The organism is Paenarthrobacter sp. 10L412 (assembly GCF_056395565.1).
On the sequence record NZ_JBFTJT010000006.1, the window covers coordinates 56712 to 171259 of the forward strand.

Below are 114548 nucleotides of genomic sequence, written 5' to 3' on the forward strand. Positions count from 1 at the left end.
GGGGCTCATGGCGGAACCATGAACGGTCGAAAATGGGTGTGTCGAACTTTCCGCGATGCTGTTCTACGGTGAAATCGCGCACTCCGCCGGCCAGCAGGCTTCCCAGCAGCGCCTTCCAGTCCAGGACGCCTTCGCCCACGGGGCGCAGCCGGCGGCGGTACCCGTGCGGGACCTGGAAAAGGACAACATCCTCCAGATGGGTCATCCGGATGGAGGGTCCCAGGGCTCTGGCGACTTCGTGCGGGTCTTCCGCACGCACCACGAGGTTCGCCACATCAAGTCCGATGCTGAAGACGGCCGGATCCATGGTCTCCACCAAGGACAGGACCTCCGATGAGGCGAGGTCCTCATGGGTCTTCACGTTGATCCGCACGTTGTTGTCCCGGGCCTGTTCAGCCAGGGACTGGAGGTTCGCCCGGATAATCCGGAGCTGTGCAGGGTGGTCAAGAAAGCGGCCCTGCTCCGCAACGCCTTCCCGCACCGACCGCGTGTACACGAAGAACTCCTTGATGCCGAGATCCAGACCACTTGCCAAGGACTTGCGCAGTTCGCGTCGGACCGCTGCAGGTTCGCCCACGGGACCGGCACAGCCGAGTCCCAGTTGGAGTTCGACGCCGGCACGCCCGGCTTCCGCTGCTACCTCGTCCAAGCAGTCCGGCATCTCGCCCGAGAGTTCCGCAGTGATGTTGTTGAGCACGACGAGTGTGAAGCCGTCCTCAATCGCCTGCCGAAGGGAAGCAAGCAGCGGGAGCTCCTCCATTCCCGGGTAGCGGGTGAACTGGACACCGAGGCGGACGCCACGGAAATCGCCGTCTTGTGAAGACCTCAAGCCATGGGTTTGTTGTGTGATCTGGGTCATGCTCAACAAGGTACACTCGTAAGACGTCTTACGAAAGGGTGGATTTTAGAACTTTGATGTGAGACGCTTCGTGGACGTAGGGAAACTGAGGGGGCACCATGGCGGTGAACGGCAAACGCAGTGTGGTCGACGAAGCGATTGATGACATCCGTCATCGGATTCGCCAAGGCGAATGGGGTCTGGGCGACCGGATTCCGCCCGAACCCGAACTCGGTAGAGCCTTGGGACTGAGCCGCGCTCCTTTGCGCGAAGCTCTCCGCGCGCTGGTGCACGCGGGACTCCTCGTGACCCGGCAAGGCGACGGGACATTCGTCGCAGCAGTCGATGAGCAGGAGATCGCCCTTCGAAAAGGCTTCCAGGACGCGGACCCTTTCGAGGCGGTCGAGGTCAGGCGAAGCCTCGACGTACCGGCAGCAGCTTTGGCCGCGCAACGCCGGGACCAGACAGACCTAGACAAGCTCCAGGACGCCCTTGACCGCCGTCGCGCTGCCGCGGAATCACGGGACGATGACGGCTTCCGGGAAGCCGACATCGACTTCCACCGCGCTGTGGTTGACGCCGCACACAACCAACTCCTGGCTGGCATCTACGGTTCCCTGGCCGCCAGCATTGACGGTTCCTGGACCTCCCCCGCCGGCTTGGACCGTGCCGCAAGCACAGGACATGACCATCACGACGACCTCTTCGAAGCCATCCGCGACGGATTAGTGCAAGACGCGATGCTCGTAGCCGGAACCATCCTGGACAACCAGGCGTCCGACCTGGAGAACAAGTGATCACACGCCTCAAGGCGGCGTTCGTGATCGGCTACGCGGACGGCGACCACTGCATCATGCCTGATGCCGAACTTGTCCACGACGACGGAACCATCCTGTTCGTGGGCCGGGACTACGCCGGGCGTGTGGACGTTGAGATCAACGCCGGGCAAGCCATTGTGTCCCCTGGTTTCATCGACCTCAACGCGCTGGCGGACATCGACCATGCAATCTTCGATTCCTGGCCGGATGCCTCCCGCCGCCTGGGCATGGTGTGGTCTGAGGAATACCTCAAGGACCACGGAGCCGTCTTTACCCGGGACCAAACCCGCTTCCGACGCGAATTCGCATTATCCCAACTGGTCCGCAACGGCATCACCACCCTCATGCCCATCGCCTCGGAGAGCTATCACGAGTGGTGCGAGGACTATCAGGACATGGCCGATACAGCCGAGGCTGTGGAGGCAATTGGCCTCCGCGCCTACCTGGGCCCCAGCTATCGCACAGCCGTGCCCTACACGGACGGCAGCAATGTGCTGCTCCACGAGGACGAACGGCGGGGCCTGGACGGACTTGAGGACGCCATCCGCTTCGCCCAGGATTTCGAAGGACGTGCCAGCGGGCTGATCCGCACGGCTTTGCTTCCGTCGCGGATAGAGACCCAGACCGAACAGACACTGCGTCTGACCCGCAAGGCCGCGGATGAGCTGGGCATTCCCGTCCGTCTGCATGCCGCACAGGGACTCTTCGAAATAGAAGCCATGATCGCCCGCACAGGAAAGCGTTCCCTGCCCTACCTCGCGGATCTGGGCTTCCTCACCGGGAAGACCTTCATTCCCCATGCATGGACGGTTCCGGGGCATCCGCTCATGCCCAAGGCCTTCGGCACCGGGGATGACCTCCAACTGCTCGCGGAATCCGGCGCGAGTGTCCTGCTCTGTCCCATCCCGATGGCCCACTACGGCGGCATGCTGGACAACTATGACTCTTACCGCGAAAGGGGCATCCGGGTGGTGCTGGGGACGGACTCCGCCCCGCCGAACATGATCCGCGCCATGGATCTGGCCATGGGTATGACCAAGTCGGTCACGGGCGACCGCACAAGCGCCCAGGCTGCGGATCTCTTCCGATCAGCCACCCTGGACCCGGCAGAAGCGCTGGACCGCACGGATCTCGGCCGCCTGGCGGCCGGAGCCCAGGCAGACTACTTTGTTCTGGATCTGACTGGCCAGCACATTGGACCGTACGGGGACCCCATCCGCACCATGGTGATGAACGCCGACGGCCGTGACATCTCGCGTGTTGTGGTGGCTGGCCGCACCATCGTGGAGAACAGTGAAGTAGTCACCGTTGACACCACCGGTTACCGGGCGCGCGCACAGGAATTCCTGGACCACTACATCGCTTCACTGAGCCTCTCGGACCATGCCAAGCGGCCAACGCAGCAACTGCTCCCGCCCAGTTTCCCACTGCGCTAAGTCGGCGCAGCACGCCTGGGCCAGCAGCCGGCCTCGCCCGGTTACGGGATCGGGACGGGCACGACGCCGAGCGGCGCCAACTGCTCGGCGCCTCCGTCTGGGGCGGACAGGACCCAGATGCCCTTTTCGTGCACGGCCACCGAGTGTTCCCACTGGCAGGAGCGCTTGCCGTCGGTGGTGACAACGGTCCAGTCATCGTCCAACGTGGCGGTCTCGATGCCACCGCGCACCAGCATGGGTTCGATCGCGAGGCACAGCCCCGCGCGAATCTTCGGACCTCGGTGATTGGTGCGGTAGTTCAGGACGTCCGGGGCCATGTGCATTTCCGAACCGATGCCGTGGCCCACGTAGTCCTCCAGGATGCCCAAGGGCTTACCGGGGACGGAAGAAACGTAGTCATCAATCGCATTGCCAATATCGCCCACGAACTTGCCCTTGGCCAGGGCAGCGATTCCTCGCCACATGGCGGCCTCGGTGACATCCGAGAGTCGCTGGTCCTCAGGATCTGCCGTGCCAACGATGACGGTGCGGGCGGAATCCGAGTGCCATCCGTCAACGATGCAGCCGCCGTCGATGGAAATAATGTCGCCATCGTTGAGGACACGGTTCCCGGGGATGCCGTGGACGACTTCCTCGTTGACTGACGTGCAGATGGTGGCGGGAAAGCCGTGGTAGCCAAGGAAGTTGGACTTGGCCCCCGCGTCATTCAGGACTGCCGCGAAAATGTCGTCGAGGTCCTTGGTAGTGACGCCTGCCTTGGCCGCCGCAACGGCAGCGTCAAGGGCACGGCTGAGGACCAAACCGGCCTCGTGCATCTTGCGCATTTGCTCGTTGGTTTTGTATTCGATGCGGGGCTGACCGAACGCCATGTTCTCCTCTGGATGGTTTGCTGTAGGAGCCGATCAGGCCCCGTGCTCCAACCATTTTCCCGCATCGGAGAGCATGGTCGAAATTGGTTCGATTCCCAGCTCGTCGCGGAGGCGGTCCAAACGGTAAGTTCTGTCCCGTCCGAGCTGGCTGACGGCATAGCGCGTGAGGCGTGGTGCCCGTCCGGAAACGAGGGCAGCGGCTTCGGAAATACCGGCAAGAGCCATGGCAGCAGGCTCGGGGACGTACCTGATGCCCACCCCGGCATGGCCAGTGACAGCAAGCACCTGCCTGAGCACGGTGCCGAGCTCCACAGGCTTCGCGTCGGCCACGTTGATAGCCCCGCGGGCATCGGACTGGCAAGCTGCCAGCGCTGCCTTTGTCAGGTTGTCCACATGCGTGAGCTGATGACGAATACCGGCATGGCCCACGGTGAGAAGCCGTCCGTGGCGGATATTGCTGATCAGGCGCGGCAGCAGCGTCCGGTCCCCCGGTCCGTAAACTCCGTGTGGCCGAAGAACCACTGCATTGCGATGCCGTCGGGCTTCCACATCGGCGAGCGCCTTGCTCCTTGCATATGCGTTGAGGTGGCGCATAACCACGTCTTCTTCACCGCGGTTGGTACAGGCCTCCCACCACGGGTAGACGCTGGAACTGGAAATGTGCACCAGTCGTGTTGTTGGGTAGGCCTCAGCCACGGCACGGGTACCCAGCACATTCGTGCGGTAGAACGTGCGGGCGGCGCCCCAGTCCGCCACGTGCGCGGCGGCGTGGATCACCGCGTCCACGGCCGACAATCGGCCAGGCGGCACACCATTTAGGTCCCAATACGTCAGGGCAGGGCCTTGGCGCCGTGCGAAACGAACAACTTCCCAGCCTTGGGCCTCGGCGGCAGTAGCTACTGCTCCCCCGATGAAACCGGTGGCCCCGGTAACCGCGATTTTCACTGCGCCCCGGCTTTGTCAGCGGACTTGCGGGCAAATGCACGTCGCAGTGCTTCCCGGTCCGGCTTTTTGTGGCGTCCGCTGTAGGGGATGGCGTCCAGGATTTCGATGTGATCGGGGAGAGCGGATTCGTCAATCATCTCCGGGAGGACCTTGGTTAACTTTGCTTTCAGCTGCCCCACTGATTGCCCCTTTGTCCTTGGGTCTCCCTGCGCCTCTGATTTCCCCTGTGCAGGCACGACCGCCAGCCACACAGCTTCATCACCGATCCCGTCCGGAACCCCCACCATGACGGCCTGCTGAACTCCCGGCACGGAAGTGATCAGCGGTTCATACAGTGCAGGGTAGATGTTGGTCTTGCCCCGGATGATCATGTCTTTCTTGCGCCCGATCATGACCAAGCGCGCGGGACCCGTTCCGGGGCCTCCCGCACCGTGGTCCAGCCGCACCAGGTCTCCGGTGGCGTGCTCAATCATGACTTCCTCGCCCAGATATCCGTGACACATGTTCGGTCCCCGGGCGTACAGTTCGTGGTCTTCCCCCACCCGTATGCCGACGGCGGGCAGTGGATCTCCGAGGAAATCACCTTCGCCGCTGCCGTCCGGCGACGTGAATTCGGCTTCAGCGCCAGACGCGAAGGCCAGCTTCTCGCGACCATCAGCGACGGCGATTGGCAGCAACTCCGTCATGCCGTAGATGAGTTTGAACTCGACGCCGGGGAGCAGGGCCGTTGCCCGTTTCAGGAAGGGAGCCAGCACCGGCGCGGCTCCAAGCATGACTGTCCGCAGTGTTCCGGGGAGCCTGACGCTGCCGTCCTCGACCGCATCCAGGATGGGCCCCAACTGGGAGGGCACAAGGAAAAGGTGCGTCGCGCCGTCGTACGAGTTCTCTTTGCCAGCCACCGGCCCAAGCTCGCGTGCCAAGCGAAGAGGATCAATGTGCGCGGAGAAGCCATAGCCGGGCATGGTCCAGTGCGCGCCGGCGATGAGTGCCGGCAAGCCCATCATCAGCTGCTCGGAGTGGATGCGATCGCCCTCGCCAAAGGTACAGCGCTGGTTGAGCTGCTCGAATCCTGCCCCAAGCGAACCCCGCGTATGTACTACGCCCTTGGGCGCACCGGTGGTCCCTGACGTAAAAATGATCACGGCTTCCTGCCCGGAGGAAGCCCCTGCAGAAGGCGGAACACTATCCCTATGAAGCGCCGGACTGGCGAGTCGCTTCACCGGCGTCGCGCCTCGGGGAACGCCAGGGAGCCATGGGCCGGAATAGTAGTGCCGGACGTCCATGGCTCCGTAATCCGGCAGCAGCAAACCCCTCCGCCGGGCCAGCGGCCGCAGTGGGCTCCTGGTACTCAGCGCGTACAGAAGGGACTCAGCGGCAGCCCACTGCGGGGCAGCCAGCCTGGCCCGATCATGGAAAAGCGACGGCCCGATTCCTGGATCGATGAACACCACAGAACCACCGGCCCGGACGGCCCCCAGGGCCAGGATGAACGCTGCTGGGCTGGGGCGGACTGAGAACAGCATCCGTTCACCGGCACCGAAGCCATCATCCTGGAGATGCCGAGCAGTAGCATCTATACCTTTGACCAGTTCCCGGTATGTGATGGACCGTCCCGGTCGCAACCGACCTGGACGCCGTAGTCGCCCTGGAGCATGGTTCCAAGGCGAAAATCTGCCGGGCGCCGTGATCGCTGGGCTGTTTGGCACGCGCCCAGCTGCGGCATAGACGGCCTCGATGAGATCGGTGCCGGACACACTATCTTCCAACAATGCGTCATCAGGCATTGACCAGCTCCAACTTCCTGTACCCGGGAATGAGCACACCCTTGCTCACTTGCCGGGACGAGACGACCCACGGATGTCGGGCATGCCTGTCCAAGAGCAACGACAACGTCGCATTGATCTCGGCCATGGCCAACGGCATGCCGATGCAAAAGTGCGGACCCGCACCGAACCAAAGCTGACGCGCATGCGGCGGGGTGGGAATCCCGGGCTCGAATCCGCCGAGGCTTTTAGACGCGTGAACTGTCGATAGCAAAAGACGGTCACCGGCACGGACAGCGACTCCGCCAAGGGTGCAAGGAGAAACAGCATCCCTCAGCATCATCGGGGACGGCACGGTGAACCGTAATGCCTCGTTCACGGCCGAAGCAACACCGGACCGATCCTCAACGAGGCCCGCAATGCGTCCGCTGTCAGCGAGCAGGGCAATCAGCCGTGGAACAAAGGACACCAACGTCTCTGTTCCCACCATCACGAACGCGCTGATGATGCCCATGGCTTCTTCCTCGGTCATGCCGAGTGCGCGCAGCCGACCAGGAAACGTTTGGGGGTCGCTCTTCCGGTACGCTTCCCGCGCCGGTCCTGCCAAAACCCCGACGGCGGATCTTCCCTTCGCGACCTGCCTCACCGTCAGCGTGGGGCGCCCCAGGCGGACGAGTGACGAGATGGAAGACCCTAAATTGAAGAGTTCCCTGTTGGGCAACCGGCCAGGTGCATCATCCGGCACGCCCAGCAGCCTGGAGATGACTCCCCCAGCAAGCTCCTTGACGCAGTCCACCAGATCCACGTGGCCACCTGCGTCCAATCCGTGGTGTACGCGATCATGAAGCGAAGCAGCAGCCGGCTCGACAATCGCCGCCACCGAGCCTGGAGTGAAGAGGTCAGCGAGCTTGCGCCGCAGCTCCCTGTGCTCCGTGCCGTCCATGTTCACCAACGCCTTTGGCCCCACTACGGGAGTCCAGAGCGCACCCGAACCCGACGGTCCGTTCTTAATGAAACGCTGGCTATCCATGAGAACGTCACGCACCAAGGCAGCTTCGCTGACGAGGATCCCCAGGCCGGGCAAACGCATCACCGGCCGCATGCTGCCCAGCCCCCGGATCGCCGGGTACAGCAGTGGATGCGCCCCCAGCTGAACAAGCTGTTCCCAGCGTTCGGCCTTGCTCATGACGCCGCTGGGCATCCTGCCGCTGGACATTCTGCCGTTGGGAATCCCTCCGTTGGATGTCACGGCGTCACCGGATGTCCACGTGCTCTGGGCGGTACCGGTGGTCCGCATACCAAGCCAGGGTGTTCTTCAAGCCCCAGGCTTTGACCCGCCGTGAGGAGCCGTACACCACAACATCCCGGCGCAACGCGTAATTGCGGGTCAGCTTTCGCACGCGGTTGGACAGTGCGCGGTCTTCATGGAGGTCTTCTATGCTGGTCCGCGGGAATCCACCGGAACGGTGATACATGTCTGCCGTGATCGCCATATTGCACCCTGGAAGCATCTGATAAGGGCCCAGGTACCCGTCACCCTTATTGCCGGGGCGGATCCGGCCGAAGAAAGATGCGATCTCGACTGCGAGCAGCATCATCCTCCGCTCCCCGGAACTGATCCCTTCGTCCTCGCGGGGCACAAGCTGGCCGGCGATGAGTTCCAAACCGTCGTCGAACGCCTGAACAATTTTGGCGGTCCAATCCGGCGCAGCGAGGCAATCGGCATCCGTCCGGGCGAGCCGCGTTGCGCCGTGCTCCACACCGAAGCGCATGCCCGTGTCTGCGGCCGCGCCCGTCCCCTTCTCGGCTTCATGCACAAGCCTGATATCCATGTGGGGATGAGCCGCGGCGAACTCCGCCACGATCAAACAGCTGGCGTCCGTCGATCCATTGTCGACCACCACCACCGTGAAGTCCTGATGCTCTTGGGCCGCAAAAGAGTCCAGCGTCTGCCGGACCAGCTTCTCTTCGTTCAGCATGGGCACAGCGATGGACAGCGGCCGGGTAGGGGCTGTGCTTCCCAGAGGGCGTTCCAGCGTCATAGCCGCACCACCGCCATGCCCAGGCTCACGCCGCCGGCGAGTCCCACCAAGGCCACGAGATCTCCTGGGCCGCAGCGGCCACTGTCCACGGCAAGTTTTAGTTGCAGGGGCAAGCTAACGGAGGCCAAATTTCCGAAGTCCTCTACAGATGGAACCAGAAGCTCCCTCGGAACACCGGCCCGGTCCGCAAAGATTTCCCGGTACGGTGCACTCACCTGGTGCACACAAACCACGGCGAAGTCCGTCCACTGCAGTTCCAGCCGGTCCAATGTTTCGTCCAGGACGCCGCAGCCCAGATCCAGAAACGCGTCCTTGAGCTTCTCCCCGTCCATGGTGAAATAGGTCGCTTCCGGATCGCGCGGATACGCGGATCCACCTGCAGCCAGGGTGCCGACCGACCAGTGGCTGCTGCGGGCAGTGAAGCCCATGCCAAGAATGCCTCCCGGACCGACCTCCAGTCGGTCCGTCTCCAGTGGCGCTGTATCCGCAGGTTCGAGCAACACTGCCGCGCCGCCGTCGCTCATGGTGTACCCGGGAAAGCTTGACGCGAAAGTGTCAAAGTCCGGAACCCTCCAACGGATCGCCCGCGACGGCGATTCCCCTGTGACCACCAGGACCCTGGCATACCGTCCCGTGGCAATCAGGGCATCGCCTACTTCCAAGCCGTTCAGGAAACTGTTGCATGCATTCTTCACGTCCATCACAGGGCAGCCGAGTCCGAGTTTGGCGGCGGCCATGTGGCCCGTGGCCGGTTCCACCATGTCCTGGCTGGCGGACGCGAAGATGAGCAGGTCTATGTCCGGAGCTTGAAGCCCGCATTCAGCAAGGAGCTTTGCCGCTGCATTGGCCGCAAGGTCCGATGCTTGCTCGGAGTCGGCCATGACGCTCCTGGAACGGATGCCGGTAACACGGGAGATCAAGCCCTTGGGCACCCTGAACCCCGGACTCGACTCACCAATACGGCGTTCGACGGCGGAAGTGTCCAGGCGCGCAGGTGGAAGGTAAACCTCCAAACCTGCAATCCTGCTGTGTCCGGAATGAGCTGTCTGCATGCGGTTCCCCCAAAAACTGCCGCGAAACGAAAAGGGTGTGTCCCGCACCAATGGTACGGGACACACCCTTTTGCTCCAGCGCCGATGATCCGGCTATGTGGAAAAGCCCTACTAGACGGCCTTGGCCGACTCGATGGCGGTGAGGACGCGGTCGGTGACTTCGTCGATGCCGCCGATTCCATCCACCTGCGTCAGGATGCCGCGCTCGGCATACTTGGCAACAACGGCCTCAGTCTGCTCGTGGTAAAGGTCCAGCCGGTGACGGATGACGGCCTCATTGTCGTCAGAGCGCCCGGTTTCCTTCGCACGGCCCAGGAGGCGTGACACCAGTTCTTCGTCGTCGGCAGTCAGCTGGAGCACGACGTCGAGCTCCTGCTCGCCTTCAGCGAGGATCTGGTCGAGGTAGTCAACCTGCGCGGTGGTGCGCGGGTAACCATCCAGAAGGAAGCCATTCTCGACGTCGCTCTGGCTCAGGCGGTCGCGAACCATGTTGTTCGTGACGCTGTCCGGAACGAAGTCCCCTGCGTCCATGTATTTCTTGGCTTCGATGCCCAAAGGGGTTTCGCCCTTTACGTTGGCACGGAAGATGTCGCCGGTGGAGATGGCGACTACGCCGAGGCGCTCGGAAATCCGCTCAGCCTGCGTACCCTTACCCGAACCGGGAGGTCCAATGATCAGCATTCTCGTCATCGCAAAAGCCCTTCGTAGTGACGTTGTTGTAGCTGCGCATCAATCTGCTTGACGGTTTCCAGACCGACACCCACCATGATCAGGATTGACGTGCCACCGAACGGGAAGTTCTGGTTGGCGTTGATCAGGACGAGTGCAACCAGCGGAATCAACGCCACGAAGCCCAGGTAGAAGGCTCCAGGCAAGGTGATCCTGGAAAGCACGTACTGCAGGTAGTCCGCGGTCGGTTTACCCGCCCGGATGCCCGGAATGAACCCGCCGTACTTCTTCATGTTGTCCGACACTTCTTCAGGGTTGAAGGTGATGGCCACGTAGAAGTAGGTGAAGAACACGATCATGGCGAAGTAGAGCGCCATGTAGATGGGGTGGTCGCCACGGGTGAGGTTGTTGTTGATCCACTCAACCCACGGCGCCAGCTGCTCCCCTGCCTTCGGCTGGTTGAACTGCGCAATCAGGCCCGGCAGGTACAGCATGGAGGAAGCGAAGATGACGGGCACGACGCCGGCCATGTTCACCTTGATGGGGATGTAGGTGCTTGTGCCACCCACGGTGCGGCGTCCGATCATGCGCTTGGCGTACTGGACGGGAACCCGGCGCTGGGACTGCTCCACGAAGACCACCAGGGCCACCGTGAGCAAGCCGATTGCCAGGACGATGAAGAACGTTCCCGGTCCCTTCGTCTCCCAAATGGAACCAAGCGAACGCGGGAAGCCCGCAGCAATGGAGGTGAAGATGAGCAGCGACATTCCGTTGCCCACACCCTTCTCCGTAACGAGCTCGCCCATCCACATGATGAGGCCCGTACCGGCCGTCAGCGTGATGATGATGAGCAGTGTCGTAATGATGCTGTCATCAGGAATAATCGGGAGGTTACAGCCCGGAAGAAGCTGGCCGGACCGCGCCAAGGACACCAGGGTGGTGGCGTTCAAGAGTCCGAGCGCGATGGTGAGGTACCGGGTGTACTGGGTCAACTTCGACTGGCCCGAGGAGCCCTCTTCGTAGAGCTGCTGGAACCGGGGAATGACCACCCGGAGCAGCTGAACGATGATGCTCGACGTGATGTAGGGCATGATGCCCAGTGCAAAGATCGAGACCTGCAGCAACGCGCCGCCGCTGAACAAGTTAACCAGCTGGTAAATGCCCTGCGAGGTGTCACCGTTGTTCAAGCATTGCTGGACATTCTGGTAGTTCACACCAGGCGAGGGGATGAAAGCTCCCAAGCGGAAGATTGTGATGATTCCCAGCGTGAACAACAACTTGCGTCGCAAATCAGGCGTCCGAAACGCCCGGCCGAATGCGCTTAGCAAGCGTCCTCCTGAGTAGAAAGTACAAGGATGTGGATGGGCTCAATGAAACCCAACAACCGAGTCTAGCTGCTTGTGACGCCGTCGTAATAATCGAGAGTCCACTTTCACGCAAAAAATCCCGGTATACGGGGCCGAAGCCCCGCATACCGGGATCTTTTTTACAACGGGGAATCAGCCCCACTGGCTCTTAGAGAGCAGTGGTGCTTCCACCTGCTGCAGCAATCTTTTCAGCAGCGCTGGAAGAGAAAGCGTGGGCGGTGACGTCAACCTTGACGGTGATGTCGCCAGTGCCCAGGACCTTGACGGGCTGGTTCTTGCGAACGGCACCCTTCTCAACCAGGGACTCAACGGTGACAGCGCCACCTTCCGGGAACAGCTCGTTGAGCTTGTCCAGGTTCACAACCTGGAACTCAACCCGGAACGGGTTCTTGAAGCCGCGCAGCTTCGGCAGGCGCATGTGCAGCGGCAGCTGGCCGCCGGCAAAGCCAGCCTTTACCTGGTAGCGGGCCTTCGTACCCTTGGTACCGCGACCAGCGGTCTTACCCTTGGAGCCTTCACCACGACCAACACGTGTCTTGGTGGTCTTGGCACCCGGGGCGGGACGCAGGTGGTGGACCTTCAGAGCGTTCTGCTTCTCGGCAGCCTCTGCAGCGGTCTTGTTCTCGGCCATTACTTCGCCTCCTCTACATTCACGAGGTGCGGAACCGTGTTGAGCATTCCAACGGTCACGGCGTCGGCGTCACGGACAACGGTGTGTCCGATGCGCTTCAGGCCGAGGGACCGGAGGGTAGCCTTCTGGTTCTGCTTGGCGCCGATGACGCCCTTGATCTGGGTGATCTCCAACTTGGCGTCGGAGGGAGTCAGGTTCTTAGCCATGACTAAACACCTGCCTTCTGGTTCTGGAGCGCGCGCACCAGAGCAGCCGGAGCAACCTCGTCCAGCGGCAGGCCACGGCGGGCAGCCACGGAAGCGGGCTCTTCGAGCTGCTTCAGAGCGGCAACGGTCGCGTGAACGATGTTGATCGCGTTGGAGGAACCGAGCGACTTGGAGAGGATGTCGTGGATACCCACGCACTCCAGTACCGCGCGGACCGGACCACCGGCGATAACACCGGTACCAGCGGAAGCCGGACGCAGCAGGACAACGCCTGCAGCAGCCTCACCCTGCACACGGTGCGGGATGGTGTTGCCAACGCGGGGAACGCGGAAGAAGGACTTCTTGGCCTCTTCAACGCCCTTTGCGATAGCAGCGGGAACTTCCTTGGCCTTGCCGTAGCCAACGCCAACCATGCCGTTGCCGTCACCGACGACGACGAGTGCGGTGAAGCTGAAGCGACGACCACCCTTGACGACCTTGGCAACGCGGTTGATGGTTACAACGCGCTCTACGAACTGGCTCTTCTCGGCTTCGCGACCGCCGTCGCGGCCACCACGGCCACCACGGTCGCCGCGGCCCTGGCCACGCTCGCCGCGCTCGCCACGACGTCCGCCGCGGCGGTCATCGGTAGCGGGTGCGGTCTCAGTTGCTTCAGCAGCTACAGCTTCAGTCACCTGAATGTCCTTTTCGTTATTTTCAACGGTCACAGTGCCAGCCCACCTTCGCGAGCACCGTCAGCGACGGCGGCGATGCGGCCGTGGTACTTGTTACCGCCACGGTCGAAGACAACAGCTTCGACGCCTGCAGCCTTGGCACGCTCGGCAACGAGCTCGCCGACGCGCTTGGCCTTGGCAGTCTTGTCTCCGTCGAGTGCGCGAAGGTCAGCTTCCAGGGTGGAAGCGTAAGCCACGGTTACACCCTTGCTGTCATCGACAACCTGGACGAAGATGTGACGGGCCGAACGGTTGACGACCAGACGAGGACGTACAGCCGTACCGGTGATGCGCTTGCGGATACGAAGCTGGCGACGGCTGCGTGCAGCAGACTTGCTCTTGTTCGTACGCTTCTTGTTAATTGCGATGGCCATGGTTTACTTACCAGCCTTTCCGACCTTGCGGCGGATGACTTCGCCGGCGTAACGGACACCCTTGCCCTTGTAGGGGTCAGGCTTGCGCAGCTTGCGAATGTTGGCAGCAACCTCGCCGACCTGCTGCTTGTTGATACCCGCAACAGAGAGCTTGGTCGGACCCTCTACTACGAAGGTGATGCCTTCGGGTGCCGAGACATTAACCGGGTGGCTGAAGCCAAGAGCGAACTCCAGGTCAGAACCCTTTGCCTGAACGCGGTAACCAGTACCAACGATTTCAAGCTTCTTCTCGTAGCCCTCGGTAACGCCCTGGATCATGTTGGCGATCAGGGTGCGGGTCAGGCCGTGCAGCGAACGCGAGTTGCGCTCGTCGTTCGGGCGGGTGACCGTGAGAGTGTTCTCTTCCAGGGAAACCTCGATCGGGCTGGCTACAGTGTGGCTCAGCTCTCCCTTGGAACCCTTGACGCTGATGAAGGAGCCATCGAGCTTGACCTCAACTCCGGCAGGAACGGTGATGGGGAGACGTCCAATACGTGACATTATTCTCTTCCTTTCCCGTTACCAGACGTACGCGAGGACTTCGCCGCCCACGCCCTTCTTGCCGGCCTGCTTGTCAGTCAGGAGGCCGGAAGAGGTGGACAGGATAGCGATACCCAGGCCACCCAGCACGTGCGGCAGGTTAGTGGACTTCGCGTAAACGCGGAGGCCCGGCTTGGAGATGCGGCGGACGCCAGCGATGGAACGCTCGCGGTTCGGACCGAACTTCAGGTCGATGGTCAGCTTCTTGCCAACCTCGGCGTCTTCTTCCTTCCAGCCGGCAATGTAGCCTTCTGCCTTCAGGATGTCAGCAACGCGTGCCTTCAGCTTGCTGTACGGCATGGTCACGGTGTCGTGGTATGCCGAGTTTGCATTGCGCAGACGCGTGAGCATGTCTGCGACAGGATCTGTCATAGTCATTTGGGCTATAGCCCTTCCTCATAACGGTTTCCGCTGCGCTTGCTCTTTCGAGCCTGCGCTGCCGGACCTGTTACGTAGTTAGTTTTCGGTCTTGAACGGGAAACCAAGCGCCTTGAGCAGCGCGCGGCCTTCGTCGTCGGTCTTGGCGGTGGTGACGACCGTGATGTCCATACCGCGAACGCGGTCGATGGAGTCCTGGTCGATTTCGTGGAACATAACCTGCTCGGTCAGACCGAAGGTGTAGTTGCCGTTGCCATCGAACTGCTTGCCGTTGAGGCCGCGGAAGTCACGGATACGCGGCAGAGCCAGCGAAACCAGACGGTCCACGAATTCCCACATGCGGTCTCCACGCAGGGTTGCGTGTGCACCGATCGGCATGCCTTCGCGCAGCTTGAACTGTGCGATCGACTTGCGGGCCTTGGTTACCTGCGGCTTCTGGCCGGTGATCAGGGTGAGGTCGCGGACAGCGCCGTCGATCAGCTTGGAGTCCTTGGCGGCATCTCCAACACCCATGTTCACAACAACCTTCACCAGGCGGGGAACCTGGTTCACGTTCGCATAGCTGAACTCGTCCTGCAGGGACTTCTTGATGGTCTCTGCATACTTCGTCTTCAGACGCGGAACGATCTTTACTGGAGTCTCGAGAGTCTCAGTCATTAGATGTCCTTCCCGGTGGCCTTGGACACGCGGATACGGACGGTCTTGGTAGCGCCATCCTTCTCAACGGTGTCGAGACGGAAACCAACACGGGTCGGCTTCTTGGTCGACGGGTCAACCAGAGCAACGTTGGAAACGTGGATCGGAGCCTCAACGACCTCGATGCCACCGGTCTTGGTGCCGCGCTGCGACTGACCGACCTTGGTGTGCTTGGTGACGCGGTTGATTCCCTCTACCAGCACGCGGTTGGTGTCCGGGAATACGCGCAGGACCTTGCCCTGCTTGCCGCGGTCGCCGCCACGTTCCTGCTTGGCGCCGGTGATGACCTGAACGAGGTCACCCTTTTTGATCTTAGCCATGGACTAAAGCACCTCCGGGGCCAGCGAAACGATCTTCATGAACTTCTTGTCGCGAAGTTCACGACCAACCGGGCCGAAGATACGGGTACCGCGGGGGTCACCGTCGTTCTTCAGGATCACAGCTGCGTTTTCGTCAAACTTGATGTAGGAACCATCCGCACGGCGGCGTTCCTTCTTGGTACGAACGATGACAGCCTTGACGACGTCACCCTTCTTTACGTTGCCGCCAGGGATAGCGTCCTTGACGGTAGCGACGATGACGTCGCCAATGCCTGCGTAGCGACGACCGGATCCACCGAGAACGCGAATGGTAAGGATTTCCTTAGCACCCGTGTTGTCGGCGACCTTGAGTCGCGACTCCTGCTGAATCAATTTTTACTCCTTGCGTCGCGCCGGTTCTCAGACCGAAATCATGCATACGGAATGAGCCTTGCGGAACGGTTGATCGGGGTGTCTCTTGACCTGCCTGGATTTTGCCAGAACAGGCCTAAACGCCCGTGCCACGAGCATCAGCTTCCCTTGCAGAAAACTCTGCGCGGGGCAGTATGCAGCGGCACGATTGTTTACGAGGTAGTCGATGACGCACAAATGGCGCCATACAAACTCAATATCCTAGCATGTTTCGCTGGTCTTTCCGAAACGTGCTGGGAACGCGGAAGGGCCCGCGTTCCTTGCAGAACGCGGACCCTTTCACTGAATCCCAACCGGGCAAGCCCGGCGTCGGATTTACTTGGCCTTTTCGAGGATCTCCACCAGGCGCCACCGCTTGGTAGCGGACAGCGGGCGGGTCTCAGAGATGAGAACGAGGTCGCCGATGCCGGCGGTGTTCTCTTCGTCGTGAGCCTTGACCTTCGAAGTGCGGCGAATAACCTTGCCGTACAGAGCGTGCTTCACGCGGTCTTCAACCTGAACAACGATGGTCTTTTCCATCTTGTCAGAGACAACGTAGCCGCGACGCGTCTTACGGTAACCGCGCTGTTCAGCGCTGGCTGCTGCTTCCGTCACAGTTTCCTTCTCGCTCACTTGGCGTCCTCTCCAGCTTCAGCTTCGGCAGTTTCAGCCTTGGCAGCCTTCTTGGACTTCTTTTCTTCCTTGGCTTCCACAACCGGTGCGGCAACCTCGGCACGAATGCCCAGCTCGCGCTCACGCAGAACGGTGTAGATGCGTGCGATGTCCTTCTTTACCGCACGCAGGCGACCGTGGTTCTCCAGCTGACCGGTGGCGGACTGGAAACGCAGGTTGAACAGCTCTTCCTTGGACTTGCGGAGTTCTTCAACGAGACGCTCGTTGTCGAAACCGTCCAGCTGTGCGGGTGCGAGATCCTTCGACCCTACTGCCATTTCTATTCACCACCTTCGCGACGCACAATGCGTGCCTTCAACGGGAGCTTGTGGATTGCCAGGCGCAGGGCCTCGCGAGCTACCTCTTCATTGACACCGGAGAGTTCGAAGAGAACCCGGCCCGGCTTGACGTTTGCGACCCACCATTCCGGAGAACCCTTACCGGAACCCATACGGGTTTCAGCAGGCTTCTTCGTCAGCGGACGGTCCGGGTAGATGTTGATCCAGACCTTACCGCCACGCTTGATGTGGCGGGTCATCGCGATACGGGCGGACTCGATCTGACGGTTCGTCACGTATGCCGGGCTCAGGGCCTGGATACCGTACTCACCGAAGCTGACCTTGGTGCCACCCGTTGCAGCGCCGGAACGACCCGGGTGGTGCTGCTTACGGTGCTTGACTCGACGTGGGATAAGCATTTAAGCCTCTCCTCCTTCTGCTGCCGGAGCAGCAGCTTCAGCGGCCGGAGCCTCTGCAGCAACCGGTGCTGCGTCAGCGGCCGGGCGGTCGTTACGACGACGGCGGTCGCCACCCGGGCGGCCCGGACGGTCTCCTGCGCGGCCACGGGACGGAGCAGCAGCTGCCTGCTGAGCCAGTTCCTTGGCGGTTACGTCACCCTTGTAGATCCAAACCTTCACACCGATGCGGCCGAAGGTGGTCTTGGCTTCGTAGAAGCCGTAGTCGATGTTCGCGCGGAGGGTGTGCAGGGGCACACGGCCTTCGCGGTAGAACTCCGAGCGGGACATTTCTGCGCCACCCAGACGACCCGAGCAAGCAACACGGATACCCTTGGCACCCGCACGCTGTGCGGACTGCATGGCCTTCTTCATCGCACGGCGGAAAGCCACGCGGGAAGTCAGCTGCTCAGCGATGCCCTGGGCAACAAGCTGTGCTTCCATCTCGGGGTTCTTGACCTCGAGGATGTTCAGCTGAACCTGCTTGCCAGTGAGCTTTTCGAGCTCGCCGCGGATGCGGTCTGCCTCGGCGCCACGGCGACCGATGACGATACCCGGGCGTGCCGTGTGGATATCCACGCGGACACGGTCACGGGTGCGCTCGATCTCAACCTTGGCGATGCCGGCGCGCTCCATGCCAGTGGACATGAGCTGACGGATCTTGATGTCCTCGCGGACGAAGTCCTTGTAGCGCTGTCCGGCTTTGTTGCTGTCAGCAAACCAGTGCGAAACGTGGTCGGTGGTGATGCCGAGTCGGAACCCGTGCGGGTTTACTTTCTGTCCCACTTAGCGAGCCTCCTCTTTCTCCGGGGTTGCGACGACCACGGTGATGTGGCTGGTCCGCTTCCTAATGCGGTAGGCGCGGCCTTGGGCACGCGGCTGGAACCGCTTCATGGTCGGGCCTTCATCAACGAATGCTTCGCTGATGAACAGGTCGCTGTCGTCGAATGCAACGCCGTCACGGTCCGCGAGGACACGTGCGTTGGCCATTGCCGACTGAAGTACCTTGAATACCGGCTCCGAAGCTGCCTGGGGGGCAAACTTCAGAATTGCCAGAGCCTCATTCGCTTGCTTACCACGAACAAGGTTGACGACGCGCCGGGCCTTCATAGGCGTTACGCGGATGTGACGCGCAATAGCCTTGGCTTCCATTGCTTTCCTTCTCTCGTCTAAGACGTAAAGTCAGGCGCCTAGCGGCGCTTGCCCTTACGGTCGTCCTTAACATGGCCGCGGAATGTCCGCGTGGGAGCGAATTCGCCGAGCTTGTGCCCGACCATCGACTCAGTGACAAACACCGGAATGTGCTTGCGTCCGTCGTGTACGGCGATCGTGTGCCCGAGCATGTCGGGGATGATCATCGAACGGCGGGACCAGGTCTTGATGACGTTCTTGGTGCCCTTATCGTTTTCCCGTGCGACCTTCACAAAGAGGTGCTGGTCAACGAAAGGACCTTTTTTCAGGCTGCGTGGCATGTGTCCAGGCTCCTATCGCTTGTTCTTGCCAGTACGGCGGCGACGAACAATAAGCTTGTCGCTCTCTTTGTTCGGACGGCGGGTACGGCCCTCGGGCTTGCCGTTCGGGTTAACCGGGTGACGTCCACCGGAAGTCTTACCTTCACCACCACCGTGCGGGTGGTCAACCGGGTTCATGGCTACACCACGGACGGTCGGGCGAACGCCCTTCCAGCGCATACGGCCGGCCTTGCCCCAGTTGATGTTCGACTGCTCGGCGTTGCCGACCTCGCCGACGGTTGCGCGGCAGCGCACGTCAACGTTGCGGATTTCCCCGGAGGGCAGACGCAGCTGGGCGAAGCGGCCTTCCTTGGCAACGAGCTGTACCGAAGCACCAGCGGAACGTGCCATCTTGGCGCCGCCACCCGGACGCAGTTCAACTGCGTGGATAACGGTACCAACCGGGATGTTGCGCAGCGGCAGGTTGTTGCCCGGCTTGATGTCAGCGTCAGGACCAGCCTCGACGAAGTCACCCTGGGACAGCTTGTTAGGAGCGATGATGTAACGCTTGGTGCCATCAACGTAGTGCAGGAGTGCGATGCGAGCCGTGCGGTTCGGGTCGTACTCGATTTCGGCAACGCGGGCGTTGATGCCGTCCTTGTCGTGACGACGGAAGTCGATCAGACGGTACTGGCGCTTGTGCCCACCACCCTTGTGACGGGTGGTGATCTTACCGGAGTTGTTACGGCCGCCAGTCTTGTGCAGCGGACGCAGCAACGACTTTTCCGGAGTCGATCGCGTGATTTCAGCAAAGTCGGCTACGCTCGAGCCACGACGGCCCGGGGTAGTCGGCTTGTATTTACGGATTCCCATAATTTATTTCCTCGTTAAAGTGGTCTCCGCTACGCGAGCGGACCGCCGAAGATGTCGATTGTGCCTTCTTTGAGGGTGACAATTGCACGCTTGGTGCTCTTGCGCTGTCCCCAGCCGAATTTGGTGCGCTTGCGCTTACCGGCACGGTTGATGGTGTTGATCGAGTCAACTTTGACCGAGAAGATCTTCTCTACGGCCAATTTGATCTCGGTCTTGTTCGAGCGAGGGTCCACCAGGAAGGTGTACTTGCCTTCGTCGATCAGACCGTAGCTCTTTTCCGATACGACGGGTGCAAGCACGACGTCGCGCGGGTCCTTGATGGTGGTTACGCTCACTTGGAGGCCTCCTCGTTCTTAGCCTTGTCAGCGACGAACGCCTCGAAAGCAGCCTTGGTGAAGACCACGTCGTCGGAAACGAGAACGTCGTAGGTGTTCAGCTGGTCTGCGTACAGAACGTGAACATCTGCGAGGTTGCGCACGGAGAGTGCAGCGACGTCGTTGGCGCGCTCGATAACAACGAGCAGGTTCTTGCGCTCGGAGACTGCACGCAGCGAAGCCAGTGCTTCCTTGGCGGACGGCTTGGTGCCGGCTACCAGTTCAGCGATGACGTGGATGCGACCGTTGCGGGCGCGGTCAGACAGGGCGCCGCGGAGAGCAGCAGCCTTCATCTTCTTGGGGGTGCGCTGGCTGTAGTCACGAGGGGTCGGACCGTGGACAACGCCACCGCCGGTCATGTGAGGAGCACGGATGGAACCCTGACGGGCGCGGCCGGTGCCCTTCTGCTTGAACGGCTTGCGACCTGCACCGGAAACCTCGGCGCGGGTCTTCGTCTTGTGGGTACCCTGGCGGGCAGCAGCGAGCTGTGCGACGACGACCTGGTGCAGCAGCGGCACGTTGGTCTGGACGTCGAAGATCTCTGCAGGCAGGTCTACCTTGACAGTGCTAGTCATCTAACTAGGCTCCCTTCACGGCGGTGCGTACGAGTACGACCTGGCCGCGGGCACCGGGGACGGCACCCTTGATAAGGAGCAGCGACTTCTCAACGTCAACAGCGTGAACCGTGAGGTTCAGCGTCGTGTGACGCTCGGCGCCCATGCGGCCGGCCATTTTCAGGCCCTTGAAGACGCGGCTCGGGGTGGATGCGCCACCGATGGAGCCAGGCTTACGGTGGTTCTTGTGGGCACCGTGGGAAGCGCCAACGCCGTGGAAGCCGTGACGCTTCATAACACCGGCAAAGCCCTTACCCTTGGAGGTGCCGACGACGTCGATCTTCTGGCCGGCTTCGAAGATCTCAACAGAGAGCTCCTGGCCCAGCTCGTAGGATGCGGCGTCTGCGGTACGCAGTTCGACAACGTGGCGGCGAGGAGTTACGCCTGCCTTTTCAAAGTGACCAGCCAGCGGCTTGGTGACCTTGCGGGGGTCGATCTGGCCGTAGCCGATCTGGACGGCGACGTAGCCATCTACCTCTGCGTTGCGCAGCTGGGTGATGACGTTGGAGTCAGCCTGGACGACAGTTACCGGGATGAGCTTGTTGTTCTCGTCCCAGACCTGGGTCATGCCGAGCTTCGTGCCCAGCAGGCCCTTTACGTTACGGGTTGCGGTCATAGTCTCTCAGCACCTCCCTAGAGCTTGATTTCGATGTTCACGTCTGCAGGCAGGTCGAGACGCATAAGCGAGTCAACAGCCTTCGGCGTGGGGTCGATGATGTCGATCAGACGCTTGTGAGTACGCATTTCGAAGTGCTCACGGCTGTCCTTGTACTTGTGCGGAGAGCGGATAACGCAGTACACGTTCTTCTCCGTCGGAAGCGGCACCGGGCCGACTACCGTTGCGCCTGCGCGCGTGACCGTCTCAACGATCTTCCGCGCTGAAACATCAATGACCTCGTGGTCATATGACTTCAGCCGGATGCGGATTTTTTGTCCCGCCATGTCGCCTGACTCTCTTTCAGCTAGTGCTGCTCTAGTTAGGGCTGCTCTGTTTACTTACCTGTTGGCGTGGCCGCCGAAGCGTTTGAGGTTTTACCACCACACGCCGCACAAGCTGAATCCGGATCATTCCGGGTTCCTCAACCTGCCGGCGCACCGACCCCCGCGGTCGGGCGTGTCGCGATTTTCACGCAAACTCGACCGCATTCCATGGGGTTCAGGGTTATGTTTGGGCTTCAGCCTGGACCCTGACACCCGGCATTATCCGGATCGGGACACGAAGAAGCGCTTGAACAACTCATCCAGTATGGCGGAAATAAAGGCCAAAGGCCAATCGGGGCCCGAAGGGGCATTGCCACAGCCGCCACCCGCTATGGATGATAGTGGAATGACCGCCCAGGATACGGGTTCCGTGGAAGATCTGGCCGCGCGCCTACGTCCAGGGTTCACGCTGGGAGTCGCGGCCGCCGCCTTCCAGATTGAAGGGTCTGTAACCGCTGACGGGCGGGGACCTTCGGGCTGGGATGCGTTCGCACAGAAGCCGGGAGCAATCGTCGACGCCGACTCCCCCACCATAGCCTGCGATCACTACAACCGCGCCGACGAAGATGTCACCCTGATGCAGGAACTCGGCATCGATTCGTACCGTTTCTCTCTTTCCTGGCCCAGGATCCAGCCCGGCGGCAAGGGCGGAATCAACCAGCGTGGGCTGGACTTTTACGATCGCCTGATCGACAAACTCCTTGCTGCCGGTATCTCGCCCATGGCAACCCTGTTCCATTGGGATACTCCTCTGGAACTTGAACACGCGGGCGGCTGGATGAATCGGGATACAGCGGAGCGCTTTGCCGTCTATTGCAGCGCTGCAGCGGAGCGCTTTGGGGACCGCGTGGAGCACTGGGTCACCATGAACGAACCAGTTTCCGTCACGCTCCAGGGCTATGCCTTGGGCGTCCACGCGCCAGGGCGCCAGTTGTTGTTCGACGCCTTGCCGGCCGCCCATCACCAACTGCTCGGTCATGGGTTGGCAGTGCGCGCCCTGCGTGAAGCCGGGGTGAAGGGGCAGATCGGCATCTCCAACATGCACTCCCCCGTCCGCCCAGCGAGCAACAGCCTCTCGGACCGTTTGATGGCCCAGTCCTTCGATCTGCTCCTCAACCGCATATATGCTGACGCCGTCCTGCTGGGTCAGTACCCCAGGCCACCTTTGCCCATGAAACCCTGGTTCCGGTCATTGGGAACCATCAGGGATGGTGACCTTGAGTTGATCAGCCAGCCACTGGACTTCTATGGGCTCAACTACTACTACCCGGTCAAGGTTGCTGCGGGGCGCGGACCGGCGGAGATCCCCACAGGCACTGCCGTCGAAATGACGAAAGTGCCATTTCACCTGGCCGCCTACCAGGAGTACGAAACCACTGGATTCGGCTGGCCGGTGGCGCCGGAGCATTTGGCGGTACTGCTCCGCGAGATGAAGGACCGCTACGGCGACGCCCTTCCACCGGTCTATATCACCGAAGGAGGGGCCAGTTTCCCCGAGCCTTCGCACGTGGATGGGCCCATACAGGACCATAACCGGATCAGCTACCTGGCGGAGCATCTTGGCCACGCGCTGACTGCTACCGGACCGGGCGGCATCGCCGAGGACGTCGAACTCCGCGGCTACTACGTGTGGACGCTGCTGGACAATTTCGAGTGGGCGGCAGGGTACTCGCAACGCTTTGGCTTGGTGCATGTGGACTTCGACACCTTGGAGCGCACACCCAAAGACTCGTTTTACTGGTACCGGGCACTGGGGCGTGCACGCCACCGGGAACCCTAGCCCACGTGGGTTAACTCCCGATCGGGGCTACTTGTTTTTGTTGGCGCGGTTGATGCGCTTGGCGCGCTCAATTTCATTGCGGAAGTACTTGCGACCCCACAGCACTCCGCCGCCGATCACCGCGATGATGGCAAGGAAAATCAGGAATTCCATGGTGCTCCTCTCATTGGGTTCAACGTTAGCGGATTCCATCCCGGCTGGATGCCGCTGAGGGTTCTGGTGTTGGATTGTTGGCCTCGGCTGCCGGCGGTTTTCGGTTCAGCCGCCATACTGCCAACACGATCAGGGCCAAGGCGACGAGTGCCAGCATCGCGAATGCGTAACTGCGCAGCGCCCACATGATGCTGGCTGCCACGCCCGCAGCGCCCCACCACACGAACATTCGCTCAGCCAGGAGGAGTCCGGCCACCAGGAGCACCACATGAGCCACGAGGACGTATATCTGCTGGGACGATGTTCCCACGAAACTTGTCCCCACTGCTGTCAAGGACAGCAGCCCTGCTGTGAAGGCAAGCCGCAATTGTCCCTCGGAACGTTGCCGGCCCATATAGCGCACCCCTGCCATAACCGCGCCGGCAACAACGTACCATTGTGCGGCCCAGAACCATTCAGGCGAGCCGCCATCGACAAACAGCAGCGCCCGCTGGAACCCCGCGAGGGCTGCCAAGGCAGCGATTTCTCCGGCCAGCCACTTGCCGTTCGTGACCTCGATAACCACCAACACCCCGGAAACGAGGATCAGGGCCGCACCCGGCAGCGAGGTCTGGTCCCGTGCCAGGCCGGCGGCCGCAGCTATGACAAGCCCCGTGATCGAAGTTATCACCAGGGCGTTGCGCCGCCAGGGTTGTGAGGCGATGAAGGGGCCGCCCAGCCTGCGGACCACATACATGGCTGCCCCGGTTCCCACTGCGCCTATCAACCATGGCAGGAAGGAACCCCAGGCAGTTAGCTCCCGGCCATCCAGCAACCCGTCGACGGCGGTCACGGCACCAACCAGCGCGGCGGGCGCCGCAGCGGCATAGAGGGAGGGCATCCCCTCAAAGTGCGAGGCGGCGAACAGCACCGACGCCAGAACCAGGACGGCAAAACCGCTGAGCGACAGTGACGTCGTCACAGCCAACAAGCCGCCGGTAGTGGTGAACGCGAGTGCCGAAATCAACCACAGCCACCGTTCGGCCATATCTGCGGCTGAACCCTCGCCAGTCATGACCGGCCCCGCGTTCACGGGCGGGAAAACTGCCCTTGCAACGACAGCAGCCACTGCCAGCGCCAGCAGCACCCAGGGCACTTGATACTTGTCCAGCAACGGCTGATACAGCCAGGTATCTGCTGGGAAACCCAAGGACGGTCCAGCCGCGATCACTCCTGCCGTGAGTCCAGCGATCCCGAAGTACTGCGCTCCCCGGGCACCAAAGGTGCGCCACGCGATCGCGGCCGCTACCGGCACGAATGCCAACTCGGCGAGGAGCACCCAACGGCCACCGCCGTCGTAATCTGCTGCGAGCAAGTAAGCCAGTGGGGGAAGAAGCTGTGCGCCTGGAACTGCCCAAATCAGTGCCTTCTGGAAGGGGTCGTCGCTGTGTCGCCCTTGGAGGAAGGATCGCACAAAGAACTGCGCTGGCAACTGCAGGATGAGGATCAGCGCGACAGCGACAGATGTAGCCGCAGCCGACTCCGTGAAGTCGGCCACCACCAGCGTGACCAAGGCCCCGGAGAGAATGCGCACAGCCAACAGGTATCCACCGCGGGCCAGGCGCTGGCCGGTCACAGCAACCATGAAGCCGCTGTATGCCGTAAAGATGCCCAGCAGAAGTTCCAGATCCCTGACATTTCCAAGCCGGAGGGCGAGCAGCAGAACCATTGCCGCAGGAGCGAACAACCATCCCAGTTTGTGGGCTCGAAGCATCGTACTGATGGCCACGGCCGCCAGAGCCGTGATGGTGGCACCAGCACCTGGCTGCCAGCCCTCCCGTACCCCGGGCGCCCCGTCCACGGTGAGAAACATACTGCACAGGACCATCCCAGCCAGCACCACTCCGGCGTCGATAATGGCAGGCCGCAGGGACTTCGCAACATAACCCGCACGCAGTGGCAGGATCAGCTGCAGGGCAAGAATGACGATGACAATCAGGCCGACGGCAACCTCTTCACCGGCAATCTGGAAGCCGGCGTCCTTCGTTGCGTCGTAGTAGGCCGAGGCAGCCAACACGGTTCCCGCGGCTCGCGCCAACCACCAGTAGCTTTGCCTGTGCAAGGAAGCAGACAACCGGAGGGCCGCGGCGCAGAAGTAGACGACAGCGGCCAACAGAACCACGTTGGCTAGTGTCCGCGACACAGCAACCCCAGCCACGATGCCTGCCACCGTAGCGGCGGCAGGAGCCAGGAACTCCCCTATTGTGGGACGCCAGCCGGAACTACTACGGTCCCTCCCCTGCGGAAACGCCAACCAGCCGGAGACCAAACCTGCGGCAACCACCACCCCCACAGCAACTGCCACAGTGGGCCGCCCGGGTGCAGCATCGAAAATGGGCAAAGCAAGGAGTCCTGCCATCGCCGCCCCGCCGAACCCCGCTGTGGACGCGTGTCCTCCCACGGTGCGAACACCGTTGCCCTCAAGCAAGGCAGTCACCAGCTGCTGCACGACACACGCCGCCACGAAAGCGAACAACGTGTAGGAAGACCTGTCCGGATGACCGGTGAAGACGCCCGCAGCCAACGCCGTTACCGTTAGCGTAAGAGCGACCCGCCCCGCCAGGACGTAGACATGTCGAAGTGGCCCCGACTTGATGGCGCCCAGAAGGAACCAATAGAGGGCCGCGCCAGCGAGCAGCACGCTTGCGGGCCACGCACCCAGCAACCCAACAAACGGTGCTGCCACAACAAGTACGGCGGCCGGTGCGAACTCCGCCCCCTGGCCCAGCTTCCAACCCAGCACCATGGCGGTCGGCATCGCGATGAACAGCGGCACAAACTCTGGCAGCTGGAAACTTCCCACGCCAAGCATGACCGTGAGTACAACCGCAGCAACGATTTGCAGCGCAAGGCACGAGACGGCGTCGTACCACCACGTTCGTGGAACCAGGCGTTTTCCGCCGAACGCGACTCCCACCGATTGGACCCCCAGGCAGATGATTCCAGCCAGCACCACGTGGCTTGAATCCGCGGAGACATCCCACACAAGACCCAACACTGCCAGGGTGAAGGCGACTCGGGCGCCATAGAAATTGAGCAATCGGTGCTGGCCCGACTGCACAAGCGCCATCACGGCAAAGTAGAGTCCGCACATCATCATGACCATGGGGTACTCCCCCTTGGCCAGGAAGTTGGGCGTCATGCTTACCGCGAGACCCACGAACGGCACGACAAACGGATGCAGCACCGCCAGAGGACGGACATAGAGCAGAGGGAGCCAACGGGGCCGAACCAGTGCACCCAGTGTGAAGAGAATGGCAACGCCAATCAGCGCCGTAAAGTACCAGATCAAGGCCCCGCCAAGCACTGATACTCCGGACCACGCCGTGGAAACCACGAAGGTGAGCGAGAGCAACGCCAGCACCTTGTTATCGAGGCGCAGCGCAGCGTAAACGTAAGCAGCTGTTCCCAGCAATGAAGTGACCAGCCAAGCCATGGGGCCGTGATGAAGGGCAAAGTTGTACATGGCCAAGCCTGTAACCGGGACGAGGGCCAGCCCTGTTCCTGTAAAAGCTATGGCTGCAGGGCGAAGCCGTGGCACCCTTCGCTCGATGATGAGTCCTGAAGCATAGAACAAGATGGTGATGGCCCAAATAGCCACAAAACGAAGAACCCCAGGAAGGCTGGTTCCAACAAACAGGGCACCTGCGGCAACAAGCAACAGACTCGCGACGTACAGGGTGATGTTGATGTTTTGGCGGTCGCGCTTCTCCTTCCTCGCCGCGACAGCTTCCGGGCTCTCACGCGGGGGAAGCATCGGCTGGTATTGCCGCTGTTGTGGCGAAGGAGCCACGTTTCGCTGGGGAACAGGCACGCGGCTGTACGACGGCGGCACCCCGGGTGGCGCAGATGTCCGCACGGTCTGCTGAAATACAGGATTTACGATCGGGGGCTGGAACGGCATTGGCTGCCGTACAGCAGATGGTTGCTGTACAGTCGCCGGTTGCTGCCGCACTGTGGGCCCCTGGCTTTGCCCTCGCGCATCCTCCCAACCTGCCAAATGGCCGGCGAGGTACCCCGCACGGTAAGTGGCGGCGTCGTCGATTCTGACAGACGGCGTCGGACGAGTTCTTTCCCGCCGGCCCCGCACCAAGCCCAGTGCGTAGCCAATGACACCAATAACGGCCAAAAGCATCAGCACAAGGCCTGTTGTCAAGAATCCCAGCATGGAAGCTCCTACGGTGAAGCCGGGCGCAAGGCCCGCACGGCATTAATCCAATCGATAGATTAATGATAGCAAAGAAGAACCCCACCACATAAGCGATGGGGTTCTTCTTTAGCTCGCTACCGACGATGTCGGAAGTTTGCGGATCTACAAGTAGAAACTACTTGATGATCTTGGTAACACGTCCCGAACCAACGGTGCGGCCGCCTTCGCGGATAGCGAAGCCGAGGCCCTCTTCCATAGCGATCGGCTGGATGAGCTCAACGGTCATCTCAGTGTTGTCGCCAGGCATAACCATTTCCGTGCCTTCCGGCAGGGTGATAACGCCGGTTACGTCCGTGGTACGGAAGTAGAACTGCGGGCGGTAGTTCGAGTAGAACGGGTTGTGACGTCCGCCTTCGTCCTTGGAAAGGATGTAGACGTTGGCCTCGAAGTCGGTGTGCGGGGTGATGGAACCCGGCTTGACGACAACCTGGCCACGCTCGACGTCGTCGCGCTTGAGACCGCGGAGCAGGAGGCCACAGTTCTCGCCGGCCCACGCTTCGTCGAGCTGCTTGTGGAACATCTCGATACCGGTAACCGTGGTCTTCTGGATCGGGCGGATGCCAACGATCTCAACCTCGGAGTTGATGGCGAGGGTTCCACGCTCGGCGCGGCCCGTAACAACGGTGCCACGACCGGTGATGGTGAAGACGTCTTCGATCGGCATCAGGAACGGCTTGTCGCGGTCACGTACGGGGTCCGGAACGGACTCGTCGACAGCTGCCATCAGGTCCTGGACGGACTTGACCCAAACCGGGTCGCCTTCCAGAGCCTTCAGACCGGAAACGCGAACAACCGGAGCTTCATCGCCATCGAAGCCCTGCGAGCTCAGGAGCTCACGAACTTCCATTTCGACGAGGTCGAGGAGTTCTTCGTCATCAACCATGTCCGACTTGTTCAGTGCGACCAGCAGGTAGGGAACACCAACCTGGCGGGCGAGCAGAACGTGCTCACGGGTCTGGGCCATCGGACCATCGGTTGCGGCAACCACGAGGATTGCGCCGTCCATCTGGGCAGCACCGGTGATCATGTTCTTGATGTAGTCAGCGTGACCGGGGGCGTCAACGTGTGCGTAGTGACGCTTCTCGGTCTGGTACTCCACGTGGGAGATGTTGATGGTAATACCGCGCTGGCGCTCTTCCGGAGCAGAGTCGATGGACGCGAAGTCGCGCTGCTCGTTGATGTCCGGGTACTGGTCGTACAGCACCTTGGAAATGGCGGCAGTCAGCGTCGTCTTACCGTGGTCAACGTGACCAATGGTGCCGATGTTGACGTGCGGCTTAGTCCGCTCGAACTTTGCCTTTGCCACAGGTTCCTCCTAGAACGATTTCAAGTGAAGTGCTCCTCGGCCGCGCTTTTCGCGGCAGAAACTTTAGCAAGTCTACTTGGGGGCTTGGTTTTGGTGAAATTGCAGATTCAGGAACCAATACTAGTTCCTAGAGCCTGTTCGCGCAGGGGGCCGGGCCGCGACTTTCGCCGCAGCCCCGCCACTCACGCTGAGATGCCTTCCCGGAACCGGAATTGCATCCGTTACCGGGAGATTACTCGCCGCGGGTTTTCTGGATGATCTCGTCGGCTACAGCCTTCGGGACCTCCGCGTAGCTGTTGAACGTCATGGAGTACACGGCACGACCCTGCGTCTTGGAACGGAGGTCGCCAATGTAACCGAACATGCCGGACAGCGGAACGTGTGCACGGATAACCTTCACACCTGCTGCGTCCTCCATGGACTGCATCTGGCCACGGCGGGCGTTCAGGTCACCAATAACATCACCCATGTATTCCTCAGGTGTGCGGACCTCAACATCCATCAGCGGTTCGAGCAGAACAGGGTTCGCCTTGCGTGCAGCTTCCTTGAAAGCCATACGGCCGGCGATCTTGAACGCCATTTCCGAGGAGTCAACATCGTGGGACGCGCCGTCGATCAGCGTGGCCTTGATGCCAACAACCGGGTAGCCGGCCAGGACGCCGTCGTTCAGTGCATCCTGGATACCAGCGTCAACGGACGGGATGTATTCGCGCGGAACGCGGCCACCGGTGACCTTGTTCTCGAACTCGTACAGCTCGCCGGAAGAGGTGTCCATCGGCTCGATCGCGATCTGGATCTTTGCGAACTGACCCGAACCACCGGTCTGCTTCTTGTGCGTGTAGTCGTGACGCTCTACAGCGCGCTTGATGGTTTCGCGGTAAGCAACCTGCGGCTTGCCAACGTTTGCCTCAACCTTGAATTCGCGGCGCATGCGGTCCACCAGGATGTCCAGGTGGAGCTCGCCCATGCCGGCGATGATGGTCTGGCCCGTGTCTTCGTTGAGGGAGACCTGGAAGGTCGGGTCCTCAGCGGAGAGCTTCTGGATGGCCGTGGAGAGCTTCTCCTGGTCACCCTTGGTGTTGGGCTCGATGGCAACCGAGATCACGGGCTCCGGGAAGCTCATGGACTCGAGGACGATCTGGTTGTTGGCGTCACACAGGGTGTCACCCGTGGTGGTGTCCTTCAGACCGATGGCTGCGTAGATGTGGCCGGCAGTAGCGCCCTCAACGGGCATTTCCTTGTTGGCGTGCATCTGGAACAGCTTGCCGATACGTTCCTTCTTGCCCTTGGTGGAGTTAACCACCTGGGCGCCGGCCTCAACGTGACCGGAGTACACGCGGATGAAGGTCAGCTGACCGAAGAACGGGTGCGCAGCAATCTTGAAGGCGAGGGCCGAGAACGGCTCGTCAGCAGAGGGCTTGCGGGTGAGTTCCTTCTCTTCGTCGCGGGGATCGTGACCGATCATCGGCGGGACGTCGAGCGGGTTCGGCAGGAAGTCGACAACAGCGTCAAGCATGGGCTGTACGCCGCGGTTCTTGAAGGCAGAACCACAGAACACCGGGTAGAGCTCGGAGTTGATGGTCATCTTGCGGATGCCGGCCTTCAGTTCCTCGAGGGTGAGTTCTTCACCTTCGAGGTACTTCTCCATGAGCTCTTCGGAAGCCTCGGCCACAGTCTCTACGAGCTGTGCACGGTACTCCTCAGCCTTGGCCTGGAGGTCCGCCGGAATTGCCTGCACTTCGTAGGAGGCGCCCATGGTGACGTCACCCTTTGCGTCGCCAGGCCAAACCAGGGCACGCATTTCGAGGAGGTCAACAACACCGATGAAGTCGTTCTCAGCGCCGATGGGCAGCTGCATGACCAGCGGCTTGGCACCGAGGCGGGAAATGATGGTGTCTACGGTGAAGTAGAAGTCAGCGCCCAGCTTGTCCATCTTGTTGACGAAGCAGATACGCGGAACGTTGTACTTGTCAGCCTGGCGCCATACAGTCTCGGACTGCGGCTCCACGCCTTCCTTGCCGTCGAACACTGCGACAGCACCGTCGAGGACGCGCAGGGAGCGCTCAACCTCAACCGTGAAGTCAACGTGGCCCGGGGTGTCGATGATGTTGATCTGGTTCTTGTCCCAGAAGCAAGTCACGGCGGCAGACGTGATGGTGATGCCGCGTTCCTTTTCCTGTTCCATCCAGTCGGTCGTCGAGGCGCCGTCGTGCGTCTCGCCGATCTTGTGGTTCACACCCGTGTAGAACAGGATGCGCTCGGTAGTGGTGGTCTTGCCGGCATCGATGTGGGCCATGATGCCGATATTGCGGACCTTGTTAAGGTCGGTAAGCACGTCCTGTGCCACGGGGTCTCCCTTTCGGATGGACTACACGTTCGCCGCCGGCTCGGTTGAGCCGACGGCGCCCGGGAGGATTTACCAGCGGTAGTGTGCGAAGGCCTTGTTGGACTCGGCCATCTTGTGGGTGTCTTCGCGACGCTTGACAGCGGCACCGAGACCGTTCGAGGCATCCAGGATTTCGTTCTGGAGGCGCTCGGTCATGGTCTTCTCGCGGCGGGCCTTGGAGTAGCCCACGAGCCAACGCAGGGCGAGGGCGGTGGAGCGACCCGGCTTGACCTCAACCGGAACCTGGTAGGTGGCGCCACCAACACGGCGTGAACGCACCTCGAGGGAAGGCTTGACGTTGTCCATGGCCTTCTTGAGGGCAGCAACGGGGTCACCGCCGGACTTGGCACGTGCACCTTCGAGGGCACCGTAAACGATGCGCTCTGCGGTGGACTTCTTGCCGTCAACCAGAACCTTGTTGATCAGCTGAGTGACCAACGGGGAGCCGTAAACGGGATCGGAAACTAGCGGCCGCTTCGGGGCCGGACCCTTGCGAGGCATATTACTTCTTCTCCATCTTTGCGCCGTAACGGCTGCGGGCCTGCTTGCGGTTCTTGACACCCTGGGTGTCGAGTGCGCCGCGGACGATCTTGTAGCGGACACCCGGAAGGTCCTTCACACGACCACCACGGACGAGCACGATGGAGTGCTCCTGGAGGTTGTGGCCAACGCCGGGGATGTAAGCGGTAACTTCAACGCCACCGTTGAGGCGCACACGTGCCACCTTACGAAGAGCCGAGTTCGGCTTCTTGGGGGTGGTGGTGTAAACGCGGGTGCAAACACCGCGGCGCATCGGGCTGCCCTTCAGCGCGGGAGCCTTGGTCTTGGAGACCTTAGGCGTGCGGCCCTTGCGGACCAGCTGGTTAATCGTAGGCACTTTCGTGTTCTCCGTTGTTTGATCTCTGCCCCCACACACAGGCGCCAGCCAGTGTAAACGTGGGAACTTTGGCGTTGCTCATGCGGCCGGCCGAAACATCCGGTAGGCGTGCAAAAGTGCGGCATTCGTTGCGCATGTTGCCCGCAACCCGGAAACAGGCTCCACCCAGCACCATGAGAACAAAACCAAAATGATGCTGCGGCGGCCTTCATCCACTGCCACACAGAACAATTACCAAAATTCTAGCACGGCTTGATCTGAGGCCTTAATCGGGTGTATGGCGTTCCATTAACGGGACGGGCCCCGCACTCAAGAGTGCGGGGCCCGTCCTTCAGCCATTAACTACTGCTGGTTTCAGCGGAAGTCATTGCCGAGATCGTAGTCATCCAGCGGGATGGCGTGGAACTCGGGAGCACCGTCGCCGCCCAGGGCGTCATAGGAGAAATCGGTGAAAGCGCTGGGGCCCGTGAACAGGCTTGCCTTTGCTTCCTCGGTCGGCTCAACCGTGACCTCCGTGTAACGGGGCAGGCCCGTACCGGCCGGGATGAGCTTACCGATGATGACGTTCTCCTTGAGGCCGAGCAGAGGATCGCTCTTGCCTTCCATGGCCGCCTGCGTCAGGACGCGGGTGGTCTCCTGGAAGGAAGCGGCCGACAGCCACGACTCGGTTGCCAGGGACGCCTTGGTGATACCCATGAGTTCCGGACGACCCGAAGCCGGGGACTTGCCCTCGGATACGACGCGGCGGTTCTCGTCTTCGAAGCGGGAGCGCTCTGCAAGCTCACCAGGGAGCAGGTCGGAGTCGCCGGATTCGATGACGGTCACGCGGCGCAGCATCTGGCGGACGATAACCTCGACATGCTTGTCGTGGATACCAATACCCTGGCTGCGGTAAACGCCCTGGACCTCGTCCACAAGGAACTTCTGTGCGGCACGGGGACCCATGATGCGCAGAACCTGCTTCGGGTCCACCGGACCGTTGATCAGCTTCTGGCCGACGCTGACGTGCTCGCCATCCTCAATGAGGAGACGGGAACGGCGCAGCACCGGGTAGGCAATCTCTTCGGAACCATCGTCCGGAGTGATGACCAGGCGCATCTGGCGCTCGGACTCTTCGATGGTGATGCGGCCGGCTGCTTCAGCAATCGGCGCAACACCCTTCGGAGTACGCGCTTCGAAGAGCTCCTGGATACGGGGCAGACCCTGGGTGATGTCGTCGCCACCACCAGCAGAAACAGCACCACCGGTGTGGAACGTACGCATGGTCAGCTGGGTACCGGGCTCACCGATGGACTGCGCGGCAATGATGCCCACGGCCTCGCCGATGTCCACGGTCTTGCCCGTTGCCAGCGAACGGCCGTAGCAGAGCGCACAGGTGCCGACCTTGGACTCACAGGTGAGTACGGAGCGGACCTTGACTTCAGTGATACCTGCAGCCAGCAGCTGGTCGATAACGACGTCGCCGCAGTCGGTACCACCGGCAGCCAGGACGTTGCCCTGGGCATCGACGACGTCGACAGCCAGCGTACGTGCGTAGGCACTGTTCTCGACGTTCTCGTCCAAGACGAGCTCACCGTTGGAATCCGGCACGGCGATCGGCGTAAGCAGACCGCGTTCGGTACCGCAGTCCTCTTCACGGACGATGACGTCCTGCGAAACGTCCACCAGACGACGGGTCAGGTAACCCGAGTTGGCGGTACGGAGAGCGGTATCGGCCAGACCCTTACGGGCACCGTGCGTGGCGATGAAGTATTCCAACACCGACAGGCCCTCGCGGTAGGAGGACTTGATCGGGCGAGGGATGATCTCACCCTTCGGGTTGGCCACAAGACCACGGATACCCGCAATCTGGCGAACCTGCATCCAGTTACCACGTGCACCGGAGGACACCATGCGGTTGATGGTGTTCATCGGGGACAGGCTGTCACGCATCGCCTGGGCGATCTCGTTGGTGGCCTTGTTCCAGATCTCGATCAGTTCCTGGCGACGCTCGTCGTCGTCGATCAGGCCCTTGTCGTACTGGCCCTGGATCTTGGCAGCCATGTTCTCGTAACCAGCCAGGATGGCGGGCTTGGAGGTAGGCACCTCGATGTCGGAGATAGCCACGGTGACGCCCGAACGGGTTGCCCAGTAGAAACCGGCATCCTTCAGGTTGTCCAGCGTGGCAGCCGTGACAACCTTCGGGTAGCGCTCGGCGAGGTCGTTGACGATCCGGGACAGTTCGCCCTTGTCGGCAACAGCCTCAACCCAGGGGTAATCCTCGGGCAGCGTCTGGTTGAAGATGACCTGGCCCAGGGAGGTCTGGACGAGTGCCGTCTGACCCGGCTCCCAACCTTCCGGAGCTTCCCAACCGGCGTAAGGCACGAAGTTGTCCAGACGGATCTTGACCTGGGAGTTCAGGTGCAGATCACGGGCGTCGTACGCCATGATGGCTTCCGAAACCGAGGAGAAGATGCGGCCTTCGCCGGCAGAGCCGACGCGCTTGGTGGTCAGGTGGTACAGGCCGATGATCATATCCTGCGAAGGCAGGGTGACCGGGCGGCCATCGGACGGCTTCAGGATGTTGTTCGAGGACAGCATCAGGATGCGGGCTTCGGCCTGGGCTTCCGGGCTCAGCGGCAGGTGCACTGCCATCTGGTCGCCGTCGAAGTCAGCGTTGAAGGCGCCACAAACCAGCGGGTGAAGCTGGATTGCCTTGCCTTCCACAAGCTGCGGTTCGAAGGCCTGGATGCCGAGGCGGTGAAGGGTAGGTGCACGGTTGAGCAGCACCGGGTGTTCGGTGATGATCTCTTCCAGCACGTCCCAAACCTGCGGACGGTAACGCTCGACCATGCGCTTTGCCGACTTGATGTTCTGTGCGTGGTTGAGGTCAACCAGGCGCTTCATCACGAACGGCTTGAAGAGCTCCAAGGCCATCTGCTTGGGCAGACCACACTGGTGCAGCTTCAGCTGCGGGCCAACGACGATGACCGAACGGCCGGAGTAGTCAACACGCTTGCCGAGGAGGTTCTGGCGGAAACGACCCTGCTTGCCCTTGAGCATGTCGCTCAGGGACTTCAGCGGACGGTTGCCCGGACCCGTGACGGGGCGGCCACGACGACCGTTGTCGAAGAGGCTGTCAACAGCTTCCTGAAGCATGCGCTTCTCATTGTTGACGATAATCTCCGGCGCACCGAGGTCAAGCAGTCGCTTGAGTCGGTTGTTGCGGTTGATCACGCGGCGGTAGAGGTCGTTGAGGTCCGAGGTCGCGAAGCGGCCACCGTCCAACTGGACCATCGGGCGCAGTTCCGGCGGGATCACCGGGACGGCGTCCAGAACCATGCCGAGCGGGCTGTTGTTGGTGGTCAGGAATGCGTTGACAACCTTCAGGCGCTTCAGGGCACGCGTCTTGCGCTGGCCCTTGCCGTTCTGGATGGTGTCGCGCAGAGACTCAGCTTCAGCCTGCATGTCAAAGGTCTCAAGACGCTTCTTGATGGCCTCGGCACCCATGGAGCCTTCGAAGTACATGCCGTAGCGGTCACGCAGTTCGCGGTACAGGCCCTCGTCGCCCTCAAGGTCAGCGACCTTGAGGTTCTTGAAGCGGTCCCAGACCTGCTCAAGGCGCTCGATATCGGCGTCGGCACGCTTGCGGACGTTCGCCATCTGGCGGTCTGCGGAGTCGCGGGCCTTCTTCTTGTCGGCAGCCTTGGCGCCTTCACCTTCAAGACGGGCAAGCTCGTCTTCAAGGTCGCGGGCGATCGTGGCGATGTCGCTGTCGCGGTTGTCCACCAGCTGCTTCTTCTCGAGGTCGTGCTCGACCTGGAGGTTCGGCAGTTCAGCGTGGCGGTTTTCCGTGTCAACGCTGGTGATCATGTAGGCAGCGAAGTAGATGACCTTCTCAAGGTCCTTCGGAGCCAGGTCCAAGAGGTAGCCCAAGCGCGAGGGAACGCCCTTGAAGTACCAGATGTGGGTTACGGGCGCAGCCAGTTCGATGTGGCCCATGCGCTCACGACGCACCTTGGCGCGGGTGACTTCAACGCCACAACGCTCACAGATGATGCCCTTGAAGCGGACGCGCTTGTACTTGCCGCAGTAGCATTCCCAGTCGCGGGAAGGACCGAAGATCTTCTCGCAGAAAAGACCGTCCTTCTCAGGCTTGAGGGTGCGGTAGTTGATGGTTTCCGGCTTCTTGACCTCACCGTAAGACCAGCCACGGATGTCTTCCGCGGTGGCGAGGCCGATCTGCATGAGGCCGAAGGAGGATTCGCTGGACATATGGTCCCTGTTCTCTCTTGTTCTCTAAATTCTGAAGTCTTGGTTACGGGAAGAGGGAGCTGTTCCGGTGGACAGTGACGTGATGCTGCCCACCGGAACCGCTACTAAACCTCTTCTACGGAACTGGGCTCTGCACGAGACAGATCGATGCCCAGTTCTTCCGCAGCCGTGAAGACTGCGTCATCAGAGTCACGCATTTCGATCGTGGTTCCGTCGGTGGAAAGAACTTCCACGTTCAGGCACAACGACTGCATTTCCTTGATCAAGACCTTGAAGGACTCGGGAACGCCAGGCTCAGGGATGTTCTCGCCCTTGACGATGGCTTCGTAGACCTTCACACGACCATGGATGTCATCGGACTTGATCGTGAGGAGTTCCTGAAGCGTGTAGGCAGCGCCGTAAGCTTCGAGCGCCCACACTTCCATTTCACCGAAGCGCTGGCCACCGAACTGCGCCTTACCACCCAGCGGCTGCTGCGTGATCATGGAGTACGGGCCGGTGGAACGCGCGTGGATCTTGTCGTCCACCAGGTGGTGGAGCTTCAGGATGTACATGTAACCGACGGAGATCGGGTCCGGGAACGGCTCGCCGGAGCGGCCGTCGAACAGACGGGTCTTGCCGGAGGAATCGATCAGGCGGTCGCCGTCGCGGGTCACGTTGGTGGAGTCAAGCAGGCCCGTGATTTCTTCTTCGCGGGCGCCATCGAACACCGGGGTGGCAACGGTGGTCTGGCCGGTTTCACGGGGCAGGTTGGGCAGGTTCTTGACCCACTCGGGCTCGCCTTCGATCTTCCAACCGGTCTTGGCAACCCAACCGAGGTGGGTTTCCAGGACCTGGCCAACGTTCATACGACCCGGAACACCAAGCGGGTTCAGGACGATGTCCACCGGGGTACCGTCTGCAAGGAAGGGCATGTCCTCGATCGGGAGGATCTTGGAGATAACACCCTTGTTGCCGTGACGGCCGGCGAGCTTGTCGCCGTCGGTGATCTTACGCTTGGCTGCAACGTAGACGCGGACCAGCTGGTTCACGCCCGGGGGCAGTTCGTCGTCGTTGTCGCGGTCGAAGACGCGGACCCCGATGACCGTACCGGACTCGCCGTGGGGAACCTTCAGGGAGGTGTCGCGGACTTCGCGGGACTTCTCACCGAAGATAGCGCGGAGAAGACGCTCTTCCGGAGTCAGTTCGGTTTCACCCTTGGGTGTGACCTTTCCGACCAGGATGTCTCCGGCTTCAACCTCGGCACCAATGTGGATGATGCCGCGCTCGTCCAGGCCTGCAAGGACTTCCTCGGACACGTTGGGGATGTCACGGGTGATTTCCTCGGCACCAAGCTTGGTGTCGCGGGCATCGATCTCGTGCTCCTCGATGTGGATGGAGGAAAGAACGTCCTCAGCAACAATGCGCTGGGACAGGATGATGGCGTCCTCGAAGTTGTGGCCTTCCCATGACATGAATGCCACGAGCAGGTTCTTACCGAGGGCGAGTTCACCCTGGTCCGTTGCAGGACCGTCGGCGATGATGCCGCCGACTTCCAGGCGCTGGCCTTCGTTGACCAGGACACGGTGGTTGTAGCAGTTGCCCTGGTTGGAACGGGCGAACTTGTTGATGCGGTAGTTGGTCTCCGTGCCGTCGTCGTTGATCATGACAACGAGCTCAGCGGAAACCTCGGTGACCACACCTGCCTTCTTCGCGATGACAACGTCACCGGCGTCGACTGCAGCTGCGCGCTCCATGCCGGTGCCCACGAAAGGAGCCTCGGAACGGACCAGCGGCACAGCCTGGCGCTGCATGTTGGCACCCATGAGTGCACGGTTGGCATCGTCATGCTCGAGGAACGGGATCAGGGCGGTTGCCACGGACACCATCTGGCGCGGGGAAACGTCCATGAACTGAACTTCTCCGGCGGGAACCAGAACAGGCTCGCCTCCACCACCACGGGCACGGACAAGGACGGTCTCTTCCGAGAACTTCTTGTCAGCGTCCAGCGGAGCGTTGGCCTGTGCGATCAGGACTTCAGCTTCGTCGTCGGCAGTGAGGTACTGGACCTCATCCGAAACGACACCCTCGGAAACGAGGCGGTAAGGCGTCTCGATGAAGCCGAACGGGTTGATGCGGCCGTAGGAAGCCAGCGAACCGATCAGACCAATGTTCGGGCCTTCAGGAGTTTCGATGGGGCACATACGTCCGTAGTGGGACGGGTGAACGTCTCGAACTTCCATGCCTGCGCGGTCACGGGAAAGACCACCCGGGCCAAGAGCCGACAGGCGGCGCTTGTGGGTCAGACCCGAAAGCGGGTTGTTCTGGTCCATGAACTGCGACAGCTGGGAGGTTCCGAAGAACTCCTTGATGGCAGCGACAACCGGACGGATGTTGATCAGCGTCTGCGGCGTGATGGCCTCGACGTCCTGCGTGGTCATGCGTTCGCGAACAACACGCTCCATGCGGGAAAGGCCGGTGCGGACCTGGTTCTCGATCAATTCGCCAACGGCGCGGATGCGACGGTTGCCGAAGTGGTCGATGTCATCGATCTCGACGCGGAGCTCGTGGTCTTCGCCATCGCGCTTGCCCATGAGGGTCTTCTCGCCGGCGTGCAGCGCAACGAGGAACTTGATCATGGCGACGATGTCTTCGACGTGCAGGACCGAAGCTTCCTTGTCACCAAGGGAGCGGTCGATGCCGAGCTTGCGGTTGATCTTGTAACGGCCAACCTTGGCGAGGTCATAACGCTTGGCATTGAAGTACAGGTTGTCCAGCAGGGACTGGGCAGCCTCGACGGTGGGCGGCTCGCCCGGACGCAGCTTGCGGTAGATGTCCAGAAGCGCGTCTTCGCGGGTTTCGGTGGCGTCCTTCTCCAGCGTTGCACGCATGGAGTCGTACTGGCCGAACTCTTCCAGGATCTGGCCTTCGGTCCAGCCGAGGGCCTTCAGCAGAACGGTGACCGACTGCTTGCGCTTGCGGTCGAGGCGAACGCCGACCTGGTCGCGCTTGTCGATTTCAAGTTCGAACCATGCACCGCGGGACGGGATGATCTTCGCAGTGAAGATGTCCTTGTCACTGGTCTTGTCCGCGGTGCGCTCGAAGTAGGCGCCCGGCGAACGGACCAGCTGGGAGACAACGACACGCTCGGTGCCGTTGACGACGAACGTTCCCTTTTCAGTCATGAGAGGGAAGTCGCCCATGAACACGGTCTGCTGCTTGATTTCGCCCGTGTTGTTGTTCATGAACTCGGCCTTGACATACAGCGGTGCCGAGTAAGTGGCGTCACGGTCTTTGCATTCGGCCATGGTGTACTTCGGATCAGCGAACTCCGGCTCGGAGAAGCTCAGGGACATAGTGCCCTGGAAGTCCTCGATGGGGGAGATCTCTTCGAAGATGTCGGCAAGTCCGGAGGTGGTGGCGACGCTGAGGTCGCCCTCCTCGACAGCCTTCGCTACCCGCGCCTGCCAGCGGTCGTTTCCGACGAGCCAGTCAAAGCTGTCCGTCTGCAGGGCGAGAAGATTCGGAACATCAAGGGGTTCGTGAATCTTTGCGAATGAGAGGCGGCGAGTGGCACCATCGGTGCTTGCCGTGTTAGCGGTTTCGTTATTAGAGGTGCTCGAGGCGACCAAGAGGGATCCTTCCACAGACCTTCAGGCGTTTTCAGATCTCCCCCGTTTGCATGATGCAGAGTGCTCCGCAGCATACTTATTCCGGTTCCGCTATATGACCCGGACCCAGTCTGCACACATGCCGGTGCACGTTGTGAACGGCACGTCAATGTTGCAGCTGAGAGGTAAAGCCCACCGCTATATGAAGGCTGAAGGTTAACAGGGAAGACGCAAATATCTACGATACGGCAAAGTAGCCTTCCTGTCTACCCCAGATTGTCCGTGAATGCAAGCACTGTTGCTGCAGGCACCTATGCAGAGGCACGGACCCGCGTGGCGGACCAGGTTCGCACGGCGCAACAGCTCCCCTGTGAAATCTCCTGCCGTGGAATCTCCTGCTGTGGAATCTACCGACGGATACAAGCGTTGGAAAGGATAGGCTGACGCACGCCGCACGATAGCCTTGGCTACATCACCACGGATCGGAAGAGAGACCATGAACAACTCCGCTGACGACAATGACGTTGTCATCCTTGCTGCTTCCCGTACCCCACAGGGTCGGCTCAATGGGCAGCTGGCCGGATTCACCGCCGTCGACCTTGGCGCGCATGCCATCAGCGCCGCACTGGCGGCCAGCGGCGTAAAAGCCGAACAAGTGGACGCCGTCATCATGGGACAGGTGCTGCAAGCGGGCGCTGGCCAGAACCCCGCCCGGCAGAGCGCCATCGCGGCAGGTGTGGGCTGGAACATCCCTGCCGTCACCATCAATAAGGTTTGCCTCTCCGGCCTCACGGCTGTCATTGATGCCGCCCGGATGATCCGCAGCGGGGACGCCACCGTAGTTGTGGCCGGCGGCCAGGAATCCATGACCCGCGCCCCACATCTGCTTCCCGGCTCCCGGCAGGGTTGGACCTATGGCGCAATCCAGGCGTTGGACGTTGCCGCACATGACGGACTCACGGATGCGTTCGATGGCCAGTCCATGGGCTTGTCCACCGAGACCAAGAACGTGACGCTCGGCATTGACCGCCGTGCGCAGGACGAAGTTGCCGCCGCTTCCCACCAGCGCGCTGCTGCCGCAATCGCTGAGGGAATTTTCGACGTCGAAATCGCTCCCGTGAGCGTGAAGCAGCGCAAGGGTGATCCGGTGACCCTCACCTCGGACGAGGGCGTCCGTCCGAACACCACCCTGGAAACCCTTGCCCCTTTGAAAGCCGCCTTCGCCACGGATGGCACCATTACCGCCGGCAACTCCTCTCCCCTGTCCGACGGCGCCTCCGCACTCGTGCTGACAAGTCGCCGCTTTGCCAAGGACAACGGGCTGGAATACCTTGCGGTCGTGGGCAAGCCAGGCCAGGTGGCCGGCCCGGACAACTCGCTGCACTCCCAGCCGTCCAACGCCATTTCGCAAGCATTGAAGCGGGCTGGATGGACCGCCGAGGACCTGGACTTCATAGAAATTAACGAGGCCTTTGGCTCTGTGGCCGTCCAATCGTTGAAGGACCTGAGCTACCCGCTGGAGAAATGCAACATCCACGGCGGCGCGATCGCCCTCGGCCACCCGATCGGTGCTTCCGGCGCCCGGCTGGCCCTGCACGCGGCCCACGAACTCAAGCGCAGGGGAACCGGCAAGGCTGCCGTGTCCCTCTGTGGCGGCGGCGGCCAGGGCGAAGCTCTCCTGCTGTACCGCGACTAATGGCACGGGACAACTGATGACCCAGGGCGTGGTGGAACCTCACATGAACGGGGCCGAACGGTTCCTGTCCGACGCCGCCGCGCGCGGACTGGAGGTGGACGTCGTCGAGCGTCCTGCTGCCAGAAGCCTCGAGGAGGCGGCAGGCATCCTGGGGATCAGCCCCGGGGACATCGTGAAGTCCCTCGTGGTCAAACATCGCGACGGTAGCTTCCTCTTCGCGCTGATCCCCGGCGATCGGCAGATCTCCTGGCCAAAGCTGCGGGCGTTGGTGGGCGTAAACAAGCTCTCGCTGCCGCACGCCGATGTTGCCTTGGCCGCAACCGGCTACGAGCGCGGGACCATCACGCCGCTGGGAAGTACCACGCCCTGGCCGGTGTATGCGGATGCCACCATCACCGGACGCCGCATCTCCATGGGTGCCGGAGCCCATGGCAGGAGTGCCTTCGTGGACGCCGATCAACTCACGGCTGCACTCGGAGCAATCGTCGCCGACATCAGCGAACCCAACTAGGTAGCAGTTGCGCGCGTTTTGAGCCTTCCAAACGCGCTTAACTGCGACTTACTTGGGTGCATTTAAACGCAGGAAGCCCCGCCCGGCGAACCGGACGGGGCTTCCACAAGCAAGACGAGTTACTTGAGGGTAACCGTTGCGCCAGCTTCTTCGAGCTGAGCCTTTGCCTTCTCTGCGGCTTCCTTGGTGGCGCCTTCGAGAACAGCCTTCGGTGCGCTGTCAACCAGGTCCTTGGCTTCCTTGAGGCCGAGGGAGGTGATGGCGCGAACTTCCTTGATCACTGCGATCTTCTTGTCGCCAGCAGCTTCGAGGACGACGTCGAAGTCGGTCTTCTCTTCAGCAGCTTCAGCAGCACCGCCGGCAGCGGGGCCAGCAACTGCAACAGCAGCAGCCGTAACTTCGAAGGTCTCTTCGAAGAGCTTGACGAACTCGGAGAGCTCGATGATGGTCAGTTCCTTGAAAGCTTCAATGAGCTCTTCGTTGCTGAGCTTCGCCATGGTGGCGTCCTTCCATTAGTCGGTGCAGATCCGGACAATGCCGCTCCATGCACCTGAGTTTGATTGGGGGGAGAACTTAGTTCTCTTCGGTTGCAGCTTCAGCGGCTTCGGCCGGAGCCGCAACCTCTTCAGCAGCAGCCTCGGCGGCCGGAGCTTCGTCAGCGGCCGGTGCAGGTGCGCCGCCCTCTTCTTCAAGCTTGAGGCGCAGGGCATCGATGATGCGTGCGGCAGCGGATGCGGGGGCCTTGAGGACACCAGCAACACGTGCAAGCTGCAGCTCGCGGGACTCCAGCGCTGCCAGTGCGGCAACACCCTCTGCGTCCAATGCCTTGCCTTCGAAGTAACCGGTCTTGATAACCAGCTGCTTGTTGGTCTTGGCAAAGTCCGTCAGGCTCTTGGCAGCAGCAACAGCGTCGCCCTTGATGAAGGCGATTGCAGTGGGGCCGGCAAGCTGATCGCCGAACGCGTCGACACCAGCTTCCTTGGCTGCAATGGCGCTCAGGGTGTTCTTGACGACCGAGAACTTGGTGTCCTGGCCGAGCGCAACACGCAGTTCCTTGAGCTGTGCAACAGTGAGCCCGCGGTATTCGGTCAGGACAGCCGCGTTCGATTCCTTGAAATCGTTGGTGATCTCTGCAACTGCGGAGACCTTGCTAGGCGTTGTCATAACCCTCCTTCCGGGGAATAAAGCCGGTCTTCCGGGTCCCCGCTCACGAGAGCTAAAACTAAAAACGCCCCGCGCAGATGCACGGGGCTTGGCTCAACACAGTTTGCACTGTGGAGACTTGCTTCGTTCACCTGCGTTGGCCGCCCTATGTTCAGGGTCCTTCGTCAAGGAATGCACTTTGTTCTCAGGGGCGTCGCTGCAGAATTGAGCTGCGCTCGAAAGAGTGGATTCCCATCAACCGACGGTCTTTGGTACTTCAAGGTTACGGGAGAGGGATCAGCAAACCAAATCGACGCCGCTGTGCACCGATGGGATGCCTGGCTGGCTACTCCGACGACGTGACCTTCGGTCCCCGATCTGGAAGCTCCTTTTGCCAGAGTCCGGTGACTCCCGCCGTCGTGAATCCCAATTGCTTGTTCACGGTCAGGAGGTACCGGTTTTCCGGTGCGTTCCAGGTGTAAATGACCCGGGCATCGGGAAATTGCTCACTGAGCCTTTCCATGTTGGCCACTTTGATCAGCAGGCCCAGCTTGTTGCCGCGATGTTCCTGCAGGACCAAAGTGTCGTCCTGGAAAACGACGTCCTGACGGTGCGCGAGGACGCTGATCGTGGTGAGGCCGGCCAGCCGCCCGCTCTCAATATGCTCGACGGCGGTAACCACCGTCCGCCGGCCCTGCGCCAATGCGGCGTCTTCAGTTTCGCGCAAAACCGCGGCGTCGAACACCATGCCGGTGACCTCGACAGCGGAGTCCTCTTCCTCGCCGTCCTCACCGTGGACAACCTCACCCGCAGCGTTTTCCAGCTCAGCCACGGCCTCCAACCAAGCCTCAGGGCAGCGATCAGTCCAGTGGTGGAGCCTGTAGCGGCCAGCGTTCGCTTCCTCTGCCTCGGCTTGAAGATCCGCAACCAGTTTGGAATCCAGCGGCAGCACGCAGGAACTGAATTGCTCGATGTGTTGAAGGGTGTAACCGGCCCGCTGGGCAAAGTCCACTTCCCTGCTGCTGACAGGAACGAAGCCCGGGCCGCTGCCGGGAATCAATTGGTCTTCAGGTATCTCTGTGAGCGAGGTTGCCGGGTGGTTCGTGTCCACCAAAACCATCGTGCGGCCCTCTGAACGTGCCAGCTGCTCTGCGGCCTCCAGGAGCTGGCGTCCGACGCCCTGGCTCTGATACTCCGGGAGAATATCCAGGGTGAACTCCGCCAGGTCCATGTTGTCCGCGAGCGGCAGCGCAATGTCCACTGTCCCGACGATGACCCCGTCCACCTTGGCCACCAGGATGATCTGGCGCTCATAAGGGTCAGAGAACTCAAGCAGCTTCTCCAAGGGCGTGTATGCCAGGTCATCGCTCCCCCAGGTCTGCATCCGGACCCGTCGCGCCACTTCCACGGCGTCCAGGAAGTCCCTAGCTTTGGGGCTGTCCAGATTGTCCGGCACCCATAGCTGCTCGACTACAACGGTCTTCGCCTCGTCTACAGTCATCCCAGCCGTTTCTGCCATTCGCCTTCAAAACCGGAAGGCTTGAATCCAAGGGCGATATTTATGGCCAGCATATGCCGGTTTTCATTGGCGTTCCACGTCATGACGCCCGTGGCGTCCGGCCAAAGATCTTCTGCACTCCGAAGATTGGCGATTTTGACCAGCATGCCAAGGCCGTGTCCCCGGTGCCCAGGAGCCACCAGTGTGTCCTCCTGGCTGACGACCGCCGGCAACGCCTCACGGTGGGTCAGGACCGTATAGGCAGCCAACTCCCCGCTCGTGTGGTGCTGGGCAGCAGCTACAACTGGGTCCACACCACTTGCCCGCCACGTGGATTCCTCACGCCGAACCCGCACGGCGTCCCACTCTTCGCCTTCCCATCCCAGACCGGCGATGGGCACCTCCGTGCTCATGAGGCTCTTGAGCCTGGCAAAACTGTCCACGAGTTCGCCCGGGCATTCGTTCATCCAACCAATGACGTTGTACTCCGTTGCCCGGCGCATCGCCTCGACTTCGAGTTCGATCAGGTGCGCCTCATCAACCGGCAGTGTCAAGGTGCTGCTGGTTTCGACCTGTTCCAGGGAATAGCCATGGTGCAAGGCAAAGCGGGTCGATGCCGCGTTCAGTGGTACACCACCCGTCCCCGACTTTGCCTCCAGCAGCGCTTCCCCGGCCAGTACGGGGGCGATCGGCTCCCCACAGTACCCGTCAAGGGAAGTGCGGTTCCGCCCCACTGCCGCTTTCTCAAGGACTTCCAGGATCCTCGTCCCTATCCCGCGCCGACGGAAAGCGGCGTCCACGAGGACGTCCACACCCGCCGTCGTCGTGTTCTCGCTGAGCGGCAGGGTCAGCGATCCGCTGCCCACCACAACGTCGTCCACGCGGGCCAGGTAGACCTGCCGCTCCTCATATTCGTTGCCCTGCCAGAACATGAACGACTCCGCCAATGTGGCCGAATGATCCAGTTTCCCCCACAAGGCAAGCTCATGGGCGATGCGTAACGCATGGAAGGCTTTGAAGTCCGGTGAGGCAGTGGCCTCCGGACCTTGCGGAACGGGAAGCCTCTCGATGGTGAGCCCACCGTTGGCGGAAAAGTTCGACGACGACGCCACGCCCCACAGCCTACGGCCGCCGCAAGTGGCAAACAAGTCGCGGCCAGCCTGCACGAATCCATGAAAAAGGGACCGCCCGGCAAATGCCGGACGGTCCCTCTCAGAGTTAGTACTCGCGAAGCTTATGCGTCGGTGAGAACCTTGGTGACGTTCGGGTCAACGGTGATGCCCGGACCGAACGTGGTGGCAAGAGTAGCCTTCTGGATGTAGCGGCCCTTGGAAGCGGACGGCTTCAGACGAAGGACCTCTTCCAGTGCAGCTGCGTAGTTCTCAGCCAGCTTCTGGGCGTCGAAGGACACCTTGCCGATGATGAAGTGCAGGTTCGAGTGCTTGTCGACGCGGAAGTCGATCTTGCCGCCCTTGATGTCGTTGACAGCCTTGGTGACATCCGGAGTAACCGTACCGGTCTTCGGGTTCGGCATGAGGTTACGCGGGCCGAGGACCTTACCGAGGCGGCCAACCTTGCCCATGAGGTCAGGGGTTGCCACGGCGGCGTCGAAGTCGGTCCAGCCGGCTGCGATCTTTTCGATCAGGTCATCGGAACCAACGAAGTCGGCGCCGGCAGCGATTGCTGCCTCAGCCTTGTCGCCGGTTGCGAAAACGAGGACGCGGGCGGTCTTACCGGTGCCGTGCGGCAGGTTGACGGTGCCACGGACCATCTGGTCGGCCTTACGCGGGTCAACGCCCAGACGGAAAGCGACCTCAACGGTTGCGTCGAACTTGGAAGGGTTGGTGTCCTTCGCGAGGGTGATTGCCTCGAACGGGGCGTAGACCTTGTCTGCCTCGATCTTGGCTACGGCTGCCTCATATGCTTTGCTGCGCTTTGCCATGCTGCTTATTTCTCCTTGTGCAGTTGTGGTCTGCGGACCGCGCTGGGCCCTGCCACAAGTCGTGGATCCGGCAAGGATCCTGCGACATTTTTGATGTTTCAGATGCCGGTTGCCCGGCGGGTGAAGGCCTCAAGGGCCTTCGACGGTTCTAGCCTTCTACCGTGATACCCATGGAACGGGCGGTACCAGCGATGATCTTGGCAGCTGCCGCGATATCGTTGGCGTTCAGGTCTTCCATCTTGGTGGAAGCGATCTCCTCGACCTGTGCCTGGGTCAGCTTGGCAACCTTGACGGTGTGCGGGGTAGCCGAACCCTTGGCAACGCCTGCAGCCTTCTTGATGAGCTCTGCAGCCGGCGGGGTCTTGGTGATGAAGGTGAAGGAACGGTCTTCGTAGACCGTGATTTCAACCGGGATAACGTTTCCGCGCTGGGATTCCGTTGCAGCGTTGTACGCCTTGCAGAATTCCATGATGTTGACACCGTGCTGGCCAAGCGCAGGACCGATCGGCGGAGCCGGGTTAGCGGCACCTGCCTGGATCTGCAGCTTGATGAGGCCGGTGACCTTCTTCTTGGGAGCCAATGTAGGGTCCTTCTCTCAATAGCTTCCTGGGACACAGGAGCGCGTCCCAGGTTGGTGGCCGCCATGGCAAGGCGGCCGGCCGCTTCCAAACCGCAAAGCAGGCGGAACGGGAGCGAAATCTTGGAATCAGCTAGATCTTGGTGACCTGGTTGAATGCGAGCGTAACCGGGGTTTCGCGCTCGAAGATCGAGACCAGGACCACGAGGGTCTGGGACTCGGGCTTGATCTCGGAGATCGTTGCCGGAAGCGTCTCGAACGGACCTTCCTTGACGATGACCGACTCGCCAACCTCGAAGTCGACGGCCACGGGAGCCTGGTTCTGCTTGTTGACCGGCTTGCCCTTCTCGGCCTGCTCTTCTTCGAAGACCGGGGCGAGCATGGAGAAGACCTCATCAAGGCGCAGCGGGACCGGGTTGTGGGCGTTGCCCACGAAGCCAGTGACGCCGGGGGTGTGGCGAACGGCGCCCCAGGAAGCGTCCGTCAGGTCCATGCGGACCAGGACGTAACCGGGAATGCGGACGCGGTTGATCACCTTGCGCTGCGCGTTCTTGATCTCGACGACTTCTTCCATCGGGACCTGGATTTCGAAGATGTAATCTTCCATGTCCAGCGTCTGGATGCGGGTCTCAAGGTTGGCCTTCACACGGTTTTCGTAACCGGCGTAGGAGTGAATGACGTACCAGTCACCCTCCTGGCGGCGCAGCTTGGCCTTGAATTCCTCAGCCGGATCGGCGGGCGCTGCAGCAGCAGCCGCTTCCAGCGAGACATCCGCAGCTTCCTCGTCGGACTCGTCATCAGACGCAGCTTCCTCGTCGGATTCGTCATCAGACTCAGCGTCTACGTCGGACTCGAAATCCTCTTCGGAATCGTCGACGTCGGCAGATTCGGGCGCAGCAGAGTCAGCCTCCGACTCTTCCGCAGCCTCAGCCGCGGCGTCGTCCGTGCTTTCAGCGGGCCCATCCAGCTCAGCCTCGTTTACCTCAAGCTCCTGCTCAGACACTTGGTCTCCTGCTTCCTCATTGCCTAACATGCCTATTTAAATGGCTCAATTCCGCAAACTCCACAAAATTCCTGAAGTACCAAGGAATTTCACGCAGTTTGCGGACAGATCCGCTTAGCGGTCCGTAGCGCCTGACCCACCGAAGACCCAACTCACTCCCGTGCCGAAGGCAAGGTCCAGCAGGGTGACGATGAGCATCATGATGGCCACGAACACCAGCACCACAAGCGTGTAATTGATCAGTTCCTTGCGGGTCGGGGCAACGACCTTCTTCAGTTCGCCGATAACCTGGCGGATGAAGAGTGCAATTCGGGCAAAGAAGCCTGCATCGGCTTTCTTGGCAGGACGGCCCTTTGAGCTGCTAGCAGCCGTTTCGGTCACCTGGTCCTCACTCACCTTGCAAAGTCGTTTGACCCGGCTCTGATCAGAGCCATGGTTGCTGCGCTTGCCCCGGCGTTTCCGCCGGAACAGCTTGCGCAGGGCAGACAGGACTCGAACCTGCAACCTGCGGTTTTGGAGACCGCTGCGCTACCAATTGCGCCACTACCCTATGGATCGAATCCATGTTTCAGGCCGCACTTCAGCCTGTGGTGCTTTTCAACACCGGTGAACCAGTCTACGCAAGAACTTCGCGATAGTCGAACCGGACTAATTCCGGGCCTTCCGGCCGCTTATGAATCAATGTGAGCAGCATTATCAGTCACATTGTCCAGCAGGCGCCCGGGAGCTCCGCAGAACAGCATAAGGTAGTTTACGTCGAATCCCATCATCCAGCCCACGAGCTGCCTGCGAAGAACGGTACATAGATGTCTGCCGGAACACCTGCCGCCCGCATTTCACAACGAATCTCCGCTATTGCCGAGTCCGCCACCCTTGCCGTTGACGCCAAGGCCAAGGCACTGAAGGCCGCGGGGCGCCCCGTGATCGGTTTCGGTGCCGGCGAACCCGATTTCCCCACCCCGGATTACATCGTCAAGGCAGCAATTGAGGCTGCTGCCCAGCCGAAGTACCACCGCTACTCCCCCGCCGCCGGACTTCCTGAGCTCAAAAAGGCCATCGCCGATAAGACCCTCCGGGACTCCGGCTACAAAGTGGACCCATCGCAGGTCCTGGTGACCAATGGTGGCAAGCAGGCTGTCTACAACACCTTCGCCACCTTGGTTGATCCGGGCGACGAAGTCATCATCCCCACGCCCTTCTGGACAACGTATCCGGAAGCCATCCGTCTGGCAGGGGGCGTTCCGGTGGAGGTATTCGCCGGACCGGAGCAGGGCTACCTCGTCACCATCGAGCAGTTGGAAGCCGCGCTGACGGACAAGACCAAGATCCTGCTGTTCGTCTCCCCGTCCAACCCCACCGGCGCTGTCTACAGCCCGGAGCAGGTTGCGGAGATCGGAAAGTGGGCCGCTTCCAAGGGCCTGTGGGTGGTCACGGATGAAATCTACGAACACCTGACCTATGACGGCGTGGAGTTCACTTCCATCGCCACCGCCGCACCGGAGCTTGGCGACAAAGTTGTCATCCTCAACGGCGTGGCCAAGACCTACGCCATGACCGGTTGGCGCGTGGGTTGGATGATCGGCCCGGCCGATGTCATCAAGGCCGCAACCAACCTCCAGTCGCACGCAACGTCCAACGTCTCGAACATCATGCAGGTCGCCGCCGCCGCTGCCCTCACGGGTCCGCTGACCGCCGTCGACGAAATGAAGGTCGCCTTCGACCGCCGCCGCAAGGCAATCGTCGCCGGCCTGAACGCGATTGACGGCGTGGAATGCCCGACGCCGACCGGCGCCTTCTACGTGTACGCCGACGTCCGCGGACTGCTGGGTAAGGAATTCGAAACCTCCCACGGACCCGTTCGCCCGAGCACATCGGCAGAACTGGCCACGCTCATCCTGGACGAGGTTGAAGTTGCCATCGTTCCCGGCGAAGCATTCGGTCCGTCCGGCTACGTCCGCCTTTCCTACGCACTCGGGGACGACGACCTCGCCGAGGGTGTCCGCCGGATCCAGGAATTCCTGGGCCGGGCGAAATAGCTCATTACCCGGTAGCGCTTCAAGGTTGCCAGCAGCGCTTCCGCGTTGAATGCTCCCGCACCAATGTTTGGTGCGGGAGCATTTCCGCTTAAGCACCGGGATGTGAGAGAAGATCCGTCTAAAAGCCGGCGGACGTGAGAGAGCATCCGTCTAAAAGCCGGCGGACGTGAGAGAAGATCCGTCCAAAAGCCGGCGGATGTGAGAGAAGGTCAGAGGAGGCGGCGCTCGGCGGCCCATTTGGTGAGTTCGTGGCGGCTGGAGAGCTGCAGCTTCCGGAGCACCGCGGACACATGCGTCTCCACAGTCTTGATGGAAATGAACAGCTCCTTGGCTACTTCCTTATAGCTGTATCCGCGGGCGATGAGTCGCATCACTTCCAGCTCACGCGCCGAGAGGCGGTCCAATTCGTCATCCGCGATGTCCGCCGGTGCCGTACCGAAGGCATCCAACACGAAACCAGCCAGCCGGGGTGAGAAGACCGCGTCGCCGTCTGCCACGCGGATCACGGCATCGGAAATACCGGCACCGGAAATCGTCTTGGTGACGTAGCCACGGGCACCCGCCCGGATCACTGCCACCACGTCCTCGGCTGCGTCTGAGACACTCAGTGCCAGGAAGCTGGTGGTGCCCAACAGCGTGGCAGACCCGGCGATGACCTCGCGCCCTCCGCCGCCAAGGCCGCCGGGAAGGTGGACGTCCAGGAGGACAACCTCAGGTCGGGTTTCCGCAATGACAGCAATGGCTTCCTCAACCGTGCCCGCCTCGCCCACGACGTCCATGCGGTGATCGAGATCCGCCTTCAGCCCGGAACGGAAGATCGTGTGGTCATCGACGATCACCACCCGCACACTACGCGGCTCACCGCTTTGGGAAGTGTTGCTCATAGCCGTGGTTCTCCATTCCGTACTTCGCCGCTGCGAACATCTCCAGTGCGCATGTCGCCGCCATCGGCGTTTGTCGAGGGGAGGGCCAGCCGGACTTCGGTTCCGTCCCTGCTGCTGTTGATGGTTGCCGTGCCTCCGTGACGCTTCATGCGGCCAATGATTGATTCCTTGACGCCCAGCCTGTCATCGGGGACGGATTCAAGGTCAAATCCGGGACCGCGGTCTTTGACGAAGACCTCGGTACTGCCTGCGGCGCTTTCCATGTAGACGGATACTGTTCCGCCGGCATGCCGGGCCGCATTGAGCATGGCCTCCCTTGCCGCCTGGACCAACGCCTCGTGCCTGTCCGTCATATCGGCGTCCCCTACGGTAACCACCTCCACAGCGTGGCCGTGGGCGTCCTCGACCTCGGCGGCTACGGCCTTGATCCGCTCGGCCAGCAGTCCGGCATCCTTGGCGGCATCAGTGAACAGCCAGGACCGAAGTTCACGTTCCTGGGCCCTCGCCAGCCGGATAACGTCCTGCTCCGAGCCTGCCCTACGCTGGATCAGCGCAAGGGTCTGCAACACCGAATCATGCAGGTGGGCTGCGATCTCTGCGCGCTCGGTTTCCCGTACACGCCCCGCCCGTTCAGTCTCGAGGTCCTTCCAAAACTTCAGTCCCCACGGCAGTAGGACCAGTGCAACGCCGCCGAGGACAGCAACGGACGCCAGGAGCGCCAGCCAGGTCTGCTCCCAGGATCCCGATCCGGACACCATGACCAGGACCCCGGCCACCACCAACGCAAGGCCAGCAGCCAGGCGGACCCAGCCACCAGCCTGGTCGGCCTTGGTTTTGTCCACCAAACCGGCCCTGCGGGTCTCGTCGAGTTGCATCCACGCGATCGCCGCACCACCCAGGATCGCAGCTGCCGGAATCAGCGTTCCCAAGGGAACATCGACGCCGAACTGGCGCGCGATCAAGATCACAGCGACCAGAAGCAGGCCGGCTCCAAGCAGGATTTCCTTGCCGTACTGGATTCGCCGAAAATTGAACCGGGAGACCTGTAACGCGGGGCTTCCGGATTCGGCCCAACCGCCGGCAGGCGCCGCCGTGCTGCCGGAAGTCGTCCGGCCAGCCGGTGGGCTACCAAGCGGTGGGCCACCAGGCGGTGGGCTACCAAGCAGTGGGCCACCAGGCGGTGGGCTACCAAGCAGTGGGCTACCAAACGGTGGACCAAAGGCACCTGCGCCATCGACCCGAGGGTTTCCACTCACCGCTGGAGAGCCGAGCACCGCCGGTGCGGGTCCGGCGTCGGGCGCTTTTGGCGCATGCGGCACGGCAATGACGTCAGGCGGAAGGCTGACTGCAGGAGCAATAGGGGACGCCGGCCGGCGGGCATTGCGGCGCGCGCTTTCATCAGCTGTGGGAACCATGGTCCACAGCCAGGCGTAGAAGGCCAGTCCCGCTCCCCCGGCGAAGCAGGCAAGGATCATACCCAGCCGGACGTACTTCACGGGCCAGCCCAAATGGTCGGCCAGTCCGCTGCAGACGCCGGCGATCATGCGGTCGCTGCTGCGGACCAGCGGCGGGCGTTGTACAGCGGTTGTCATGTACCAATCCAAACACGGATCAGGGTTGCCCGGACCTGAAACCGGCGTTCTTCGGGGGTCCCTCAGGGATCATTCAGGGTATCCCCCAGTAGAGGGCAGGGTACCCGGGACGGCAGGATCGAAGTATGAACGCGAACAGCATGAACCCAGAGGGATCCGGAACGCCTGGCAACGCCGGCACACCCGATCCCGGCGCCAACGCTGGCGCCTCCGCCGGCGCCCCGGGGGAACCGTCCCCCCAGGCCTATCCGTCCTCCGAGACGAGTCCCGCTGCACCCCATACTGCACCCCAGCAGAACTTCTTCGACTGGATCCGCAGCCAGGGCGTCCGCCGCGGGCCGGACCGCTGGATTGGTGGCGTCTCCAGCGGAGTGGCGCACCGGTTCGGCATTGACCCCCTGATTGTTCGGGGGATCTTCATCGTCCTGGCACTCTTTGCCGGCATTGGCGTCCTCCTCTACGGCCTGGCCTGGGCTTTGCTGCCTGAACCTGACGGCCGCATCCACGTTCAGGAAGCAGCAGCGGGGCGTTGGTCAGGCGGCATGACAGGCGCGTTGATCACCACGATCATCGGTTTGCCCGGCTTGGGCCGTGGGTTCTGGGGCTGGGGCTCGAACGGCCTTCCCGGCCTGTTGTGGACGCTCTTCTGGGTGGGCGGCGTCATCTACCTCATCTACTACCTGGTGCAACGCAACAAGGGACCGAAGGGCGCGCGCCCCATGAACCAGCAGAACTTTGCTGCCACTTCCTACGGAACGGCCACTGCCTACGGAGCCCCCACGGCATACGGAACGCCAACAGCCACCGGGACAAACACGGCTGCCGGCACCAACAGCGGTGTTCCGGTGTACGGCCAAGGCCAGCCAGGCACCAAGTCGCAGGGCCATGGGGCTGGCCCCTACGAGCCGTCGGGCCCGCGACCGCCCTTCGGGCCCACTCCTCCCCAGGGCGGCCAGCCTTTCAGCGGCCAACCGGGCAATGGTGAGCCCAAGCCGCCGCGCGCCAGGCGCAGGGGTCCCGGGCCAGCGATAGTTGCGGTCACCGCGGGTGTGGCACTGCTGGTTGGGGGCACCTTGAAAGCGTTGGACGCCGGCAACATCATCGAGCTCGGCAACGCAGCCAACGCCGTTGTGTGGGCAACGGGCGCAGCGGTACTGGGTTTGGGCATCCTCTTCGCAGGCTTGCGGGGACGGACCGCCGGTTTCCTCGGTTTCCTCGCAGTAGTGGCCTTGATCATCGGTGGAATCTTCAACGTTGTCCCAAGGAATGGTGATCGCTTCACTTTCCATGACGTGAACTGGGCACCGCTAAGTATCGAGCAGGCCCGTCAGGGCGTCGACGTCACCGGCGGCAAGGGAACAGTGAACCTGGACGACCTGGACCTGACACCTCCGCTGACCACCGAAATCGTGGTCCCCGTCGACGCCACCTTCAGCAACGTCACCGTCATCATCCCGAACGACGTACCAGTGGAGGTCAGGGCCGATATGACCTTCGGCAACCTCAATGAGCACGGCTCGGACCGCGGCGGCCGCCTCCAGGACGAGCGAACGGTCTACAACGCCGAAAAGCCCGGAGCCAACCTCGTGGTGGAGATCGATGGCACATTCAGCAACGTGACCATCCAGGAAGGAAACTGACATGAGCACGAACGAGCCAAGCAACGCACGCGAAGCAGCGGAAAACAGCAGTGATGCCAAGAATCCAGTGGACACCACTCCGCTGACCAAGGAGCCGGCACCCTCACCGCGGCTCCAGCCAATACCGCTCACGCCACCGCTTGAGCCCAACTATCGGGTGGAACGGACCATCGACGACGACGAACCGCAACAGGCGCGGATCGGCACCGTGGTGTGGGGATTGATTGTGATTGCCCTGGCCGCTTTGTTGGTCATCTCCACCCTTGGTTGGGTGGTGCTGGACGGCACGTACGTGCTGATCGGCCTCATGATCGGTGCAGGCGCAGCCTTGGTCATCGGAGGACTCCTCGCCGCCCGCAAGAGTGCCGGTAAACCAAAGAGCCCTGCCAAGTAACTGCCTGCACCAGTTACACCAATGAGGCAGGTACTAACGTGACAAAGCAACCACAACAAGGAAGTCTGTAGCCATGGACAAGTTCTTCAGCATCGTCAGGGGCTTCGGCCTGAAGCGTGGACCCCAGCGCTGGTTGGGCGGCGTCTGTGGCGGGATCGCTGCGAAGCTCAGGGTGGACGTGGCATATGTTCGCGTCGCTTTCCTGCTCTTCTGCCTCTTGCCCGGGCCGGCTGCGGTGTTCTACATCCTCGCTTGGCTCATCCTGCCGGACCAGAAGAACAGGATCGCGCTGGAGTCCTTCATCAGCCAGCGTTCCCGTTAAGCGCACGACTAAGCGCACGACGATCGACAACCTCGACGTCAGCGACACAAAGCGCCCCGCCGCTGCGGGGCGCTTTCGTTGTTTTCAGAGAGATTTCCAATACCGCACGGCCGGGGTCGAAAGTAACCATTTGTGTCCCACCCCACATCCACGTCTACAATCGTTGGGAGCTCAGCGTGGCGCTCTACACGTATTCCTCCAAGCCATGAGTGAGCAAACATGAAAATTGGCATTCTTACCAGCGGTGGCGACTGCCCCGGACTCAACGCAGTAATCCGGGGAGCGGTCCTGAAGGGGATCGCAATCCACGGCCAGGAGTTCGTGGGTTTCAAGGACGGCTGGCGCGGCGTTGTGGAAGGTGATGTCATCGACATCCCCCGCACCTTGGTCCGCGGTATCGCCAAGCAGGGCGGCACTATCCTGGGCACCTCACGCACCAACCCGTTTGAAAATGGTGGTGGCCCGGACGTCATCAAGGCCCACATGGAACGCCTGGGCATTGACGCCATCATCGCCATTGGTGGTGAAGGCACACTGGCAGCGGCAAAGCGGCTCACCGATGCCGGACTGAAAATTGTTGGTGTTCCCAAGACCGTGGACAACGACCTCGACGCAACGGACTACACCTTCGGCTTCGATACAGCGGTTGAAATCGCCACCGAAGCAATCGACCGCCTCCGCACCACAGGTGAATCCCACCACCGCTGCATGATCGCCGAGGTCATGGGCCGCCACGTAGGCTGGATCGCCCTCCACGCCGGAATGGCCGCTGGTGCACACGCCATCCTCATCCCGGAACAGACGGTCAGCATCGAGCAGATCACCGAATGGGTCCAGGAAGCCCACGACCGCGGCCGCGCGCCCTTGGTAGTGGTAGCTGAAGGCTTCGTTCCGGACCACATGGAATCCCCCCACTCCGAACGCGGACTGGACACTTTTGGCCGGCCCCGCTTGGGTGGCATCGCAGACCAGCTCGCCCCGGAAATCGAAGCACGCACAGGCATCGAGACCCGCGCCACCATTCTTGGCCACATCCAGCGTGGCGGCGTACCAACCGCCTACGACCGCGTCCTGGCCACCCGACTGGGTATGGCAGCCATCGATTCGGTGGTGGAGGGCCGTTGGGGCACCATGGTGGCGCTGAAGGGGACGGACATCTCCCACGTTGGTTTTGAAGAAGCACTGGGTAAGCTCAAGACCGTTCCCCAGCACCGCTACGACGAAGCGTCGGTGCTGTTCGGCTAGTCGGCTAGGCTGAATCCATGACTCTTGAGCCCACGTCCGCTGCCATTATCCAGCTGGCGTGGGCTCGCCATTTGGGGTTCGACGACGACGCTTTCGCCGCCGCTGCTGCCCGGGTCACCACTTCAGCGGTGGACCCAAGCGACCCCTCAAACCGCCTCGCCCGCCTCGATGAATCGGCGCGGGCGGTTGTTTTCCTGCGCCTTTTTGGTGTCTCAGCGCTGGTGGGACCCCAATGGGTTCTCGACGCAGCCGCTGGAATTCCAGATGCCGAACTTGCCCAGCATGTCACGCTGTTGACCCTTACGCGGTCGCACGGTGGACATGGCCTTGGGTCCTCAGCCTTGTTCTTCGCCGACGACCTCCCGCTCAATCAACCCTCGGAGGACCTCACGGTCTCACGGGGCAATCCAGAAGCGATCACGCTGGAAGGGCTGTGCCCTCCGGATGACGTCAACGAAGTGGGCCTGCAAGCCCTCGAGCACCGCTTCACCATCATGCATCCCGAAGAAGAGCAGCCCACTCCCGTGGCATGCGGCGCCTACTCCGAGTGGGAGGGAATCCTGGCCAACATGGGCGTCCTGGTAGCTCCACCCTGGCGTCGACGGGGCCTGGGAACGCTCGCTGCATCGATTGCTGCCCACGAGGCCCTGGCCGCTGGACTGACACTCCAATGGAAGGCCGATGTCAGCAACAGCAGCGCCCTCGCGATGGCGCGTAGCTTGGGATTCGCCACTGGCGGACTCCATGCGAGCGTGCTGCTCGGCTGACAAGAACCGAACCGGCCCAGCTTTGGTCTTGGCTGGCGCTGGTCCTGCCCCTATGTCCGGGTCAGGACCAGCCAAAAGTGGGCTGGTCCCCGCCGTTTGCCACCCTACTTCCGGGCGGTTTCCTGTGGAGCCTTAGTTGCAGCTGCACCGCCCCACCCTTCAACGGACTTCGGCTTGGCAAAGAACACGGCCACCACGGCCCCGACGAGAATCGCACAGGCGGGCAGCACGATCGACTGGCTCATCGCCGTCGAGAATCCTGCATGGAGGGCCTCTGGGAGGGCACCGTTCATGGATGCTTCGTTCGCCGGAGCTCCCGCTGGCGCCGCGGGCAACTCGGCCGCAAGCCGGGCCTGGATCAGGGCGGCAATGGCCGCCGATCCAAGGACTGCCCCAATCTGGCGGGTGGTATTGAACACGCCCGAACCGGCGCCGGCTTGGCGTGGCTCGAGGTTGCGTGTGGTCGCATTGGATACCGGCCCCCAAATGAAGCCATTGGCAACGCCCTGCAGGGCACTGGGAAGCAGGAACATCCAAATGGGAGTATCCGGCCGCAGAAGTGAAGCTGTCCAGAAGAGCGCTCCTGCGAGGCAAACCAGGCCGAAGGATGCGAACCAGCGCGGGTTGGCACGGTCGATCAGCTTACCCACCACCGGCGCCAGGCCGCCGGAGATCACTGCCATGGGAATCATGAGCAACGCTGATTGGGTGGGGGTCAAACCCCGCACAACTTGGTAGTAGAAGATGGTGGGCAGCGGGAACGCCGTCACGGTGAAGCCGACCACCATGATGGTGGTGTTGCCCAGCGAGAAATTGCGGTCCTTGAACAAAGCGAGCGGCAGCAGCGGTTCCCCGCCGCGCCGGCCCAGTAGCCACTGCCAGAGAACAAAGAGAACCAGGACCACGAGCCCTGCGATGATCAAGCCCCACACGGTAACGGCACCGGTGACCGTTCCCCACTTGTAGGTTTGGCCTTCCTGGAGGCCGAAGACCAAAAGAAACATGCCGACGGCGGAGAGCACCACGCCCGCGACGTCGAATGAATGGCTGTGCGTAGTCAGCTTCGGGACGAAACGCGTGACCATGACAAAGGCGACAATTCCAATCGGGACGTTGACGAAGAAGATCCACTCCCATCCCAGTCCGTCCACCAGGACCCCGCCCAGAATGGGACCCACGAGAACAGCCATGCCGGCCGTCGCTCCCCAAAGTCCCATGGCGGCACCCCGGCGGTCCGGAGGAAAAATACGCGTGATGACAGCCATGGTCTGGGGCGTCATCATGGCCGCGCCGAGTCCTTGGACCGCGCGGGCGGCGATCAGCATGGTGATATCTCCGGACAGGCCGCACCACAGCGAAGCCAGCGTGAAGACCACCAGGCCGATCAAGTACAGATTCTTCGGCCCGAAACGGTCCCCCAACCTGCCGGTGATGAGGAGGGGTACTGCATACGCCAGGAGGTAGGCGCTGGTAACCCAGATGACGGCATTAATATCCGTGTTGAGGCCCTCCATGATCCGCGGATTCGCGACCGACACGATGGTGGTGTCGATAAGGATCATGAAGAAGCCTATGACCAGTGACCACAGCGCGGGCCACGGCTTAGCTACGTTTTCCAAGGGATTCCTTCGGCTGATATGAAAGTTCTCTGATTCCGCACTCAGCAGTGCGGTTGTCGTAGCTGCCGGGCTTTCCTGGAGCCCCTCGCGCCTTAGCCGAGAAGCGCCAATATTTCGGCCCTGGCAAACATCTTGGCCGCTTCGCGCGCGGTGGGAGTTCCGGCGTCGGGGTCTGCTCCTGCGTCCAGCAACGCCCGGGCGACGCCCGTGTATCCCTTGAACACCGCCCCGGCAAGAGGCGTCTGACCACGGTCATTGGGGGTGTTCACGTCCGCGCCGTGGTGCAGAATCAACTGCACGGTTTCCTCGTGCCCGTGGTAGGCAGCAAGCATCAGGAGGGAATCACCGGAAGCGTTGGTGAGCGTAGCCGGGGCACCGGCGTTCAGGTAGCTCCGAAGCATCTCGGTGTTGCCTTCGCGGGCGGCATCGAAGAGCGCATGGGCCAAGGCAACTGCTTCGTCGTCGGCGCCCACATCGGCGGTGGCAGAGTCGGCTTCGGGTCCAGTGCTGTGACTTGGTTGGCTCATCGGTGGGGTCCCTTCAGGAATCCGGTTTGGCGCCCGACGACCTGGCCGGCGTCGGGGGCGACGATCACTTCCTGGGCTGCGATATAAGGCTCCTCGCCGTCCATGACTGTCAAGGTTTCATCCGCCGGAACGGAGCGCTTGATGACAGCCAAAGCCACAGGGCCCATCTCGAAGTGCTGCGCCACAGATGTCAGAGTACCCACCTTGCGCTCCCCCGCAAATACAACACTGCCAACCGCCGGAAGCGTGTGTTGCGAGCCGTCCAGCTGCAGGAAAACGAGGCGCCGCGGAGGATGGCCGAGATTGTGAACGCGTGCGATGGTCTCCTGGCCCTTGTAGCAGCCCTTGCTCAGGTGAACGGAAGTACGAATGAGGTCCAGCTCATGCGGAATGGTCCTATCATCGGTCTCCGCACCGAGACGTGGCCGCCACGCGGCAATCCGCAGGGCGTCGGCCGCCATGGCACCAGCCAAGGGCAAGCCATCGACCACGGATTCCAAGTCTGCCGCCGGGACGAGGTATTCGAACCATGGGCGTTCGAGCCCAGGGTGCGACTCCTCCGGGACAGTGCTGTAGGAATAGCCGCCAGGGCCTACATGCGGCCACGGATCTTCCCAAACCAAGTAACCGCCGAGCTTCTCCACAGGCTTCGTGGAACCAAGGACAGCCCATTCCCCGGCAACATCCGTGATCTCCACGCGCAGCATGAACTTCATCTTGTTCAACCACTCGGCCAACGGCGCCGCTTCTGCGGCCTCGACGATCATCCAGGTGGTTTCACCGTCGTCAATAACCCGCGCATCGAACTCGATGCGGCCTTGGACACTGAGCAGCAACAGTTCGCTGCCAACCCGCGGCTGGAGGTTGGTCACCTGCTGGGAAGAAAGCGTGTTGAGCCAGCTGAGGCGGTCCGGTCCGGACACCGTCACCACGCCCCGGTGCGAAAGATCAACGACGGCGGTTCCGGTTGCCAGGGCGCGTTGCTCCCGCAGCGGCTCGCCGTAGTGGGCCGCGACGCCGGCATCCAGGCCAGTGTCTTCGACAGCGCCAGGGCGCGACAACAGGGGGCTCTTGTAAGTCATATGTAGTAGAAGTCCTTGCGGCTCAGTGGTATTCCGGAACTCGGAGGTATTCCGGAATCAGCGGTATTCCGGGTTCTCGAAATCGAATCGTGTACCGGCTTTCCATTCCTGGGGAAGGTTGCCGTAGGCAGGGATGCCACCTGCATCCCTGAGGAGGCGGGCCATGTGCATCAGGTTCCAGGACATGAACGTGGTGTTCCTGTTAGTAAAATCACTCTCCGGACCACCAGACCCTTCGTCCAGGTAGCTGGGCCCTGGGCCGACGGGGCCGATCCACCCGGCGTCAGCCTGCGGAGGGATAGTGAAGCCTATGTGTTGGAGGCTGTACAGCACGTTCATGGAACAGTGCTTGATGCCGTCTTCATTGCCGGTGATGAGGCATCCACCCACTTTCGGGTAGAACGCCCACTGGCCCTTGTCAGTCAATTCGCCGGAGTGGGCGTACAGACGCTCAATGAGCTTCTTCGTCTGGGAAGAGTTATCGCCCAGCCAGATGGGACCTGCCACCACCACGATGTCGGCCTCAGCGACCAGCGGATAGATCTCCGGCCATTCATCGCTTTTCCAGCCGTGCTCCCGCATGTCCGGATAGACGCCGCTGGCGATATCGTGGTCCACAGTCCGGATGAGGCGGGTACTGACGCCCTGCTTTTCCATGATGTCGCGGCTGATGCGGATCAACCCATCGGTGTTGCTGCGCTGCGGCGAAGGTTTCAAGGTGCCGTTGAAGAACACCGCTTTGAGTCCCTCGTAGCCTCCCGGCTTGAGGTGGTTATTCACTAGCTGCTCCTTTTGCTGGTTGCGTGTGGAACGTTCAGTGAGACCTCGTGCCGGGCGTCAGGAAACCCTGTGAAGGAACGCCGAAGCGTGGGGTTCCAATGCCTTGCCGTTGGCGGCAACATCCCAGCGCCAGAGGAGATTGCCATCCACCAGGCCAAAGATCCGTGTTGCGGCGGTGTACTCCTTGGAGTGGCTCCCGCGCATCACCATATCCGTGGTGAGCTGGATCTGCGGCCCCTTGATCTGGCCGTAGTAGAGCTCGGTAATTCCCCCGGGGTGGGCAATTGACACGGAGATATCGAAGCCGCCTTCTTTGTTGCGGCGTTCTTCAACCTCATCGGCGGTCTTGAGCACTGGAACGATGTCCGCCGGGATAAGCCCGGGACCACCGTCGCCTTCCTGGAGCTTGCGCTCCAAGGCCCAGAACCCGGTTTCAACGGTCAACGGGCGCAACTTTGCGCCGTCGTCGTCGCTGATCCATGTCTCGGCCCTGTACTGCAGGTACGGCAAACCGTTATGGGTGAAGGAAACGTGCTGGACGAAATGCTCCGAATCCTCATCACCACTGCCAAGCCGGCCGCGGCCTTCCCACTCACCAATGAGCCAGGAAAGCGGGACGAGTTCAGGCGTCAGGTCTGTTGGAATCTCAATAGGCACAACGACTACCTCTTTTGGACTGCAGGATCAGAAGGCTTTACTTCTGGCCCTTGAAAAGGCGGTAAACAACGAAACCCGCAAACCACGCCATGGCGATGCTCGCCAGGCCAAGGAGAACGAGGAAGAAGATTTCAAATGCGAGTACAGACATGATGCAATCCTAACCGTTAGTAGATGAGTAGTTTGTCTATGAAGTAGGCCAAGGCTCCAACAGCCCAAACCGGTGCCACACCCATTCCCACTGCGGCGGGAATATTGAGCCGCCCGCGCCTGAGAGTGGTCATGCGCCGGAAGCAAACGAGGACCGACCCGACCACGACGCCCACCAAGGCAGCAGGCAGGACGGCGATATCGGAAAAAACAAGTCCGGCCAAGGGGCCCATGAGGCCGGCCATGACGATGCCAAGGGGAGCCACAATCCGGTCCGGCCATCGAATGACGCCTACCAGGAGTGCCACCGCCGCACTCAGCCCGGCAACCAGCACCATTTCCTTGACGCCGTTGAACCGGGCGCCGGCAATCCAGCCTGCACCGAGGCAATTCAACAGGACGCCGGCACAACAGCCGAGCGTGGATTCCAGGCGCTGTGCCTGTCCAGTTCCCCGCACGAGCTGGATGATGAACACCGCCATGACCCCCAAAGCAATGAAGGCAGGCGTACCATCCAGGAATCCAGGAGCCGGCATGTAAGCTGCCGTCACTGCCGACCCTGCACCGGCCAAGGCAATGACGGAGGCCAGGGTTTTCTTGGCCGGGACCGCAAGGAAATGCGGCCAACCAAGCCCCACAGCCGCGGACGCCACAATGCCAACGCCCACCATGGCTTCCCGGGAAACGAAGGTGCTGGCCACGATGGCTGCGAGCGCCACGAGTCCGAATACCCCGATGCTCCAAGACTTCACTGTGTGCCCGACCTCAATTCGATGCGCCTTACGACCTCCCGACAATCCTGCCTTATGGCGGGCGAATATGTCGTAATTCCGGTGGCAGCCCGTCACGAATCCCTGACTGGCGGGGCTCGGGTGGGTATACTCGGACTTCAACGGCGCACACTGTTTGCCTTGATCCCGTTACAACGGGCAAAGGCTTGCCAGCTGCCGTGACCGGCCGGTGAAACTCCGGTTTCGACGCCCGATGATGCGCGTACAGCCCATTGGAGGAACTATGTCGCACATCCTGCTCCTGACGAACAGCACCGGCTCTTCGGTGGACATTCTGCCTGCCCTTGAGCTGCTCAACCACCGTGTCCACATCCTCCCGGCAGAACCGACCGCGCTGCTCGAAACCGATCCCACGGACATCGTCTTCCTGGATGCCCGCAAGGACTTGGTGGGGGCACGCTCTCTGACGCAACTGCTGAAGGCCACCGGACTCAGCGCCCCGCTCATGCTGATTCTTACCGAGGGCGGCATGGCAGCCGTTTCCTCTGCATGGTCAGTGGATGACATCGTGCTGGACTCTGCAGGCCCTGCTGAGGTCGAGGCCAGAATCCGCCTGGCCATGGCCCGGGCTGTACCAGGCGAAGAGGAAACCCAGACGGAGATCCGCGCTGCCGGCGTCGTGATCGATGAAGCGAGCTATACCGCCCGGGTCAGCGGCCAACCCCTGAACCTGACGTTCAAGGAATTCGAACTCCTCAAGTACCTCGCCCAGCACCCCGGACGCGTGTTTACCCGCCAGCAGCTGCTGACCGAAGTCTGGGGCTACGACTACTACGGTGGCACCCGAACTGTAGACGTGCACATTCGGCGCCTCCGCGCCAAGCTCGGTGTTGACCACGAGAATCTCATCAGCACGGTCCGCAACGTCGGGTATCGCCTGACGTTGGTCAGGCTCCCGGATGACGAACTCTCGGAAGCGTAAACTGCCCCTCGACTGTACAGACGAAAAAGAAGAGGCCAGGATTCACATGAATCCTGGCCTCTTCCACTTTCCGTGGAGGACATACGGGTCGAACGTATCGAGGCCACCCCACTGGTGGATCCCCCCTGTGTTGGCTAAAAGCCGAACGAGATAACGAGCCTACAGCCGTTTCAGGGGGACTTCAAATTACAGTGCTTGCCCCGGACGTATAGCCTTGCATCATGAGTCACGCGCACCCCGAGAACTGGCCAGTACTGCTCGTCACCGGCGCCCTTGATCCCGAACTCCTCAAGGACTTCAGGACCCTCGCAGCGGCCGCCGAGGAATCCGACGGCAACCCTCCCCTGTCCGAACAGACACTGGTCATGTTGCGTGGCGTCGATGCCGGCGATCACTCCGTCCTGTCGCTTGCCCTTTACGCCCCGGACGAGGACTCAGATCCGGCGACTGGAGAAGATCTGGCGGGAATCGCCGTCGTCGTTGAAGCACCCGGCCCATCAGGAACAACGGGGGTGCTCGAACTGGCTGTCCACCCCACCTATCGAAACCAAGGCGTAGCGGGCCGCCTGCTGGAGGCGCTGGAAGGCAAACGCGGTTTTGACGGCCTGAGCGCCTGGTCCCATGGCAATCACGAGGCCGCGGCGGAGCTGGCCACCCGTTTTGGCTACGGTCCCGTGCGGGAACTATGGAAAATGCGGCTGATGACCTCCACATCCGCACTGCCCGACGTCGGCCTTCCGGGCGGGGTCTCACTGCGCGCCTTCGTGCCGGGACAGGACGAGGATGCCTGGCTGGCGGCCAACCGCGCGGCCTTCTCGCATCATCCCGAGCAGGGTTCGATGACGCGGGCCGATCTCGAGGCCCGCAAGGCCGAAGATTGGTTTGATCCCGCCGGCTTCCTCCTGGCCGTCAATGATGCAGGCGAACTGCTGGGGTTCCACTGGACCAAGGTTCACCCACGGCAGGGACCCCATCCCGCGATCGGCGAGGTTTACGTGGTGGGTGTCACGCCCGAGGCGCAGGGCATGGGCTTGGGCAAGGCGCTCACTGTGGCCGGAATCAGGTATCTGCAGGACAAGGACCTGCACGCCGTCATGCTTTACGTCGACGCCGACAACCGGGCCGCCGTATCCCTATACCAGAAGCTTGGCTTTATCCGCTGGGACACCGATGTGATGTATGGACCTTTAACCAAGAATTAACCTCAGCATCCCGCTGCAAGGAAAGCCCGGGACTTCTTGGATTCGGGCACTGGAATTGCTTGTAATGTGGGAGGAAACCCAGTCCTGAGCTTAGGAGAACCCCCATGCAGCCGGACCCCGTCGGCACCGCCGGATCCACTTCGAAGGGCGCCACACTGCCCCCACGCTTCGGATCATCGGAAGTGCCGGCTTCACGAGCCACCCAGGACCGCATTGATATCCCGGAATTTGCGCCGAGCCTGGAACCCGAAGGTGACATCTCGCCTGACCGTTTCCTGGACCGTGAGCTCAGCTGGCTGGCATTCAACTCACGCGTTTTGGAGCTTGCAGAGGATCCGGATCTCTTCCTCCTGGAACGCGTGAATTTCCTGTCGATCTTTGCCTCCAACCTCGACGAGTTCTTCATGGTCCGCGTCGCCGGTTTGAAACGGCGCATCGCCACCGGACTTGCTGTTCCCTCCCCTGCAGGCTTGAGCCCCATCGAGGTGCTGGAGCAGATCGGTGAGGAGGCGCACAAGCTTCAGGAACGCCACGCACGTGTCTTCGCCGAACAGATCCGTCCTGCCCTGGCCTACGAGCACATCCACATCATGCACTGGAATGAATTGGATGAAGATGCCCGTCACCGGATCAGCATCATGTTCCAGGAGAAGGTCTTCCCGATCCTGACGCCGCTGGCCGTGGATCCCGCCCACCCCTTCCCCTACATTTCCGGCCTCTCGTTGAACCTTGCGGTGATTGTCAGCAACCCCATCAGCGACAAGGAACTCTTCGCCCGCGTGAAGGTTCCGGATCAGCTGCCCCGCCTGATCTCTGTGGACGGCCCTCGTGCAGGTGCCATTCCTGGCCGTGTCGCCCGCTTCATCGCCTTGGAAGAAGTCATCGCAGTTCACCTGGACAAGCTCTTCCCCGGCATGGAGGTCCTTGAGCATCACACCTTCCGCGTCACCCGCAACGAGGACCTCGAGGTAGAAGAAGACGACGCCGAGAACCTCCTGCAAGCCTTGGAGAAGGAACTCCTTCGCCGCCGCTTCGGTCCTCCTGTGCGCCTGGAAGTCACCACGGACATCAACCCGAACATCAAGGCCCTGCTTATCCGGGAACTCGGCGTTGAAGAGTCCGAGGTTTACTCCGTACCCGCGCCCTTGGACCTCCGTGGACTCTCTGCGATCAGCGCCATTGACCGCCCCGACCTCCACTACCCCAAGCATGTTCCGCACACGTCCCGGTATCTCAACGAATCCGAAACGTCCAAGGCGGCCAACGTGTTCGCCGCCATGCGCCGCCGGGACATCCTGCTACACCACCCGTACGACTCGTTCTCCACCTCGGTTCAGGCATTCCTGGAACAGGCAGCCGCGGACCCCAAGGTCCAGGCCATTAAACAGACCCTGTACAGGACGTCCGGTGACTCCCCGATCGTTGACGCCTTGATCGATGCGGCAGAGGCAGGCAAGCAGGTCCTTGCCCTGGTGGAGATCAAGGCCCGCTTTGACGAGCAGGCAAACATCTCCTGGGCCCGGAAGCTGGAACAGGCTGGCGTGCACGTTGTGTACGGCATTGTGGGCCTGAAGACCCACTGCAAGTTGTCCCTGGTGGTTAGGCAGGAAGTGGACGGCCTGCGCCGCTATTGCCACATTGGTACCGGCAACTACCACCCGCGAACCGCCCGCTACTATGAGGACCTGGGCTTGCTCACGGCGAACGAGCAAGTGGGTGAGGACCTGTCCAAGCTGTTCAACCAGCTTTCCGGATACGCCCCGAAATCGACGTTCAAGCGGCTGCTTGTGGCGCCGCGTTCCGTGCGTGCAGGCTTGATCGAAAGGATCGAAGCGGAGATCCGCAACGCCCGCGCCGGCGTTCCTGCCCGTGTTCAGATCAAAGTCAACTCCATGGTGGACGAAGCCATCATCGACGCCCTCTACCGCGCCTCACAGGCCGGCGTGAGGGTGGACGTGGTGGTCCGTGGCATCTGCTCCCTCCGGCCGGGTGTACCGGGCCTGAGCGAAAACATCACGGTCCGCTCCATCCTCGGCCGGTTCCTGGAACACTCCCGGGTCTTTGCTTTTGCCAACGGTGGGGATCCCGTGGTGTACATCGGATCCGCAGACATGATGCACCGCAACCTGGACCGGCGTGTTGAGGCACTCGTCCAGTTGGCCAGCAAGGAAGACACCGCGACGGTCGTGGACCTCATGAACCGTTACGTGGACGACGGAACTGCGAGTTGGCACCTGGATAACCAAGGTCACTGGACCAGGTATCACCTTGACGAGGACGGAAAGCCCCTGCTGGACATGCAGTCCTGGCTTCTTGCCTCCCGGTCACGCCAGCGTGCTGCGGCCCGGCGGTAAGGGAACGAGTTGAAAAGCGATACCCCCGTGGCGGATCAGACGGACCACCCCGGTGAACGGGTGGCCGTCGTTGCGGCCGGCGCCATTCCTTGGCGGGTTCAGAAGGGCGCCCTTGAGGTGCTCCTGATCCACAGGCCACGCTACGACGATTGGTCTTGGCCCAAAGGAAAGCTCGACGACGGCGAAACGGTTCCGCAGTGTGCCGTCCGTGAAGTGCATGAAGAGATCGGCCTTAACAGTTCGCTCGGCGTGCCGTTGCCACCGATTCATTACCACGTCAGTGCTGGCCTGAAAGTGGTGCACTACTGGGCCATGCGGGTCAACGGCGAACAGCTTCGACCCGACGGCAAGGAAGTGGACAGCGTCATGTGGTGCAGCCCGGACAGGGCTGCATCCTTCCTCAGCAACCCCACGGATGTGGAGCCCCTCGAGTACCTCGAGAAGGCCCACATCCGGGGCGAACTCGATACGTGGCCGCTCGTACTGATCCGCCATGCAAAGGCAAAGCCGAGGTCCTCATGGACCAAGGCTGAAGGGGAACGTCCGCTGGCCGCCACCGGACAACGCCAGGCCGCGGCCGTCCAGCGCCTGTTGGAAGTGTGGAAGCCGCAACGCATAGTTACCAGCCCGTGGACCCGTTGCGTAGCAACCATTGCCCCCTACGCCAAGGCAAGCGGAGCGAAGGTGAAGCTGGTTGAAGCCCTCACCGAGCACAACCACAACCGGTCACCCAAGAAAACGGCCGCCACGGTGGAGGCCCTGTTCGATAAACAGGTGCCAATCGCTGTTTGCACCCATCGCCCGGCGTTGCCCACCGTGCTGAACCAACTTGGCCAGCACATGTCGGCGGCTTTGCGGGGCTTGCTGCCCACGTCCGATCCGTTCCTTTCTCCGGGCGAGGTCATCGTCTGCCAGGTGGCCCGTGGCTCTGAGCGGAAGATTGTGTCCGTGGAACAGGTCAAGCCTTTCGACGACTAACCACGCCGAAGCCTGGCGGCAGATCTCGGGATCGCCGCCGGTACCGTCGCGCGCGCCTATAAGGAGCTTGGGCAGTCGGCGTCGGTGATGAGACACTCATCGATCTACTGAGGGCCCGCATGGTCGAAACCAGTAAGCTGGACTCGTGAGCATCCCCACCCCGTATGAAGACCTCCTGCGCGACGTCATGGCCAACGGCACGCACAAGTCGGACCGCACCGGAACCGGAACGCGAAGCGTCTTCGGCCGCCAGCTGCGCTTCGACCTCAGCGAAAGCTTCCCGCTCATCACCACCAAGCGGGTCCACTTCAAATCAGTGGCAGTGGAGCTCCTGTGGTTCCTTCGCGGTGATTCGAACGTGAAGTGGATGCAGGACCAAGGCGTTTCCATCTGGGACGAGTGGGCGGATGCCGACGGCGAACTCGGCCCCGTGTACGGCGTACAGTGGCGCAGCTGGCCCACCCCCGACGGCGGGCACATCGACCAAATCTCCGAGCTTATGGCCAACCTGGCTGCCAACCCGGATTCCCGGCGACACATCGTGTCCGCGTGGAACGTCGCCGAGCTCAAGGACATGGCGCTGCCGCCCTGCCACGCGTTCTTCCAGTTCTATGTAGCCGATGGCAAGTTGTCCTGCCAGCTGTACCAGCGCTCTGCGGACACCTTCCTGGGAGTCCCCTTCAACATCGCCTCCTACGCATTGCTGACGTGCATGGTCGCCCAACAGTTGGGCCTTGAGCCCGGCGAGTTTGTCTGGACAGGCGGCGACGTCCATATTTACGACAACCACGTGGAGCAGGTCACCGAGCAGCTCACCCGTGAACCGTACGAGTATCCGCAGCTGAAAATCCTGCGCAGGCCCGAGTCGATCTTCGACTACACCCTGGACGACTTCGAGGTTGTGGGCTATCGGCACCACCCCACCATCAAGGCGCCGATCGCCGTATGAGCACTCCTCCATCCGACAGTCATTCCCAGCTTCCGGGCGTCATCTTCACCCAGGAAACCGCGGCCAAAATGACCGGCATCGGCATGATCTGGGCCCAGACCAAATCCGGCGTGATTGGCAAGGACGGCTCCATGCCGTGGCGTCTCCCCGAGGACCTCAAGCACTTCAGCCAACTGACCACGGGGCACCCCGTCATCATGGGCCGCAAGACCTGGGAATCGTTCCCGGACAAGTACCGGCCTCTGCCCGGGCGCACCAACATTGTGGTGACCCGCAACCCGGAGTGGGCTTCCACGCCTGAGGCCGAGGGCGCCGTCGTGGTTTCCTCGGTGGACGCAGCCCTGCTGGAATCCCAATTCGCCCCCGGCGGCCAGAAGGTATGGATCATCGGCGGCGGCCAGATTTTTGAACAGTCGATGGGAATTGCCAACGTTGCCGTCGTCACCATCATCGACGCCGACCTCGACGGCGATACTTTCGCGCCTGAACTCGGCGACGACTGGACCTCTGATACTGCCGCGCCGGCCGAGGGCTGGCTGACGGCCAAGAACGGCACACAATACCGGTTCACGACGTGGCGCCGGACGGAAAGCTAGGAACGCCTGCATGCTGAAGAAACCCGAAACATTGTTCGTGCTGGGATACATGCTGCTGCCGCTTTTCGCGCTGATCTCAGCCATTGTTGGACTGACCATGATTCTTGGCGGCAACCGCATCGTCGGCATCATCGTCTTGATCGTGGTCACGCAGGTCTTCACGTTCGGAGCATTCTTTGCCTTGCGCAAGCGCAAAGCCGTCCTTCTGCAGGGGCCCGACGCCGGGAGCTAGCCACAGCGGTCGGCCTGCGGTGAGCTACGGCGGGTGCCGGCGTCGTGCATTGCGTGCGTGACGTAACCAACAGCGGCACTTTGCTGCAAAAGTTTAGACTGGGTAAATGACTACAGCAGCTAATCCGTCCGTAGGACTGGTCGGTTGGCGTGGCATGGTCGGCTCCGTCCTGATGCAGCGCATGCTGGACGAGAACGACTTCGCCAACATCAACCCGGTATTTTTCTCCACCTCGAACGCAGGAGGTGCCGCCCCTTCCTTTGCTGACGGGGCTGGCAAGCTCGAGGACGCGTTCGATATTGAGACGCTTGCCAAGCTGCCAATTATTGTTACCGCCCAGGGCGGTGACTACACCAAGCAGGTTCACGGCGAACTCCGCAACCGCGGCTGGGATGGCCTCTGGATCGATGCTGCCTCCACCCTGCGCATGAACGATGACTCGATCATCGTGCTGGACCCCATCAACCGCGACGTCATCGACGCCGGCCTGTCCGGCGGCGTGAAGGACTACATCGGCGGCAACTGTACGGTTTCCTGCATGCTCATGGGCCTTGGCGGACTGTTCAAGAACAACCTGGTCGAATGGGGCACCTCCATGACGTACCAGGCTGCCTCCGGTGGCGGCGCCCGCCACATGCGCGAGCTCCTGAACCAGTTCGGAACCCTCAACAACGAGGTAAGCAGCGAACTGCAGGATCCGGCCTCAGCCATCCTGGAGATCGACCACAAGGTCCTCGCCGCTCAGCGCACTGGCGTTGACGCCACCCAGTTTGGCGTTCCGCTGGCCGGTTCACTCATTCCCTGGATCGATGCCGACCTCGGCAACGGCCAGTCCAAGGAAGAGTGGAAGGCTGGAGTGGAGACCAACAAGATCCTCGGAACGGGCAAGGGCACCGCGGGCAAGGACCACATTGCCATGGACGGCCTGTGCATCCGCATCGGCGCCATGCGCTCCCACTCCCAGGCCCTCACGCTCAAGCTGCGCGAAGACCTGTCCGTCACGGAGATCGAGAACCTCCTGGCCAAGGACAACGAGTGGGCCAAGGTTGTTCCGAACACCAAGGAAGCCTCCATGGCGGACCTGACTCCTGTGGCTGCCTCCGGCACTCTGGACATTCCCGTTGGCCGCATCCGCAAGCTCGAAATGGGCCCGGAGTACATCAGCGCTTTCACCGTGGGCGACCAGCTGCTTTGGGGTGCAGCTGAGCCGCTGCGCCGCATGCTGAACATCGTGACGGGCAAGATCTAAGCCCTGTCCGCGCTTTTTCGTCGTCAACCCGCTGTTCCGTTGCTGCCCAGCAACGGAACAGCGGGTTTTCTACGTTCTACCCGTGCTATGTCCAACGCCTCCTTGAGTTTCCGGTCCACGTCCCAAGGCCGGCTGAGATCGTCCCATTCGATGCGGACCACTTTCCACCCCTGGGCCACGAGTGCTTTCTCCCGCCTGCGCTCGTCGAAAACCACTTCCTCCGTGGCTGCGTACTCGAAATACTTGGCACGGCCATCAAACTCCAGGATCACCTTCTGCTGCTCCCAGCCGAAGTCTCCGCGATAGTTGCCCAACGGCGTTGCGACATCCAACTGCAACACGGCGCCCACTATCCCCAATTTATCCAGAAGCACCCTCGTGCGGGTTTCCCCCACGGATTCGGACCTTGCATCCATAAACTCCAGGACACGGCGCAGGCGGCGGGTGCCACGGGTGATCCTGCCGTTGTCCAGATAATCCTGCATCTTCCGGGGATCTCCGCCGAGCCGAAGAGCATGGTCGGCAATGACGACCGCCCGCTCAAAGTCCAACGTCCGTGCACAGTCCACCACCGTGCGCTCAAGACTCGTGGTCTGCGCAGGCCTCTGCCATGGCGTCTGCACCTGAACAATCTCGTCGGGGACCAGACATCCCGCATGGGCTGCGACGTCGCTTCCTGAACTTGCCTTGGCCGGTGAGAAGGGCGTCGTCACGTGTACCAGCGGCCCGCCTTCCCACTCGTGGCAACCGTGGAGGCGGGCGGCGCTTACGTGGCTGTAGATACTTCCACCCAGAGTGCTGCAGTGGTGGGCCTGGATCCGCAGCAGGTCCTGTTCCCAGGGTTTGCTTCGACACCATTGATCCATGCGCACGTACGCACCCCGCCTAAGCCTGAGGAGCCTTCGATTCCGCACACCGGCCGTGAGGACGCGGTCACCAAGGCCGCCGCCAACAAGCTCGGGAGTCGAGGCCACTGGGGATTCCGGCCAGTGTGCAGTGATCAGGGCATCGAGTTTTCGTAGTTGCATGGGACTATCGTGGCCAACGTCGGCGCGAGCTGGCAGGGCGGGGGAAGCGTATGTGGACAACTTCGTTGGGGAGCCGCTTATTCGTTGTTGGCCAACAACTTAACAGCGGGTTGGCAACGGGCTAGGACGGTGTCGGGACGGGCTGCGGCAGGGCCGGGCCTCAGCCCGCCATGAACTTCAGGTAAGCCCGCCCCTGCGCCTGGAACGAACGCTCCGCAGCCGGCCTCAGCTGCCCTTCGAACGGCTCAGGAACAACGTCGGGCGCCTTGCCATTGCCGGTCCTGGCCCACGTGCCCACCACTTCTCCCCCGGCCACGATGATTCGCTTGAACACTCCGTTCTTGCCCGGCACCACCAATTCAGCATGCTCGGGCGCGAGGACGAGGCTCCGGTCCTGGTAACCGAGCAGGAATTCATCGAAGCCAGGAAGAGCCAGCAAAGCGCGCGAGCCGGGGACGCCGTCGTCGAGCAGTGCTGCTGTTTCAGGCGAAAGCCAATAGCTGGTACCGGCGAACGGCAGCTCCACCAACCGGTCCTGAACCGAGGCGAGGGCCTTGCGCGCTTCCGTGAGGGGCACTTGGCTCCACCAGGCGAAGTCCTTCACCGTCGCGGGTCCGTGGCTGCGGATGTAACGGAAGAGGAGCTCAGCGATGCCTTCCTCGCGATCAAGGTCCCTGGAATCCTTGATCCACTCGTCGAAGGGCACAAACAACTGTTGGACGCCCACCTTGCCGCGTGAACCAGCCATGGGTCCTTGCACGAGCCAGGCACGCTGGCACAGGCTCCCAAGCAGATGGATGCCACGCTGGGCCTTGGTGATCTGGCCTGCTTGCTCGAAGGCGTCAAAGAGCTGCTCGCGCGTGGCCCCTCGTCCGCCGTCGGCCGTCTTGAGGGACTCCAGCGTCTTGAGTGCGATGTCCCGGCAATGGCTGATGTCCTCGGCGGTGATGCCTAGCTCCCGATGCCGCCCTGCCACCAGGTTCATGAGCCGCGGACTGGTGATGCGCAAGATCCAGCGGAGATCCTCCGGTGCCAGCAGATGCAGTGTTCCCCGCATTGGCCATGACCGGACTATGGTTCCGGCATCAAGGGCCGCGCGGACGTCGGACGCGGCAGATCCGGGGACACGCTGCCCCACGGCCCACAGCGCGGATCCGAGGTCCTGCGCCTGCATGGCTGTCATCCAGCGAACCGCATCCGGCACCGAGGCAAGACCACCACCGAGGAGTCCCTGGCTGGCGAGCCGCAGGCGGCCAATGACTCGTGGGGTTACAGCGACTGAACGCGCGTGGGGTGCAGGCATGCTTCATCCTAGAAGCGCTCCGCCGTTACAGGGAACCTTGCAGCACCTCCCAGCCGCCTTCCAGCACAGTTTCCTAGGATGGGTGCATGCTCTTTGGTGATCTTGCTCCGCTTGTGCGGCCGCTCAGCCGATGGTTGGCGGCGGCTGGCTGGTGCTGCACCGTCGTCGGGCTTGGAACGGGACTCGTTGTGGCCGTTGGTACCGGAGTCAGCCTCACGCCTTCCATGCAAGTCATCCAGATGGCGGGTCTGGTGGCGACTGCCACTGCCGCCCTGCTCATCGGTACCGCAGCCGCCATCCAACCTGTCGCCGACCCCGGGGACGACGCCCCGGAACCTTGGTTCTACCCCGCGGCCGCAGCCCAAGTACGCAGCTTCCTGCTGGGTGCCATCGTGATGCTCCTGGGTCTGGTGGGCTTCGCCATGGCTGGGCTCTTCATGCCTAGCGGCCCTTCACCCCAAAGTATTGCCTTCAGCCAGATCTTCTTGCTGGGGTCGGTGAGTTGCGGGCTGACCTTCCTGCTGCTCAACAAGGTCCTGCCCATCGCGGCACGACGTACACCCTAGGCCCGCCGCGGCCTGGTGTGCCTGGGCGCGATTCTGCGCTAGAGGGAAACGCCAATCAGCAACGGTTCGGGGTGCAGCTCAATGCCGAAGCGATTCACGACGCCGGCACGCACCTCGCGCGCGATAGCCACCATGTCCGACGCCGAGGCCGAGCCGCGGTTGGTGATCGCCAAGGTGTGCTTGGTGGACAAGGATGCCCTGCCACCGGAAACACTGGTTTCATCGAGTCCGAAACCCTTGCCGAATCCCGCGTGATCGATGAGCCAGGCAGCCGAAAGTTTTACCAAGCCGTCCTCACCTGCCGGGTACTTGGGCGCGTTCTCCGGCAACCCTGCGGCGCGTTCGGCCGGGATGATCGGGTTGGTGAAGAACGAGCCGGTGGAGTAAGTGTCCCGGTCTGCGGCGTCCAAGACCATGCCTTTGGACGCGCGGAGCCGGAGGACTTCCCGGCGGACATCGTTGGAGTACGCACGTTTGCCGGCTTCCACGCCCAGCACGCGGGCGAGTTCACCGTACCGGATGGGGGCACTCATTCGTCCCAGCGGCAATTGGAACTCAACAGTCAGCACCACGTAGCGCGGGGAACCTTCAACCGTTGTCTGCTTCAGGATGGAATCCCGGTAACCAAACTTGAGTTCTGAATTGGTGAATGTCTGAACTGCATTGCGTTGCCGGTCCCACGTCCGCACGGCGGCTATGGTTTGCGAGACGTCCGCACCATACGCGCCGACGTTCTGCACGGGCGTGGCACCGGTGGCTCCCGGGATGCCGGACAGAGCCTCAAGGCCGGACCAAGCATGCAGGACCGAGTGCTCCACCAGTGCGTCCCAATTATGGCCGGCCTGAACCACCACGGACACGCCGCCACAGCTGTCTTCCGAGTTCACGGTGAAACCCTCGGACGCAATCCTCAGGACCGTGCCGGGGTACCCGTCGTCCGAGATCAAGAGGTTGGAACCGCCACCGATGATGAGGAGTTTCTCGCCCGCAGCGTCAGCCGACCGCACGGCGTCGATGATTTCAGCCTCGGTGCGGGCCTCTACATATTTTCCTGCGGGGCCGCCGACGGCAGCCGTGGTCAGGTCGGAAAGCAGCGTCTGGGTCACCAATCAAGCCTAACGGGGATTGAAGCGCTCACTTGGTTCAAGAGACCTTCACAACTGCTTGGGACTTCATGAGGACCTTCTGCCCGGCTGCCACAACGGTGAGGTCGATGCGCACGGTGCCGGCCTCGGCGTCGAGGGCTCCCACTACCCCGGTAACATCGATGACTGCACCGGCCTCGTCCGTTCCGGTGGTGTCAGCCACCAGGACCGGCTTTGTGAACCGCGTCTGGTAATCGACCACCGCAGCGGGGTCCCCTGCCCAGTCGCTCACAAGCTGCACTGCCGATCCCATGGTGAACATGCCGTGGGCAATCACGCCGGGCAGCTCAACGGACGTTGCAAAAGCTTCGTTCCAGTGGATGGGGTTGAAGTCCCCCGAAGCACCGGCATACCTGACCAGGTCCTGGCGGGTGACCTCAACGCTGCGGGTGCCGATTTCCTGGCCGACTGTCAGTTCTTCAAATTTCGGGCTCATGGTTACTGTCCCTCTCCGCGGACCAGGATGGACGAGGTGGTGGTGGCTACTTTTTCACGGTCATCGTTGCCGTCGAGGGCGAAAATCTCTGAGCGCGTTGTGATCATCGCGCCGCCGCCCATGGCCCGGACTCCGTCAACGTGCAGTTCAGCCACGAGGCGGTCCCCGGCCACGATGGCGCGGTGATGGGTAAAGCGCTGGTCCGCGTGGACCACGCGGGAGAAGTCGATGCCGGACTCGGGGTCCTCCACAAGCTGGGCGTCGGCGCGCTGGGCAACAATGATGGCAAACGTCGGCGGGGCTACAAGATCGCTGTGGCCCATGGCCCGTGCTGTCTCAACATCGAAGTGCGCAGGATTGCTGGCCTTCACGGCCTTCGCAAATTCGCGGATCTTCTCACGGCCGACGTCGTAAACCTCTGCGGCAGGGTAGCTTCGGCCCTGCAGGTCCGGATTGATACTCATGGTCCAACCCTATCGGGCCAGCGGACCCGCGGTGGTGTTGCGACTACTTCTTGTAGCTCTTGCGGATCTTCTGGCCCCGGACTACGAGCCCTGTGACATGGAGCAGCAGCCCGACGCCGATCACGGGCAGGGAGGCAATGGCCAATCCCTGGTTGCCGGTCGTGTTCCCGGCAATGGAAAGGATGAGCCCGACGGCGATGAGCCCCATGGCGCTGAAAACCAGCGTTTTGTAGGCGGTGGACGAGGTGGCCCAGAATTCGTTCAGCACCGTCCAAGTCTACCGGTGCGCGTTGCGGGGCCCGCTCTGCGCCCCAAAATCCAGGAAGAGCCCGCACGCCGGGCCCCACAAGGAGTTAGAACAACGAGTCCTGCAGGGCGGGGATTTCCGTGACGTGGGGGCCGAACTCGATCTTTCGTCCCTTCAACGCGCCCAGGTCCGCCACGAAGCTGCCCTCCACCTCATTGCCCTCGGCGTCGGGGAGACCGGCCAAGGCGATGGCACCGGAAAGTGAGTGGACCCGCAGACCATGCCCGCCGCCGTCGAACGGTGCCGGGTAGGGGTGGCGCGAAGAACCGGCGGCGCGAACGGCGCAGAGCCGGTCAGCCAAAACGGGCCGCTCCCACTCTTCCTCCACAAGGGCGAACCCGATCATGGCAAGTCCACCCAGCAAGCCGCGCACCTGTGCGGCATGCCGGCGATTGGTAGCAACAAGCTCGACGCCGGGACGCGGCTCAACGAGCGACGCCGCCTTGGCAGCGGAACGGACCTGCTGGACGAGCCCAAGCTCGCGGGTCACAAGATCCTCGAGCACTCGAACAACCCGGCCGTCCTCGGCGAAGGCAACGTAAGAAGCCTGCACGGCACCCTGCTCGGCCAGCCGGTTCCACTTGCGCGGCGCCGAGGCGGTCCCCACCTTGGTTGCCCCATTGGCGAATGTTGCAACGTACAGCCAATGGGGCTGCATGAGGTAAGCGCGAAGACCGGTGGGCACTGAGCCGCCACGGTGGAAGTCATGCATGAGCCGGGAATCGTCCCGGGCAAAGCAGGCCCCGCACTGCTTCCCACGCTCGGCGGGGGAACCGCTGCGGCAAGGAACATGAGTGCGGTTGCCCGGCCCGTGGACCTTGGTATGGCCAAGGCACCACACGCCGGGCATGACGCGCATGCCCAGGGTTGAACCCGGGGCCAACGCAACGTCAGTAAACTCCCCGTCCGGCCGCAGCAACCTCAACGCCGGTGAAGAGGAGTCCCAAGCTATGCCGTGGACCAGCATGGCTACAGGGAGGGCTGAACCCCGAAGGCAACTGCGAGCTTCATGATCTTCTCGGCGCGGCCAAGGCGTGGGAGGTCCGAACCGTCACGGATGACCCTGCCGTTGGCTTCGAAGTCGCTCATGAAGTCGGTTGCCCAGGCAACGTCCGACGGGGTGGGGCTGATGACCTCATTGATCACGGTGGTCTGGTCGATGGCCAGGCACAGCTTGCCGGTCATGCCCATGGTTACGGTGATGCCGGTCTGCTCGCGAAGGATGGGGTGATTGGTCCCGACCGTGGGGCCATCAATGGGGCCGGGCAGGTTGCCCACTCGGCTGGCAACGACGAGCTTGGCGCGCGGGTACGCCATGGCCTCGGGGGTAGCGGCCATGCCGGTGTCGCGGCGGAAGTCACCGGAACCGAACGCCAGGCGGAACGCACCCTGGGCCTTGGCAATGTGGTTGGCTTCCTCGATGCCGAGGGCCGACTCAACCAGTGCAATCACGGGAGTCTTGCCGTCCATGCGGTGGTAGGACTCGGTGACCTGGTCCGCGGACTCGGTCTTGGCGAGCATCACTCCGAGCAGGCCCGGGGTGCCGCGGAGGCCAGCGAGGTCATCGGCCCAGAAGGGGCTGGTGGCGTCGTTGATGCGAACCCACGCCTGGCCGCCGGACCTCAGCCAGTTCACGACGTTCTCGCGCGCCGCGTCCTTCTGGGAGGGGTCAACGGCGTCTTCGATGTCAAGGATGATGGCGTCTGCCCGTGAGCCCGCGGATTCGTCAAAAAGTTCCGTCTTCATGGCGTTCACAAGGAGCCAGGAGCGGGCGATATCGGCGGGAATATTGCGGGTAGGCCGAATGGATTCGGCGGCGATGCTAGACGTCATGTATCTACCGTATCCGGCAAGCGGCCCACAGGGCGAAGAAATCCGCCCGGTTGTGAGGATCAATACGAACTAAAGCCCTTATGACTGTGCCCGCGCCCAGTATGACTGTCCGACGACGGCAAGCGCCATTCGCTTCCGGCACACCCCGCGCGGTGAGTCATTGAACTCAACACAGGCTTCATTCGGCTCAACACAATCTTCACTGGGCTCAACACAGCCTTCATTCGGCTCAATGCTGCGACTTTGTGTCCGTCGATTGCATTTCATGGCTTCGCGTTGCGCACGGTTGCCCGCTGTTTCACAGCGTTTCCCGCCATTTCCCGCCGTTTCCCACCATGACCGCGGAGCTTTCCACCGGCGGTGCAGATGGGCTTACATCGTTCCCAAGCCGGTCAACGTACGGCTCCCCCAACCGAAACACAATCATTCGAAAGTAGCTCCCATGAAACTGCACCTGCCCCTGCTGAGCGTCGCGGCCGCCGTCGTACTAGCGCTGACGGTGTCCGGCTGCGGCGGTGCAGCCGAAGCCGGACAAGCAAACCAACCCGGCAACGAGGTCAAGGAACTCCGCTACCAAGGCTCCGCCAACAATGTGACCTTCCCCGAGCTCGCTGCAGACCTCGGATACCTGGGCGACCTGAAACTGAACTGGGTGGGCAACACCACCAGCGGCCCCCAGGACATCCAATCCGCAGCCACCAACCAAACGGACTTCGGTGGCGCATTCTCCGGAGCGGTGGTGAAGCTCATCGAAGCGGGCGCCCCCGTGAAGGCCGTGGTCAACTACTACGGCTCGGACGAGAAGACCTTCAACGGCTATTACGTGAAGGCGGACAGCTCCATCAAGGGACCCCGTGACCTGATCGGCAAGAAGATCGCGGTCAACACATTGGGCGCACACCACGAAGCGGTCATCAATTCGTACCTGACGCAGAACGGTCTCAGCCAGGACGAGATCAAGCAGGTCCAGCTCGTCCCCTTGGCTCCGAACGATACCGAGGAGGCCATCCGCCGCGGCCAGGTAGACGCGGGAACCCTTGGTGGAGTGCTGCAGGACAGGGCCATTGAGGCTGGAGGACTACGTTCTCTGTTCAGCGATGTGCGATTGTTCGGCAACTTTGCAGGCGGTCAGATCGTGCTCCGGAACGACTTCATCGAAAAGAACCCGAACACCACCCGCACCTTCACCACCGGCGTTGCCAAAGCCATCAAATGGGCAGCAGAAACACCGCGCGACGAAGTCATTGCCCGCTTCACCAAGATCATCGAAAACCGCGGACGCAATGAGAGCACAGCCAACCTGAAGTTCTGGAAGAGCCCTGGTGTTCCGGACAGCGGTGTGATCAAGGACGAGGACTTCACCCGCTGGGAGGCGTGGCTGAACTCCGCCGGGATCGTGAAGGACAAGCTCACGCCGTCCAAGTACTACACCAATGAATTCAACGATCTCGCCGGCGCCACGAACGGCACAGCTACTGACGCAGCCAAGAAGGGATAGCCATGACAGCCAAAATCAGCCTCCGCAATGTGACCAAACAATTCACGGTCCGGGCTACGAAGTCCACTGCCGCAACGACGCTCACGGCCATCGATACGCTGAGCCTGGACGTGCGCGACGGCGAGTTCCTCACCTTGGTAGGGCCAAGCGGTTCCGGCAAGACCACGCTGTTGGACCTGCTCGCGGGTCTCTCAACGCCCACGTCCGGCGAGGTGCTCGTTGACGGCAAGCCCGTGACGGGTCCCGGCAAGGACCGCGCAGTGGTGTTCCAGCAGTACGCACTGTTCCCTTGGCGGACAGCTTCGGCCAACGTGTCCATCGGCCTGGAAGGAGCCGGGCCGGACGGCAGGAAATTGAACCGGCGCGAACGGGCAGCGAAGGCCAAGGAGTATCTGGCACTGGTCGGGCTGGCCGGGTTCGAGGACCGGTATCCCCATGAGCTCTCCGGAGGCATGAAGCAACGCGTGGCTATTGCCCGCAGCCTGGCGTACGAGCCCGACGTCCTGCTGATGGACGAGCCTTTCGCGGCATTGGACGCCCAAACCCGCGAGCAGTTGCAGGACGAACTGCTGCGCATCTGGAAGGCCACCGGCAAGACCATCGTGTTCATCACGCACGGCATTGACGAGGCCGTTTACCTCGGCGAGCGCGTGGCTGTACTGAGCGCCCGCCCCGGCCGGCTGAAGGAAATTGTGGACATCAACATCCCCGATCGCGACGGCGAGGACGACATCCGCTCCCACCCGGCCTTCGTCGAGCACCGGCACGAGGTATGGACGCTCCTGCACGATGAGGTCCGCCGGGCGCAGGACGCCGGGCACCGGAAGATCCTCCCGGACGGCAGCGCACCTGATGAACCGTCAAACGTCACCAAAGAGGGAACCGTCACCAGTGAAAGGACTGCGGCCTGATGAGCACCACATTGACGCAGACAGAAACCGCGGCGGCAGCGCGCAAGGCAAGCATCACGACCGAGCCGGGTAACGCCGTCGGGCCTTCCGGTACTGCTGCCGCACCCGCGCAGGAAACCACCGCGCAGGGCACCACCGCGCAGCGTTCGACGCCGGTCCTCACCACCGTGCGCCGGGTTGGTGCAGCAGCCGGTTCAGGCGTGTGGAAGTCCGCCGGCATCCTGGTTTTCCTGGCACTGTGGGAATTCGGCCCGACGTACCTCGCCAGCCCGTCCACCAGGGTATTCCTGCCACCGTTGCATGACGTGCTGGTGGCATGGGGCAAGCTCTTTGAAGCCGGCACCATCCAAGGCCACATCGCGGCCAGCCTCACCAGGTCAGTAACCGGTTTCGGCGCTGCGCTCGTTGCAGGTGTGTTGCTGGGACTCCTGATCGCCTGGTACGGACGGCTCAACGCCGTCCTCAACCCCTTGCTTGAGCTCTTCCGCAACACGGCCGCACTGGCCCTGCTGCCTGTGTTCACGCTGCTGCTGGGCATCGGTGAGGAATCCAAGATCAGCATCGTGGCTTATGCGGCCTTCTTCCCGGTGCTGCTGAACACGATCGCGGGAGTGAAAACCGTGGATCCGCTGCTCATCCGGGCTGCGCGCTCGCTGGGACTGAACAGTTTCCGGCTCTTCCAGAAGGTCATCCTGCCATCGGCCGTACCAACGATCTTTACCGGTATCCGGATGGCCGGCACCGCGTCCATCCTGGTGCTGATCGCCGCCGAAATGGTCGGCGCCAAGGCCGGACTTGGCTACTTGATCGTGAACGCGCAGAGCAGCTTCCTGATCCCTGATATGTACGCGGGCATCCTCACAGTCTCGTTGCTGGGCCTTGGCGTGAACTTCCTGCTGGTCGCCCTGGAACGCCACTTCTCCCGCTGGCGGACGGCCGTGGGCGCGGACGCACCCTGAAAACCACCCCCGTGGCACCTGCCACAACCCATCACAAAGTAAGGAAAGAATAATGACCGTCATTACCGAAACCAAGCTTGAATTCGCCAAGCTAGGCTCCCGCATCGGCGCGGAAATCCGAGGACTCGATATCAGTGGAGACCTCAGCGAGGACACGATCGCGCAGATCCGGGCCGCACTCAACGAGCACAAGGCCCTGGTATTCAGGGAGGCCAACATCCTCACCGACGAAGCCCAGGTGAAGTTCGCCAGCCATTTCGGCCCGCTCACCAAAGCGCATCCGACGGTTGCGTCCGTGGAAGGTGAAGAAAACGTCTTGCCGGTGGACAGCGAGAACGGCTCCGCGAACAACTGGCACACGGACGTGACGTTCGTGGTCAATCCGCCGCAGGCCTCCACGTTGCGGAGCATCGACCTGCCTGCCTACGGCGGGGAGACCCTCATCGCTTCCTCCGCTGGCGCCTACCAGGACCTGCCGGAGGAACTGCGCAACTTCGCGGACACCCTCTGGGCCATCCACACCAACGATTACGACTACTCGGTGCCCAAGAACCTTGAGCACTCCAACGCGGAAGAACGACGCAAGGAATTCACCCGGCTGAAGTTCGAAACCGCCCACCCGGTGGTGCGGGTCCACCCGTTGACCGGCGAGCGCGGATTGTTCATTGGGGGCTTCGCGCAGCGGCTTCGGATCGTGGGCTTGTCCAACACTGAATCCCGGGACATCATCCGGCTGCTGCAGGCTTATGTGACGCGCCCGGAGAACGTGGTCCGCGTGAATTGGGAGCCCAACCAGGTTGTGTTGTTCGACAACCGGATCACCCAGCACTACGCCCCGGACAACTACGACGGGCAGCCGCGCAAGCTCAATCGCGTCACCATTGCCGGCGACATTCCTGTCAGCATCGATGGCAAGGCAAGCCAGGCCATCCAGGGTGATTCCAGCACCTACTCGGTGGTGGCCCCGGTGACCGTCTCCGCCGTTTCGTAGGGGCGCATATGTGTTGCGGTTGTAACCCATCTGAGTCGCAGTTAAGCGCGTTTTGAGACGTCATAACGCGCACAACTGCGACTCAGTTGGGTTTAACGCGCCTTAAGGGATGTTGCTTCCCCGCGCTGCCACCCACAGGCCGTACCACTCGGCCCTGGACATGGCGGCAGCCACGGACGCGGCATCAGAGCAGGCAGCGATTCGCCCGGGGTTGGTGGTTCCCAGCACGGGAGAGATCCGCGCCGGATGCCGCATCAGCCACCCCAGCAGTACCGATTCAGGCGTGGTGCCCTTCTCCTCCGCGAGCCGCTGAAGCATGCCAGCGGTCGCCGACTCGGCCGGCGACATTTCCTCGGACGGCGCCCCCGTGTAGCGCCCTTGAGCCATGGACCCGTAGGCCTGGAGCTCAATCCCCTTGGCCATGCATAGCTCCACCGTCCCCTGCGGAAAGTTGAAGCCCAGCCCGTCGGCATGGTTGACCAGCGCGGTGCTTTCCAGCCAGTCCCGCCGCAGCAGGCTCATCTCCAGTTGGTTGGCAACGATCGGCATCTCCAGGCAGTCCTGCAGGAACTCGATCTGCGCGCCGGACATGTTGGACACACCCAGCTGCCGCACCTTGCCTTCCGCAACAAGCTGCCCGACGGCGTCCGCCACCTCGCGCGGATCCATCAAAGGATCCGGGCGGTGCAGGAGAAGGACGTCTATGTAATCTGTTTGAAGCCGCTTCAGGCTTTCATTGACCCGTTCAAGGATGGCTTCCCGGCTGAGGTCGTAGTGCGTATCCAGCCCGCGCTCCCCCAGCCTGATCCCGCATTTGCTTTGCAGCAGGATCTTCTCGCGCAGGCCCCGCGAACGGGCGAGGACTTCCCCAAAGACGGCTTCGGACTTGCCGCTGCGATAGATGTCAGCATGATCGAACAGTTCAATGCCGATACCTTGTGCTGCCTCGATGACTGCGGCAGCCTGTTCGATCTCCGCCGCGCCATAGGACGTACCGTCCCAGGCACCGCCAAGGCCCATGCAGCCGTAGATGAGGCGTCCCCGCCCGTTCGCATTATTCATTCCAGTATTCAACCAGTCGATTCGCAGCCGCGCTTACGCGTCGCGAACCACCCAGGCGGTGGTGTCGGCCGGGAGCAGGCCGCCTTCCAGCGGTCCGCTGCTCACGACGACGGTGCCCGCCGGAAGTGCGAAGGGCTCACTTCCGAAGTTGGTTACTGTTTCCCAACCACCCGGACGGCTGAAGTGCAGGACGTCCTGGTTTCCGGTCTCAACCCATTCGAGTTCCTCGTCGGTCTGCAGTTCCCTGCGCAGGTGCAGTGCTTTGCGGTAGAGCTCCAGCGTTGAGCCTTCGCGTCCTTCCTGCTCGGACACCGCGTAGTTTGCGAACCATTCCGGCTGCGGCAAGTGTGCCTTGCCTTCCCCGAAGCCAAAGGAGGGTCCTTCTGCGGTCCACGGCAGCGGGACGCGGCAGCCATCGCGGCCGATCTCCACCCCTGGGTTGCGGTAGAAGGACGGGTCCTGCCGTTCAGAATCCGGGATCTCAGCTACTTCCTGCAGGCCAAGGTCTTCGCCTTGGTAAAGGTAGGCGGAGCCGGGAAGGGCGAGGAGCAGCAACGTGGCGGCGCGGGCACGACGCAAGCCGAGTTCGACGTCGAGCTCTTCCGCCGGTGCACCGGCCAGCAGCCAGCCTTTGCCGTCCTGGCCCTTTGGCTTGGTGGCCGAGACATCCTGGGCGGCGTTGGTTCCCTGTGCAACTGAACCGCCCTTGGGCAGTCCATAGCGGGTGGCGTGCCGAACGACGTCGTGGTTGGAGAACACCCAGGTGGAGGACGCCCCGGTTTCCTTGGCCGCGATGAGGTTTTCCGTGATGATCTTCCGGAAGGAAGGCGCATCGAAGTCGGCCTGCAGGAGGTCGAAGTTGAAGGCCTGGCCCAGTCCCTCGGGGCTGGCATAGCGGGCACGGCGGGATTCGTGGACCCAGGCCTCGGCTACGGCGGTGCGCGGCGGGTTGTACTCGTTGAAGAGCTTGCGCCACTCCGCGTAGACCTCGTGGACTTCGTCGCGATCCCAGAACGGGTGCGATCCGTCCACGAAACCGTCCGTGCCGTGAGCCCGGGCCTCGAGGTCGGCCTTCATGGGCAGCGGCTCGGAGAGATCCTTGGCCATGCCGTGGGCGACGTCGATGCGGAAGCCGTCCACGCCGCGGTCGGACCAGAAGCGCAGGGTCTTCAGGAAGTCCTCGCGAACCTCAGGGTTGTCCCAGTTGAAGTCGGGTTGCTCCTTGGCAAAGATGTGCATGTACCACTGGCCGGGAGTGCCATCGGGCTCAGTGATGCGTTCCCAGACCGGTCCGCCAAACACGGAGTCCCAATCCGAGGGCGGAAGCTCGCCGTTTTCCCCCTTGCCGTCACGGAAGATGTAGCGTTCCCGCGCTGCAGAGCCCTTGGGCGACGCCAGGGCCTCCTTGAACCACTCATGGCGGTCCGAAGAGTGGTTGGGCACGATGTCGGCTACCAGCTTGATGCCGGCGGCATGCAATGCTGCTGCCATCTCATCAAAGTCCTCAAGCGTCCCCAGCTTGGGGTCCACATTGCGATAGTCATCGACGTCGTAGCCACCGTCCGCAAGCGCCGACGGGTAGAACGGGCTCAGCCACACGGCGTCGATCCCCAGTTCCTTCAGGTACGGGACCTTGGCAGTGATGCCCTTGAGGTCACCGATGCCGTCACCATTGGAATCGGCGAAGCTGCGCGGGTAGATCTGGTACACGGCTGCCTGGCGCCACCAGTTCGGATCAGCCATTCGCTCTGCGTCGGTACGGTGTGCCTGAGTGGCGGAAGTGCTCACGAAACTCCTTTGATTTAGAATCTAAATTTATATCCCGGACCAGTATGAAACGCTGGGCACGGAAGGTCAACATCCACTAGCCCTTAACGGCACCTTGTGTCACGCCCGCCATGACCCACCTCTGTGTAAAGAGGTACGCGACGATCGCGGGCGCCATCGCCATCAGGTAGGAGGCGAAAGACACGTGGTAGTTGTTGCTGAACTGCGTTTGAAACAGGTTTTGCCGTACAGGCAGGGTCTGGAGTGCCGGATCGGAAATGATCAGCGACGGCATCATGAAGTCATTCCATGCATAAAGGAATGCGAAGATACCCACGGTGGCGCTCATCGGCGCCAACAGCGGGAAGATCAGCTTCCAGAATGTCTGCCATGTTGTAGCGCCATCGATCCGGGCACTCTCTTCCAGTTCCATGGGTATGGAACGCAGGAATGCGGTAAAGAGCAGCACGCTGAAGCTCAGTTGGAACATGGTGGCCAGGAGGATGACGCCGAGCGGGTTGTCCAGCCCAAGACGACCGGTGAGCTGGATCTGCGGCAGTGCAACCACCGGGAACGGAATGAACATCGCTCCAAGAAGGTAGAAGAACGAGTACCTGAACAGCCGGCGTTCCCAGTTGCGCACAATCGCGTAGGAGGCGAACGCAGCAAGGACGATGGTGGCAAGGACGGTCCCCGCAGTCACCAGCAATGACATCGCGGCACCCACGGGAAAATTCGTCAGGGTCCAGGCCTGGACGAAACCCTCGAGGCTGAAGGGGGCGGGAAATGAGAAGGCGTTGCCATCCACAGCCTGCCCCTGGGTCTTGAAAGCCATGGACACCGTGACATAGAGGGGAAGCAGCACAGTCACAGCGCACAGGACGAGGACGGTGGTTGCCGGCCAGTTGACCCGCTCGATCGCCGGAGCAGACCGCCGTCGGCTGGTTGGAGCGGTGGCGGTTTCAACGTGGGAGGAGTCCTCGATTGCGAGGGTGGTTTGTTTCGTCATCAGAGTGCATTCCGTCCGCGAGTCAGCGAAAGCTGCAGGAGTGAGATAAGGATGGCGACCACGAAAAAGATCGTCGCGTTGGCCATCTGGTAGGCGTAGTCGCCGCCATTGAAGCCGGCAATGACAGTCATCGCGATGCTCCTGGTGGAGGTCCCCGGGCCACCGTTCGTCAGCCCGACGATGATGTCGTAGGCATTGAGGAAGCCCTTGAACCCGAGAATGATGTTGATGACCACGTATCCGGCCACCAACGGAAGGGTGATCTTCAGCAGCTGCTGGAATTTGCTCGCGCCGTCGATTTCCGCGGCCTCATAAACGTCCCCGGGCACAGCAACAAGGCCCGCAATGTAGATGAGCAGCGCCCCCGGTACTGCCTGCCAGGCTGTGACAAGGACAATCGCAATCCACGCGAGGTCGGGGTTGGCCAGCAGGCTGCTCTCCAGCCACGGGATCCCCGCCGCAGCACCCGCGGCAGGCAGGGAGTTCGAAAACAGGAAGTTGAACACGTAGGCGATGATGATGCCGGAAACCACCATCGGGATAACGAAGATGGTCCGCAATGCTGACTTCATCCGGATGCGGGAGGTGAGCCCGACTGCAAGGAGGAAGGCGATCACGTTGACGGCGATCACTGTGACGATGGAGAAACCGAAGGTGAACAGGTAACTCTGCAGGATAGCGGGGTCACTGAAGATCGCGATGTAGTTTGTCAGGCCGATGAACTCCCAATCACCAATTCCGATGGAGTCCGTGAAGCTGAAGAAGATACCGATGATGCCCGGAATCGTGATGGCGAGTGTGAACAGGATGAGGCTGGGCACGAGGAAAAAGTAGAAGATCGGTTCCACACGCCGCCTGCTGCGTTGGGTTTGGGGACGCTGCTTTTGGCGCCCCTGCTTTTGTAGGCTCTGCCCGGATGTGGTTGAGGTGCTGATGCTGGACATGTTTCTGACTTCCTATGTTCTGCACTACTGGCGGAAGGCCAGGCGCGCCCAATCTGCGTCGAGTGTGCGGAGGGTGGATGCAGGGGACGCGCCGAACACGATTGCCTGCGTGTAGTTCATGATCGGGATGGTGCGTGGAACGAGTACCGAGGGGCCCTGATAAACCTGAGATTTCTCGTAGTACTCCACCATTCCCTCTATCCGGGGGTCCGGGACGTTTGCAGACTCCTTGGTGGGTGTGAAGCCCAACTGTGATTTGTTGTAGGCATCGATTACCTCTGGCCGGTACAGGTACTCAAGGAAGTTACGGGCAGCGTCCTTGTGCTTGGACGCCTCGGGAATCCAGGCCGCGAGGTCCACATTGACACGTACGCGCAGATCCTTGGGATCCTCGGTCATCGGCAGGGGAAAGGTTCCAAGCTTGAGGTCCGGGGCGGTCTTGGCGATCTCGCTGAATGCCCACGGGCCCTGCAGGTACATGGCGGCCTTGCCCTGCGAGAAAGCAAGATTGCCGTCACCGTAGGCGCGGCTTGCAGCATCCTTGTTGACGTAGTTCTTTGCGAGCGTCAGCATCTTCTCGACCGGCTGGTTGAAGTCCTTCTGGAACGACACCGGGGATTCCGGCCCAACCTCCGTGCCTTCGGCAGCAAGCTTCTTGAAGAAGTCGATGGTGTCCACCTGCCCACCTACCGAGTAGTCAAACCACCCCTGGGCGATCGTCCAGTCGTCCTTCCATGTGGCATAGAACGGCGTCACCCCAGCGGCTTTCAGTGCTTCACACGCCGCGATCATCTCGCTCCAGGTCTTGGGCACGGCGATGTTGTGCGCAGCGAAGATCTCCTTGTTGTAGATCACTGAGGACGCCATGACTGAGTACGGCAGGGCACTGGTCCGGTCCGGATAGGAACCGTACTGATCCATCAGTGGTTGGAGGTCCTCGCGGACGCGAGAGGCGGCTTGCGTGCCGGACAAGTCGCTCAACGCTCCGCGCTGGACAAAGCGGGACGTCTCCATGTTGTAGTTTGCAAGCGCGATGTCCGGTGGATTGCCGCGTACGAAGCTTGCGGACACGACGTCGACGCCCGAAGTGTCCAGTACCACTTCGGTTTCGTTCTGGGAAGCGTTGTAGTCGGCCACCAGCTTGGTCATGAAGCCGATGGCTTCCCGCTTGCTGAAGGTGAAGCGGATGGTCTCTTTGCCCGGTTCCCCGGTGCAGCCCGAGAGAAGGCCGGCCAGCAGAGCCAGACCCAGGCCCATCGCTGCCATGCGTTTCTTGCGCGTAGCTTTCACAGACTCCATAGTCCTTTCGTCTTGCGGACCCCCAGTGGCCGCTGTGCCTTGGGGAGGTGGTCGCATTCAGCCTCAATCGGATTTAGATAGGAGGTAAATTTATGACCTATCGCTAGTATTTAGTGAGGAGCGCCACACGGTCAAGCTTTTGGGGAAATGCGTCGTCATCTAAATTTATGTACTAAATTTAGAGAGACCGCTCTATCACTCCGGTAGGCGGCTGAAAAGTGGGAGCGCCGAATGCTGATCGGGACTGCGCCGTCAACACAGCTGGTTCGCAGGGTCAATGCCGGCGCAATGCTCAAGGCCATGCGTGGTGCCGGTGTGGTAACAGGCACCGAACTCATGGCTTCCACCGGGCTCTCCCGCGCAACCGTCATTTCCATCTGCGACGAACTTGTCCGGCTCGGCTGGCTCCAGGAGCTGGAAAACCAGCGAGGGGCCGGAGACTACATTAAGGGCAGGCCGGCACGCCGCTTTGTTTTCGACGACAGCGCGGCCAGCGTGCTCGGAATCGACATCGGTGCCAATAAGATCACCGCCATAGTGGCTGACATGGCCGGAACACCTTTGTCCCAGGTCACGATGCCCTTCCGCACGTACAACGTCTCTGCCAATGAGCGCGCAGATGTGCTGGACCGGATCGCAGCAGACGTCCTGAAAAGGGCAGGCGTACCTGCAGACTCGATCCTTGCTGTGTCTGTGGGAGTGGCTGCCCCGGTAAGCCGCGACGGCGAGGTCCTCACAGTCCAGGAATTCTGGAAATCCTTCGACGTCCGCGGGATTGTTTCAGAGAGGCATGGCTGGCAGGTGCTCCTGGAAAACGACGCCAACCTCGCAGCCCTCGCGGAACGGTGGCAGGGCACCGCGCAAGGAGTCGACAACCTCGTTGTCATGCTCGCCGGCGACCGCCTGGGTTCCGGAATCCTGGAATCCGGCCGTTTGCTCCACGGGCAGCTTGGTGGCTTTGGGGAACTGGGATATCTGGACACCGTCGACGGCGTGGGTGACACCTACGGCATCGCCCACTACGCTGCGCTGTGGGGGCGGGAAGCGCTTGACGCTACCCCGAGCACGAAGCTGAGGGAACTTTGCGGGGATGATCCTGAAGCGCTGACAGCAGAGATGGTTTTCAAGGCAGCCGCGGAAGGCGACCACGCCGCCGGGCAGGCCCTGGACCGCCTGGCGCACCGCATGGCCCGGGTCATCGGCTCGATCAGTACCTTGGTCAACCCTGAGCTGGTTGTCATTGCGGGAGCCGTTGCAGCCTCTGCCCACGTCCTGATCCCAGCCATTGAAAAGCAGTTGCCGGACTTCACCTTCACTCCCCCGCGGCTGGCAACCTCCACGCTCAGTGACGGCATTGTGTCCCTGGGCGCAATCCGCCACGCCCTGGACTACGTCGAGGAGCACGCGCTGGATCTCTCCCCCTCGTCATTGCCCAAGCGCGCGGACGCTTCCTGATCTTGTCCTGGCCCGGCGGCAACCCGGGCTACGCGCTATTCCGGCATTGACATGGTGCGCAAATCCAGCTGCCTCAGAACACGATCTGCCACTTCAGGATCAGTCCCAGGCTCATTGCGCGCCTCCACCACTTCCTGGCGGGCTGCATCCAGCGCGATCGTCTGCACGGCAATGGCAAGTTCACGCCCCCGCTTACGTTTCTCCGCCGCCGACTCGTTGCGCAACGTCCCATCCAGCAGCTCTGCATGGAGCCGGCGCATCTTTTCCTTGACCAGTGCCACTTTGTCCGCGGGGAGTTCCTTCATGAGCTCGTGGTCCTTCAGCGCCGACACCGCTGCCGACTGGGCACGTTTGGCCAGAACACGTGCCGCGTCCTTTTCATGGGAACCGTCCTCCTTGGCTTTGAGGACCCGCATCAGCCACGGAAGTGTCAGGCCCGGCAGTACCAACGTGGCCAGCAGCACGGCGCAGGCGATGACCAGGATTTCGTGCCGTGCAGGAAAGTCACTCCCGTCAGGCAAGGTCACCGGGAGCGCCAAAGCGAGAGCCAGCGTAGCCAGCCCACGCATTCCGCACCATGTCAGGATGAGTACTTCCTTGGGCGAGGTTGGCTGCAGCAGATTCCGCCGCTGGTGGGCGGTCAGCGCAAGCAGCCCGAGCCATAGGTAGCGAACAACGAACACCAGGATACAAATCACCACAGCAACGCCGATCATCCCGAAAATCGCCGTCCCCTCGTCACGGATGACGTGACGGATCTCCAAGCCCACCAGGCCGAAGGCCAGTCCTGTCGCCAGCAGTTCCACCACGTCCCAGAAGGCTGTCCTCGTGATGCGCTCAGCAGCGTCCTGAGGCCGTGCGTGGCGTTGCAGTTCCAAGGCGGTCACGACGACGGCCACCACACCTGAAGCGTGCAGCTCTTCCGCCAGGATGTACGCAGCGAACGGAACCACAAGCGTGACCGCACTGCGTGCCACCATGGACGTCACAAGCTTGGTGATGAACTTGGTCAGCCAGCCCATGGCGATGCCGATGACCACTGCCAAGGCCGCACCCACCACGAATAGCAGGATGACATTTGGCCCCACCTCGCTGCCGGAGACCGTGGCGGCAACCGCTGCCTGGAAGATCACAATGGCGGCCGCGTCATTGAAAAGGCCCTCGCTCTGCAGAACAGTAATGAGCCGCCGCGGCATGTGAACGCGGCCAGCCACGGACTCCACTGCGACCGGATCCGGCGGCGCAACCATTGCCCCCAAAGCAATCGCTGCCGGAATCCCGATGCCAGGAATCATGAGCCACGCAGCACCTGCCACCACCGCGGTGGAAACCACCACCAAGGCGACAGCCATGAGGAGCAGCGTCCGCCACCGGACGCGGAATACGGCCCAGGAACTCTTCTGCGCAGTGGCAAAGAGCAACGGCGGGAGGAAGATCGGCAGGATCAGCTCCGGAGAAATCTCAAACTCAGGAAAGCCGGGAATGAACGTCAGCGCAACAGCCAGGAGCAGCATCAGGACCGGATAAGGAAGCCGAAGCCTGTCCCCCAAGCCGACGGCCAGCACCGTGGCAAGCAGCAATCCGATAATGAGTGCCAGCTGATCCATGTTCCCGCTTCCCCAGAAGTTGTACGAGCTTCCCGTAGGCCTGGCCTAGGGGAAGCTACCTACCAACCTATCCCGGGGTCCACGGATCCCTTGCCACGTCAATCCGCGGTCAGAGCATCCACCACGTCAACTGTTCCATCCTTGAAAGTGATGGTCCGGTGGATAGTGTCGGGAAGTTCCAGGACGGCAGCGGCCACCAGGGCAACGTTCGCACGGGAGGTCGCGGTGCCGTTGCCGGGGTTTGCCGGGTTGACCTCGATCAACCCGGACGCCGGCTCCTCCGTCAAGGTTCCTGGTGCCAGCACCGTCCACTCCAGGCCGCTACTGCGCAGGTAGTCATCAGCCGCTGCTTTGGACTCGGCATAGGGGAAGAAAGGATGGTCCTGGGGAATGCCGTGATCCTTTGCACTGCCTATATAGGACACCATCACGTACCGCTTTACGCCGGCTTCCTGGGCTGCGTCCATCGATCGGATGGCGGCGTCCCGGTCCACGGCATACGTCCTGGCCGGGTTGCCCCCACCGGCCCCTGCCGACCAGACCACGGCGTCGTGGCCCTTCAGCGCCTGGGCGAGTTCCGCCGTCGTCGAGTTTTCCACGTCCAACACCTGCGCAGTGGCTCCCGTCTCCGTGACATCTGCCACATGATCGGGATTTCGAATGAACGACGTGACATCGTGACCTTCGCCACTAAGAATCCGGGATAAATGAAGGGCCACCTTGCCGTGGCCGCCAATGATTGCGATTCGGCTCATGCACCCATTCTGTCCCACTTGGGAAGGTGGCGCGGGCGGGGAAATGAAAAGACCCCGCAGACGAAATCTGCGGGGTCTTGCTCTGTAGCGGTGGGGAGGCTCGATCTCCCGACCTCACGATTATGAGTCGTGCGGTAAATCCGCTGAATAACGTGGAACTTGAGCTTCGTTGTAGCCATCCTGTAGCCTTGGAACTTTCTTTCAACAGCTCTCGTACTAGGCAATGACCTCGCGCAGCCGAGCATCCACAGCTTTCGCGGATGACTGGGCATCATCGGCAAAGAGCTGCGCGTACACGTCCAGGGTTGTCACGGCAGAGCTATGACCTGCGATCTGCTGGACAATCTTCACGTTGGCCCCGGCACTCACGGCCAACGTGACGGCGGTGCGCCGCAGGTCATGGAAAACGATCTCCGGGAATGTCGGATCGAGCTCCCTGCACCGCAGAACAGCGGGATGAAATACCCGGCGTGCGAAATTGGACGCCCTTAACTCAGTGCCGGACGGTGACGTGAATACCAACCCTACGGACTGCATGCCACTGACGTGCTGCTGTAGGACCTCGGCTATAGACCCGGGGATAGGCACCGTGCGCGGCTTCCGCCCCTTAGTGGTCTGCCTGAATTCAAGATGCCCATCGACTGGGACTAGCGACGTCCGCACAACCACCTGCGGAGCGGTTCCGAATGTCAGCGCATCAGACTTCAGCCCCGCAATCTCCGACCACCTCAGACCAGTTGTGCCGGCGAAAAGAACCAAAAGGCCATAGGCATCATGGGGAGCCTCGGCATAGCGTCCGCCATTTGCCACCTGCCGGGCAAGCGAGCGCAGTTGGGCTGCTGTCAGGGCAGCGGGCTCGCGAGTGGGGGTGGGGTGAGGCACGTTATTGATCGTTGGATTGCGTGCTGGGTTCGTGGCGATATATCCCGAGTCGACGGCAAATTGGAGCATGCGTCCAAGCTGGCGATACGCCCGCTGGCGCGCATCGTCGCTGGCGAACGTGGCCAACCATTCATTGATCACCGTCAGCGTGACCGTTGCGAGTGTGCGGTGCTCGAAATGGTTCCGGAGATGGGATTGATAAATCCGCCTGTATCCTGCCACGGTCACCGGTGATGCTGGTCGCACTCCCCTGGCTCCCACCCGTTCGATACGGGTCAGCCATTCCTCGTAGAGGTCGTGGAACCGGATTTTGCCCCCGACGCGCGTGTCCGTGAGCGTCCCGCCCGCCTTGGCGTTCTTTACCTCCAGCTCACGTTTCTTTGCTGCAGCCATTGTCGGAAACGACTCGTAGCGGCGCTTTCCGTCCACACGATAGTCGAGACGATACGTCCCATTCGGAAGTTTGTTGATGGCCATGACCCAACAATAGCCATCAAGTCGCAGGTTCGCGAGCATCCATCGATCACACTTAGCCACCGGCAACCAAACTCCGGGCCAGGGCCAGAACACTCCCGCTTTGTCGACTTTTGCCTGTGGACGAGCGGTGTATTGGTCCGTCTCATAGAGATATAGGACGTTCCCGGGTAATCCCTAACGCGGCGGGAACGCTCCAGCTAAGCACTCTGCCCCCGACGCAGCCTGCGCAATCATGTTCCCCCGCGCCCTATGGCGCATGCCCTTTTCACATCAGGAGTTTGCTTGTCCAACAACAACCACAACAACGTCGTTACCGTCGATAAGGCCTGGGAGCTGACCCAGTCGGCCTACATGGATCGCCGGACGGCCGCCCAGTTCATGGGCGTGAGCGAGAAGTTCTTGGCCACCCATCTGAGTGACGGTCCGAAGCGGCTTCGCGTCGGCTCGAAGATTCTCTACCGCCTGTCTGACGTCGAGGTCTGGATGAAGCAGCAGGAGGTGACGCGGTAACGACTTTGACGCACGTATGCCCGGTCCGCCTTCGCTCGGGCTCCGGCGGACGCCGGCATTGCATGTAGGCAGCTCACGCACACCCTCACCCTAATAATGCAGCGGCACCTTTGGATCTCCGCCGGCAGCGTTGATCCCCGCCGTCAGTAGGCCAGCAAGCCCACCCCTGCACCAAAACCATCGCAAATTTCTTGGACACTATCGGGAGGATACCTGGGCAGACCCAAGACGCAGACTAAGTGCAAAATCCGAGGCTGCAAGAACGATGCTCACAGCCGTCGGATGTGCTGGAAGCACTACAAACAATGGCAACGCAAATGTGGGCATCTGCGATGCAACGTCGCGAATTGTGGCAATCACCAGGACGATGGCGGCAGGAGGATGAACGGACGGTTCTACTGCCGGCAACACGAAGACCTGCACCTCCGCGTGACCGCAGAGGCCGCTGAGCTCAACCTTCGGCGGCTCGGGCATAACCTGACCGGCGACGACAACGGGTGCTGGCTCTGGTACCTCTCCAGGAACGACGGAGGATATGGCACTTTCATCCCCGAAGGCGCCAACGTTGCCGAGTGGCTTACCCATCGCGTCGTGTGGGACTTACTGATCGGCGGCCACAAGCCTGGCCTTGAGTTGGACCATCGGACCTGCAAACGGCCCAACTGCGCCAACCCACTGCACCTTGAGCCTGTCACACGGAGCGTCAACCAGCGCAGAAAGCGAAACGGCCCCGAGTGGAACTGGAGCAACCCCGACTATGTCAACAACCTGGGTGTTATCAACTTCGCACAACTTTACGGCTTACCGCTCGGGTCAACGCCACGGCCAGCAGCAACTCCACCCGTCATCGCCCGACGTCCACCTCGCAACATCCATGACACGCACCATTCATAACCAGATCAACCAAAGGAAACGTATGGCGAAATTCTCGGACCCGGAAACGCTGTCGCAGGCGCTCGAACATGGACGGAATATGGAGCACTACAAGAGGCTGGGTCTCTGCAACGGGTGCGCCGGCCAGGCCGCGTGGGGACACCAGAACGGCTTTTCTACCATTCACCCACCCTGCGACCCGTGCCAGCCCATCGTAGATACGTTCCCCATCGACGAGCCAGGGCCCTGGCGCAGCTACGGCCGCAGGCTCGGACGGGAGATGCCCTCCGCAATGCCCTCTCGGAAGCCGTAGAACGCGATTTATGCGTGGAGGTCTTAAGCCAGTGTCCGCAGACCCCGCCCTCCTTCTAACCACGTTTATTTCCACGTTTTCCGTCTAGTCCGATCCTGATGCTCCCGATACTCACAACAGGTCACCCCAGCGATTGGGGTGACCTGTTTTTGTCATACCCGGGAAGCCGGGAGAGCGACCCGGCGGGCTGGACGAGATACTCGTAATTGAGAATCAGTCTCAAACACGTACAGCTAGCTGACCGCTATCACGGGCGGGCAGGTGCCCGGAGGATCGAAGGGTATACCCCCACCCCCTTCGATCGCCAAGTAACGGACCAGACCACTCCGCGATGGGCAAATGGGGCAGCCCGAAACGCCTGGCCAGGGGAGTCCCCATCGCGGACGCCGTTCCCTTTTTGCAAAGGTCACAGGCATGTGCGCCAGCGACCTCATTCGGAGGGCAAGATCAACAATATGGTTGTCACTCCAAAGGCCATCCTCATGCCTCCTGCGCTCTGGTTGCTGCGGGCGTACTCTTTGGGCAAAGGACACGGCGGTGAAAGGGGTGATCAGGACATGCTGCGCGTCGAGCAGGTACTGAGATTCTCAGGCGGGGCGTTGATCACAGTCGGCCTGCTTCTATTGGTGACCGGCGTGCTGAGCCCCTTCTGGGGCTCAGTGTGGGCCGTCGGCATCGCGGCTCTCTCGATTACCGAGTGGACGCTGCGGGACCGTGAGCAAGCCCGGCAGGAGCGGACGCGCCAACTGAACGTTGATTGAGCCGACCAGCGTCGCAAGTCATCGGTTGGGCTTCAGTACACTCGGCCAAGGTACGCGGCAGCCCCCACGGTCGGATCCCGCAGGCGCCCTGGCGCAGGCGTGCTTCCCAGTGAGCCTGGCACCCTGAGCCCTTCTACGAGGCCTTGTGAGCCGAAATTTTGACAACGGCCCGCTGGCGCCTGCTCGGAGTGGTCGCCTCCGACAGCACGTCCGTTTCGGAGCGAGCATGACTTCCTCTACGGGCAGGCGTGGCCGTACGGGTGTGAATATGGGAGGCCCGAACGGCGCGGCGCAACGCCTGCCACAAAAGACATCCGTACGCCATATCGTTCCCGCGTGAGAGACGCAGGTGAGCTGGAGCGCTGGCTTGGCACCCCCAGCGCCTCGTCCGCCCCAGGAGACGCGGACGTATTCAGTTACGCGTCGCACGCAGAGACACAGGTGGATCAACTCTGCCCTGCAGTTCGCGTGCCGATCAGCTCAGCAAGTCGGAAGCGCTTGAGGAACAAGTGAAGATTTCAGGAGAAGGGTCAGTGCTGAGTCGTTGAGCAGGACGTACTCTGCGGCGCGCATCAGTATGTCGGCGTTTTCTTGTAGTAGTCCCAGACCTTTGTTGCAGGTCTGGCACAGGAGGCCCCGGACGCAGTGCCCACAGGAAGCTGGTCCGGGGCAACATTTGTGATTGTGATCGACCTCGAGGGGCGACCCGTCCGATGGGGCACGTTCGCAGAGTTTGCAGCGCCCGTCTTGTGCAACTAAGAGGGCCTCGTAGGCATCAAGTTCCAAGCCGTAGACCGTTTTGCGCCTCTTGAGTGCGTGGCATTCGCGGCACACGTAATTGAGGCCATCCGTGGCTGCGGCCGCCCTGGAAAAGTCATCTTCAGGTTTCCATTCCTCACAGCCGATGCAGAGCTTATTGCCGTTTTCGTCTCGCTCCAGCACGGATTGGCCCCGTCTGGATTTCCCCTCCAAAGGGGTTAGTGGCTGGCCGTTCTTGTACTGCCTCCAGTGGTGGCGACAGTATCCCTCGCAACCGGGAGCGTCGTTATACCGGCAGCGGGGAAAAAGGCACGACGCAACCTCGCCGCGCTTGCGAACAACCTTAAGGGGCGTCAGTTCCTTTCCTAGGTGCTGCTGCGCGTAGTGACTCTGACACAGGCTGAGACCCTTATTCTCGATAGGACGGCCGCACAGGCTGCCGTCAGGTCCGGGGCCAACACAGGGGCCATCAGGAGTGTTAACCTTTCGGATCGGCTTGAGGACGTCGTTTTTCTTTGACTGCCTGTCATGCGCGGAGCACAGGAGCGTATCGCGAGCCTCGGACGGGCGCCCGCACAGTTCCTGGCCATCGCCACCAGGGCCGTCGCAGGTACTCCTCAGAGGAGGCAGCCGCGGCTCAATGGGCCCCATGGATCCACGACGTTTCAGTTGATCGTAGTGCGTCTTGCAAACGCCGTCATCCTGCCCAGGCTCGCGGAAGTACACCCGTCGCCCGCACAGACCCCCATCCTGACCGGGACCGATGCAGGTCGACTTCTCTGTCCGCGTCCGAAGCGGCTTGAGGGTCCCTTGCTTCTGTTGCTGGAGGCTATGCGAACGGCACAGTTCTGACGTCTTTGCGTCAGTGGGCCTGCCGCAATACTGGAGGCCGTTGCGTCCTGGGCCGATACACGTCCTCGGTCCGGAACTTTGGGCTAAGAGCCCTCGAAGTCCGTCTCGTTCCAGGTTCCTGTATTACACCGATTGTGAATACACCAGTTGTGAAGTTTGCCGGACCTGCGCCGCTATCCTCGGCTGCCACCATCATCGATTGTCCTTACAGACTCGCAGTTCTTATGTATCACTAGTGGAGCAGACAAGGCTGACATTATTGGTTGGCATTGATTCATGCCCACTCGTCCTCAGCAGTCAACCCCGGAGCAGACGCTCCGCTGGGGAGAACGGCGGGCACTCGTGGGAGGGCGCATAAGGGAGCTGCGGCTGGAGCAGAGGCTTTCGCAGGAAGCCCTGGCGTTAGAATCGGGACTCAGTCGAAACATGATCATTGGCATCGAATGGGGACGGAAGAGCGTCGCCTACGAGCGCCTGTGGGACATCGCCGACGTTCTGGGTGTGCACGTATCAGATTTCCTCAAGGAACCCGATAGTCCGGCAGTGAGCACACCCTACAGGGGAGGCCGCCGGTCCATGGATGACGAGAGCAAGTAGGCGCTCAAAATCCAGCCCGAGATGCTGGTCGATCTCGAGCGACAACAAGCCTGTTCATTCCGAGGCGTTCGAACACACGTAGTGCTATTGGACGCACCCGTTCATCGCGGACACAGTTGTTGTCCTGCCCTTTTTCGCCACGAAAACAACGAACGGGCCCCGCCGCCACGCGTGGCCGCCTCCCGGCGGGGTTTCGAGGTGGCAGCAAGAGTCTCCAGCCGCCAGGGACCCCTCCCGCTCGCGGGGGAACTGTTTGCCCTGTGCTCAACAAAACAGAACACGTGTTGCTTGGGACGTTTTTGGGCGTTCCCCAGCGAGCAGAAGGTCAGTCTACGGTTGTGTCCTTGGCCCACGTCAGTTCAGCGCCATAGAGTCCGCTGGAGAGCAGCCTCATCTGAAGTTTCTCCGGATCAAGTTGATCCTCAAACGCCAGGCAATCGGCGCCCGACACATCCAGCACGACGCATTGGCCACCCTGGCGCGCAGCAGACGGATATCGGATGCCGTGAATCTCGTTGCGGCCCCAGTGAATGCGCAGTAGGTACTCCGTCATCACTTGCGTGGGGACGTAGTCGACTTGGTCGCGCCCCTTCTCGATGGGCTCCGAAATCCTTTCAACAAACGACTCCAAGAACGAGATCATCCAGCGTTGATGCCGCCGTGCGCGGTCAAATGGGCTCGGCAGTGCAGGAATGTCAGTAAGGTCCACGACGACAAAGCTTCGACTTGCACTGAATTCGCCGAGAGACGCCAATCGGTGCGCAGTTCGGACGCTGACTTCATCAAGAGCAACCGCCTCAGACTCACCGGCATAGAACATAGGAATTCCGGCGGGGCTCATGCGGTTACCTTGTACCGAAGAAAGCACGGGAGGTGTCCCCAAGCTTTTAGCCGAGGAAGGCGCTTCGCTTTCCGGCGCGAAGGTTCGAGCCCTGAAGAAGCTATGGCCTTCCTCGTAGAACTTCCTGAGGCCCAGTTCGTCTATCAGGTTGCCGACATGATGGAGAGCAGCTGCGGGCTCGATGTCCCACGGCGCCATTTCGTCAGAGCCGCCCGGAGCGGATTCCAGCCAGAAGACAAATCTTGTGTCGTGTTTTATTTTCGCGCAGAACTGCAACCAAGCCCTGTCCAGCAATGCCTGCGGCCCGTAATCGGGGTCGTCACGATCGACCCAATCCTTGGGGTCCAGGCGCGCCCTAAGTTCCTCAATGACCTTGTCGCTGACTTCATCTCTAAAGCAGTCGTAGAAGTCCTCCAGGAGGTCCCACGTATCCCATGTCGTTGCTCCAACGAAACCACCTTCCGATGAAACATATGGGACTGAGTTCAGGGCATCGTCGTACAGGTAGTTAAGACCCTCAACGAACGCCTCGGTCAATGTATCAAAGGGGGCCGAACGTTCTTGCCCGCACGCAAAACAAGGGTTGTATTCTGCCGTTTCCTGCTCCCGCACGGCCTCTTTCAGCGAGTCATCGGTAATGCACTCACTGCAGATTCTCGCTTCACTGGATTCCCAGCCGCGATCCATCCGCTCTTCCCATTCCCTCTTCGCTCCACCCACAGAGCGATGTTACATGCACTACTGCATGTTCCGGATTGGTCACCAACCCCTTGGGCTATCCAGCCCAGGAAACCTAAGCCTGCCGTGAGCTTGGCCTGTAATCCTTACTGCCCGGCCTCTTGCATGGCGGCGCGATTCTTATGTCCCCTGACCGACAACACTCGCCGACCGGGCATATGTACGTGCCGTCTATGCCATGACCTTTTCAAGCCGCTGCTTACGCCGCTCCCAGTCCGGCATCACCAGCCGCTGCAGCTCGAAAAACTGTCTTCCGTGGTTTGGGACCACCAAATGACATAGTTCGTGGGTAACGACGTAATCAATACACTCCATTGGCGCACGGACGAGATCTGGGTTCAACACAAGATTGCCCCTCGGTGACGTAGAACCCCATCGGGTTGGCATATGCTGCAGCCTCACCGACGTCGGTTGCACGGTCCGTGGCTCCGGGAATCGCTGCCTGTTCAGCTCCAAACGGCTGCGAAGTTGGACTTGAGCACGCTTCCGGTACCACTCTTTGATGTACTTCTCAATGGCGCCGGTGTCGTGAAAGTCGACGCAACGCACCTCGAGGAACCCCCGAACCATTTTGACGCTTGGTGTACACAATTCTTTGGACGCACCCTTGCACGCGTCGGGTGGGACAACGCGGATGCGGTGTTGCCGGCCCAAGTAGAGGTGAGTCTCGCCAGGCACGTAGATGCGGGGGGGCGTGTGTGGCCGAAAGCTGGAAAAGGATGCCTGTTGCGCAAGGATCCATCGCGCGCGTTTCCGGACCCGGGCAGCGATATCTTCCACGGCCGCTTTGCTTGGCGCAATGACCCTCACTAACCCATCTGGCTCCACCGTGATCTCAAGTGTGACGCGCTCCCGGCGCTCCAAACGGTACCCAATGACCTGGGTTCCGTATTCAACCTGCCGCTGCTCGAGCATCATTTCCTGAAGCGTGCCTTTGCTACCGTCAAGACCGCGTTTGTTAGGCAGTCCACCATGGGTTGTCTCATCTGGATGCCGCGGCGTTCACCAAAGTCATAGAAGAAGTCGTCCAGTTCCGTAGCAAGGGCATTCTGCTCATTTGGCTTGGCCCAGAAATTAACAACCATCCGGCCGCGGACCATGTCCACCACCGTCTTTGCCGTGTCCGCTCTTTCGTCGTCGGGTACTGCAAAGATTTCCTGTAGTGCCGGCTCGAGAAAACTGTTGCCGAGTGCACCGTAAACCGCGGCGGCATCGTCATCGTGCCTCACTGCGGAGGGCAAAGGCATACCGCGGTTACCGCTGGCGAGCTGTTCAGCGATTTCCCGGACCTCGAAGAGGTACCTTTCACCGTCCCGTCGGCGTCGGTACTCGTCAATTGCCTGCTGCAGCAGCTCCGAGAACCGTGCGTAAAAGGCCGGATCCTCGTCCATGCGCTCGGTGATGGTCCTTTTCGTGGCGCTGACGATGCGGTCTGCTTTGGAACCGGGCGTCGTACCTTCCTCGTCCACAACGGCCTTCAGCGCGGCGGGATCGTTGATGTTAAGTTGTTCAATGATCGTCTCGGCCGGCAGGGCCGTCACGTGATCATCTAGCAGGCGGCGTATTCGCGGCTCATAGTCGCGCAGATCGACGGTTTCCTGGTAACGCTTTTGCACCGACGCGCGGAGTTGGGCGAACTGGAAGTAGTCGTTCCGGTAGCGGTCGACATGGGCCTGGGTCACGACGTCGAGTAGCTTGTCGCTGGATAGTGCCAGGTGAAGGGTACGGCCAAAGGTCTTGAGCCGCTCATAGAATTCGTGCCGCAGCGGTTCATCAAACAGATGCTGCTCCAACGCTTCCATGTCGTCTCTCCTGGCGACGGTGTTGAACAGATCCCAGACGTGGCTCCACCGAACCGGGAGCAGACGAATCTGTTCGCGGATGTCCACTACGGCCCCGGCGATCTCTTCGGAATCAAAGCCGCCGAGTGCGCTGTAGGACGTCAGCGCCTGGTCCAATTCGCCGAGGAGGCCCTCATAGTCCACCACGTAGCCGAACTGTTTTTCGGCCTTCTCGTCAGAGAAGAGCCTGTTTACGCGGGCCACGGCCTGAAGCAGGGTATGTTCCCGCAACGGTTTGCAGAGGTAAAGGACTGTATTGCGGGGAGCATCGAATCCGGTCAGCAGCTTGGACACCACGATAATGAGCTCGGGCCCGTCCGTGCCCTTGAACTGTTTGATGAGTTGCTCGTTGTAGTTGGCCTCGGTGCCGTAACGGGCCATCTGCGATTTCCAGAATCGTTGCACGCTTTCTCTGGATTCGACATCCACTTCTTCGCGGTCTTCCGCATCATCGGGTGGAGAGATGATCACCTCGCTGCTGACGTGGCCGATCTCGTCGAGTTCGTGCTTGAAGCGAATCGCCGCGGCCTTGTTAGGTGCCACCAGCTGTGCCTTGAATCCACTGCCCTGCCAGTGTTGCCGATAGTGCTCGGAGATGTCGAAGGCCTTGGCGCGAATGGCTTGGGCTGTCTTGCCCAGGACGTCGGCGCGGCTGAACTTCCGCTTGAGGTCGTGCTTTTGTTCGTCCGTCAGCCCGGCGCTGATTTTCTCGAACCAGGCGTCAATGACACCGGCGGTAATTTGCTGCTCGACCAGGCGCCCCTCGTACAGGATAGGCACCACGGAATGGTCCCGTACTGCTTCGTCGATGGTGTAGCTGTGGATGATCCCGCCAAAAGTATCCGCGGTGTTCCGCTCCCGTTTCAGAAGCGGCGTTCCGGTGAACCCCAGATAGCAGGCGTTGGGCAGTACCCGGCGCATTGCCACATGGAACTGGCCATAGCCGCCGTAGCGGCCCGTCTGGCTGCGGTGGCTTTCGTCGACCAGGACAAAGACGTCCCTTGATTCACCTCGGGCTTCGCGACTGGCTGCGCCATCGAACTTATTGATGAGAGTGGTAATTATTGAGGCGCCGTCACGTATGAGTTCGCCGAGGTGTTTGCCGCTCCTGGCACGGACGGGTTCCAGCTCGCAGGCGAGAAAGGTGTCGCGGATCTGTTTGTCGAGGTCATCGCGGTCCGTGACGATGACGATCCGCGGGTTGGTTACCCGGGGGTCCATCGCTAGGGCTTTGCCCAGCATCACCATGGTGAGTGATTTGCCGGAGCCTTGGGTGTGCCAGATGACGCCGCCGTTGCGGCGTTGGTCCGGGCCGGCTGCCAGCACGCGTTCCACGGTTTTGCGCACGGCGAAGTATTGCTGGTGCCTGGCGATCTTGCGGACGCCAGCGTCGAAGACTGTGAAGCGGCGGACAAGGTCCAGAAGCCGATCGGGGCGGCAGAGCGCGTAAAACAGACGGTCCTGTTCGCTGACGGTTCGTCCGCCTATTAGTGGACGGATGTCTGCGTCCGTGTCCTCGGCGTCGTGCCAGCTGGCCCAGAATTTTCGCGGCGTTCCAACGGTGGCATACGTAGCTTCCTGGCGGTTGGCCGATATCAGGAGCTGGGCATAGTGGAACAGTTGTGGGATACGGTCGCTGTTTTGGTACTTGATCAGCTGGCTGCCGGCCTTCTTGAGGTCCTCCGTTGGCCGCTTGTTTTCGATGACGATGAAGGGGATGCCGTTCACGTAACCGACAATGTCGAGGCGCTGCGTTCCAGTGGTTCCCGTGCGTTCCACGCGCATTTCGGTGGTGACGTGAAAGACGTTGTTGGCGGGGGTTTGCCAGTCGATGTAGCGCAGCGAGTAGCTCTTACTGTCACCGCCAACGGTTTTGTTGATGGTGGTGCCGAGGAGGAGGCGGTCGTAGACCTCCAAGCTGGCCGCCTGCAGCCCCTTGGCCTGTTCCAGCCCCGGCCCGAGGCGACGCACGGCTTCTTCCGCGTCCGACAGGTCAAAGGGGTACTGGCGTTTCTTGTGGGTGAACCGATTGATCTTGAGAATCTGCGCGGTGAGGATTCCGGTGAACAGCACATTGCTCCGCCTGCCGCCGCGTTCTTTCAATGCTTTGGCTGGCGGGAGCTGGGTGAACCCAAGCGCTTCCAGCAGCTGCACGGCCGGGGCCTGAGACTGGGTTAGCTCGGAAGCGTCGAAGGTTTCGTCAGTCATCATCTGGTCTCCCTTGCTCGATACCAGCAGCGACATCCACACGCAGCTGCCCTGTGAGTAGTTTCTGCATGAGTCCACGCTTCTGGGTACGGAGGAGCTCGGCTTTGAGCTGCAGCAGTTCGATCTTTCGAGCTCCCGTTTCCAAGGCATCCGCGGTGCCATCCTGCGTGGCTCGATTCGGAACGGGAACCTTGACGCTGAAGAAGTCGTCAGCGTTGAGATTCAGCAGACCGTTCCCCCGAACTCCTGATGTGATCTTCTGAGCTAATTGCCGGTTGAGCTCTCCTGAAGCGAAGAAATGCTCGTAGTAACTGCTATTCAGATCCGATCGCAGACGGAACGAGTAGTAGACATTCGGCACCAACGCAGAATCTGCCTTGAGTGCGTAGATACACCCTTGCGGATAGGTCAGCGAGTTGCCCTTGTTGTAAGCGAATTCCCCATGCCGAAGTAGCGTGTAGTTTGCCAGGCTAGCGCCTGCCATATCCCTGCGATATTTGTCAGCCTGCGCAACAAATCCCTTCTTCGCCGAGATAGTCATAACCGTGTGCGACGACCCATCAGATTTCGTCGTGATGCGCGTCGACACCTCGCTCAATGGGACTTCGTGGCCACAGGAAACGAATAGCCGGCGACGCAGAACGCCAAATGCCTGAGTCTCAGCCCGAACCAACGTTTCTGCGTGCTCTATCGCTTCATCCCAGGCGCCGAGAATTTCGGCGATCTTTCGCTGCTCGGAGAGCGGAGGCACCGGAACAGGAAACAATTCGAGTCGCTGAGTGTCGAGCCTTCCTGTGCCGTGGCCTGCTGTGCTGACGTGCTGCAATAGCTCTGACTTGCGCTGAGTGAGGACAGCGGCCAAGAACTCAGCATCCAAATCCGCCGACGGGGTCAACGCTTTGACATCCTGATTGAAAGCGGCTGTCTGTATATTCAGGACGACGGGGAGATCTCGGAACAGCGTCATTCCACGAGTCAAGACGAACACCGTGCCCGGGGGCATCAGCCGTGCCGCGCCTGCCCCTGCCGGCGTCAACATTGACGACGTCCGACCTATCCGCACCGTCTTCATGTCCCTAGCCGTGATCCACGGAACATTGCCACCCTCCCAATACTCCGATCGAGATTTCGAAGGCGTACCACCTGAGGAAATCGAGGCAACTTCAAGCAGCTCGCGAACCGGCCACGGTGTCTCGGGAATCATTCCTTGCCTTCCGTGATGGTACCCAGTGCAAGTTCCCCTGATGCGCCATCTGATTCAGTCATCGAGGCCCAGCTCCTTCAGGTAGCCGGCCATGCGGGCACGGACTTCCGCCAATTCGGTTTCAATCTGTTCGATCTCGCACTGAACAGCAGCCACGTCAATCTCAGTCTCTTCTTCAAAGGTGTCGATGTAGCGGGGGATGTTGAGGTTGAAATCGTTTTCCCTGATCTCCGCACGCTCTACCAGGCGAGAGTAACGCTCAGCCTCGGTCCGGGCGCGGAAGGTTTCAACGATCCGACTAATGTGTTTCTCCTCGAGCAGGCTCTGTGCCTTCGCGGCAGTATAGTCCCGGCTGGCGTCAATGAACAGGACGACGTCGCGATCCTCGTTGGCGCCGCCCTTTTCCCGTGAACGGTCGAAGATCAGGATTGCTACGGGAATGCCGGTCGTGGTGAACAGGTTCGCCGGCAACCCAACCACTGTATCCAGCAGGTTCTCTTCGATCAGCGACTTCCTGATGCGCCCTTCGGAACCAGCCCGGAACAATACGCCGTGCGGAACAATCACTGCCACCCGGCCAGTCTGCCGTCGGGCTGATTCGATCATGTGCGAGATAAAGGCGTAGTCGCCCTTGCTCTTGGGCGGGACGCCGCGCCAGAACCGGCCCCATCGGTCCGACTCCGCATGCTCGGACCCCCACTTGTCGAGGGAGAAGGGCGGATTGGCCACCACCACATCAAACTGTTTGAGCTGATCGCCTTCCAACAGCTTCGGGTCGTTAAGGGTATCGCCCCATTCGATGTGCGCACTGTCATTGGCGTGCATAAACATGTTCATGCGTGCCAGTGCCCACGTGGAGCCGTTGACCTCCTGGCCGTAAAGCGTGTAGTTGTTGCTGCCCACCTGGGCGGCGGTTTGGATGAGCAGCGAGCCGGATCCACACGCCGGATCGTAGATGCTTTCCTCTTCCTTGGGTGAAGCGACGCGTGCCAACAACTCAGAAACGGAGCGCGGCGTGTAGAACTCCCCGGCCTTCTTGCCGGCGTCCGAAGCGAACCGCGAGATCAGGTAGATGTAGGTTTCGCCGATTATGTCATCGCTCACCCGGGAAGGGCGAAGGTCCAGTTCTGGTTTGGCGAAGTCCTCCAGCAGGTTCTTCAGGCGCCGGTTGCGGTCCTTGGGCTGTCCCAGGTTCGCCTCCGAGTTGAAGTCAATGTTGCGGAAAACGCCCGCCAGTTTTGCCCGGTTGTCTTCCTCGATTGCTTCCAGTGCAATGTTGATCAGCTCGCCGATATTGTCAGCGTTCCGGTTGGCGTAGAGATAGTTGAACGTTGACGTCTCGTGAAGCGGGAATCGCTCGCGCTTCAGCAGCGACTCCACACGCTCAGGGTTGCCCTCAAACTGCTTTTGGTACTTCTCGGCGTGCTCGGTCCAGACATCAGAGATGTACTTCACGAACAGCATCACCAGGATGTAGTCCTTGTACTGCGTGGCATCAACCACGCCACGGAAGGTGTCGCAGGCTGCCCAAGCGGCATTGTTGATCTGGTCCTGAGTGACCTGGTCCTTCACGTCGTTCGAGAGGCGGGGGGTGGGATGCTCGGTCATTTAGGGTGCTTTCGTGTGGTTCTGCCCCGGAAGGGCAGCAGCGGTTATCAATTGGGATCGTCGAAGCGTGTGCTGACATTCCGCCAGACGGTGCATTAGTTGTGCTTCGCGGGTGGCGAGGTGTGAGGCCTTGGCGATAAGGCGCTGTTGCGCAAGCGGCGGCAGGTGCAAGGGGACCGATTCGAGCGCCGTCTTGGACACCATCTGGATGCTCTGTCCCTGCGCGGCGCGGCGCAGGTGGGTCTGCGCGTTCTGCTGGTTTAACCACCATGCGAGGAAATCCGGGTCATAAATGTCTGTGCTAGGCCGGATGATGAACAGAGGCAGGACAGCTATAGCTGGCTCCGGCAAATCGTCTGGGACGGCCCACGCGGTCGTCGCATGGCCCCGTGACCGAAGGAGAACATCGCCGCGGGAGACCATATACCGGGGATGGGGGGATGGCACCCGGGCCATGCTCCGCACGTCCAGATCTCGGTTGATGGAGAGGTCCGCCATCTGGATTGCCAACACACCACTGAAGCTCGCGTCAAGACGTTCGCGCACGGTTAGTCCTGAGGTGATCCGCGCAACATCGGCCAGCAGCATTACTCCCCCTTCAGTAGCTTGACTACTGAGACAGTCTACACATCAGGTCAGTAGTTGTCCTACTGAAATGTGCTCTTGGACGCTGCGCGCGGCATGGCGGCCCTATGCTAAGGCCAGCTTGTATCCACCTAGTAGCCACCTTGCGGAGAATTTGGGGCGACCCGGGAGAAGCTAAGAGACACATCTCGTTTCACGCACTGGGACGAAACAAAGAAAACCCCCGGAATCTCGCGGATTCCGAGGGCTTGCTCTGTAGCGGTGGGGAGGCTCGATCTCCCGACCTCACGATTATGAGTCGTGCGCTCTAACCAACTGAGCTACACCGCCACGAATGAGAAAAACCTGTGTCAAGCCGGTCAAAACCGCCTTGACACAGGCCCTCATTCAGAGCCCCCCACCGGAATCGATCCGGTGACCTCGTTCTTACCAAGAACGCGCTCTACCACTGAGCTAGGGGGGCAACGAGTAAATACTCTACCGGACGTTTTCAGAAGCTACAAATCGGCGAAAATCCGGGGAAAAACGACGCCGACACAATTTGCGCAGACGCCATTTTCCTGATCCAGATACCGTCCAAATCAGGGCAGTCGGAGCACCTGTCCGGGGTAGATGAGATCCGGGTTGGGCACCGTATCAGCATTGGTTGCGATCAGGGCTCCCAGGTCCACTCCGAACTGCGCAGCGATGCCGCTCATGGTGTCGCCGGGCTCCACTACAACCTCTGTGACGCGTGGGGCGACTGGACCACGCTGCCCTGCCTCCGCAGCGGCCTCAGAAGCTGCCTGTTGGGCCATTGGCTGGACCTCCGGGGCTTCGGGCTCCAAGCCCGCCTGCTCGGCGATCTGAGCGCCTGCAGCGTTGGCTGCCGCCTGCTGCTCGGCCGCTTGGGCTGCAGCAGCTTCTGCGGCGGCCTTGCTCGAAGCAGAAGCATCGACGGCGGCAGCATCCTCCGCGGCCTGCGTTACGGCCGTCTGGTCTTCCTGGCCACCGCCCTTTCCGCCCATTCCCAGGTTCTTCTTCAAATTCTCGAGCAATCCCATGGGGAACCCTCCTGCATTCAGCGTGCGACCATCAGGCTCTTCGCAACTACGCGGCTCGTAGCACTTTGATCGTACGGCGGCCCGCGGGTGGCATGGAACCCGCAGGTGGCACGGAACCCGGTCTTGTTCGAAATCCCCGCCGTACAAGGGTTCGGATATCCAACAACCCCGGGAGTTGCCCCAACCCGCACCACTTACGGCCCTTAAACACGTCAGGGGGTCGGCCCGAAAGCCGACCCCCTGACGGGAACTACTTAGTGTTTACCACTTGCCAGTGTTTACCACTTGCCAGTGTTTACCACTTGCCCTTGCGGTTGAAGTCGCGGTGTCCGCCTTCGCCACCGCTGCGGGGCTTGCGGGCGCCGTCGCCGTGTCCACCGAAGCGGGAGCCGCTGGTCTGGCCACGGTCACGATCGCCGAAGCTGCCTGCAGTGCGCTCGGAGCGGTCGCTGTACGTGCGGCCGCCACGGTCGGCAGAGGAGCGCTCGCCACCTTCAGACTTGCGGAAGTCCTTCTTGAACCCACCGCTGCCCTTGAAGTTGCCGCCACCACGGTTTTCGCGGTCGCCATAGCCACCACGGCCACCGGCGCCACCACCGGAGTAGCTGCCACGGTCGCCGCTGGGCTTGCGTCCGTTATCCAGCTCGAGGTTGATCAGCTCGCCACCAATGCGGGTGCGGGACAGTGCGCGCAGCTGCTCGGGGCTCAGGTCAGCCGGAAGCTCCACCAGGGAGTGGTCCGAGCGGATGTCGATGCCACCGATTTGTGCGGAGGAAATGCCACCTTCGTTGGCAATGGCGCCCACGATGGAGCCCGGCATGACGCGCTGACGGCGTCCGACGGCGATCCGGTAGGTAGCGTTGCCCTCGGTGAGTGCACGGGTCGGGCCACGGGAGCCGAAGCCGTCCTTGGAGCGTTCGCGCTTCTGGTACTCAGGAGCTGCAGGCAGTTCCTTGACCAGCAGCGGCTGTCCGCCCTGTGCCATGACGGCGAGTGCAGCGGCGATCTCCGAGGCCGGTACGTTGTGCTCTTCCTCATAAGAGGAGATGAGGTCGCGGAATGCTGCAACATCCTCGGACTCAAGGGTCTCGGTGATGCGCTCGGCGAACTTGCCCAGGCGCAGCGTGTTCACGGTCTCGGCCGTGGGCAGGTGCATCTGCTCCACCGGCTGGCGCGTAGCCTTCTCGATGGAACGCAGCAGGTACTTCTCCCGCGGCGTCATAAACAGGATCGCGTCACCGGAACGGCCTGCACGGCCGGTGCGACCGATGCGGTGGACGTAGGACTCGGTGTCGTGAGGGATGTCGTAGTTGATGACGTGGCTGATGCGCTCAACGTCAAGACCACGGGCTGCGACGTCGGTAGCAACCAGGATGTCGATGCGGCCTTCCTTCAGCGCGTCAACAGTGCGTTCACGCTGCTGCTGCGGGATGTCGCCATTGATGGCGGCAGCCTGGAAACCGCGGGCCTTCAGCTTGTCAGCGAGGTCCTCGGTTGCCATCTTGGTGCGCACGAAGGCGATAACGCCGTCGAACTCTTCGACCTCGAGGATGCGGGTCAGGGCGTCCAGCTTGTGCGGGCCCATGACCTGAAGGTAACGCTGCTTGGTGTTGGCGCCGGTGGTGGTCTTGGACTTCACCGAGATTTCAGCAGGGTTGTTCAGGTACTGCTTGGACATGCGGCGGATCTGGCCCGGCATGGTGGCAGAGAACAACGCAACCTGGCGGGTTTCCGGCGTCTGCTGGAAGATCTGCTCTACGTCATCGGCGAAGCCCATGCGCAACATCTCGTCAGCTTCATCCAGCACGAGATACTGGAGTTCGGAGAGGTCCAGGGAGCCCTTGGCAATGTGGTCGATCACACGGCCGGGGGTACCGACAACAACCTGTGCACCGCGGCGAAGGCCGGCCAGCTGGGGACCGTAAGCGGAACCACCGTAGACCGGGAGCACGGTGAAGTCGTCAATGTGCTTGGCGTAGGAAGTGAACGCTTCAGCAACCTGCAGGGCGAGTTCACGCGTCGGCGCCAGGACCAATGCCTGGGTCTTGCGGGACGGGCCGTTGAGGTCGTGCAGCTCAGCGAGGCGGGACAGGGCAGGAACAGCGAAGGCTGCAGTCTTGCCGGTACCGGTCTGGGCCAGGCCGACGACGTCGCGGCCTTCGAGGAGCAGCGGGATGGTGGCTGCCTGGATGGGGGACGGCTTTTCGTACCCGACATCCTGCAGTGCGGCCAGAACGCGGCCATCGATGCCAAGATCGACGAAGCGGACGCCTTCTTCTTCCTCGTCTTCTGCCTTGGGGGCAGGAGCTTCGGTGAAGGCGGGGGCTGCAGACTCGGGTGCAGCGTTCTCGACGGGGGCAGCGGCGGGGGCCGCTGCTTCTACTACGGTGCCTTCAGCGGCGGTCTCTGCTACATCAGCAGACTCAGCGGTGGTGGCGTCGAAGTTTTCGTTGAGATTTTCGGTCATAGGGGGAAATTCCTCATCCATAGGGCAGTCGGCGCGGCCCGGTTGGGCTTGGCCGCATTACTCGTCGCGAAGAGCAAGGCAAAGGTGCCCTGCTTTCGCAAGAAGTCCGGCGCTATCGCAATCCCATGGCAGGACTTCCCGCTGCATCTCTTGGCTGCTATCCCAGCAGTCTGTACAGCGTTTTCTTTAGCCGGCTCTCCCTATGAAAATGCCCGCACACATTTGCGGGCCCCAACACTTACCAGTCCTGCCTCAAGAATTGGGCAGGATAAAGGGATTTCCGGAGTGGGGGATATTTCAAGTGTAGGGCACAGGGTGCCCTCACCGCGAGTTGAGTCCTGATGAAGACCGGGTGAGCTTGAGCACACCCGGACTCTTCGGCACCACCAGGCAGAACTCAAGGCGGCATTCAAGGCAACCCTGCAGCCCATTCAAGAAGGCTTACAACCCGTTGCGCCGCAGGACTTTCTCGAACTTCTCATGGTATTCGTCCTGAAGCCGGATCTCCCCGTCCGCCTCGGCATCGAGCAGGGTCTGCACCATGTCCGGCGTGGGTTCGCTGAACCACTGGCCAACAGTTATGCCGTGCTTCGGTACGAAGAGCCGGTGAATATGGTCTCCCGCGGAGACCGTCCCCGTCTTGATCACACGAAGGTAGGTTCCTACCCGCCCGGCCTGCGTGAAGCGCTTCACCCATTGCGGCTCGTCCAGCGAGCGCTGGAAGGTGGCGCACGGCACGCGCGGTGACGTTACTTCCACTTCCACATCCAGCCCGATCTTCCAACGTTCACCAATCACGGCTCCCGTGGTCTCGATTCCGTCCACCCGCAGGTTCTCCCCGAAGACGCCGGCTGTAAGCTCACGATCCAGTGCGGCTGACCAGTAATCGGCGTCTGCCTGGGAATAGGCATACAGCGCCTGGTCTTCGCCGCCGTGATTGAACCTGTCGGCTTGGACGTCGCCATGGACGCCGAGCTTGTGGATCTTAACGGGGCCTTCCACAGGACGCTTATCTATCGCGGTGACGCCAACGCTTCCTTCCGGGTCCGGCAACAACTGGTGGACACGGCAGACAGCGAGGAGGGATGCGGTGTTCATGGACAACAGTTTACGGACGGGAAGCCGGATTTAAGGATCGAACCGGTAACCCATTCCCGCTTCAGTGTGCAGGTGCCGCGGCGCGGCCGGGTCCCGCTCCAGCTTTCGCCGCAACTGGGCAATGTAGACCCGCAGATATTGCGTCTCCTTGGCATAGGCCTGCCCCCAGACCTGCGTCAGGATCTGCTGCTGGCTCACCAACTTTCCCTTGTTCCGGACCAGCAACTCCAGGATGTTCCACTCAGTGGGGGTCAGCCGCACCTCTGACCCGTCCTTCACGATCTTCTTGCCGGCCAGGTCCACCATGAAGTCCGACGTCGCCAACGTAGGTTCCTCCCGATCGGTAAGGACCCGGCGCGAGGCAACCCGAAGCCGCGCAAGCAGCTCATCCAGTCCGAACGGCTTGGTCACGTAGTCGTCCGCACCGGCGTCGAGCGCTTCCACTTTGTCTTCCGAGGCATGCCGGGCGGACAAAACGATGATCGGCATGCTGCTCCACCCGCGGATGCGGCGGATGATCTCCACTCCGTCCATGTCCGGCAATCCAAGATCCAGCACAACAATGTTCACGCTTTGTTTCGCCACGGCGTTCAAGGCATCGGCACCGTTTCCAACGGTCATTGCCTGGTACCCGTGGGCCTGCAGGGTGACCTGCATTGCCCGCGCGATCTGGGCTTCGTCCTCAACTATCAGCACACGGGTCATGCCCTGCCTCCCCCGTGACCGGTCCACAGCGGCAAGGTAACCACCATGGTCAAGCCGCCACCTGGCGTCGGCTCCGCATTGAGCGTGCCGCCCATGGCTTCCGTGAAACCCTTGGCCACCGCAAGTCCCAACCCGATTCCGCCGCCCGCGCCGCCTGCCGGGGAGGGCGAATCGCCAAGCCGCTGGAAGGGCTGGAACATCTCAAGCACTTCGTTGTGTCCCACCCCGCTGCCGTGGTCCACGATCCTCAGTTCGCTGGCAGGCTTGTCCCCCACTGTGATCCCGGCACCGGCACGCGCAGTCAGGATGACGTCCGAACCAGGTGCGTACTTCACTGCGTTTTCAACGATGTTTGCCACCACGCTCTCCAACATGCCGGCGTCGGCTGTTACGGGCGGCAGGTTGGGCTGCAGCTCGCTGCGTATCCGATCCTTCGGGATCCCGCGAAGTGCTTCGGGCAATATTTCGGTCCAGGTGGTGCCCGCGAGCAAAGGGTTCACGGCGTCGGCGGTAATCCGGGACATATCCAGCAGGTTGTCCACCAAATGGTCCAGGCGGTCAGCATAATTCTCGATCGTCTCCAACAACTCCTTCTCCACGTCCGGAGGGAACTGGACCTCTTCCTGCCGCAGGCTGCTCACAGCCAATTTGATTCCGGCCAAAGGCGTCCTCAAATCGTGGGAAACGGCGCGAAGGATGGACGTCCGCATCTTGTTTCCCTCGGCCAGGCGAAGGTTGTCCCGCCGGCTCTTGACCAGTTGCTGGCGCTCACGCACAGCCACCACAAACGCTCCGAAGGCCGCCAGCAGCCGCTGGTGTTGGGAGGACAGGGCACCACCGCGCAACAACAGCGTGTAATGGGGATCGACGACGGCGGCATGGTCGGCCGCGGCATGGGTCACCGGCGGATTGGGGCCGGCGCTCGCAAGAATCCGCCACTGCGGCGGTGCTCCCGGCACTGTCACACTGTCCGGTCCCGGGGAGCCCAGGAGTGTCACAGCCTCCATGCCGAGATTTCCGCGGACTTTCTCAAGAAAGGATTCAAGGCTGCCGTCCGAGCTGAGGATGCGCAGGGCCAACTCGCTCAGGGCCGTGGCCTCGGCCTCGGACCTCGCAGCCTCCTGGGCCCT

At 61.6% G+C, this 114548-nt stretch carries 111 protein-coding genes and 3 tRNA genes (2 of these 114 cut by a window edge); 30 read left to right on the forward strand and 84 right to left on the reverse strand.

Going from position 1 to position 114548, the window contains the following annotated elements; all coding sequences use genetic code 11:
- Window positions 1-859, reverse strand: partial view of a sugar phosphate isomerase/epimerase family protein gene (locus AC1DD7_RS08300; protein WP_477514579.1) — the 5' portion only. 233 nt of this gene lie to the left of the window's left edge; the window shows 859 of its 1092 coding nt (coding positions 1-859); its start codon is at window positions 857-859; the stop codon falls past the left edge of the window.
- A 98-nt stretch (window positions 860-957) separates the two neighbouring features.
- Here AC1DD7_RS08300 and AC1DD7_RS08305 point away from each other — a divergent pair, with 98 nt between their 5' ends.
- Together AC1DD7_RS08305 and AC1DD7_RS08310 are read left to right on the forward strand one after the other, a co-directional pair.
- On the forward strand, window positions 958-1635 hold the full coding sequence (locus AC1DD7_RS08305) for a FadR/GntR family transcriptional regulator (protein WP_477514580.1): 678 nt from the start codon (window positions 958-960) through the stop codon (window positions 1633-1635).
- A complete protein-coding gene (locus tag AC1DD7_RS08310) occupies window positions 1632-3092 on the forward strand; it encodes a chlorohydrolase family protein (protein ID WP_477514581.1) in 1461 nt (486 codons plus the stop codon). The genes AC1DD7_RS08305 and AC1DD7_RS08310 overlap by 4 nt, the downstream gene beginning before the upstream one ends.
- A 41-nt stretch (window positions 3093-3133) precedes the next feature.
- Here AC1DD7_RS08310 and map read toward each other — a convergent pair whose 3' ends face one another.
- From map to rpsJ, 28 genes are all read right to left on the reverse strand, one after another.
- The gene (gene map / locus AC1DD7_RS08315; RefSeq protein ID WP_477514582.1) at window positions 3134-3961 is read right to left on the reverse strand and encodes a type I methionyl aminopeptidase; all 828 of its coding nucleotides are present in this window, start codon (window positions 3959-3961) and stop codon (window positions 3134-3136) included.
- A 33-nt stretch (window positions 3962-3994) separates the two neighbouring features.
- A complete protein-coding gene (locus AC1DD7_RS08320) occupies window positions 3995-4906 on the reverse strand; it encodes an NAD-dependent epimerase/dehydratase family protein (RefSeq protein WP_477514583.1) in 912 nt (303 codons plus the stop codon).
- On the reverse strand, window positions 4903-6690 hold the full coding sequence (locus AC1DD7_RS08325) for a class I adenylate-forming enzyme family protein (RefSeq protein ID WP_477514584.1): 1788 nt from the start codon (window positions 6688-6690) through the stop codon (window positions 4903-4905). The genes AC1DD7_RS08320 and AC1DD7_RS08325 overlap by 4 nt, the downstream gene beginning before the upstream one ends.
- Window positions 6683-7918, reverse strand: a complete 1236-nt coding sequence (locus AC1DD7_RS08330) for a cytochrome P450 (RefSeq protein ID WP_477514585.1) — start codon at window positions 7916-7918, stop codon at window positions 6683-6685. The genes AC1DD7_RS08325 and AC1DD7_RS08330 overlap by 8 nt, the downstream gene beginning before the upstream one ends.
- A 4-nt stretch (window positions 7919-7922) precedes the next feature.
- Entirely contained in the window at window positions 7923-8711 is a 789-nt protein-coding gene (locus tag AC1DD7_RS08335; protein ID WP_477514586.1) for a glycosyltransferase family 2 protein, read from the reverse strand.
- Window positions 8708-9763 carry a 3-oxoacyl-ACP synthase III family protein gene (locus AC1DD7_RS08340; RefSeq protein ID WP_477514587.1) on the reverse strand — a complete coding sequence of 352 codons (1056 nt, stop codon included), beginning with the start codon at window positions 9761-9763 and terminating at the stop codon, window positions 8708-8710. Before AC1DD7_RS08340 ends, AC1DD7_RS08335 begins: the two co-directional genes overlap by 4 nt.
- A 111-nt stretch (window positions 9764-9874) precedes the next feature.
- Complete coding sequence (locus AC1DD7_RS08345) at window positions 9875-10444, reverse strand: adenylate kinase (RefSeq protein WP_224091119.1); 570 nt, start codon at window positions 10442-10444, stop codon at window positions 9875-9877.
- Window positions 10445-10449: 5 nt separating this feature from the next.
- Window positions 10450-11760, reverse strand: coding sequence for a preprotein translocase subunit SecY (secY, locus tag AC1DD7_RS08350; RefSeq protein WP_216925094.1), 1311 nt, complete (start codon window positions 11758-11760; stop codon window positions 10450-10452).
- A gap of 187 nt (window positions 11761-11947) precedes the next feature.
- Window positions 11948-12430, reverse strand: a complete 483-nt coding sequence (rplO, locus tag AC1DD7_RS08355; RefSeq protein WP_224164997.1) for a 50S ribosomal protein L15 — start codon at window positions 12428-12430, stop codon at window positions 11948-11950.
- A complete protein-coding gene (gene rpmD / locus AC1DD7_RS08360; protein ID WP_216925092.1) occupies window positions 12430-12636 on the reverse strand; it encodes a 50S ribosomal protein L30 in 207 nt (68 codons plus the stop codon). Before rpmD ends, rplO begins: the two co-directional genes overlap by 1 nt.
- Before the next feature lie 2 nt (window positions 12637-12638).
- Window positions 12639-13310: a 30S ribosomal protein S5 gene (rpsE, locus tag AC1DD7_RS08365; protein ID WP_431115938.1), complete on the reverse strand. Its 672-nt coding sequence runs from the start codon at window positions 13308-13310 to the stop codon at window positions 12639-12641.
- Between the two features lie 29 nt (window positions 13311-13339).
- Window positions 13340-13723, reverse strand: coding sequence for a 50S ribosomal protein L18 (rplR, locus tag AC1DD7_RS08370; protein ID WP_223933973.1), 384 nt, complete (start codon window positions 13721-13723; stop codon window positions 13340-13342).
- A 3-nt stretch (window positions 13724-13726) separates the two neighbouring features.
- Complete coding sequence (gene rplF / locus AC1DD7_RS08375; RefSeq protein WP_477514588.1) at window positions 13727-14263, reverse strand: 50S ribosomal protein L6; 537 nt, start codon at window positions 14261-14263, stop codon at window positions 13727-13729.
- Window positions 14264-14281: 18 nt separating this feature from the next.
- Entirely contained in the window at window positions 14282-14680 is a 399-nt protein-coding gene (gene rpsH, locus AC1DD7_RS08380; protein WP_216925090.1) for a 30S ribosomal protein S8, read from the reverse strand.
- Between the two features lie 78 nt (window positions 14681-14758).
- Window positions 14759-15337, reverse strand: coding sequence for a 50S ribosomal protein L5 (gene rplE / locus AC1DD7_RS08385; protein ID WP_011775585.1), 579 nt, complete (start codon window positions 15335-15337; stop codon window positions 14759-14761).
- The gene (gene rplX, locus AC1DD7_RS08390; protein ID WP_062073171.1) at window positions 15337-15696 is read right to left on the reverse strand and encodes a 50S ribosomal protein L24; all 360 of its coding nucleotides are present in this window, start codon (window positions 15694-15696) and stop codon (window positions 15337-15339) included. Before rplX ends, rplE begins: the two co-directional genes overlap by 1 nt.
- Window positions 15697-15699: 3 nt before the next feature.
- The gene (gene rplN, locus AC1DD7_RS08395) at window positions 15700-16068 is read right to left on the reverse strand and encodes a 50S ribosomal protein L14 (RefSeq protein WP_003803789.1); all 369 of its coding nucleotides are present in this window, start codon (window positions 16066-16068) and stop codon (window positions 15700-15702) included.
- A gap of 354 nt (window positions 16069-16422) precedes the next feature.
- Window positions 16423-16719 carry a 30S ribosomal protein S17 gene (rpsQ, locus tag AC1DD7_RS08400; RefSeq protein ID WP_142938371.1) on the reverse strand — a complete coding sequence of 99 codons (297 nt, stop codon included), beginning with the start codon at window positions 16717-16719 and terminating at the stop codon, window positions 16423-16425.
- Window positions 16716-17036, reverse strand: coding sequence for a 50S ribosomal protein L29 (gene rpmC, locus AC1DD7_RS08405; protein ID WP_275959788.1), 321 nt, complete (start codon window positions 17034-17036; stop codon window positions 16716-16718). Before rpmC ends, rpsQ begins: the two co-directional genes overlap by 4 nt.
- 2 nt (window positions 17037-17038) lie before the next feature.
- Window positions 17039-17455 carry a 50S ribosomal protein L16 gene (rplP, locus tag AC1DD7_RS08410; protein WP_003803795.1) on the reverse strand — a complete coding sequence of 139 codons (417 nt, stop codon included), beginning with the start codon at window positions 17453-17455 and terminating at the stop codon, window positions 17039-17041.
- Window positions 17456-18277, reverse strand: a complete 822-nt coding sequence (gene rpsC, locus AC1DD7_RS08415; protein WP_216925088.1) for a 30S ribosomal protein S3 — start codon at window positions 18275-18277, stop codon at window positions 17456-17458.
- A complete protein-coding gene (gene rplV, locus AC1DD7_RS08420) occupies window positions 18278-18643 on the reverse strand; it encodes a 50S ribosomal protein L22 (protein WP_090817766.1) in 366 nt (121 codons plus the stop codon). It abuts the gene before it with no gap.
- Window positions 18644-18681: 38 nt separating this feature from the next.
- The gene (gene rpsS, locus AC1DD7_RS08425) at window positions 18682-18963 is read right to left on the reverse strand and encodes a 30S ribosomal protein S19 (protein WP_011775591.1); all 282 of its coding nucleotides are present in this window, start codon (window positions 18961-18963) and stop codon (window positions 18682-18684) included.
- A gap of 12 nt (window positions 18964-18975) precedes the next feature.
- A complete protein-coding gene (gene rplB, locus AC1DD7_RS08430) occupies window positions 18976-19815 on the reverse strand; it encodes a 50S ribosomal protein L2 (RefSeq protein WP_011775592.1) in 840 nt (279 codons plus the stop codon).
- A 29-nt stretch (window positions 19816-19844) separates the two neighbouring features.
- Window positions 19845-20150 (reverse strand): 50S ribosomal protein L23, encoded by a 306-nt coding sequence (gene rplW / locus AC1DD7_RS08435; RefSeq protein WP_011775593.1) that lies wholly within the window; start codon window positions 20148-20150, stop codon window positions 19845-19847.
- Window positions 20147-20764 (reverse strand): 50S ribosomal protein L4, encoded by a 618-nt coding sequence (rplD, locus tag AC1DD7_RS08440; protein ID WP_216925087.1) that lies wholly within the window; start codon window positions 20762-20764, stop codon window positions 20147-20149. Before rplD ends, rplW begins: the two co-directional genes overlap by 4 nt.
- A gap of 4 nt (window positions 20765-20768) precedes the next feature.
- A complete protein-coding gene (gene rplC / locus AC1DD7_RS08445; protein WP_026539807.1) occupies window positions 20769-21419 on the reverse strand; it encodes a 50S ribosomal protein L3 in 651 nt (216 codons plus the stop codon).
- Window positions 21420-21436: 17 nt separating this feature from the next.
- A complete protein-coding gene (rpsJ, locus tag AC1DD7_RS08450; protein ID WP_003803825.1) occupies window positions 21437-21745 on the reverse strand; it encodes a 30S ribosomal protein S10 in 309 nt (102 codons plus the stop codon).
- A 385-nt stretch (window positions 21746-22130) separates the two neighbouring features.
- Between rpsJ and AC1DD7_RS08455 the strand changes: the two genes are divergently transcribed.
- A complete protein-coding gene (locus AC1DD7_RS08455) occupies window positions 22131-23564 on the forward strand; it encodes a GH1 family beta-glucosidase (protein WP_477514589.1) in 1434 nt (477 codons plus the stop codon).
- A gap of 27 nt (window positions 23565-23591) precedes the next feature.
- On the opposite strand, the gene AC1DD7_RS08460 is transcribed toward AC1DD7_RS08455, so the two are convergent.
- From AC1DD7_RS08460 to rpoB, 8 genes are all read right to left on the reverse strand, one after another.
- Window positions 23592-23717, reverse strand: coding sequence for a hypothetical protein (locus AC1DD7_RS08460; protein WP_263422265.1), 126 nt, complete (start codon window positions 23715-23717; stop codon window positions 23592-23594).
- Between the two features lie 25 nt (window positions 23718-23742).
- Window positions 23743-27924 (reverse strand): hypothetical protein, encoded by a 4182-nt coding sequence (locus AC1DD7_RS08465; RefSeq protein ID WP_477514590.1) that lies wholly within the window; start codon window positions 27922-27924, stop codon window positions 23743-23745.
- 157 nt (window positions 27925-28081) lie between these two features.
- Window positions 28082-29272: an elongation factor Tu gene (gene tuf, locus AC1DD7_RS08470; protein WP_223933983.1), complete on the reverse strand. Its 1191-nt coding sequence runs from the start codon at window positions 29270-29272 to the stop codon at window positions 28082-28084.
- A 232-nt stretch (window positions 29273-29504) separates the two neighbouring features.
- Window positions 29505-31619 carry an elongation factor G gene (gene fusA, locus AC1DD7_RS08475; protein WP_431115948.1) on the reverse strand — a complete coding sequence of 705 codons (2115 nt, stop codon included), beginning with the start codon at window positions 31617-31619 and terminating at the stop codon, window positions 29505-29507.
- 69 nt (window positions 31620-31688) lie between these two features.
- Window positions 31689-32159 (reverse strand): 30S ribosomal protein S7, encoded by a 471-nt coding sequence (gene rpsG / locus AC1DD7_RS08480; RefSeq protein WP_003803829.1) that lies wholly within the window; start codon window positions 32157-32159, stop codon window positions 31689-31691.
- Between the two features lies 1 nt (window position 32160).
- A complete protein-coding gene (rpsL, locus tag AC1DD7_RS08485) occupies window positions 32161-32535 on the reverse strand; it encodes a 30S ribosomal protein S12 (RefSeq protein WP_009358312.1) in 375 nt (124 codons plus the stop codon).
- 354 nt (window positions 32536-32889) lie between these two features.
- The gene (locus AC1DD7_RS08490) at window positions 32890-36789 is read right to left on the reverse strand and encodes a DNA-directed RNA polymerase subunit beta' (RefSeq protein WP_431115949.1); all 3900 of its coding nucleotides are present in this window, start codon (window positions 36787-36789) and stop codon (window positions 32890-32892) included.
- A gap of 104 nt (window positions 36790-36893) precedes the next feature.
- Window positions 36894-40400, reverse strand: coding sequence for a DNA-directed RNA polymerase subunit beta (rpoB, locus tag AC1DD7_RS08495; protein ID WP_477514591.1), 3507 nt, complete (start codon window positions 40398-40400; stop codon window positions 36894-36896).
- A gap of 475 nt (window positions 40401-40875) precedes the next feature.
- On the opposite strand from rpoB, the gene AC1DD7_RS08500 reads away from it, so the two are divergent.
- Both AC1DD7_RS08500 and AC1DD7_RS08505 read left to right on the forward strand, forming a co-directional pair.
- Window positions 40876-42075, forward strand: a complete 1200-nt coding sequence (locus tag AC1DD7_RS08500; protein WP_477514592.1) for an acetyl-CoA C-acetyltransferase — start codon at window positions 40876-40878, stop codon at window positions 42073-42075.
- Between the two features lie 43 nt (window positions 42076-42118).
- Window positions 42119-42586, forward strand: coding sequence for an aminoacyl-tRNA deacylase (locus tag AC1DD7_RS08505; protein WP_477514593.1), 468 nt, complete (start codon window positions 42119-42121; stop codon window positions 42584-42586).
- Between the two features lie 119 nt (window positions 42587-42705).
- On the opposite strand, the gene rplL is transcribed toward AC1DD7_RS08505, so the two are convergent.
- The 9 genes from rplL to AC1DD7_RS08550 form a co-directional block, all read right to left on the reverse strand.
- Window positions 42706-43083 carry a 50S ribosomal protein L7/L12 gene (gene rplL / locus AC1DD7_RS08510; protein ID WP_189013656.1) on the reverse strand — a complete coding sequence of 126 codons (378 nt, stop codon included), beginning with the start codon at window positions 43081-43083 and terminating at the stop codon, window positions 42706-42708.
- A 76-nt stretch (window positions 43084-43159) separates the two neighbouring features.
- Window positions 43160-43750, reverse strand: coding sequence for a 50S ribosomal protein L10 (gene rplJ, locus AC1DD7_RS08515; protein ID WP_477514594.1), 591 nt, complete (start codon window positions 43748-43750; stop codon window positions 43160-43162).
- Between the two features lie 325 nt (window positions 43751-44075).
- Window positions 44076-45248 (reverse strand): GNAT family N-acetyltransferase, encoded by a 1173-nt coding sequence (locus tag AC1DD7_RS08520; protein ID WP_477514595.1) that lies wholly within the window; start codon window positions 45246-45248, stop codon window positions 44076-44078.
- Window positions 45227-46339 (reverse strand): GNAT family N-acetyltransferase, encoded by a 1113-nt coding sequence (locus tag AC1DD7_RS08525; RefSeq protein WP_477514596.1) that lies wholly within the window; start codon window positions 46337-46339, stop codon window positions 45227-45229. The genes AC1DD7_RS08520 and AC1DD7_RS08525 overlap by 22 nt, the downstream gene beginning before the upstream one ends.
- 122 nt (window positions 46340-46461) lie before the next feature.
- Window positions 46462-47169, reverse strand: a complete 708-nt coding sequence (rplA, locus tag AC1DD7_RS08530) for a 50S ribosomal protein L1 (protein ID WP_477514597.1) — start codon at window positions 47167-47169, stop codon at window positions 46462-46464.
- Between the two features lie 148 nt (window positions 47170-47317).
- The gene (gene rplK / locus AC1DD7_RS08535; protein ID WP_166183617.1) at window positions 47318-47749 is read right to left on the reverse strand and encodes a 50S ribosomal protein L11; all 432 of its coding nucleotides are present in this window, start codon (window positions 47747-47749) and stop codon (window positions 47318-47320) included.
- A 130-nt stretch (window positions 47750-47879) separates the two neighbouring features.
- Window positions 47880-48749, reverse strand: a complete 870-nt coding sequence (gene nusG, locus AC1DD7_RS08540) for a transcription termination/antitermination protein NusG (RefSeq protein ID WP_477514598.1) — start codon at window positions 48747-48749, stop codon at window positions 47880-47882.
- Window positions 48750-48863: 114 nt separating this feature from the next.
- Window positions 48864-49145, reverse strand: a complete 282-nt coding sequence (gene secE / locus AC1DD7_RS08545; protein WP_442004051.1) for a preprotein translocase subunit SecE — start codon at window positions 49143-49145, stop codon at window positions 48864-48866.
- Window positions 49146-49226: 81 nt separating this feature from the next.
- Window positions 49227-49299, reverse strand: a tRNA-Trp gene (locus AC1DD7_RS08550).
- Between the two features lie 256 nt (window positions 49300-49555).
- On the opposite strand from AC1DD7_RS08550, the gene AC1DD7_RS08555 reads away from it, so the two are divergent.
- Window positions 49556-50785: a pyridoxal phosphate-dependent aminotransferase gene (locus AC1DD7_RS08555; protein WP_477514599.1), complete on the forward strand. Its 1230-nt coding sequence runs from the start codon at window positions 49556-49558 to the stop codon at window positions 50783-50785.
- 209 nt (window positions 50786-50994) lie between these two features.
- Here AC1DD7_RS08555 and AC1DD7_RS08560 read toward each other — a convergent pair whose 3' ends face one another.
- Window positions 50995-51669: a LuxR C-terminal-related transcriptional regulator gene (locus AC1DD7_RS08560; RefSeq protein ID WP_477514600.1), complete on the reverse strand. Its 675-nt coding sequence runs from the start codon at window positions 51667-51669 to the stop codon at window positions 50995-50997.
- On the reverse strand, window positions 51666-53261 hold the full coding sequence (locus AC1DD7_RS08565; RefSeq protein ID WP_477514601.1) for an ATP-binding protein: 1596 nt from the start codon (window positions 53259-53261) through the stop codon (window positions 51666-51668). Before AC1DD7_RS08565 ends, AC1DD7_RS08560 begins: the two co-directional genes overlap by 4 nt.
- Before the next feature lie 125 nt (window positions 53262-53386).
- On the opposite strand from AC1DD7_RS08565, the gene AC1DD7_RS08570 reads away from it, so the two are divergent.
- The 5 genes from AC1DD7_RS08570 (at window position 53387) to AC1DD7_RS08590 (ending at window position 57629) form a co-directional block, all read left to right on the forward strand.
- Entirely contained in the window at window positions 53387-54901 is a 1515-nt protein-coding gene (locus AC1DD7_RS08570) for a PspC domain-containing protein (RefSeq protein WP_477514602.1), read from the forward strand.
- A gap of 1 nt (window position 54902) precedes the next feature.
- Window positions 54903-55295, forward strand: coding sequence for a hypothetical protein (locus tag AC1DD7_RS08575; protein WP_477514603.1), 393 nt, complete (start codon window positions 54903-54905; stop codon window positions 55293-55295).
- 73 nt (window positions 55296-55368) lie between these two features.
- Window positions 55369-55617: a PspC domain-containing protein gene (locus tag AC1DD7_RS08580; protein ID WP_216925069.1), complete on the forward strand. Its 249-nt coding sequence runs from the start codon at window positions 55369-55371 to the stop codon at window positions 55615-55617.
- Between the two features lie 219 nt (window positions 55618-55836).
- Window positions 55837-56862 (forward strand): ATP-dependent 6-phosphofructokinase, encoded by a 1026-nt coding sequence (locus AC1DD7_RS08585; RefSeq protein WP_223934019.1) that lies wholly within the window; start codon window positions 55837-55839, stop codon window positions 56860-56862.
- A 17-nt stretch (window positions 56863-56879) separates the two neighbouring features.
- A complete protein-coding gene (locus AC1DD7_RS08590; protein ID WP_477514604.1) occupies window positions 56880-57629 on the forward strand; it encodes a GNAT family N-acetyltransferase in 750 nt (249 codons plus the stop codon).
- 104 nt (window positions 57630-57733) lie between these two features.
- Here the strand turns inward: AC1DD7_RS08590 and AC1DD7_RS08595 are convergent, their stop codons facing one another.
- The 6 genes from AC1DD7_RS08595 to AC1DD7_RS08620 form a co-directional block, all read right to left on the reverse strand.
- Entirely contained in the window at window positions 57734-59248 is a 1515-nt protein-coding gene (locus AC1DD7_RS08595) for a DHA2 family efflux MFS transporter permease subunit (protein ID WP_477514605.1), read from the reverse strand.
- Between the two features lie 92 nt (window positions 59249-59340).
- The gene (locus AC1DD7_RS08600) at window positions 59341-59775 is read right to left on the reverse strand and encodes an ankyrin repeat domain-containing protein (RefSeq protein WP_477514606.1); all 435 of its coding nucleotides are present in this window, start codon (window positions 59773-59775) and stop codon (window positions 59341-59343) included.
- Window positions 59772-60857 (reverse strand): CAF17-like 4Fe-4S cluster assembly/insertion protein YgfZ, encoded by a 1086-nt coding sequence (gene ygfZ / locus AC1DD7_RS08605; protein WP_477514607.1) that lies wholly within the window; start codon window positions 60855-60857, stop codon window positions 59772-59774. The genes AC1DD7_RS08600 and ygfZ overlap by 4 nt, the downstream gene beginning before the upstream one ends.
- A gap of 57 nt (window positions 60858-60914) precedes the next feature.
- Window positions 60915-61637: a flavodoxin family protein gene (locus tag AC1DD7_RS08610; RefSeq protein WP_477514608.1), complete on the reverse strand. Its 723-nt coding sequence runs from the start codon at window positions 61635-61637 to the stop codon at window positions 60915-60917.
- Between the two features lie 57 nt (window positions 61638-61694).
- Entirely contained in the window at window positions 61695-62294 is a 600-nt protein-coding gene (locus AC1DD7_RS08615) for a nitrobindin family protein (RefSeq protein WP_431115972.1), read from the reverse strand.
- Between the two features lie 167 nt (window positions 62295-62461).
- Window positions 62462-63196 (reverse strand): permease, encoded by a 735-nt coding sequence (locus AC1DD7_RS08620; RefSeq protein ID WP_431115973.1) that lies wholly within the window; start codon window positions 63194-63196, stop codon window positions 62462-62464.
- 262 nt (window positions 63197-63458) lie between these two features.
- Here AC1DD7_RS08620 and AC1DD7_RS08625 point away from each other — a divergent pair, with 262 nt between their 5' ends.
- The 8 genes from AC1DD7_RS08625 (at window position 63459) to asd (ending at window position 71717) form a co-directional block, all read left to right on the forward strand.
- Window positions 63459-64157 carry a winged helix-turn-helix transcriptional regulator gene (locus AC1DD7_RS08625; protein ID WP_216925061.1) on the forward strand — a complete coding sequence of 233 codons (699 nt, stop codon included), beginning with the start codon at window positions 63459-63461 and terminating at the stop codon, window positions 64155-64157.
- 221 nt (window positions 64158-64378) lie between these two features.
- Complete coding sequence (gene mshD / locus AC1DD7_RS08630; RefSeq protein ID WP_477514609.1) at window positions 64379-65359, forward strand: mycothiol synthase; 981 nt, start codon at window positions 64379-64381, stop codon at window positions 65357-65359.
- A 104-nt stretch (window positions 65360-65463) separates the two neighbouring features.
- Complete coding sequence (locus AC1DD7_RS08635) at window positions 65464-67713, forward strand: RNA degradosome polyphosphate kinase (RefSeq protein WP_431115977.1); 2250 nt, start codon at window positions 65464-65466, stop codon at window positions 67711-67713.
- 9 nt (window positions 67714-67722) lie between these two features.
- Window positions 67723-68691, forward strand: coding sequence for an NUDIX hydrolase (locus AC1DD7_RS08640; protein ID WP_309925749.1), 969 nt, complete (start codon window positions 67723-67725; stop codon window positions 68689-68691).
- A 145-nt stretch (window positions 68692-68836) separates the two neighbouring features.
- The gene (locus AC1DD7_RS08645; protein ID WP_477514610.1) at window positions 68837-69640 is read left to right on the forward strand and encodes a thymidylate synthase; all 804 of its coding nucleotides are present in this window, start codon (window positions 68837-68839) and stop codon (window positions 69638-69640) included.
- Window positions 69637-70236 carry a dihydrofolate reductase gene (locus tag AC1DD7_RS08650; RefSeq protein WP_477514611.1) on the forward strand — a complete coding sequence of 200 codons (600 nt, stop codon included), beginning with the start codon at window positions 69637-69639 and terminating at the stop codon, window positions 70234-70236. Before AC1DD7_RS08645 ends, AC1DD7_RS08650 begins: the two co-directional genes overlap by 4 nt.
- Before the next feature lie 10 nt (window positions 70237-70246).
- Window positions 70247-70468 (forward strand): NF038396 family protein, encoded by a 222-nt coding sequence (locus AC1DD7_RS08655; RefSeq protein WP_216925055.1) that lies wholly within the window; start codon window positions 70247-70249, stop codon window positions 70466-70468.
- A gap of 106 nt (window positions 70469-70574) precedes the next feature.
- Window positions 70575-71717 carry an aspartate-semialdehyde dehydrogenase gene (gene asd / locus AC1DD7_RS08660; RefSeq protein ID WP_477514612.1) on the forward strand — a complete coding sequence of 381 codons (1143 nt, stop codon included), beginning with the start codon at window positions 70575-70577 and terminating at the stop codon, window positions 71715-71717.
- 23 nt (window positions 71718-71740) lie between these two features.
- Here asd and AC1DD7_RS08665 read toward each other — a convergent pair whose 3' ends face one another.
- Together AC1DD7_RS08665 and AC1DD7_RS08670 are read right to left on the reverse strand one after the other, a co-directional pair.
- Window positions 71741-72745, reverse strand: coding sequence for a DUF559 domain-containing protein (locus AC1DD7_RS08665; protein ID WP_477514613.1), 1005 nt, complete (start codon window positions 72743-72745; stop codon window positions 71741-71743).
- Window positions 72746-72905: 160 nt separating this feature from the next.
- Window positions 72906-74048 (reverse strand): winged helix DNA-binding domain-containing protein, encoded by a 1143-nt coding sequence (locus AC1DD7_RS08670; protein WP_477514614.1) that lies wholly within the window; start codon window positions 74046-74048, stop codon window positions 72906-72908.
- Between the two features lie 86 nt (window positions 74049-74134).
- Here AC1DD7_RS08670 and AC1DD7_RS08675 point away from each other — a divergent pair, with 86 nt between their 5' ends.
- Window positions 74135-74614 (forward strand): hypothetical protein, encoded by a 480-nt coding sequence (locus AC1DD7_RS08675; RefSeq protein ID WP_477514615.1) that lies wholly within the window; start codon window positions 74135-74137, stop codon window positions 74612-74614.
- 38 nt (window positions 74615-74652) lie between these two features.
- Here AC1DD7_RS08675 and AC1DD7_RS08680 read toward each other — a convergent pair whose 3' ends face one another.
- The 6 genes from AC1DD7_RS08680 to AC1DD7_RS08705 all read right to left on the reverse strand — a co-directional run bounded on the left by AC1DD7_RS08680 (window position 74653) and on the right by AC1DD7_RS08705 (window position 78799).
- Entirely contained in the window at window positions 74653-75720 is a 1068-nt protein-coding gene (locus tag AC1DD7_RS08680) for a UDP-N-acetylmuramate dehydrogenase (protein WP_431115990.1), read from the reverse strand.
- Between the two features lie 37 nt (window positions 75721-75757).
- The gene (locus AC1DD7_RS08685; RefSeq protein ID WP_431115991.1) at window positions 75758-76195 is read right to left on the reverse strand and encodes a MaoC family dehydratase; all 438 of its coding nucleotides are present in this window, start codon (window positions 76193-76195) and stop codon (window positions 75758-75760) included.
- 2 nt (window positions 76196-76197) lie between these two features.
- On the reverse strand, window positions 76198-76659 hold the full coding sequence (locus tag AC1DD7_RS08690; protein WP_224088363.1) for an FAS1-like dehydratase domain-containing protein: 462 nt from the start codon (window positions 76657-76659) through the stop codon (window positions 76198-76200).
- 43 nt (window positions 76660-76702) lie between these two features.
- Window positions 76703-76927 (reverse strand): DUF3188 domain-containing protein, encoded by a 225-nt coding sequence (locus AC1DD7_RS08695; RefSeq protein ID WP_216925047.1) that lies wholly within the window; start codon window positions 76925-76927, stop codon window positions 76703-76705.
- 85 nt (window positions 76928-77012) lie between these two features.
- Window positions 77013-77933 carry a DUF2797 domain-containing protein gene (locus AC1DD7_RS08700; RefSeq protein WP_477514616.1) on the reverse strand — a complete coding sequence of 307 codons (921 nt, stop codon included), beginning with the start codon at window positions 77931-77933 and terminating at the stop codon, window positions 77013-77015.
- A 2-nt stretch (window positions 77934-77935) separates the two neighbouring features.
- On the reverse strand, window positions 77936-78799 hold the full coding sequence (locus AC1DD7_RS08705; RefSeq protein WP_431115995.1) for an HpcH/HpaI aldolase/citrate lyase family protein: 864 nt from the start codon (window positions 78797-78799) through the stop codon (window positions 77936-77938).
- Between the two features lie 442 nt (window positions 78800-79241).
- Here AC1DD7_RS08705 and AC1DD7_RS08710 point away from each other — a divergent pair, with 442 nt between their 5' ends.
- The 4 genes from AC1DD7_RS08710 to AC1DD7_RS08725 are packed head-to-tail and all read left to right on the forward strand — an operon-like array spanning window position 79242 to window position 83158.
- The gene (locus tag AC1DD7_RS08710; RefSeq protein WP_477514617.1) at window positions 79242-80297 is read left to right on the forward strand and encodes an ABC transporter substrate-binding protein; all 1056 of its coding nucleotides are present in this window, start codon (window positions 79242-79244) and stop codon (window positions 80295-80297) included.
- A gap of 2 nt (window positions 80298-80299) precedes the next feature.
- Entirely contained in the window at window positions 80300-81208 is a 909-nt protein-coding gene (locus AC1DD7_RS08715; protein ID WP_477514618.1) for an ABC transporter ATP-binding protein, read from the forward strand.
- Window positions 81208-82167, forward strand: a complete 960-nt coding sequence (locus tag AC1DD7_RS08720) for an ABC transporter permease (protein ID WP_477514619.1) — start codon at window positions 81208-81210, stop codon at window positions 82165-82167. The genes AC1DD7_RS08715 and AC1DD7_RS08720 overlap by 1 nt, the downstream gene beginning before the upstream one ends.
- Window positions 82168-82219: 52 nt before the next feature.
- On the forward strand, window positions 82220-83158 hold the full coding sequence (locus AC1DD7_RS08725) for a TauD/TfdA dioxygenase family protein (protein ID WP_477514620.1): 939 nt from the start codon (window positions 82220-82222) through the stop codon (window positions 83156-83158).
- Between the two features lie 102 nt (window positions 83159-83260).
- On the opposite strand, the gene AC1DD7_RS08730 is transcribed toward AC1DD7_RS08725, so the two are convergent.
- The 5 genes from AC1DD7_RS08730 to AC1DD7_RS08750 all read right to left on the reverse strand — a co-directional run bounded on the left by AC1DD7_RS08730 (window position 83261) and on the right by AC1DD7_RS08750 (window position 89239).
- Window positions 83261-84220 carry an aldo/keto reductase gene (locus tag AC1DD7_RS08730; RefSeq protein ID WP_477514621.1) on the reverse strand — a complete coding sequence of 320 codons (960 nt, stop codon included), beginning with the start codon at window positions 84218-84220 and terminating at the stop codon, window positions 83261-83263.
- Window positions 84221-84253: 33 nt separating this feature from the next.
- Window positions 84254-86008: a glycoside hydrolase family 13 protein gene (locus AC1DD7_RS08735; RefSeq protein WP_477514622.1), complete on the reverse strand. Its 1755-nt coding sequence runs from the start codon at window positions 86006-86008 to the stop codon at window positions 84254-84256.
- A 76-nt stretch (window positions 86009-86084) separates the two neighbouring features.
- Window positions 86085-86996, reverse strand: a complete 912-nt coding sequence (locus tag AC1DD7_RS08740) for a carbohydrate ABC transporter permease (protein WP_477514623.1) — start codon at window positions 86994-86996, stop codon at window positions 86085-86087.
- Window positions 86996-87940: a carbohydrate ABC transporter permease gene (locus tag AC1DD7_RS08745; RefSeq protein ID WP_477514624.1), complete on the reverse strand. Its 945-nt coding sequence runs from the start codon at window positions 87938-87940 to the stop codon at window positions 86996-86998. The genes AC1DD7_RS08740 and AC1DD7_RS08745 overlap by 1 nt, the downstream gene beginning before the upstream one ends.
- 24 nt (window positions 87941-87964) lie before the next feature.
- Complete coding sequence (locus AC1DD7_RS08750) at window positions 87965-89239, reverse strand: ABC transporter substrate-binding protein (protein WP_477514625.1); 1275 nt, start codon at window positions 89237-89239, stop codon at window positions 87965-87967.
- Between the two features lie 231 nt (window positions 89240-89470).
- On the opposite strand from AC1DD7_RS08750, the gene AC1DD7_RS08755 reads away from it, so the two are divergent.
- Window positions 89471-90694 carry an ROK family protein gene (locus AC1DD7_RS08755; protein WP_477514626.1) on the forward strand — a complete coding sequence of 408 codons (1224 nt, stop codon included), beginning with the start codon at window positions 89471-89473 and terminating at the stop codon, window positions 90692-90694.
- 35 nt (window positions 90695-90729) lie between these two features.
- On the opposite strand, the gene AC1DD7_RS08760 is transcribed toward AC1DD7_RS08755, so the two are convergent.
- From AC1DD7_RS08760 to AC1DD7_RS08770, 3 genes are all read right to left on the reverse strand, one after another.
- Window positions 90730-92301, reverse strand: a complete 1572-nt coding sequence (locus AC1DD7_RS08760) for a Na+/H+ antiporter (protein ID WP_477514627.1) — start codon at window positions 92299-92301, stop codon at window positions 90730-90732.
- A gap of 98 nt (window positions 92302-92399) precedes the next feature.
- The gene (locus AC1DD7_RS08765) at window positions 92400-93056 is read right to left on the reverse strand and encodes an NAD(P)-binding oxidoreductase (RefSeq protein WP_477514628.1); all 657 of its coding nucleotides are present in this window, start codon (window positions 93054-93056) and stop codon (window positions 92400-92402) included.
- Window positions 93057-93272: 216 nt separating this feature from the next.
- Complete coding sequence (locus AC1DD7_RS08770; RefSeq protein ID WP_477514629.1) at window positions 93273-94415, reverse strand: tyrosine-type recombinase/integrase; 1143 nt, start codon at window positions 94413-94415, stop codon at window positions 93273-93275.
- Window positions 94416-94697: 282 nt separating this feature from the next.
- Here AC1DD7_RS08770 and AC1DD7_RS08775 point away from each other — a divergent pair, with 282 nt between their 5' ends.
- The 3 genes from AC1DD7_RS08775 to AC1DD7_RS08785 all read left to right on the forward strand — a co-directional run bounded on the left by AC1DD7_RS08775 (window position 94698) and on the right by AC1DD7_RS08785 (window position 96872).
- Window positions 94698-94925, forward strand: a complete 228-nt coding sequence (locus tag AC1DD7_RS08775; RefSeq protein WP_477514630.1) for a helix-turn-helix transcriptional regulator — start codon at window positions 94698-94700, stop codon at window positions 94923-94925.
- Between the two features lie 381 nt (window positions 94926-95306).
- Window positions 95307-95819, forward strand: coding sequence for a hypothetical protein (locus AC1DD7_RS08780; RefSeq protein WP_477514631.1), 513 nt, complete (start codon window positions 95307-95309; stop codon window positions 95817-95819).
- Window positions 95820-96566: 747 nt separating this feature from the next.
- A complete protein-coding gene (locus AC1DD7_RS08785; RefSeq protein ID WP_179013502.1) occupies window positions 96567-96872 on the forward strand; it encodes a hypothetical protein in 306 nt (101 codons plus the stop codon).
- Between the two features lie 480 nt (window positions 96873-97352).
- On the opposite strand, the gene AC1DD7_RS08790 is transcribed toward AC1DD7_RS08785, so the two are convergent.
- A complete protein-coding gene (locus AC1DD7_RS08790) occupies window positions 97353-97814 on the reverse strand; it encodes an endonuclease domain-containing protein (protein ID WP_477514632.1) in 462 nt (153 codons plus the stop codon).
- Between the two features lie 345 nt (window positions 97815-98159).
- Between AC1DD7_RS08790 and AC1DD7_RS08795 the strand changes: the two genes are divergently transcribed.
- Both AC1DD7_RS08795 and AC1DD7_RS08800 read left to right on the forward strand, forming a co-directional pair.
- Window positions 98160-98483: a hypothetical protein gene (locus tag AC1DD7_RS08795; RefSeq protein ID WP_477514633.1), complete on the forward strand. Its 324-nt coding sequence runs from the start codon at window positions 98160-98162 to the stop codon at window positions 98481-98483.
- Between the two features lie 276 nt (window positions 98484-98759).
- Window positions 98760-99080 (forward strand): helix-turn-helix domain-containing protein, encoded by a 321-nt coding sequence (locus tag AC1DD7_RS08800; RefSeq protein WP_477514634.1) that lies wholly within the window; start codon window positions 98760-98762, stop codon window positions 99078-99080.
- Between the two features lie 325 nt (window positions 99081-99405).
- Here the strand turns inward: AC1DD7_RS08800 and AC1DD7_RS08805 are convergent, their stop codons facing one another.
- The 13 genes from AC1DD7_RS08805 to AC1DD7_RS08865 all read right to left on the reverse strand — a co-directional run.
- Window positions 99406-100641, reverse strand: coding sequence for a HEPN-associated N-terminal domain-containing protein (locus AC1DD7_RS08805; RefSeq protein ID WP_477514635.1), 1236 nt, complete (start codon window positions 100639-100641; stop codon window positions 99406-99408).
- Between the two features lie 189 nt (window positions 100642-100830).
- A complete protein-coding gene (locus tag AC1DD7_RS08810) occupies window positions 100831-101577 on the reverse strand; it encodes a M48 family metallopeptidase (RefSeq protein ID WP_179013513.1) in 747 nt (248 codons plus the stop codon).
- Entirely contained in the window at window positions 101574-104711 is a 3138-nt protein-coding gene (locus AC1DD7_RS08815) for a type I restriction endonuclease subunit R (protein ID WP_477514636.1), read from the reverse strand. Before AC1DD7_RS08815 ends, AC1DD7_RS08810 begins: the two co-directional genes overlap by 4 nt.
- Window positions 104701-105912, reverse strand: coding sequence for a restriction endonuclease subunit S (locus AC1DD7_RS08820; protein ID WP_477514637.1), 1212 nt, complete (start codon window positions 105910-105912; stop codon window positions 104701-104703). The genes AC1DD7_RS08815 and AC1DD7_RS08820 overlap by 11 nt, the downstream gene beginning before the upstream one ends.
- Before the next feature lie 54 nt (window positions 105913-105966).
- Entirely contained in the window at window positions 105967-107520 is a 1554-nt protein-coding gene (locus AC1DD7_RS08825) for a type I restriction-modification system subunit M (RefSeq protein ID WP_477514638.1), read from the reverse strand.
- Window positions 107521-108108 (reverse strand): restriction endonuclease subunit S domain-containing protein, encoded by a 588-nt coding sequence (locus AC1DD7_RS08830; RefSeq protein ID WP_179013518.1) that lies wholly within the window; start codon window positions 108106-108108, stop codon window positions 107521-107523.
- A gap of 253 nt (window positions 108109-108361) precedes the next feature.
- A tRNA-Met gene (locus AC1DD7_RS08835) sits at window positions 108362-108435 on the reverse strand.
- Between the two features lie 61 nt (window positions 108436-108496).
- Window positions 108497-108568, reverse strand: a tRNA-Thr gene (locus AC1DD7_RS08840).
- A 118-nt stretch (window positions 108569-108686) separates the two neighbouring features.
- On the reverse strand, window positions 108687-109148 hold the full coding sequence (locus tag AC1DD7_RS08845; protein ID WP_477514639.1) for a LysM peptidoglycan-binding domain-containing protein: 462 nt from the start codon (window positions 109146-109148) through the stop codon (window positions 108687-108689).
- A 295-nt stretch (window positions 109149-109443) separates the two neighbouring features.
- Entirely contained in the window at window positions 109444-111615 is a 2172-nt protein-coding gene (locus AC1DD7_RS08850) for a DEAD/DEAH box helicase (protein WP_477514640.1), read from the reverse strand.
- A gap of 441 nt (window positions 111616-112056) precedes the next feature.
- Window positions 112057-112713 carry an MOSC domain-containing protein gene (locus tag AC1DD7_RS08855; protein WP_477514641.1) on the reverse strand — a complete coding sequence of 219 codons (657 nt, stop codon included), beginning with the start codon at window positions 112711-112713 and terminating at the stop codon, window positions 112057-112059.
- A 30-nt stretch (window positions 112714-112743) separates the two neighbouring features.
- Window positions 112744-113418, reverse strand: coding sequence for a response regulator (locus AC1DD7_RS08860; protein WP_477514642.1), 675 nt, complete (start codon window positions 113416-113418; stop codon window positions 112744-112746).
- Window positions 113415-114548 carry the 3' portion of a sensor histidine kinase gene (locus AC1DD7_RS08865; protein ID WP_477514643.1) on the reverse strand. The gene runs 390 nt beyond the window's last position, so only the last 1134 of its 1524 coding nucleotides appear in the window; its start codon lies off the right edge, out of view; the stop codon is at window positions 113415-113417. Before AC1DD7_RS08865 ends, AC1DD7_RS08860 begins: the two co-directional genes overlap by 4 nt.

Bases quoted from the DNA above. Each gene is read 5' to 3' on its own strand.
- AC1DD7_RS08305 (WP_477514580.1), top strand. From the start codon at position 958: ATGGCGGTGAACGGCAAACGCAGTGTGGTCGACGAAGCGATTGATGAC.
- map (WP_477514582.1), bottom strand. From the start codon at position 3,961: ATGGCGTTCGGTCAGCCCCGCATCGAATACAAAACCAACGAGCAAATG.
- AC1DD7_RS08325 (WP_477514584.1), bottom strand. From the start codon at position 6,690: ATGCCTGATGACGCATTGTTGGAAGATAGTGTGTCCGGCACCGATCTC.
- AC1DD7_RS08335 (WP_477514586.1), bottom strand. From the start codon at position 8,711: ATGACGCTGGAACGCCCTCTGGGAAGCACAGCCCCTACCCGGCCGCTG.
- AC1DD7_RS08340 (WP_477514587.1), bottom strand. From the start codon at position 9,763: ATGCAGACAGCTCATTCCGGACACAGCAGGATTGCAGGTTTGGAGGTT.
- AC1DD7_RS08345 (WP_224091119.1), bottom strand. From the start codon at position 10,444: ATGCTGATCATTGGACCTCCCGGTTCGGGTAAGGGTACGCAGGCTGAG.
- rplO (WP_224164997.1), bottom strand. From the start codon at position 12,430: ATGGCCGAGAACAAGACCGCTGCAGAGGCTGCCGAGAAGCAGAACGCT.
- rpmD (WP_216925092.1), bottom strand. From the start codon at position 12,636: ATGGCTAAGAACCTGACTCCCTCCGACGCCAAGTTGGAGATCACCCAG.
- rplR (WP_223933973.1), bottom strand. From the start codon at position 13,723: ATGGCCATCGCAATTAACAAGAAGCGTACGAACAAGAGCAAGTCTGCT.
- rplF (WP_477514588.1), bottom strand. From the start codon at position 14,263: ATGTCACGTATTGGACGTCTCCCCATCACCGTTCCTGCCGGAGTTGAG.
- rpsH (WP_216925090.1), bottom strand. From the start codon at position 14,680: ATGACTATGACAGATCCTGTCGCAGACATGCTCACGCGTCTGCGCAAT.
- rplE (WP_011775585.1), bottom strand. From the start codon at position 15,337: ATGACTGAGACTCTCGAGACTCCAGTAAAGATCGTTCCGCGTCTGAAG.
- rplX (WP_062073171.1), bottom strand. From the start codon at position 15,696: ATGGCTAAGATCAAAAAGGGTGACCTCGTTCAGGTCATCACCGGCGCC.
- rpmC (WP_275959788.1), bottom strand. From the start codon at position 17,036: ATGGCAGTAGGGTCGAAGGATCTCGCACCCGCACAGCTGGACGGTTTC.
- rplP (WP_003803795.1), bottom strand. From the start codon at position 17,455: ATGCTTATCCCACGTCGAGTCAAGCACCGTAAGCAGCACCACCCGGGT.
- rplV (WP_090817766.1), bottom strand. From the start codon at position 18,643: ATGGAAGCCAAGGCTATTGCGCGTCACATCCGCGTAACGCCTATGAAG.
- rpsS (WP_011775591.1), bottom strand. From the start codon at position 18,963: ATGCCACGCAGCCTGAAAAAAGGTCCTTTCGTTGACCAGCACCTCTTT.
- rplB (WP_011775592.1), bottom strand. From the start codon at position 19,815: ATGGGAATCCGTAAATACAAGCCGACTACCCCGGGCCGTCGTGGCTCG.
- rplD (WP_216925087.1), bottom strand. From the start codon at position 20,764: ATGACTAGCACTGTCAAGGTAGACCTGCCTGCAGAGATCTTCGACGTC.
- rplC (WP_026539807.1), bottom strand. From the start codon at position 21,419: ATGACCGCAACCCGTAACGTAAAGGGCCTGCTGGGCACGAAGCTCGGC.
- rpsJ (WP_003803825.1), bottom strand. From the start codon at position 21,745: ATGGCGGGACAAAAAATCCGCATCCGGCTGAAGTCATATGACCACGAG.
- AC1DD7_RS08455 (WP_477514589.1), top strand. From the start codon at position 22,131: ATGACCGCCCAGGATACGGGTTCCGTGGAAGATCTGGCCGCGCGCCTA.
- AC1DD7_RS08460 (WP_263422265.1), bottom strand. From the start codon at position 23,717: ATGGAATTCCTGATTTTCCTTGCCATCATCGCGGTGATCGGCGGCGGA.
- AC1DD7_RS08465 (WP_477514590.1), bottom strand. From the start codon at position 27,924: ATGCTGGGATTCTTGACAACAGGCCTTGTGCTGATGCTTTTGGCCGTT.
- rpsG (WP_003803829.1), bottom strand. From the start codon at position 32,159: ATGCCTCGCAAGGGTCCGGCCCCGAAGCGGCCGCTAGTTTCCGATCCC.
- AC1DD7_RS08490 (WP_431115949.1), bottom strand. From the start codon at position 36,789: ATGTCCAGCGAATCCTCCTTCGGCCTCATGCAGATCGGCCTCGCCACC.
- AC1DD7_RS08500 (WP_477514592.1), top strand. From the start codon at position 40,876: ATGAACAACTCCGCTGACGACAATGACGTTGTCATCCTTGCTGCTTCC.
- AC1DD7_RS08505 (WP_477514593.1), top strand. From the start codon at position 42,119: ATGAACGGGGCCGAACGGTTCCTGTCCGACGCCGCCGCGCGCGGACTG.
- rplL (WP_189013656.1), bottom strand. From the start codon at position 43,083: ATGGCGAAGCTCAGCAACGAAGAGCTCATTGAAGCTTTCAAGGAACTG.
- rplJ (WP_477514594.1), bottom strand. From the start codon at position 43,750: ATGACAACGCCTAGCAAGGTCTCCGCAGTTGCAGAGATCACCAACGAT.
- AC1DD7_RS08520 (WP_477514595.1), bottom strand. From the start codon at position 45,248: ATGGCAGAAACGGCTGGGATGACTGTAGACGAGGCGAAGACCGTTGTA.
- rplA (WP_477514597.1), bottom strand. From the start codon at position 47,169: ATGGCAAAGCGCAGCAAAGCATATGAGGCAGCCGTAGCCAAGATCGAG.
- AC1DD7_RS08555 (WP_477514599.1), top strand. From the start codon at position 49,556: ATGTCTGCCGGAACACCTGCCGCCCGCATTTCACAACGAATCTCCGCT.
- AC1DD7_RS08560 (WP_477514600.1), bottom strand. From the start codon at position 51,669: ATGAGCAACACTTCCCAAAGCGGTGAGCCGCGTAGTGTGCGGGTGGTG.
- AC1DD7_RS08565 (WP_477514601.1), bottom strand. From the start codon at position 53,261: ATGACAACCGCTGTACAACGCCCGCCGCTGGTCCGCAGCAGCGACCGC.
- AC1DD7_RS08570 (WP_477514602.1), top strand. From the start codon at position 53,387: ATGAACGCGAACAGCATGAACCCAGAGGGATCCGGAACGCCTGGCAAC.
- AC1DD7_RS08575 (WP_477514603.1), top strand. From the start codon at position 54,903: ATGAGCACGAACGAGCCAAGCAACGCACGCGAAGCAGCGGAAAACAGC.
- AC1DD7_RS08580 (WP_216925069.1), top strand. From the start codon at position 55,369: ATGGACAAGTTCTTCAGCATCGTCAGGGGCTTCGGCCTGAAGCGTGGA.
- AC1DD7_RS08585 (WP_223934019.1), top strand. From the start codon at position 55,837: ATGAAAATTGGCATTCTTACCAGCGGTGGCGACTGCCCCGGACTCAAC.
- AC1DD7_RS08590 (WP_477514604.1), top strand. From the start codon at position 56,880: ATGACTCTTGAGCCCACGTCCGCTGCCATTATCCAGCTGGCGTGGGCT.
- AC1DD7_RS08600 (WP_477514606.1), bottom strand. From the start codon at position 59,775: ATGAGCCAACCAAGTCACAGCACTGGACCCGAAGCCGACTCTGCCACC.
- ygfZ (WP_477514607.1), bottom strand. From the start codon at position 60,857: ATGACTTACAAGAGCCCCCTGTTGTCGCGCCCTGGCGCTGTCGAAGAC.
- AC1DD7_RS08625 (WP_216925061.1), top strand. From the start codon at position 63,459: ATGTCGCACATCCTGCTCCTGACGAACAGCACCGGCTCTTCGGTGGAC.
- mshD (WP_477514609.1), top strand. From the start codon at position 64,379: ATGAGTCACGCGCACCCCGAGAACTGGCCAGTACTGCTCGTCACCGGC.
- AC1DD7_RS08635 (WP_431115977.1), top strand. From the start codon at position 65,464: ATGCAGCCGGACCCCGTCGGCACCGCCGGATCCACTTCGAAGGGCGCC.
- AC1DD7_RS08650 (WP_477514611.1), top strand. From the start codon at position 69,637: ATGAGCACTCCTCCATCCGACAGTCATTCCCAGCTTCCGGGCGTCATC.
- AC1DD7_RS08655 (WP_216925055.1), top strand. From the start codon at position 70,247: ATGCTGAAGAAACCCGAAACATTGTTCGTGCTGGGATACATGCTGCTG.
- asd (WP_477514612.1), top strand. From the start codon at position 70,575: ATGACTACAGCAGCTAATCCGTCCGTAGGACTGGTCGGTTGGCGTGGC.
- AC1DD7_RS08665 (WP_477514613.1), bottom strand. From the start codon at position 72,745: ATGCAACTACGAAAACTCGATGCCCTGATCACTGCACACTGGCCGGAA.
- AC1DD7_RS08670 (WP_477514614.1), bottom strand. From the start codon at position 74,048: ATGCCTGCACCCCACGCGCGTTCAGTCGCTGTAACCCCACGAGTCATT.
- AC1DD7_RS08675 (WP_477514615.1), top strand. From the start codon at position 74,135: ATGCTCTTTGGTGATCTTGCTCCGCTTGTGCGGCCGCTCAGCCGATGG.
- AC1DD7_RS08685 (WP_431115991.1), bottom strand. From the start codon at position 76,195: ATGAGCCCGAAATTTGAAGAACTGACAGTCGGCCAGGAAATCGGCACC.
- AC1DD7_RS08690 (WP_224088363.1), bottom strand. From the start codon at position 76,659: ATGAGTATCAATCCGGACCTGCAGGGCCGAAGCTACCCTGCCGCAGAG.
- AC1DD7_RS08700 (WP_477514616.1), bottom strand. From the start codon at position 77,933: ATGCTGGTCCACGGCATAGCTTGGGACTCCTCTTCACCGGCGTTGAGG.
- AC1DD7_RS08705 (WP_431115995.1), bottom strand. From the start codon at position 78,799: ATGACGTCTAGCATCGCCGCCGAATCCATTCGGCCTACCCGCAATATT.
- AC1DD7_RS08710 (WP_477514617.1), top strand. From the start codon at position 79,242: ATGAAACTGCACCTGCCCCTGCTGAGCGTCGCGGCCGCCGTCGTACTA.
- AC1DD7_RS08715 (WP_477514618.1), top strand. From the start codon at position 80,300: ATGACAGCCAAAATCAGCCTCCGCAATGTGACCAAACAATTCACGGTC.
- AC1DD7_RS08720 (WP_477514619.1), top strand. From the start codon at position 81,208: ATGAGCACCACATTGACGCAGACAGAAACCGCGGCGGCAGCGCGCAAG.
- AC1DD7_RS08725 (WP_477514620.1), top strand. From the start codon at position 82,220: ATGACCGTCATTACCGAAACCAAGCTTGAATTCGCCAAGCTAGGCTCC.
- AC1DD7_RS08730 (WP_477514621.1), bottom strand. From the start codon at position 84,220: ATGAATAATGCGAACGGGCGGGGACGCCTCATCTACGGCTGCATGGGC.
- AC1DD7_RS08740 (WP_477514623.1), bottom strand. From the start codon at position 86,996: ATGACGAAACAAACCACCCTCGCAATCGAGGACTCCTCCCACGTTGAA.
- AC1DD7_RS08745 (WP_477514624.1), bottom strand. From the start codon at position 87,940: ATGTCCAGCATCAGCACCTCAACCACATCCGGGCAGAGCCTACAAAAG.
- AC1DD7_RS08750 (WP_477514625.1), bottom strand. From the start codon at position 89,239: ATGGAGTCTGTGAAAGCTACGCGCAAGAAACGCATGGCAGCGATGGGC.
- AC1DD7_RS08755 (WP_477514626.1), top strand. From the start codon at position 89,471: ATGCTGATCGGGACTGCGCCGTCAACACAGCTGGTTCGCAGGGTCAAT.
- AC1DD7_RS08760 (WP_477514627.1), bottom strand. From the start codon at position 92,301: ATGGATCAGCTGGCACTCATTATCGGATTGCTGCTTGCCACGGTGCTG.
- AC1DD7_RS08765 (WP_477514628.1), bottom strand. From the start codon at position 93,056: ATGAGCCGAATCGCAATCATTGGCGGCCACGGCAAGGTGGCCCTTCAT.
- AC1DD7_RS08770 (WP_477514629.1), bottom strand. From the start codon at position 94,415: ATGGCCATCAACAAACTTCCGAATGGGACGTATCGTCTCGACTATCGT.
- AC1DD7_RS08780 (WP_477514631.1), top strand. From the start codon at position 95,307: ATGAACGGACGGTTCTACTGCCGGCAACACGAAGACCTGCACCTCCGC.
- AC1DD7_RS08785 (WP_179013502.1), top strand. From the start codon at position 96,567: ATGGTTGTCACTCCAAAGGCCATCCTCATGCCTCCTGCGCTCTGGTTG.
- AC1DD7_RS08795 (WP_477514633.1), top strand. From the start codon at position 98,160: ATGCGCGGAGCACAGGAGCGTATCGCGAGCCTCGGACGGGCGCCCGCA.
- AC1DD7_RS08800 (WP_477514634.1), top strand. From the start codon at position 98,760: ATGCCCACTCGTCCTCAGCAGTCAACCCCGGAGCAGACGCTCCGCTGG.
- AC1DD7_RS08810 (WP_179013513.1), bottom strand. From the start codon at position 101,577: ATGATGCTCGAGCAGCGGCAGGTTGAATACGGAACCCAGGTCATTGGG.
- AC1DD7_RS08815 (WP_477514636.1), bottom strand. From the start codon at position 104,711: ATGATGACTGACGAAACCTTCGACGCTTCCGAGCTAACCCAGTCTCAG.
- AC1DD7_RS08820 (WP_477514637.1), bottom strand. From the start codon at position 105,912: ATGATTCCCGAGACACCGTGGCCGGTTCGCGAGCTGCTTGAAGTTGCC.
- AC1DD7_RS08825 (WP_477514638.1), bottom strand. From the start codon at position 107,520: ATGACCGAGCATCCCACCCCCCGCCTCTCGAACGACGTGAAGGACCAG.
- AC1DD7_RS08830 (WP_179013518.1), bottom strand. From the start codon at position 108,108: ATGCTGCTGGCCGATGTTGCGCGGATCACCTCAGGACTAACCGTGCGC.
- AC1DD7_RS08845 (WP_477514639.1), bottom strand. From the start codon at position 109,148: ATGGGATTGCTCGAGAATTTGAAGAAGAACCTGGGAATGGGCGGAAAG.
- AC1DD7_RS08850 (WP_477514640.1), bottom strand. From the start codon at position 111,615: ATGACCGAAAATCTCAACGAAAACTTCGACGCCACCACCGCTGAGTCT.
- AC1DD7_RS08855 (WP_477514641.1), bottom strand. From the start codon at position 112,713: ATGAACACCGCATCCCTCCTCGCTGTCTGCCGTGTCCACCAGTTGTTG.
- AC1DD7_RS08860 (WP_477514642.1), bottom strand. From the start codon at position 113,418: ATGACCCGTGTGCTGATAGTTGAGGACGAAGCCCAGATCGCGCGGGCA.